106 protein-coding genes, 3 tRNA genes and 1 riboswitch (1 of these 110 only partly in view) are annotated in these 114,420 nt (G+C 58.8%); of the genes, 33 read left to right on the top strand and 76 right to left on the bottom strand.

The annotated features are described in order from the left end of the window. From aqpZ to G6L97_RS00535, 3 genes are all read right to left on the bottom strand, one after another. Window positions 1-311, bottom strand: the beginning of a protein-coding gene (gene aqpZ, locus G6L97_RS00545) for an aquaporin Z (protein WP_111782833.1). Its footprint begins 376 nt before the window's first position; only the first 311 of its 687 coding nucleotides appear in the window; it begins with the start codon at window positions 309-311; its stop codon lies beyond the left edge, outside the window. A 154-nt stretch (window positions 312-465) separates the two neighbouring features. Further along, window positions 466-539: transfer RNA gene (locus tag G6L97_RS00540), tRNA-Gly, on the bottom strand. Window positions 540-595: 56 nt separating this feature from the next. Then, the gene (locus G6L97_RS00535; RefSeq protein WP_111782939.1) at window positions 596-1,693 is read right to left on the bottom strand and encodes a 2'-deoxycytidine 5'-triphosphate deaminase; all 1,098 of its coding nucleotides are present in this window, start codon (window positions 1,691-1,693) and stop codon (window positions 596-598) included. A 73-nt stretch (window positions 1,694-1,766) separates the two neighbouring features. Next, a riboswitch (SAM riboswitch) is annotated at window positions 1,767-1,845 on the top strand. A gap of 42 nt (window positions 1,846-1,887) precedes the next feature. Here G6L97_RS00535 and G6L97_RS00530 point away from each other — a divergent pair. Beyond that, window positions 1,888-3,072 (top strand): O-succinylhomoserine sulfhydrylase, encoded by a 1,185-nt coding sequence (locus G6L97_RS00530; RefSeq protein WP_003514934.1) that lies wholly within the window; start codon window positions 1,888-1,890, stop codon window positions 3,070-3,072. A 235-nt stretch (window positions 3,073-3,307) separates the two neighbouring features. Next, window positions 3,308-3,700 carry a Co2+/Mg2+ efflux protein ApaG gene (gene apaG / locus G6L97_RS00525; RefSeq protein ID WP_003514932.1) on the top strand — a complete coding sequence of 131 codons (393 nt, stop codon included), beginning with the start codon at window positions 3,308-3,310 and terminating at the stop codon, window positions 3,698-3,700. Window positions 3,701-3,738: 38 nt separating this feature from the next. On the opposite strand, the gene G6L97_RS00520 is transcribed toward apaG, so the two are convergent. The 3 genes from G6L97_RS00520 to G6L97_RS00510 form a co-directional block, all read right to left on the bottom strand. Beyond that, entirely contained in the window at window positions 3,739-4,728 is a 990-nt protein-coding gene (locus G6L97_RS00520) for an Hsp33 family molecular chaperone (protein ID WP_003514930.1), read from the bottom strand. A 223-nt stretch (window positions 4,729-4,951) separates the two neighbouring features. Continuing rightward, complete coding sequence (gene argF / locus G6L97_RS00515) at window positions 4,952-5,869, bottom strand: ornithine carbamoyltransferase (protein WP_003514928.1); 918 nt, start codon at window positions 5,867-5,869, stop codon at window positions 4,952-4,954. Window positions 5,870-5,923: 54 nt separating this feature from the next. After that, entirely contained in the window at window positions 5,924-7,126 is a 1,203-nt protein-coding gene (locus tag G6L97_RS00510; protein WP_013635420.1) for an aspartate aminotransferase family protein, read from the bottom strand. Window positions 7,127-7,556: 430 nt separating this feature from the next. Between G6L97_RS00510 and G6L97_RS00505 the strand changes: the two genes are divergently transcribed. After that, the gene (locus tag G6L97_RS00505; protein ID WP_065661403.1) at window positions 7,557-8,090 is read left to right on the top strand and encodes a GcrA family cell cycle regulator; all 534 of its coding nucleotides are present in this window, start codon (window positions 7,557-7,559) and stop codon (window positions 8,088-8,090) included. Between the two features lie 298 nt (window positions 8,091-8,388). Here G6L97_RS00505 and phoB read toward each other — a convergent pair whose 3' ends face one another. The 7 genes from phoB to phoR all read right to left on the bottom strand — a co-directional run bounded on the left by phoB (window position 8,389) and on the right by phoR (window position 16,325). Next, window positions 8,389-9,072: a phosphate regulon transcriptional regulator PhoB gene (phoB, locus tag G6L97_RS00500; RefSeq protein WP_003493692.1), complete on the bottom strand. Its 684-nt coding sequence runs from the start codon at window positions 9,070-9,072 to the stop codon at window positions 8,389-8,391. A 31-nt stretch (window positions 9,073-9,103) separates the two neighbouring features. After that, window positions 9,104-9,829: a phosphate signaling complex protein PhoU gene (gene phoU / locus G6L97_RS00495; protein ID WP_003514921.1), complete on the bottom strand. Its 726-nt coding sequence runs from the start codon at window positions 9,827-9,829 to the stop codon at window positions 9,104-9,106. A 98-nt stretch (window positions 9,830-9,927) separates the two neighbouring features. Continuing rightward, the gene (gene pstB / locus G6L97_RS00490) at window positions 9,928-10,743 is read right to left on the bottom strand and encodes a phosphate ABC transporter ATP-binding protein PstB (RefSeq protein ID WP_003514913.1); all 816 of its coding nucleotides are present in this window, start codon (window positions 10,741-10,743) and stop codon (window positions 9,928-9,930) included. 14 nt (window positions 10,744-10,757) lie between these two features. Further along, entirely contained in the window at window positions 10,758-12,080 is a 1,323-nt protein-coding gene (pstA, locus tag G6L97_RS00485) for a phosphate ABC transporter permease PstA (protein WP_111782834.1), read from the bottom strand. Then, on the bottom strand, window positions 12,077-13,561 hold the full coding sequence (gene pstC / locus G6L97_RS00480) for a phosphate ABC transporter permease subunit PstC (protein WP_003514909.1): 1,485 nt from the start codon (window positions 13,559-13,561) through the stop codon (window positions 12,077-12,079). Before pstC ends, pstA begins: the two co-directional genes overlap by 4 nt. A gap of 274 nt (window positions 13,562-13,835) precedes the next feature. Then, window positions 13,836-14,870 (bottom strand): substrate-binding domain-containing protein, encoded by a 1,035-nt coding sequence (locus G6L97_RS00475; RefSeq protein WP_003514907.1) that lies wholly within the window; start codon window positions 14,868-14,870, stop codon window positions 13,836-13,838. 195 nt (window positions 14,871-15,065) lie between these two features. Beyond that, window positions 15,066-16,325: a phosphate regulon sensor histidine kinase PhoR gene (gene phoR / locus G6L97_RS00470; RefSeq protein WP_046205579.1), complete on the bottom strand. Its 1,260-nt coding sequence runs from the start codon at window positions 16,323-16,325 to the stop codon at window positions 15,066-15,068. 240 nt (window positions 16,326-16,565) lie between these two features. Between phoR and ppk2 the strand changes: the two genes are divergently transcribed. After that, a complete protein-coding gene (gene ppk2, locus G6L97_RS00465; RefSeq protein ID WP_003514903.1) occupies window positions 16,566-17,447 on the top strand; it encodes a polyphosphate kinase 2 in 882 nt (293 codons plus the stop codon). A 61-nt stretch (window positions 17,448-17,508) separates the two neighbouring features. On the opposite strand, the gene G6L97_RS00460 is transcribed toward ppk2, so the two are convergent. Next, window positions 17,509-18,654, bottom strand: coding sequence for a hypothetical protein (locus G6L97_RS00460; protein ID WP_111789076.1), 1,146 nt, complete (start codon window positions 18,652-18,654; stop codon window positions 17,509-17,511). Between the two features lie 255 nt (window positions 18,655-18,909). Here G6L97_RS00460 and G6L97_RS00455 point away from each other — a divergent pair, with 255 nt between their 5' ends. From G6L97_RS00455 to G6L97_RS00440, 4 genes are all read left to right on the top strand, one after another. Next, window positions 18,910-19,872 (top strand): NAD(P)H-dependent flavin oxidoreductase, encoded by a 963-nt coding sequence (locus G6L97_RS00455; protein ID WP_003514899.1) that lies wholly within the window; start codon window positions 18,910-18,912, stop codon window positions 19,870-19,872. A 137-nt stretch (window positions 19,873-20,009) separates the two neighbouring features. After that, a tRNA-Thr gene (locus G6L97_RS00450) sits at window positions 20,010-20,085 on the top strand. Window positions 20,086-20,252: 167 nt separating this feature from the next. Next, the gene (locus G6L97_RS00445; protein ID WP_111782940.1) at window positions 20,253-20,411 is read left to right on the top strand and encodes a YqaE/Pmp3 family membrane protein; all 159 of its coding nucleotides are present in this window, start codon (window positions 20,253-20,255) and stop codon (window positions 20,409-20,411) included. A 327-nt stretch (window positions 20,412-20,738) separates the two neighbouring features. Further along, complete coding sequence (locus G6L97_RS00440; protein ID WP_003514896.1) at window positions 20,739-20,981, top strand: DUF982 domain-containing protein; 243 nt, start codon at window positions 20,739-20,741, stop codon at window positions 20,979-20,981. 66 nt (window positions 20,982-21,047) lie between these two features. On the opposite strand, the gene G6L97_RS00435 is transcribed toward G6L97_RS00440, so the two are convergent. From G6L97_RS00435 to G6L97_RS00410, 6 genes are all read right to left on the bottom strand, one after another. Next, complete coding sequence (locus G6L97_RS00435) at window positions 21,048-21,440, bottom strand: PRC-barrel domain-containing protein (protein WP_003514894.1); 393 nt, start codon at window positions 21,438-21,440, stop codon at window positions 21,048-21,050. A 126-nt stretch (window positions 21,441-21,566) separates the two neighbouring features. After that, window positions 21,567-22,448: a helix-turn-helix transcriptional regulator gene (locus G6L97_RS00430; protein ID WP_162686714.1), complete on the bottom strand. Its 882-nt coding sequence runs from the start codon at window positions 22,446-22,448 to the stop codon at window positions 21,567-21,569. Window positions 22,449-22,550: 102 nt separating this feature from the next. Continuing rightward, on the bottom strand, window positions 22,551-24,722 hold the full coding sequence (locus G6L97_RS00425) for a TonB-dependent siderophore receptor (RefSeq protein WP_003514891.1): 2,172 nt from the start codon (window positions 24,720-24,722) through the stop codon (window positions 22,551-22,553). Window positions 24,723-24,912: 190 nt separating this feature from the next. Continuing rightward, window positions 24,913-26,589 carry an ABC transporter permease gene (locus G6L97_RS00420; protein ID WP_065659891.1) on the bottom strand — a complete coding sequence of 559 codons (1,677 nt, stop codon included), beginning with the start codon at window positions 26,587-26,589 and terminating at the stop codon, window positions 24,913-24,915. A 72-nt stretch (window positions 26,590-26,661) separates the two neighbouring features. Next, window positions 26,662-27,678 (bottom strand): extracellular solute-binding protein, encoded by a 1,017-nt coding sequence (locus tag G6L97_RS00415; protein WP_111782836.1) that lies wholly within the window; start codon window positions 27,676-27,678, stop codon window positions 26,662-26,664. Window positions 27,679-27,831: 153 nt separating this feature from the next. Further along, window positions 27,832-28,881: an ABC transporter ATP-binding protein gene (locus tag G6L97_RS00410; protein WP_013635410.1), complete on the bottom strand. Its 1,050-nt coding sequence runs from the start codon at window positions 28,879-28,881 to the stop codon at window positions 27,832-27,834. 352 nt (window positions 28,882-29,233) lie between these two features. Between G6L97_RS00410 and G6L97_RS00405 the strand changes: the two genes are divergently transcribed. The 3 genes from G6L97_RS00405 (at window position 29,234) to G6L97_RS00395 (ending at window position 33,659) form a co-directional block, all read left to right on the top strand. Continuing rightward, the gene (locus tag G6L97_RS00405) at window positions 29,234-30,946 is read left to right on the top strand and encodes a long-chain fatty acid--CoA ligase (RefSeq protein WP_003514883.1); all 1,713 of its coding nucleotides are present in this window, start codon (window positions 29,234-29,236) and stop codon (window positions 30,944-30,946) included. A gap of 127 nt (window positions 30,947-31,073) precedes the next feature. Next, entirely contained in the window at window positions 31,074-32,699 is a 1,626-nt protein-coding gene (pgi, locus tag G6L97_RS00400; protein WP_019564395.1) for a glucose-6-phosphate isomerase, read from the top strand. 90 nt (window positions 32,700-32,789) lie between these two features. Then, window positions 32,790-33,659, top strand: a complete 870-nt coding sequence (locus tag G6L97_RS00395; RefSeq protein WP_174002590.1) for an ornithine carbamoyltransferase — start codon at window positions 32,790-32,792, stop codon at window positions 33,657-33,659. Window positions 33,660-33,675: 16 nt separating this feature from the next. On the opposite strand, the gene G6L97_RS00390 is transcribed toward G6L97_RS00395, so the two are convergent. The 17 genes from G6L97_RS00390 to G6L97_RS00310 form a co-directional block, all read right to left on the bottom strand. Further along, window positions 33,676-34,404, bottom strand: a complete 729-nt coding sequence (locus G6L97_RS00390) for an esterase family protein (protein WP_111782837.1) — start codon at window positions 34,402-34,404, stop codon at window positions 33,676-33,678. Then, window positions 34,401-35,366, bottom strand: a complete 966-nt coding sequence (locus G6L97_RS00385; RefSeq protein ID WP_065661600.1) for an acetylxylan esterase — start codon at window positions 35,364-35,366, stop codon at window positions 34,401-34,403. Before G6L97_RS00385 ends, G6L97_RS00390 begins: the two co-directional genes overlap by 4 nt. A gap of 124 nt (window positions 35,367-35,490) precedes the next feature. Beyond that, the gene (locus G6L97_RS00380) at window positions 35,491-36,417 is read right to left on the bottom strand and encodes a carbohydrate kinase family protein (RefSeq protein WP_003514875.1); all 927 of its coding nucleotides are present in this window, start codon (window positions 36,415-36,417) and stop codon (window positions 35,491-35,493) included. 97 nt (window positions 36,418-36,514) lie between these two features. After that, window positions 36,515-37,213, bottom strand: coding sequence for an orotate phosphoribosyltransferase (locus G6L97_RS00375; protein WP_003514873.1), 699 nt, complete (start codon window positions 37,211-37,213; stop codon window positions 36,515-36,517). Between the two features lie 65 nt (window positions 37,214-37,278). Beyond that, complete coding sequence (gene pyrC, locus G6L97_RS00370) at window positions 37,279-38,316, bottom strand: dihydroorotase (RefSeq protein WP_111782838.1); 1,038 nt, start codon at window positions 38,314-38,316, stop codon at window positions 37,279-37,281. Window positions 38,317-38,429: 113 nt separating this feature from the next. Continuing rightward, window positions 38,430-39,467 (bottom strand): 4-hydroxyproline epimerase, encoded by a 1,038-nt coding sequence (locus G6L97_RS00365; RefSeq protein ID WP_111782839.1) that lies wholly within the window; start codon window positions 39,465-39,467, stop codon window positions 38,430-38,432. Window positions 39,468-39,595: 128 nt separating this feature from the next. Continuing rightward, on the bottom strand, window positions 39,596-40,918 hold the full coding sequence (locus tag G6L97_RS00360) for an alpha/beta hydrolase (RefSeq protein WP_013635402.1): 1,323 nt from the start codon (window positions 40,916-40,918) through the stop codon (window positions 39,596-39,598). A 189-nt stretch (window positions 40,919-41,107) separates the two neighbouring features. Further along, complete coding sequence (locus G6L97_RS00355) at window positions 41,108-42,604, bottom strand: acetyl-CoA hydrolase/transferase family protein (protein WP_174002589.1); 1,497 nt, start codon at window positions 42,602-42,604, stop codon at window positions 41,108-41,110. Between the two features lie 277 nt (window positions 42,605-42,881). Further along, window positions 42,882-43,682 carry a phosphodiesterase gene (locus G6L97_RS00350; RefSeq protein ID WP_025592294.1) on the bottom strand — a complete coding sequence of 267 codons (801 nt, stop codon included), beginning with the start codon at window positions 43,680-43,682 and terminating at the stop codon, window positions 42,882-42,884. 65 nt (window positions 43,683-43,747) lie between these two features. Continuing rightward, on the bottom strand, window positions 43,748-45,040 hold the full coding sequence (locus G6L97_RS00345) for an ABC transporter substrate-binding protein (protein WP_025592292.1): 1,293 nt from the start codon (window positions 45,038-45,040) through the stop codon (window positions 43,748-43,750). A gap of 42 nt (window positions 45,041-45,082) precedes the next feature. Then, window positions 45,083-45,904, bottom strand: coding sequence for a carbohydrate ABC transporter permease (locus G6L97_RS00340; protein ID WP_111782841.1), 822 nt, complete (start codon window positions 45,902-45,904; stop codon window positions 45,083-45,085). After that, on the bottom strand, window positions 45,904-46,830 hold the full coding sequence (locus G6L97_RS00335) for a carbohydrate ABC transporter permease (protein WP_111782842.1): 927 nt from the start codon (window positions 46,828-46,830) through the stop codon (window positions 45,904-45,906). The genes G6L97_RS00340 and G6L97_RS00335 overlap by 1 nt, the downstream gene beginning before the upstream one ends. Then, window positions 46,827-47,972 carry an ABC transporter ATP-binding protein gene (locus G6L97_RS00330; protein WP_162686713.1) on the bottom strand — a complete coding sequence of 382 codons (1,146 nt, stop codon included), beginning with the start codon at window positions 47,970-47,972 and terminating at the stop codon, window positions 46,827-46,829. Before G6L97_RS00330 ends, G6L97_RS00335 begins: the two co-directional genes overlap by 4 nt. 217 nt (window positions 47,973-48,189) lie before the next feature. Beyond that, complete coding sequence (locus tag G6L97_RS00325) at window positions 48,190-49,002, bottom strand: class I SAM-dependent methyltransferase (protein WP_111782843.1); 813 nt, start codon at window positions 49,000-49,002, stop codon at window positions 48,190-48,192. A gap of 174 nt (window positions 49,003-49,176) precedes the next feature. Next, a tRNA-Arg gene (locus G6L97_RS00320) sits at window positions 49,177-49,253 on the bottom strand. 217 nt (window positions 49,254-49,470) lie between these two features. Then, on the bottom strand, window positions 49,471-50,889 hold the full coding sequence (locus G6L97_RS00315) for a sensor histidine kinase (RefSeq protein WP_034501842.1): 1,419 nt from the start codon (window positions 50,887-50,889) through the stop codon (window positions 49,471-49,473). Between the two features lie 255 nt (window positions 50,890-51,144). Then, window positions 51,145-53,172 (bottom strand): methyl-accepting chemotaxis protein, encoded by a 2,028-nt coding sequence (locus tag G6L97_RS00310; RefSeq protein ID WP_003514848.1) that lies wholly within the window; start codon window positions 53,170-53,172, stop codon window positions 51,145-51,147. A gap of 348 nt (window positions 53,173-53,520) precedes the next feature. Between G6L97_RS00310 and rpmH the strand changes: the two genes are divergently transcribed. The 4 genes from rpmH to yihA are packed head-to-tail and all read left to right on the top strand — an operon-like array spanning window position 53,521 to window position 56,527. Further along, complete coding sequence (gene rpmH / locus G6L97_RS00305; protein WP_013635393.1) at window positions 53,521-53,658, top strand: 50S ribosomal protein L34; 138 nt, start codon at window positions 53,521-53,523, stop codon at window positions 53,656-53,658. 36 nt (window positions 53,659-53,694) lie between these two features. Then, the gene (gene rnpA / locus G6L97_RS00300; RefSeq protein ID WP_003514841.1) at window positions 53,695-54,078 is read left to right on the top strand and encodes a ribonuclease P protein component; all 384 of its coding nucleotides are present in this window, start codon (window positions 53,695-53,697) and stop codon (window positions 54,076-54,078) included. Further along, complete coding sequence (yidC, locus tag G6L97_RS00295) at window positions 54,078-55,877, top strand: membrane protein insertase YidC (protein ID WP_003514840.1); 1,800 nt, start codon at window positions 54,078-54,080, stop codon at window positions 55,875-55,877. The genes rnpA and yidC overlap by 1 nt, the downstream gene beginning before the upstream one ends. Continuing rightward, window positions 55,874-56,527, top strand: coding sequence for a ribosome biogenesis GTP-binding protein YihA/YsxC (gene yihA / locus G6L97_RS00290; RefSeq protein ID WP_174002587.1), 654 nt, complete (start codon window positions 55,874-55,876; stop codon window positions 56,525-56,527). Before yidC ends, yihA begins: the two co-directional genes overlap by 4 nt. 13 nt (window positions 56,528-56,540) lie before the next feature. On the opposite strand, the gene G6L97_RS00285 is transcribed toward yihA, so the two are convergent. Beyond that, complete coding sequence (locus G6L97_RS00285; protein ID WP_003514836.1) at window positions 56,541-56,918, bottom strand: hypothetical protein; 378 nt, start codon at window positions 56,916-56,918, stop codon at window positions 56,541-56,543. Window positions 56,919-57,278: 360 nt separating this feature from the next. Between G6L97_RS00285 and argB the strand changes: the two genes are divergently transcribed. After that, window positions 57,279-58,163 carry an acetylglutamate kinase gene (argB, locus tag G6L97_RS00280; protein WP_003514834.1) on the top strand — a complete coding sequence of 295 codons (885 nt, stop codon included), beginning with the start codon at window positions 57,279-57,281 and terminating at the stop codon, window positions 58,161-58,163. 48 nt (window positions 58,164-58,211) lie between these two features. Here the strand turns inward: argB and G6L97_RS00275 are convergent, their stop codons facing one another. Beyond that, window positions 58,212-59,129 (bottom strand): DMT family transporter, encoded by a 918-nt coding sequence (locus G6L97_RS00275; RefSeq protein WP_035252051.1) that lies wholly within the window; start codon window positions 59,127-59,129, stop codon window positions 58,212-58,214. Window positions 59,130-59,235: 106 nt separating this feature from the next. Between G6L97_RS00275 and G6L97_RS00270 the strand changes: the two genes are divergently transcribed. Continuing rightward, a complete protein-coding gene (locus tag G6L97_RS00270; RefSeq protein WP_174002585.1) occupies window positions 59,236-59,949 on the top strand; it encodes a pyrimidine 5'-nucleotidase in 714 nt (237 codons plus the stop codon). A gap of 122 nt (window positions 59,950-60,071) precedes the next feature. Beyond that, window positions 60,072-60,668, top strand: a complete 597-nt coding sequence (locus tag G6L97_RS00265; RefSeq protein ID WP_025592284.1) for an EF-hand domain-containing protein — start codon at window positions 60,072-60,074, stop codon at window positions 60,666-60,668. 43 nt (window positions 60,669-60,711) lie between these two features. Here G6L97_RS00265 and G6L97_RS00260 read toward each other — a convergent pair whose 3' ends face one another. Together G6L97_RS00260 and G6L97_RS00255 are read right to left on the bottom strand one after the other, a co-directional pair. Continuing rightward, a complete protein-coding gene (locus tag G6L97_RS00260; RefSeq protein ID WP_003493591.1) occupies window positions 60,712-60,969 on the bottom strand; it encodes a BQ00720 family protein in 258 nt (85 codons plus the stop codon). Window positions 60,970-61,025: 56 nt separating this feature from the next. Beyond that, window positions 61,026-61,451, bottom strand: a complete 426-nt coding sequence (locus tag G6L97_RS00255) for an Hsp20 family protein (RefSeq protein WP_019564411.1) — start codon at window positions 61,449-61,451, stop codon at window positions 61,026-61,028. A gap of 212 nt (window positions 61,452-61,663) precedes the next feature. Here G6L97_RS00255 and G6L97_RS00250 point away from each other — a divergent pair, with 212 nt between their 5' ends. After that, window positions 61,664-62,608 (top strand): nucleoside hydrolase, encoded by a 945-nt coding sequence (locus G6L97_RS00250; protein WP_013635386.1) that lies wholly within the window; start codon window positions 61,664-61,666, stop codon window positions 62,606-62,608. Window positions 62,609-62,679: 71 nt separating this feature from the next. On the opposite strand, the gene G6L97_RS00245 is transcribed toward G6L97_RS00250, so the two are convergent. Both G6L97_RS00245 and G6L97_RS00240 read right to left on the bottom strand, forming a co-directional pair. Further along, entirely contained in the window at window positions 62,680-65,025 is a 2,346-nt protein-coding gene (locus tag G6L97_RS00245) for a methyl-accepting chemotaxis protein (protein ID WP_025592281.1), read from the bottom strand. A 166-nt stretch (window positions 65,026-65,191) separates the two neighbouring features. Beyond that, window positions 65,192-66,052: an LOG family protein gene (locus tag G6L97_RS00240; protein WP_111782944.1), complete on the bottom strand. Its 861-nt coding sequence runs from the start codon at window positions 66,050-66,052 to the stop codon at window positions 65,192-65,194. 144 nt (window positions 66,053-66,196) lie between these two features. Here G6L97_RS00240 and dapD point away from each other — a divergent pair, with 144 nt between their 5' ends. The 3 genes from dapD to G6L97_RS00225 are packed head-to-tail and all read left to right on the top strand — an operon-like array spanning window position 66,197 to window position 68,842. Then, window positions 66,197-67,051: a 2,3,4,5-tetrahydropyridine-2,6-dicarboxylate N-succinyltransferase gene (gene dapD / locus G6L97_RS00235; protein ID WP_003514821.1), complete on the top strand. Its 855-nt coding sequence runs from the start codon at window positions 66,197-66,199 to the stop codon at window positions 67,049-67,051. A gap of 14 nt (window positions 67,052-67,065) precedes the next feature. Further along, window positions 67,066-68,262: a succinyl-diaminopimelate desuccinylase gene (dapE, locus tag G6L97_RS00230; RefSeq protein WP_111782845.1), complete on the top strand. Its 1,197-nt coding sequence runs from the start codon at window positions 67,066-67,068 to the stop codon at window positions 68,260-68,262. After that, entirely contained in the window at window positions 68,246-68,842 is a 597-nt protein-coding gene (locus G6L97_RS00225; RefSeq protein WP_003514818.1) for a hypothetical protein, read from the top strand. Before dapE ends, G6L97_RS00225 begins: the two co-directional genes overlap by 17 nt. A 15-nt stretch (window positions 68,843-68,857) precedes the next feature. Here G6L97_RS00225 and truA read toward each other — a convergent pair whose 3' ends face one another. Genes truA through def form a run of 3 tightly spaced genes read right to left on the bottom strand, consistent with a single transcriptional unit; the run spans window position 68,858 to window position 71,153 of the window. Then, complete coding sequence (truA, locus tag G6L97_RS00220; protein ID WP_111782846.1) at window positions 68,858-69,658, bottom strand: tRNA pseudouridine(38-40) synthase TruA; 801 nt, start codon at window positions 69,656-69,658, stop codon at window positions 68,858-68,860. Next, on the bottom strand, window positions 69,658-70,593 hold the full coding sequence (fmt, locus tag G6L97_RS00215; RefSeq protein ID WP_111782847.1) for a methionyl-tRNA formyltransferase: 936 nt from the start codon (window positions 70,591-70,593) through the stop codon (window positions 69,658-69,660). Before fmt ends, truA begins: the two co-directional genes overlap by 1 nt. Before the next feature lie 47 nt (window positions 70,594-70,640). Further along, complete coding sequence (gene def, locus G6L97_RS00210) at window positions 70,641-71,153, bottom strand: peptide deformylase (RefSeq protein ID WP_065703749.1); 513 nt, start codon at window positions 71,151-71,153, stop codon at window positions 70,641-70,643. 148 nt (window positions 71,154-71,301) lie between these two features. Between def and G6L97_RS00205 the strand changes: the two genes are divergently transcribed. Both G6L97_RS00205 and G6L97_RS00200 read left to right on the top strand, forming a co-directional pair. After that, complete coding sequence (locus G6L97_RS00205; RefSeq protein ID WP_065703748.1) at window positions 71,302-72,495, top strand: DNA recombination protein RmuC; 1,194 nt, start codon at window positions 71,302-71,304, stop codon at window positions 72,493-72,495. Between the two features lie 53 nt (window positions 72,496-72,548). After that, entirely contained in the window at window positions 72,549-73,448 is a 900-nt protein-coding gene (locus G6L97_RS00200; protein ID WP_013635377.1) for a ribokinase, read from the top strand. Between the two features lie 12 nt (window positions 73,449-73,460). Here the strand turns inward: G6L97_RS00200 and trmB are convergent, their stop codons facing one another. From trmB to sppA, 27 genes are all read right to left on the bottom strand, one after another. Beyond that, window positions 73,461-74,159: a tRNA (guanosine(46)-N7)-methyltransferase TrmB gene (gene trmB, locus G6L97_RS00195; RefSeq protein ID WP_111782848.1), complete on the bottom strand. Its 699-nt coding sequence runs from the start codon at window positions 74,157-74,159 to the stop codon at window positions 73,461-73,463. Between the two features lie 173 nt (window positions 74,160-74,332). After that, a complete protein-coding gene (gene metK, locus G6L97_RS00190; RefSeq protein WP_003514808.1) occupies window positions 74,333-75,595 on the bottom strand; it encodes a methionine adenosyltransferase in 1,263 nt (420 codons plus the stop codon). Between the two features lie 188 nt (window positions 75,596-75,783). Continuing rightward, window positions 75,784-76,203: a helix-turn-helix domain-containing protein gene (locus G6L97_RS00185; RefSeq protein ID WP_003514807.1), complete on the bottom strand. Its 420-nt coding sequence runs from the start codon at window positions 76,201-76,203 to the stop codon at window positions 75,784-75,786. A 134-nt stretch (window positions 76,204-76,337) separates the two neighbouring features. Continuing rightward, window positions 76,338-77,927, bottom strand: coding sequence for an apolipoprotein N-acyltransferase (gene lnt, locus G6L97_RS00180; protein WP_065661440.1), 1,590 nt, complete (start codon window positions 77,925-77,927; stop codon window positions 76,338-76,340). A 199-nt stretch (window positions 77,928-78,126) separates the two neighbouring features. Beyond that, on the bottom strand, window positions 78,127-79,272 hold the full coding sequence (locus G6L97_RS00175) for a hemolysin family protein (protein ID WP_003514803.1): 1,146 nt from the start codon (window positions 79,270-79,272) through the stop codon (window positions 78,127-78,129). 15 nt (window positions 79,273-79,287) lie between these two features. Further along, window positions 79,288-79,794: an rRNA maturation RNase YbeY gene (gene ybeY, locus G6L97_RS00170; protein ID WP_025592266.1), complete on the bottom strand. Its 507-nt coding sequence runs from the start codon at window positions 79,792-79,794 to the stop codon at window positions 79,288-79,290. Window positions 79,795-79,803: 9 nt separating this feature from the next. Next, window positions 79,804-80,859, bottom strand: a complete 1,056-nt coding sequence (locus G6L97_RS00165) for a PhoH family protein (protein ID WP_003514799.1) — start codon at window positions 80,857-80,859, stop codon at window positions 79,804-79,806. Window positions 80,860-80,899: 40 nt separating this feature from the next. Further along, complete coding sequence (gene miaB, locus G6L97_RS00160) at window positions 80,900-82,303, bottom strand: tRNA (N6-isopentenyl adenosine(37)-C2)-methylthiotransferase MiaB (protein ID WP_162686712.1); 1,404 nt, start codon at window positions 82,301-82,303, stop codon at window positions 80,900-80,902. A 64-nt stretch (window positions 82,304-82,367) separates the two neighbouring features. Continuing rightward, a complete protein-coding gene (locus G6L97_RS00155) occupies window positions 82,368-83,162 on the bottom strand; it encodes a lysophospholipid acyltransferase family protein (protein WP_019564424.1) in 795 nt (264 codons plus the stop codon). 30 nt (window positions 83,163-83,192) lie between these two features. Continuing rightward, a complete protein-coding gene (locus G6L97_RS00150; RefSeq protein ID WP_003514787.1) occupies window positions 83,193-83,621 on the bottom strand; it encodes a Fur family transcriptional regulator in 429 nt (142 codons plus the stop codon). 69 nt (window positions 83,622-83,690) lie between these two features. Beyond that, window positions 83,691-84,185, bottom strand: coding sequence for a GNAT family N-acetyltransferase (locus tag G6L97_RS00145; protein ID WP_111782849.1), 495 nt, complete (start codon window positions 84,183-84,185; stop codon window positions 83,691-83,693). 39 nt (window positions 84,186-84,224) lie between these two features. Continuing rightward, window positions 84,225-84,893, bottom strand: coding sequence for a tRNA (adenosine(37)-N6)-threonylcarbamoyltransferase complex dimerization subunit type 1 TsaB (gene tsaB, locus G6L97_RS00140; protein WP_065661442.1), 669 nt, complete (start codon window positions 84,891-84,893; stop codon window positions 84,225-84,227). Window positions 84,894-84,914: 21 nt separating this feature from the next. After that, window positions 84,915-85,478: a NifU family protein gene (locus G6L97_RS00135; protein ID WP_003514783.1), complete on the bottom strand. Its 564-nt coding sequence runs from the start codon at window positions 85,476-85,478 to the stop codon at window positions 84,915-84,917. 169 nt (window positions 85,479-85,647) lie between these two features. After that, window positions 85,648-86,139 (bottom strand): universal stress protein, encoded by a 492-nt coding sequence (locus G6L97_RS00130; RefSeq protein WP_003514782.1) that lies wholly within the window; start codon window positions 86,137-86,139, stop codon window positions 85,648-85,650. A 115-nt stretch (window positions 86,140-86,254) separates the two neighbouring features. Beyond that, a complete protein-coding gene (trpS, locus tag G6L97_RS00125) occupies window positions 86,255-87,319 on the bottom strand; it encodes a tryptophan--tRNA ligase (protein WP_003514781.1) in 1,065 nt (354 codons plus the stop codon). Window positions 87,320-87,422: 103 nt separating this feature from the next. Next, a complete protein-coding gene (locus tag G6L97_RS00120) occupies window positions 87,423-87,827 on the bottom strand; it encodes a VOC family protein (protein WP_174002583.1) in 405 nt (134 codons plus the stop codon). Further along, window positions 87,827-89,416, bottom strand: a complete 1,590-nt coding sequence (gene murJ / locus G6L97_RS00115; protein WP_111782850.1) for a murein biosynthesis integral membrane protein MurJ — start codon at window positions 89,414-89,416, stop codon at window positions 87,827-87,829. Before murJ ends, G6L97_RS00120 begins: the two co-directional genes overlap by 1 nt. Window positions 89,417-89,423: 7 nt before the next feature. After that, window positions 89,424-92,252: a [protein-PII] uridylyltransferase gene (locus G6L97_RS00110; protein WP_111782851.1), complete on the bottom strand. Its 2,829-nt coding sequence runs from the start codon at window positions 92,250-92,252 to the stop codon at window positions 89,424-89,426. Between the two features lie 95 nt (window positions 92,253-92,347). Next, window positions 92,348-94,999 carry a DNA mismatch repair protein MutS gene (mutS, locus tag G6L97_RS00105; protein WP_111782852.1) on the bottom strand — a complete coding sequence of 884 codons (2,652 nt, stop codon included), beginning with the start codon at window positions 94,997-94,999 and terminating at the stop codon, window positions 92,348-92,350. Window positions 95,000-95,189: 190 nt separating this feature from the next. After that, the gene (locus G6L97_RS00100; protein ID WP_174002581.1) at window positions 95,190-96,071 is read right to left on the bottom strand and encodes a GNAT family N-acetyltransferase; all 882 of its coding nucleotides are present in this window, start codon (window positions 96,069-96,071) and stop codon (window positions 95,190-95,192) included. Window positions 96,072-96,166: 95 nt separating this feature from the next. Continuing rightward, the gene (locus G6L97_RS00095) at window positions 96,167-98,398 is read right to left on the bottom strand and encodes a hybrid sensor histidine kinase/response regulator (protein ID WP_111782853.1); all 2,232 of its coding nucleotides are present in this window, start codon (window positions 98,396-98,398) and stop codon (window positions 96,167-96,169) included. Between the two features lie 55 nt (window positions 98,399-98,453). Then, window positions 98,454-98,942 (bottom strand): signal peptidase II, encoded by a 489-nt coding sequence (gene lspA / locus G6L97_RS00090; RefSeq protein ID WP_003514769.1) that lies wholly within the window; start codon window positions 98,940-98,942, stop codon window positions 98,454-98,456. Continuing rightward, window positions 98,942-99,802 carry a TrmH family RNA methyltransferase gene (locus tag G6L97_RS00085; RefSeq protein WP_111782854.1) on the bottom strand — a complete coding sequence of 287 codons (861 nt, stop codon included), beginning with the start codon at window positions 99,800-99,802 and terminating at the stop codon, window positions 98,942-98,944. Before G6L97_RS00085 ends, lspA begins: the two co-directional genes overlap by 1 nt. Beyond that, window positions 99,799-100,932, bottom strand: coding sequence for a class I SAM-dependent methyltransferase (locus G6L97_RS00080; protein ID WP_038489658.1), 1,134 nt, complete (start codon window positions 100,930-100,932; stop codon window positions 99,799-99,801). Before G6L97_RS00080 ends, G6L97_RS00085 begins: the two co-directional genes overlap by 4 nt. A gap of 93 nt (window positions 100,933-101,025) precedes the next feature. Further along, window positions 101,026-101,367, bottom strand: a complete 342-nt coding sequence (locus tag G6L97_RS00075) for a LapA family protein (RefSeq protein ID WP_003514766.1) — start codon at window positions 101,365-101,367, stop codon at window positions 101,026-101,028. 65 nt (window positions 101,368-101,432) lie between these two features. Beyond that, a complete protein-coding gene (locus tag G6L97_RS00070) occupies window positions 101,433-101,735 on the bottom strand; it encodes an integration host factor subunit beta (RefSeq protein WP_003493505.1) in 303 nt (100 codons plus the stop codon). A gap of 26 nt (window positions 101,736-101,761) precedes the next feature. Further along, window positions 101,762-102,715, bottom strand: coding sequence for a signal peptide peptidase SppA (gene sppA / locus G6L97_RS00065; protein WP_111782855.1), 954 nt, complete (start codon window positions 102,713-102,715; stop codon window positions 101,762-101,764). A 249-nt stretch (window positions 102,716-102,964) separates the two neighbouring features. Between sppA and lptC the strand changes: the two genes are divergently transcribed. The 6 genes from lptC (at window position 102,965) to ptsN (ending at window position 108,093) form a co-directional block, all read left to right on the top strand. Then, window positions 102,965-103,630, top strand: a complete 666-nt coding sequence (gene lptC, locus G6L97_RS00060) for an LPS export ABC transporter periplasmic protein LptC (protein WP_003514764.1) — start codon at window positions 102,965-102,967, stop codon at window positions 103,628-103,630. Window positions 103,631-103,643: 13 nt separating this feature from the next. Continuing rightward, window positions 103,644-104,210 carry an LptA/OstA family protein gene (locus G6L97_RS00055; RefSeq protein ID WP_003514763.1) on the top strand — a complete coding sequence of 189 codons (567 nt, stop codon included), beginning with the start codon at window positions 103,644-103,646 and terminating at the stop codon, window positions 104,208-104,210. Window positions 104,211-104,219: 9 nt separating this feature from the next. After that, window positions 104,220-105,029 carry an LPS export ABC transporter ATP-binding protein gene (lptB, locus tag G6L97_RS00050; protein ID WP_003514762.1) on the top strand — a complete coding sequence of 270 codons (810 nt, stop codon included), beginning with the start codon at window positions 104,220-104,222 and terminating at the stop codon, window positions 105,027-105,029. A gap of 153 nt (window positions 105,030-105,182) precedes the next feature. After that, window positions 105,183-106,733 carry an RNA polymerase factor sigma-54 gene (rpoN, locus tag G6L97_RS00045; protein WP_111782856.1) on the top strand — a complete coding sequence of 517 codons (1,551 nt, stop codon included), beginning with the start codon at window positions 105,183-105,185 and terminating at the stop codon, window positions 106,731-106,733. Between the two features lie 234 nt (window positions 106,734-106,967). Continuing rightward, entirely contained in the window at window positions 106,968-107,549 is a 582-nt protein-coding gene (gene hpf / locus G6L97_RS00040; protein ID WP_174002579.1) for a ribosome hibernation-promoting factor, HPF/YfiA family, read from the top strand. Between the two features lie 82 nt (window positions 107,550-107,631). Further along, on the top strand, window positions 107,632-108,093 hold the full coding sequence (gene ptsN, locus G6L97_RS00035) for a PTS IIA-like nitrogen regulatory protein PtsN (RefSeq protein WP_003493488.1): 462 nt from the start codon (window positions 107,632-107,634) through the stop codon (window positions 108,091-108,093). Window positions 108,094-108,222: 129 nt separating this feature from the next. Here ptsN and grpE read toward each other — a convergent pair whose 3' ends face one another. Both grpE and hrcA read right to left on the bottom strand, forming a co-directional pair. Beyond that, window positions 108,223-108,858, bottom strand: a complete 636-nt coding sequence (grpE, locus tag G6L97_RS00030; protein ID WP_003514756.1) for a nucleotide exchange factor GrpE — start codon at window positions 108,856-108,858, stop codon at window positions 108,223-108,225. 113 nt (window positions 108,859-108,971) lie between these two features. Then, a complete protein-coding gene (hrcA, locus tag G6L97_RS00025) occupies window positions 108,972-110,063 on the bottom strand; it encodes a heat-inducible transcriptional repressor HrcA (RefSeq protein WP_003514754.1) in 1,092 nt (363 codons plus the stop codon). A 136-nt stretch (window positions 110,064-110,199) separates the two neighbouring features. Here hrcA and rph point away from each other — a divergent pair, with 136 nt between their 5' ends. Genes rph through hemW form a run of 3 tightly spaced genes read left to right on the top strand, consistent with a single transcriptional unit; the run spans window position 110,200 to window position 112,783 of the window. Then, window positions 110,200-110,916, top strand: coding sequence for a ribonuclease PH (gene rph / locus G6L97_RS00020; RefSeq protein WP_003514752.1), 717 nt, complete (start codon window positions 110,200-110,202; stop codon window positions 110,914-110,916). Between the two features lie 17 nt (window positions 110,917-110,933). Next, window positions 110,934-111,578: an RdgB/HAM1 family non-canonical purine NTP pyrophosphatase gene (gene rdgB, locus G6L97_RS00015; protein ID WP_003514751.1), complete on the top strand. Its 645-nt coding sequence runs from the start codon at window positions 110,934-110,936 to the stop codon at window positions 111,576-111,578. 5 nt (window positions 111,579-111,583) lie between these two features. After that, window positions 111,584-112,783: a radical SAM family heme chaperone HemW gene (hemW, locus tag G6L97_RS00010; protein WP_111782946.1), complete on the top strand. Its 1,200-nt coding sequence runs from the start codon at window positions 111,584-111,586 to the stop codon at window positions 112,781-112,783. A gap of 74 nt (window positions 112,784-112,857) precedes the next feature. Here the strand turns inward: hemW and dnaA are convergent, their stop codons facing one another. Continuing rightward, window positions 112,858-114,321, bottom strand: coding sequence for a chromosomal replication initiator protein DnaA (gene dnaA, locus G6L97_RS00005; RefSeq protein WP_003514748.1), 1,464 nt, complete (start codon window positions 114,319-114,321; stop codon window positions 112,858-112,860). Window positions 114,322-114,420: the final 99 nt, after the last annotated feature.

Raw genomic sequence — 114,420 nt, 5'->3', positions numbered from 1 at the left:
GTAAGGATGACATAAAGCGCCCCCGCCGCGACAATCGCCCCCAGAACCTGCGCCACTATGTAAGGAGCGAGGTTCGATGCCGGAAATTTGCCAGCAACGGACAGACCGACGGAAACGGCCGGATTAAAATGACCGCCCGAAATACCCCCGACCGTATAGGCCATGGTCAAAACCGTCAGACCGAAAGCGAAAGCGACACCAAGAAAGCCAATGCCGAGTTCAGGGAAAGCAGCGGCAAAAACCGCACTGCCGCAACCTCCGAACACGAGCCAGAAAGTGCCAAGAAATTCCGAAAGAAGCTTGCGACTCATAACACTCCCCCAATAATGTTACGACCGCATCAACTATTACGTGCAATTTAATTGTAGTCAAGCTAAATCGCATAGTCGCACGTTTGCCGCAGCGATGGCGGTGACATGCGCGCTTTTGGCTGGCCAGGAAGTTGTTTGGATTGCTTTTAAAATATGGAGCGGGTGAAGGGAATCGAACCCTCGTATTCAGCTTGGGAAGCTGCTGCTCTACCATTGAGCTACACCCGCGCCGCGCACAAGACATCGGACAGTTCTTATCGGGTGTCAAGCACCCGACGGGATCATTACTCCGTGCGGAAATGCTTGGAGAGCTTCAGGCCCTGTGCCTGATAGTTGGAGCCAAGGCCGCTGCCGTAGAGGCCATCCGGTTTTTGCAACATGTGCTCGTAAACCAGCCGGCCGACGATCTGGCCGTGTTCGAGGATGAAGGGCACCTCGTGGCTGCGCACCTCGAGAACGGCGCGGCTGCCCGTGCCGCCCGCCTGCGCATGGCCGAAGCCTGGATCGAAGAAGCCCGCATAATGCACGCGGAACTCGCCCACCAAGGGATCGAAGGGTGTCATTTCGGCCGCATAAAGTGGCGGTACATGCACGGCTTCACGCGAAACGAGAATATAGAACTCATCCGGATCGAGGATCAGTTCGGCACGGCCGCGGGCGTATAGAGGTTCCCAGAAATCGAGAACATCGTGCTGAGCCTTCTTGTCGACATCTACTACCGCTGTGTGATGCTTGCCGCGATAGCCGATCAGCCCTTTTTCGCCAAAACCCTTAAGGTCGATGGAAAGCGCGATGCCGCCGCCGGTCACATTAGGGGTTTCGCTGGCGACCAGCATCTCCGTCTCGTGCAATTTCAGAAGCTCGGCTTCGTTGAGCAACGAGTGGCCGATGCGGAAACGGATTTGCGAGAGGCGCGAGCCACGGCGCACGACGACCGGGAAGGTGCGCGGGCTGATTTCCAGATAGAGCGGGCCGCCATAGCCCGCAGGTATCTTGTCGAATTCCTGCGCATTGTCGGTCATGACGCGAGTGAAGATATCAAGACGCCCAGTCGAGCTTTTCGGATTGGCCGAAGCCGACATATCCGCCGGCAGCTCCAGGCTCTCCATCAAGGGCACGATGTAGACGCAACCGGTTTCCAGCACCGCCCCCTCGCTCAGATCGACCTCGTGCAGGCTGAAGCGGTTGAGCTTGTCGATGACTCGGGTTCCGGGGCCGGGCATGAAACTGGCGCGCACGCGATAGGCTTTGGAGCCCAGTCGCAGATCGAGGCTCGCGGGTTGCACCTGATCGACATCGAGATCAGCCTCGCTTCTCAGCTTGCCGCCCGCAAACAGCGCCCTGATCGCGCCATCCGCCAAAATGCCCGTGGTTCTGGTCATGATCATCATTCCTTTTTACGGCGACAAAACCAAAAGGAAAGCATTGACGCAAGCCGGTAACGGCAGTATGGCAAGCTTATCCCGTGGTGATTTGGCCGGTCGGCTTGCAGCCACGTTAAACAAGTGGCTAAAAAGACCGGGTGCTAGGAACCGGTCTGCTTTTGCGACCGGTTTTTTTGTTTTGAGGTGATCACATGAGCAATAAATGGCGCCCGGCAACCCAGCTCGTTCACGGTGGTACGCTACGCTCACCCTATGGTGAAACGTCGGAAGCGATCTATCTGACCCAGGGTTTCGTTTACGAAAACTCCGAAGCCGCCGAAGCGCGCTTCAAGGGCGAAACGGATGGCTTCATCTATGCCCGCTATGCAAGCCCGACCAATGACATGTTCGAAAAGCGCATGTGCCTGCTGGAAGGTGCGGAAGACGCCCGTGCGCTTGCCTCCGGCATGGCCGCCGTGACAGCCGCCATCATGTGCCAGCTGCGTGCCGGCGATCACATCGTTGCTGCCCGCGCGCTTTTTGGCTCCTGCCGTTGGGTGGTAGAAACGCTTGCACCCAAATATGGCATCGAGTGCACGCTGATCGACGGACGCGATCTCAACAATTGGGAAAAGGCGATCCAGCCGAACACCAAGCTGTTTTTCCTCGAAAGCCCGACCAACCCGACGCTCGAAGTGGTGGATATTGCCGGCGTGGCGAAGCTCGCCAACCAGATCGGCGCGAAAGTGGTTGTCGACAATGTTTTCGCCACACCGCTTTTCCAGAAGCCACTCGAACTCGGCGCCCATATCGTCGTTTATTCGGCGACGAAGCACATTGACGGTCAGGGCCGTTGCCTTGGCGGCGTGATCCTTTCCGACAAGAAGTGGATTGAGGAAGAGCTGCAGGACTATTTCCGCCACACCGGCCCAGCCATGTCGCCGTTCAATGCCTGGACACTGCTGAAGGGCATCGAAACCCTGCCGCTGCGTGTCAAGCAGCAGACGGCCAATGCCTCGAAGATCGCCGATTTCCTCGCCGACAGCGGCAAGGTTGCCAAAGTGATCTATCCCGGTCGCGCCGACCATCCGCAGGCAGACATCATCGCGCGGCAGATGTCGGGCGGCTCGACGCTCGTGGCTTTCGAACTGAAGGGCGGCAAGGAAGCGGCATTCGCACTGCAGAATGCGCTTGATATCGTGAAGATTTCCAACAATCTCGGCGATGCCAAGAGCCTCATTACCCACCCTGGCACCACGACGCACAAGAACCTGACCGACGAGGCGCGTGCCGAACTGGGTATTTCCGGCGGGACCTTGCGTCTTTCCTGCGGTATCGAAGATACGGACGATCTGCTGGAAGATCTGGCGAAGGGTCTTGCGGCCGTTTCAGTTTAAGGATTCAATCGACATATCGCCATGGCCCGACTTCCCGTCGGGCCATGGCACACATCCCGCGTGGGTGAAAGCCCGCGTCTGGCAACCAATATTTACCTTTACCGTTATCCCTAACGGTGAAAAAACGGCGCAACAGAAGATGCGCGTGGTCGTCAAGTCATTCATTTTCTTGACGATAGCCAGAACCTGTAGTGTAGGATGATGGCAGCAGGGAAAATATCGAGGTGTGGCGCGTATGTATCGTGCTCTGACAAGGGATATCGAGGTAACGGTCGATCCGTATTATCTCGAGGAGCAGTCCGACCCGGATGACGATCGTTATGTCTGGGGCTATAAAGTCGTGATCTCGAACAATTCCGATGTTCCGATAACACTCGTCAACCGCTATTGGCACATCACCGACCAGAACGGACAGGTGGATGAGGTCTACGGGCCGGGTGTCGTCGGCGAAAAACCGCATCTGAACCCCGGCGACAGTTACGAATATTCATCCGGCTGCCCGCTGGATACGCCGTCAGGCCTTATGTTTGGCCATTATGAAATGGAAACGGACAAAGGCGAGGTGTTCAACGTCACCATCCCCGCCTTTTCACTGGATTCACCCGGCCTGTTGCGGGTGCTGAACTGACAAAAAAGCCGCGCCATTCACAAGCGCGGCTCTCCTCGTCAGACGTTTTCAAACTCGCTGACATCGTAGCGATAGGTCGTGGAGCAGAACTCGCACGTCACGGCAATCGCACCGTCTTCCTCACTCGCCTTGATCTCTTCGGCGGTGAAACCGGACAGCACACCCTTGATCTTGTCCCGTGAACAGCTGCAACGGTCGAAAATGACCTGCGGATCGTAGATGCGCACGCCGCTCTCGTGGAAAAGCCTGTAAAGCAGACGCTCCACTGGCACCTGCGGATCGGTCAGCTCGTCGGTATCCACCGTATTCAGCAGCGACACTGCCTCTGTCCAGGCATCGTCCTCCGCCACTTCATAATCGCCCTCGTCGCCGTCACCGCCATGGAGATCGCGCATGCGCAAACGCTCGGGCGCCTGCGGCAGGAACTGGGCAATCACGCCGCCTGCACGCCAGCTATGGCGCGGCTTGCCTTCGCCGTCACGGTCGAAGAACTGGGCAACGCCGAGGCGCACGCGGGTGGGAAGCTGTTCCGACTGACGGAAATAAACCCCGGCGATTTCTTCCAGCGAAGAACCGTCCAGCGGCACGATGCCCTGATAAGGCTGCATGCCGACGCCCTGATCGATGGTGAAGGCCAGAATGCCGGTTCCGAGCAGTTGTTCGGGCGAGGTTTGCCCCGCAGCAACAGCTTCCGCCAGCCGCTCCTCATCGAAACGGGCATAAGCGCGCATGCTCTCGGGCGCGGTGAAATCCGCCACCAGAAGGTCAACCGGGCCGTCGCCCTTGGTCTGCACAGTCAGCTTGCCGGAAAATTTCAGGGATGTGCCGATCAGCGCCGTCAGAACCGTTGCTTCCGCGAGCAGGCGGGCGACAATCTCGGGATATTCGTGACGTTCGAGGATGGCATTCAACAGCGGCCCGACCTGTACGGCGCGACCGCGCACGTCCAGACCTTCGACCTGAAAGGGCACAACCTTGTCGTCGCCAGCTAAATCGAGATTGTCCAGTTCAACCGTTACATCTGCCATGTCATAACTCCTTGGCGCAGCCGTTGCGCCGCTACCGTCCAAAAGTCCGGCTTTTAAAATGTACTTTTTCAGCTTGTCGCACAGAGATCCGGGAAGCGAAACCGCCTCCGGGGAAAATCGTGCAAATCGTGAGGTGGCCCGCCAGCGAAAAGCCGACGAGCGTCTTCGAAGCCCCACAGATGGGAATGTGCATCGCCGAGTTCAAGCACCCGGCCGATAGCGGTCAGATGACGCCCATGCACCATGCGATAATGGACTTCTGCGCATGGAGCCGGTTTTCCGCCTCGTCGAAGACCACCGATTGCGGCCCGTCGATCACTGCATCCGTTACTTCCTCGCCGCGATGCGCCGGCAGGCAGTGCATGAACAGCGCTTCCTTGTTGGCCTTCGCCATCAGCGCTTCATTGACCTGATAAGGCTGGAAGATATTGTGGCCGCGCGCCTTGTGTTCCTGGTTCATGGACACCCAGGTATCGGTGACGACGCAATCAGCGCCCGCCACTGCCTTGTCGGCATCGTGGTACAGCGAGATTTCGCCACCATTGTTGCGTGCCCAGTTCAGGAACTTGTCGTGCGGTTCCGAACCCATCGGGACTGCCATCGCCATGCGGTAACCGAAACGGGCGGAGCCTTCCACGAACGAATGCAGCACGTTATTGCCGTCACCCGTCCAGGCAATGGTCTTGCCCTTGACCGGGCCGCGATGTTCTTCGAACGTCAATATATCCGCCATGATCTGGCAGGGATGCGTGTCGTCCGTCAGGCCATTGATAACAGGCACGGTGGCGTGTTCGGCAAGCTCGAGCAGACGCGAGTGATCCGTGGTGCGGATCATGATGGCATCGACATAGCGCGACAAAACCTTGGCCGTATCGCCAATCGTTTCCGCGCGGCCCAGCTGCATTTCCGTGCCCGACAGGAACAGGGTCTCACCGCCGAGCTGGCGCATGCCGACATCGAAGGAGACGCGGGTGCGTGTGGACGGTTTTTCGAAAATCATTGCCAGCATCTTGCCAGCAAGCGGCTTTTCCGCCGTGCCGGTTTTGGTGGCAATCTTGCGCGTGCGCGCATCATCAAGAATTGTCCGCAGATCCTCCGACCCGACGGCCGAGAGGTCCAGAAAATGTTTTGGTGAACCCATTCTAATCTGTCCCATGCTTGCGAGCCCCTGAAGAGAGGCCCGCTCTTGATTTTTTCAGGCGCTTTTTGCCTGTTTCGCAACCGTCAGGGAGGCGGCAGCCGCGTCGATACGTGCAAGACCCTCACGGGCCTCTTCCGCCGTGGTGACGAGCGGCGGCAGAAGACGGATGACATTGTCGCCCGCAGGAACGCCAAGCAGATGCTCTGCGCGCATGGCCTGCAGCAATTCGCCCGAAGGAATCTTCGCCTTGATGCCCAGAAGCAGACCTTCGCCGCGAATTTCCTCGATCACGTCAGGATAACGGTCCTTGAGCGAGGCCAGACCCTGCCGGAAGACCAGCGCGACGTCACGGACCTTCTCGAGAAAACCTTCGGAGAGAACGACGTCAAGCACGGCATTGCCGACTGCCATGGCCAGCGGGTTGCCGCCATAGGTGGTGCCATGTACGCCCGCCGTCATGCCGGAAGCGGCATCTGCCGTGGCAAGGCATGCGCCTAGCGGGAAACCGCCACCGATACCCTTGGCGACCGCCATGATATCGGGCGCAACACCGGTATGTTCATAAGCAAACAGCTTGCCTGTGCGGCCGACACCCGTCTGGACCTCATCGAAAATCAGCAGCAGGCCGTGCTCGTCGCACAATCCGCGCAGAATTTGCAGGAATTCCTTGCTGGGCGAGCGAATGCCGCCCTCGCCCTGGATGGGCTCGATCAGAAGTGCTGCAGTCTCAGCCGTGATGACGGCCTTGAGGGCATCGACATCACCGAACGGAACCTGATCGAAACCTTCGACCTTGGGACCGAAACCTTCGAGGTATTTCTGCTGGCCACCCGCGGCGATCGTCGCCAGTGTACGGCCATGGAAAGCGCCTTCGAAGGACACGATGCGGAACTTCTCCGGATGGCCCTTGGTATAGTGATAACGGCGGGCGGTCTTGATGGCGCATTCCAGGGCTTCCGCGCCTGAATTTGTGAAGAATACCTTGTCCGCGAAAGTCGCTTCCGTCAGGCGCCTGGCGAGTTTTTCCTGTCCCGGCACTTCATAAAGGTTCGAGACGTGCCAGACCTTCTCGGCCTGCGTCTTGATCGCATCAACGAGGTGAGGATGGGCGTGGCCCAGCGAGTTGACAGCAACACCGGCCGCAAAATCCAGATATCGCTCGCCGCTTTCCGTGAACAGCCATACACCCTCACCGCGCTCGAAGCGCAGGGGGGCTCTTGAAAACGTATCAAACAATGGCGCGCCGGCTTCGGCCATGGCTGTATCACTCCTTGCGCAGATGCGCTGTCAAACTGTTGTCAATAGGCTTGCGGGGTTATCCCTCGCCTGAAAATCAAAATGCCGCCTTGCGGCGGCAGGGGCACTATTGTCACTTCGTTTGCCGATGTCAACAAAAGTCAGCGTTTCCCGGGCTTCTCAAGCACTAGTATGCGGCGGCGGGCCAGCCCCAAGGTGTTGCCTTTCAGACTCAATACGCCAGCAAGTTGGGGAAAACCGGAAAATCGATTCCAGATGATTCCCGCGACTCTTGCCACGGAGTCGGGCTGGCACTAGGTTAATCGCTAATTACTAGACTGCATTGCGGCGGAACTAGTCACCGAAAATCAGGCGGAAACCACGCTTGCGGCATGCGCGCGAGACGGAGAGGGATTCTGCCGAAAATACACGCGACAAGCGGAGAAGCGGCATGAACTGGACAGACGAACGAGTCGAAAAGCTCAAGAAATTGTGGTCCGAGGGCCTTAGCGCCAGCCAGATTGCAGCGCAGCTGGGCGGCGTCAGCCGTAATGCCGTGATCGGCAAGGTCCATCGTCTCAATCTGCCGGGACGCGTCAAGGCTGGCGGTCCAGTGACTTCGGCACGCTCCGCGCCGAAGCGCACCGCTGCCCCTGCCCCGCGCGCGACGTCTTTCGCAGGTCGCGTCAACGCGGCACCGGCACGCATCCTCACACGTTCGAACGCGGCAACGGCGCTGCACGAGGAGATCGATATCGAGACCGCGCAGGTGCTCGATTACGTTCCTTCCAAGAACGTTGTCACGCCGATTTCCCGTCGCCTGACGCTGACGGAACTGACCGAGCGCACCTGCAAATGGCCGGTTGGCGATCCGCTGAAGGACGACTTCCATTTCTGCGGTTGTGAAGCGCTGGAATCTTCGCCCTATTGCAAGTTCCATGCGAAACTCGCCTACCAGCCGGTGAGCGAGCGCCGCAAGGCTTGAGTGTTGCGGCACGCATTCAGCACTCAAAAATTACGGGCCTTCGGGCCCGTTTTTTTATGACAAAATAAAGCGGCTTTCTGGGCGGCTTGATGGCAGGCCGCACCCTTTCCCTTTACTATTGGGCGTGACCCCTCAATCCGGATTTCAACACGCAGCCGATCTTCTCCGGTCAAAACGGACAATGGCATCGAGTTTATCGGATACTCATATAGAAAAAGCCCGAAATCGTTTCAGATTTCGGGCTTCCTGATTTTTTGCTGCACTACTTCGCCAGCGAAACTATCTGGTTCCGCTTCGCTCAGGCTTCCATCGAATATCCCGCACCACGCACCGTGCGGATGACATCCTGCATGTGCGAGAAGTTCAGGGCCTTGCGCAGACGTCCGACATGCACATCGACAGTGCGCTCGTCGACATAGATATCATGACCCCAGACGCCATCCAGCAATTGCGAGCGGGAAAACACCCGACCCGGCGACGTCATCAGGAATTCCAGCAAGCGGAATTCCGTCGGGCCGAGACGCACTTCGCGGCTTTTGCGGTGAACGCGATGGGTCTCGCGGTCCAGTTCGATATCGCCGCATTTGAGCACCGACGACAGAACCTCCGGACGGGCCCGGCGCAACATGGCCTTGACCCGGGCCATGAGTTCCGGCGTCGAGAACGGCTTGACGACATAATCGTCAGCGCCGGTAGCGAGACCGCGAACCCGTTCGCTCTCTTCGCCACGCGCCGTCAGCATGATGATGGGCAGGCGTTCTGTTTCCGGCCGCATTCTCAAGCGCCGGCACAGTTCGATACCGGAGACACCGGGCAACATCCAGTCCAGGATAAGAAGATCCGGAATGCGCTCCTGCAGCCTGATTTCCGCCTCATCGCCACGGGGTATCGTGTCGACGTCGTATCCCTCAGCCTCGAGATTGTAACGAAGCAGGACGCTCAACGCTTCCTCGTCTTCCACAACTGCAATCTTGGGCACCATATGCTGAACTCCGCAAGCTTCTGCTTGTCTGTTACTCGGTCACCGAACCAAGCGTGTTGGAACTGTCGTCCTTCGGACGCTCGCCCTCCGGCTGGCTGCCGGTGGTCATGTAATAGATCGTCTCTGCGATATTCGTCGCATGATCGCCGATACGCTCGATGTTCTTGGCGCAGAACAGAAGATGCGTGCAGGTGGTGATGTTGCGCGGGTCTTCCATCATGTAGGTCAGAAGCTCCCGGAAGAGCGACGTGTACATGGCATCGATTTCCTCGTCGCGTTCACGGATCGCATTGGCCTTTTCGGCGGAACGCGTGGAATAGACGTCGAGGACTTCCTTGAGCTGCACCAGCGCCAGGTCGGACAGATGCTCGATGCCGCGGGCGAGCTTGCGCGGAACACCGGTGCCGGCGACAGCGATAACGCGCTTGGCCGTGTTCTTGCCAAGATCGCCGACGCGTTCGAGATCGGCGGCGATACGCAGGGTGCCGATGATCTCGCGAAGGTCTGCCGCCATCGGCTGACGCTTGGCGATGGTTACGATCGCCTTGTCGCCAATTTCGCGCTCAGCGTGGTCGAGAATGGTATCGTCCGAAATGACTTTCTGCGCAAGCGCAGCATCGGAATTGACGAGTGCGCGCACGGCGTCACCGCACATCTGCTCGGCAAGACCGCCCATTTCGGCGATGCGGCGCGTCAGAAACTTCAGTTCGTCGTCATAGGCAGACAGGATATGCGAATGGGTCGTTGTCTGTGTCATGGTCTATTCCTCCGGCTTGGCCTGCATGCGCGTGCCCAACAGCGGGGCACGGCAGAGGCACCAGTCTTGTACGGTTACGATAAAGCACCGGCCGGGGATCAGCCGAAGCGGCCCATGATGTAGTCCTGCGTGCGCTGGTCGTCCGGATTGGTGAACATCTTGTCGGTTTCGTTTTCTTCGACAAGATGACCAAGATGGAACATGGCCGTACGCTGGGAAACGCGCGCCGCCTGCTGCATGGAGTGCGTGACGATGACGATGGTGTAGTTGGTGCGCAGTTCGTGGATCAGTTCCTCGACCTTCGCAGTCGCGATCGGATCCAGCGCCGAGCACGGCTCGTCCATCAGGATCACTTCCGGGCTGACGGCAACCGCGCGTGCGATGCACAGACGCTGCTGCTGGCCACCGGACAGGCCCGTGCCGGATTCCAGCAAACGATCCTTCACCTCGTTCCAAAGACCCGCTTTCTGCAAGCTATGCTCGACGATCTGGTCCATATCCGCCTTGTTGCGGGCGAGACCGTGGATACGCGGGCCGTAGGCGATGTTCTCATAAATCGTCTTCGGGAACGGGTTCGGCTTCTGGAACACCATGCCGACGCGGGCACGCAGTTCCACGACGTCGATCTGCTGATCGTAGATATCGTCGGTATCGAGCGTGATCTTGCCGGTGACCCGGCAACCGTCGATCGTGTCGTTCATGCGGTTCAAGGTGCGCAGGAAAGTGGATTTACCGCAACCGGACGGGCCGATAAGTGCAGTCACCGTGTTTTCGCGGACATTGAGGTTCACGTCGTAAAGCGCGCGCTTTTCGCCGTAATAAACCGAAACATCCTTGCCGATCATCTTGTATGAGACTTCATTCATTTTCTTGTCCAGCGCCTTTTCAACTGCTGCTTCCGACAACATGTTCATTGCTCTAGCTCCCTCTACCAGCGCCGCTCAAAGCGGCGACGCAACAGGATTGCGCCAACATTCATGAGAATGAGGAACAGAAGCAGGATGATGATAGCGCCAGATGTCCGTTCGACAAAGGCACGCTCAGCTTCGTTCGCCCACATGTAAATCTGCACCGGCAGGGCCGTGGACGGATCCATAGGCGTTGTCGGATAGTTCGCGACGAATGCCACCATGCCGATCAGAAGCAGCGGCGCCGTTTCGCCCAGTGCGTGGGCGAGACCGATGATGGTGCCGGTCAGAATGCCAGGCATTGCCAGCGGCAGGACGTGATGGAAAATCGTCTGCATCTTGGAAGCGCCAAGACCAAGTGCGGCGGCGCGGATCGACGGCGGCACGGCCTTCAATGCCGCGCGGGTGGCGATGATGATCGTCGGAAGGGTCATCAGCGTCAGGACGAGGCCGCCGACCAGCGAGGCCGAGCGTGGAAAGCCCATGAAGTTGATGAAGACGGAGAGACCGAGCAGACCGTAAACAATGGAGGGAACAGCCGCCAGATTGTTGATGTTGACCTCGATAAGGTCCGTCAAACGGTTCTTGGGGGCAAATTCCTCCAGATAGATGGAGGCCGCAACACCGATCGGCAGCGACAGCACCAGCACGATCAGCATCATGTAGAACGAGCCGATCAGCGCAACGCCAACACCCGCGGCTTCCGGACGGCTCGAAGCGCCGTTGACGAAGATGCCGGTATTGAAATGCTTGCCAAGCTGTCCGCTTTCCACGAGCTGGTTCATCCAGCCGAGCTGCTGGTTCGAGATACGGCGGTTTGCTTCATCCCCCGACATGTCGACCTGGCCCTTGAAGGCGCTGTCGACATCACCCGACGCCAGAAGCGTGACGCTGCGCGTGGTGCCGATGACGGACGGATCGGCGACGACGATATCACGCAGCTGGGTGCGTACGCTGTCGGAGATCATGACGTTGACGGCGCGAAGACCGGCCTTATCCGTCGGCGCGACGCCGAGAACCTTGGCCACCGCATCACGGGCGAGGACGGGGTAGTTGGCCGTCATCAGCTTTGCGGGATTGGTTGCGCGCTCGTTCTTTGGATCGATGATCAGTTCGGAAAACTCGACCGGAACGGTGATCATCGTCTGCTGGAAGGCGGTGTGACCCTTGGATACGACCGACCAGAGCAGCAGAAAGAGGAAGATGAGGCCGAACGAGATTGCTGCCAATCCATAGGCGCGGAAGCGGCGTTCAGCAGCATAGCGACGCTTGATGCCGATATCACGGCGCGCGGCCTTGTTCACGGCGGCAGCACCGGCCGCCGGGGAAACGATGTCGGTCATTCATATTGCTCCCGGTATTTGCGCACGATGTAAAGCGCGTAGATATTCAGGCAAAGCGTGATTGCAAAAAGAGTTATGCCCAGCGCGAAGGCCACCAGCGTTTGCGGCGAGGTAAACTCAAGGTCACCCGTCAGCTGGCTGACAATCTTGACCGTCACTGTTGTCATGGGTTCGAAGGGGTTGAGCTGCAGGCGGGCAGCGACGCCAGCCGCAAGAACCACGATCATGGTCTCACCGATCGCACGCGACGCCGTCATCAGCACGGCGCCGACGATGCCGGGAAGAGCGGCGGGAAGGATGACCTTCTTGATGGTTTCAGAGCGCGTGGCGCCGAGACCGAGAGAGCCATCGCGCAGCGAACGCGGCACGGCGGTGATGATGTCGTCAGACAGCGACGAAACATAAGGGATCAGCATGATGCCCATGACGAAGCCGGCGGTGATGACGCTCTGCGCCTGGATGAAGTTGGCGTAGTTGCCTGTCGCAAGACCGCTGATCTGTGTGGAAATGTCTCGCAGGAAAGGACCAACGGTCGTCAGCGCGAAGAAGCCGTAGACGATTGTCGGGATGCCCGCGAGCACCTCGAGCAGCGGCTTTACAATCGAGCGAAGGCGCGGCGTCGCATATTCCGACATATAGATCGCCGAAAACAGCCCGACCGGAACGGCGACCAGCATGGCGACGAAACCGATATAGAGCGTGCCGGCGAGCAGCGGGATCAGGCCGAACTGGCCGGAAGAGTCAGTCGCACCGGCAGCGGCAAAACGCGGATCCCATACCGTTCCGAAGAAGAACTGGTGCGCCGGAACCATGGTGAAGAACTGGATTGCTTCTGAAAGCATCGAAAGGACGATGCCGATGGTCGTCAGGATGGCGATGGACGACGCGACGACCAGAGCGGCGAGAATGACCCGCTCCACCCTGTTGCGCGCCCGAAAACGCGGCGCGATTGAACGCAGTGCATAAGCGGCACCGGCGAATGCGGCCAGCAGCACGGTGGCGATCATGCCCAGGCGGCTGGTGGAGGTCATCGCATTCAGCGTCTGGGCGGCATCGACCATGAAACGCTGGGGTTCGCCGGCAATTGCCACGCCCTTCGATGCCAGAAGCGATCTTACCGCAGCCGTATCCGCATCAACCTTTGCGGTTTCTTCCGGCGTCAGACGCTGAAGACCGCGGGCGATGGACGTTACCATGCCGTAGGTGAGGCTCTGCTGCGCTTCGGATTGGGAGCGCACATCTTCGGGAAATTCGCCACGTACCGCAGAGGTAACGATCAGCGGGCTGATAACAAGCCAGATACAGAGAATGAGCGCTGCGGGCAGCACCGCCCAGACGACAGCGTAGGAACCGTGATAACCGGCACGGGAATGCATGCTGGAGGGACGCCCACCAGACAAAGCAACGGCGCGGCGGCTGCCGAGCAGATAACTGCCGATGCCGATCAACACCAGTATCAGCAAAAGGATCGATGTGTTCATTAGAGTTCCCTCGTCGTGCCTCAAGAGCACGGTGCGATATCGGGCAAATCAAAAAGTCATCAAAACGAGACCGCTGGACCATCCAGAGATGCTTGCCGCCTGACTGTAACAAAGTCTGGCAAGCGTCAAGGTTGATACATCCTATCCATCTGTAATCCATCAACAATTATGTGGACGGCGATGGATGGGAACTGTCAACCGGAGACAGCCGCCTTAAGCACAACGGTACCGGAGCGGAGAGAGGGGTGCGGCAGGCCGCACCCCTCCTTGTTTATTACATCGAAGCGCCGGCAGCGAACTTGGAGCGAATTTCTTCGCGTTCTTTTTCCGGAGCGGCAACGAGGCCGTAGTTTGCGAGCGGGGAGTCGGGGCCGATCATTTCGTCAGAAACGAAGAACTCGACATATTCCTTGAGGCCCGGGATAACGCCCAGGTGAGCCTTCTTCACGTAGAAGAACAGCGGGCGCGAAACCGGGTACTTGCCGCTGGCAACGGTTTCCGTGGACGGAACAACGCCGCTGACGGTCGCAACCTTCAGGCGGTCAGCGTTGTTCTCGTAAAATGCCAGGCCGAAAACGCCGAGGCCGGTCTTGTTGGCGTCGATGCGGGCAAGCGTCTCGGTGTAGTCGCCGTCGATGTCGACTGCAGCGCCGTCCTTGCGAACTGCAACGCACTTGGCAGCAGCCTGCTTGGCGTCGGTGATCAGCGCCTTGATGGCGTCGGTCGCCTTGGCTTCCTTGCAGCCGTCAGCCATGATCTTCTCTTCGAAGACTTCGCGCGTGCCGTGCTTGGAACCCGGAATGTAAGCGGCGATCGCTACATCAGGCAGTTCCTTGTTGATTTCCGACCACTTCTTGTAAGGGTTGGCAACGAGCTTGCCGTCCTTGACGATTTCAGCGGCGAGCGCGAGGTACAGATCCTTCGGCTCGAGCTTGATGTCCTTGTTGGAAGAGTCCATTGCGAAGACGATGCCGTCGTAGCCGATCTTCACTTCCTGAACGTCGGCAACGCCAGCGGCCTTACAAGCGGCAAGTTCGTCGCTCTTGATCGGGCGCGAAGCGTTTGCAATGTCGATGGTGCCTTCGCCGACGCCGGAGCAGAACGCCTTCAGACCGCCGCCCGTGCCGCCAGACTCAACAACCGGAGCCTTGAAGTTCGGGAAAGTCTCAGCAAAAGTTTCGGCAACGATCTTGGCATAGGGCAGAACCGTGGAGGAACCAGCAACCTGGATCTGGTCGCGAGCAGCGGCGGCGCCAGCGAAGGCGACAGAAGCCACCAGAGCTGCTGCGGAAAATTTAACGAAGTTCATTTGTCTCTCCCGTCGTGGGCTTGTTTGTGGACGCAGCCGATAGCGGCAGACGCTCTTAGCATGCGCTCGGCGGTCTCTTCTTAACCACCGTAACCACTTCCTTTTATGTCACTTCGGTGAAAGATTTGTGACAGCCTAAATTATTGATTTTATTTATAAAATTTTTCGAAGCTGAAGACTGTAACGTACTCTATGTCAGAATCTGACGGTAAAGTCCGTGCCATTGCCCAGTTCCGATTTAATGATGAGGCGGGCGCGGTGGCGGGTGAGGATGTGCTTGACGATGGCAAGCCCGAGGCCGGTCCCTTTTTTGGAGCGACTGTCAGCGACACTGACGCGGTAAAACCGTTCCGTCAGACGCGGCACATGTTCAGCAGGAATGCCCGGCCCCTTGTCAATGACGCTCACCTCCACCGGCTTACCGGGTTCGGCACGCAGCCAGACATCCACGACCTTGCCTTCCTGGCCATATTTACAAGCATTTTCAACGAGGTTCTGAAACACTTGCACCAGCTCGTCGCGGTCGCCCTGCACTTCTGCCGGCCGGTCGGGCAGATGCAGCGTAATAACCACATCCAGCTCGTTGGCGAGTGGCAGCAACGCATCCCGGACATGGCCGATGACTGGGACGAGATCGACCTTCTGGTCCGGCGCAATATTCGCCCGCAATTCCAGCCTTGAGAGTGACATGAGGTCATCCACCAGCCTGCTCATGCGTGTGGCCTGATCCAGCATGATGGCGAGGAAACGTTCCTGCGCTTTGGGGTCGTTGCGGGCCGGCCCCTGCATGGTTTCGATGAAACCGCGCAGCGAGGCGAGTGGGGTGCGCAATTCATGGCTTGCATTGGCGACGAAGTCGCTGCGCATGCGGTCGATGCGGCGAAGCTCCGAAACATCGCGGAACGACAGGATGTAGAACGGTGGACCCGCCGCCTCTCCCGCATCCGCCCGGGCAATGCGGACGATGAAGACCCGCTCTGAGGGAAAACGCTCGGAATGCTCGACCTGGTTGGGCTGGCCGGTGGTGATGGTTTCGCGAATGACATCCAGCAAGCCCGGCGAACGCAGCCGGGCGGAAATATGTGCGCCGGCCGGAAGCTGGCCAAAGGCGCGTTCCGCCGCGCCGTTCTGATAAAGCACGCCTGCGTTTTTATCGAGGATGAAGACCGGCGTATCCAGAACGGCCAGACCCGCCCTCACCCCGGAAATGACGTTTTCGCCGGGCACATCAGGTTCTTCCGCCTCAGCAGCTGCGGTTTCATCCTTAGCCGGCTCCTCCGGCTTTTGCCGGGCGGTCAAAATAGCGATGACGGCACAGAGCCACAGGACGGCGGGCATGTAGGGCGTTTGCAACTCAGAAACGGCAGCGACTGCAAGCATGCTGACGACGAGAACAGGCAACCAGTTTCGGCCAAGCTTTTTCGCAAAAAGCTTCAATCCGCTCTCGCCTTTCATGACTGCCATTTCAGCACACTTTCCACTTTCACTTGACAGCGCATCGGAGTCTCATAGGCCAGCTTCATGACAGAGATTCATCATCGCGTATTTTCCACAGCGTATATGCGCAAAATCTGCGCCGCAATCGTCACTGCGGTAGCACTCCGGCTAACCAATCCTCTTTCACTTGAATTATGCGGGTGGATATGAACTCATTGGCAGCGAGTTGCCTTTACACAACAACATCAGGAGGAAAGCATGGGCGAAGAAACGAAGAAGCGATCGGTGGAGATCACCATTGGCGGCAAGCTGCGCAGCTTCGACATCGACGATCCGGTTCTTCCCGACTGGGTGGAGGAAAAAAAGCTTTCCGCCGGAGATTTTCCTTACGACAAAAAGATGAAGCGGGAGGAATACGACGCCACCCTCGAGGCCCTGCAGGTAGAGCTGGTCAAGGTGCAGTTCTGGCTGCAGGCCACCGGCAAACGAGTGATGGCAGTCTTCGAAGGACGCGATGCCGCCGGAAAGGGCGGCGCGATCTTTGCGGCCCACGCTTACCTCAACCCCCGCTATGCCCGTGTCGTGGCGCTGACCAAACCAACCGAGACCGAGCGTGGCCAATGGTATTTCCAGCGCTATATCTCGCATTTCCCGACGGCTGGAGAATTCGTCCTCTTCGACCGTTCCTGGTATAACCGCGCCGGGGTGGAGCCTGTCATGGGCTTCTGCACCCCGGAAGAGCACAAGCGCTTTCTCAAGGAAACACCACGCCTCGAAAAGATGCTGGTCCATGAGGGTGTTCATCTGTTCAAGTTCTGGCTTGATATCGGCCGCGAAACGCAGATCGAGCGCTTCCATGACCGTCGCCACAGCCCGCTGAAATGCTGGAAGCTTTCCGACATGGATATCGCCGCGCTGACGAAGTGGGACGACTACACACAAAAGCGCGACGAGATGCTGGAAAAGACCCACACCGATGTCGCCCCTTGGACGGTGGTGCGCGCCAACGACAAACGCCGTGCGAGGGTGAACCTCATTCGCCACATCCTCAATACGCTTGACTACGACGGCAAGGACAAAAAGGCGATTGGCGAAATCGACGACAAGATCCTGGGATCAGGACCGGGTTTTCTGAAATAAGACTGGGAGACGTCAACAAGCGCCCCGGCTGCGGCGCTTGTTCCCTCTTCTTGCTGGATTCTTACTGACCCGGCAAAATGCGCACGGAGTACAGGTTCACCGGGCGGGCATTGCCATCGATATCGCTGTTGATGAAGATCTTGCCGGGCGCATTCGGGGCAAGCGAACGCTCGAACGTCGTGTTCAGCAGCATATCCGCACGCTCGGCCGTGGCCGTGAAACGGTGACGGGAGCAATCGCCCAACGTGGCGAAATCGCATGCTACGGAAACCTGCGTTTGCCGATCGCTGGAGGATTGCAGCGTGATCGAGATGGTCGAGGATTTACCCGCCATGTCGCGCATCACTTCCACCGGAACCTCGACGCTGATTGCGCCGTCCTGAGAGACGCTTCTCGACGTCACCCGTATCGCCTTGCCGGCGGGTGTGGCAATGTTCTCGACATTGGCGCGGGGGCCTGCCGAAACTCCGGAACTGCCGCGCTCCGCATTAAATACTTCCACCCAGTCGTCGGAAAAACCGCGGCCGGCGGAAAGGCTCGGCGCGGGCTCAGTACCGTTGAAGTCCTCCGCCTGGACTTGTGCCGGCGGATTGGGCACGCTGGTATCGCGCTGCTCCGGCGTGAGCAGCAGGCCGGAGGAATAGACCCACCAGGCGCCGAAACCGACAAAGGCCAAGAGCGATACGAGCATGAAAAGCCGGGCGAAAAGTCCGCGACGCTTGCGGCGGCCAACGGCACCTTCCGGACGAAACGCGAGCGAGGCGTCACCTGCGCTGGAGCCTCTTCTTGGCGGTTTTCCATTACGACGTCCAGCACTCAGAGGTTCCGGAGCGGCAGCGGCGCCCGGCCGCACATCGCGCGTTTCGCCACGCAATTCCGGCTCGACGGCCATATCGCCGTGATGCTGCGATTGTGAGACGGGATCGACCGAGGGGCCGTCATGCGCCGCACTTTCCGGCACAGGCGGCCGCAACTGCTGCTCCACCCTGTCCAGAAGACGATTCCGCTCTTCATTCTCTATAACATGGATCAGGCTTTCGAGCCGCTGGCGCTGCTGGCCCACAATCTGCGGGTCGTCTATGCCCTGCTTGCGCAGGCCCGCTTCCAGTGCCTGACGGGACGATTGGTAAATTCGTGCACGAACTTCGGCGTTCGATCTGTCCGATTTTTCCAGAGCATTTCTGATTGCCGTTTCCAGTCCGCTCACGACCGATCCTTATTCTACTGCTCTTCGCAAAAAATATGTGGCAGTGCGCCATTGGTTTAAGATTCGGTAACGGCTATGCCGCGCCTCCGCAAGCATCGTTTGCGATAAAGACCGGATTGCCTTGGGGAAAATCGATCCATTGTGGCGCTGCGAGCGCAGGTCTGCCGGGCCAGTGCGACGCTGTTTTCGCTTTCAATCCGCTGCCGAACACGATATTGACTTACGTGCGCGTAAACGTAATTCGTGGGAGGAGACATGCTGCCGTCCGTGCTGAAAGACAATCTGCGTCTTCCGGTCATAGCGTCACCGCTATTCATTATTTCGCATCCGCAATTGACGCTGGCGCAATGCAAGGCGGGTGTCATCGGCGCTTTCCCGGCGCTGAATGCGCGGCCCGAAAGCCAGCTGGACGAATGGCTGGCAATGATCACCGAGGAGCTGGCCGCCCACAACAAGGCCAACCCCGAGCGCCCGGCCGCTCCTTTCGCCGTCAACCAGATCGTACATATGTCCAACCGGCGGCTGGAACACGATCTCGGCCTCTGCGTCAAATACAAGGTGCCGGTGGTGATTTCCTCGCTCGGTGCAGTACCGGAGGTCAATGCGGCCGTGCATTCCTATGGCGGTATCGTGCTGCATGATGTCATCAACGATCGCCACGCCCGCTCCGCCATCCGCAAGGGCGCGGACGGGCTGATTGCAGTGGCAACGGGTGCCGGCGGACATGCGGGCACGCTTTCACCCTTCGCCCTGGTTCAGGAAATCCGCGAATGGTTCGATGGTCCCCTGCTGCTGGCCGGCGCCATCGCCAATGGCGGCTCCATCCTTGCGGCACAGGCCATGGGCGCGGATATGGCCTATATAGGCTCCCCCTTCATCGCGACGCAGGAAGCCCGGGCCTCCGACGCTTACAAGCAGGCGATCGTGGAGGCACAGGCCAAAGACATCGTTTATTCGAACTATTTCACGGGCGTACACGGCAACTACCTGAAAAGCTCGATCGTCGCCTCAGGCATGGACCCCGACAACCTGCCGGAAGCGGACCCTTCCAAGATGGACTTTGAAACCGCCACCGGCGGCGCAAAGGCCTGGAAGGATATCTGGGGCGCCGGACAAGGCATCGGAGCGGTCAAGGTGGTGGAGCCGGTGGCTGACCTCGTCGATCGGCTGGTACGCGAGTATGAGGCAGCCAGACAGCGCATCTGCGCGAGAGGCTGAGGCCACCTATAAACAACGGGCAGGCAAAGCTTTTTTTCGGATTTTTCGAAACCCGCGCATTCAAGGCTTGAAATCCGTCAGCATTGCCTGTATCAGCCCGCCATGAAGCTGATCCGTAACAAACGGGTCACAATCGGGCCGCTTTAGCTCAGTTGGTAGAGCACGTCATTCGTAATGACGGGGTCACGTGTTCGAGTCACGTAAGCGGCACCATTTCTTCCTAAAAAATTCATTTCCGAGACTTAGTTGCCTTTGGCGCGGCGTTGTCCACTGGCGGAAATCGTCATTTGGCGCTGCTGCTGCAATCATAAAACCTTTGAAACCAAACAGGCCTCCGCACGTTGAGCAGCAAGTCGCAATCAAATGGAAAGCTTGCCACCGTGGATGTCATTCGTATTCTCATCGCCATCATTCTTCCGCCGGTTGGCGTGTTTCTCCAAGTCGGACTCGGCCTGCATTTCTGGTTGAATATCCTGCTCACGCTTTGCGGTTACATTCCCGGCATCATTCACGCGATCTGGGTGATCCTGCGCAAATGAAATTTGCGCGGCATATGACGGGACAACCATCAGATGCGCACAATATTTTAGTACGTGATTAAATTCGCAATACCGACTGGAACCTCATCTTCTCCCTCACGTTATGGTGATGACACCAGCTAAGGAGAAAATCATGAACCAGATCATCTACATCGTGGGCCTCGTCGTCATCGTTCTGGCGATTCTGTCGTTTTTCGGCTTTCGTTGATCACCGTTGTCAATTCGATCGCTTGCGCTTATTCTAATCAGCGGTAACACACGGCTGCGTTCATGGGTTGCTTTGCTGTCGGGTGTATTTCGGGATCGCGTTGCTCTGGGAGGTGCACGATGAAGAACGAGAGATGGACAGAGCCTGTCGAGGTCAATCTCGAGGCGAAGGGCAAAAGCGTTATCGCCGGCCCGTTCGAGGCACTGATGTTATTGACGGAAGGCTGGCCCAAAATTCGCGGATTGAGTTTCGTGAGAGCCAGAAGCGCCTGCCGCGCTGCGCTTGATGGACGCAAATCGCCGGAGGAAGCGCGCAAGTGCTTTACCGATGCGGTTTCCGAGATGCAGAAAAATCCGCACTGACCATATTCAGACGACAAATGGCCCCTCGAGAGGGGCCATTTTCATGCTTGCTATATTTCGTTCGATCTACATCCAGTAAGGTGCGACGCCGTAGTAGTCGTAAACCTTGCGGTCTCGCGCATGCAGCAGGTCGTCATCGTCCAGGTTGGCGAAGTGAGGCGCATTTTCGATCTGCTCTTTGGTAAGATCGATGCGATAGCCATCAAGCTCTTCGTCGTAATGGAGCTTTTCCCACGGCAGCGGATAATAGTCGTCGCCGATTCCGAAAAAGCCACCGAAGCTCAAAACCGCATAAGCGACACGGCCGCCGCGTTTTTCCAGAATGATCCGCTGGATCGAGCCGATATGCTTGCCATCGGCGCCATAGACGCGCGTGCCCTCAACCTTGTCGCTGGCGATTAGGCTCGGTGTATCCTTGACGTAAGGGTCCTGCCCGGCACGTGGTTCTTGATGCAACATAACGTCTTTCCTCCTTGGTTTTTCCTCGTGATTATTACGCCTGGTAAACCCCTTCACCGGAAATTCGTTCCGAAGCTTTTCGCGCGCTGCGGACTGAAGACGCGGATCAGGAGGCGCGGAAAAGCCCTATTGGCGGATTTTTTGCCAGACGGAAGGAGAAACGCCGACCATTTTACGGAAGACGCGGGAAAAATGCGCCTGATCCGAAAACCCGGCTGCGATGGCGATGTCGGTCAGCGCCATGTCGGTTCGCATCATCAGGTCCTTGACCCGATCGATACGCGCCTGCATCTGCCACTGATGCGGCGGTACGCCTGTCGACGCCTTGAAGGCGTGGCTGAAATGGGATTGCGACAGGTTGGTGAGTTCTGCCAGTTCCTCCAGCCTTATCGACCGCAGGCAATGTTCGCGAATGTAATCGGTCGCCGCCCTCAACTGCCAGGAGGCCAGCTTGCTGCGTTTTTTGACCGGCTCCCGCTTCACCTTGAGGAAATCCGTCAATAGCGCCAGCACGAGGCTTTCGCCGTATAGATCGTGCAAAGGGTCTGGATTATCACATTCGGCGGCGATCAGCCGCGCAAGCACCAGCAGGCGCTCATCCTCGAACATCAGGTGCGGATCGAGCAACCCGTGCGGATCGAACCCCTGCACCAGCCGCGCCCCCAGCAATCCCGCATCGAAGTGCAGATCGAGATGGCGCACGAAGGAAACATTGCTGAGTTCCGCATGTATATCCAGGTCGGCCGGTACGAAGGAAATGCGGTTCGCTTCGGATGACGCGTAATTGTCGCGGCGGCTACGGTTCATCATGAACCGGCCATCATCCGTCCCATCCATATCAAGCAGGAAAACGAAACGCGGGTCCTTGCCGACATAGCGGCCACCCGCCTTCGATGCGCAACGCACGTCCCAGAGATCGGCGACGATGCCGTTCCACACCCGCGAGCGTGGACCGCCGATAACGGCAAAGCCCTCGATCTCATTTTCCATCCGAACGCGGAAAGCCATGGCCTCTCGATCCCGCAAGGCGCAAAGGCGCCCCTATAAACATGATAAGATTATTCATGTTTATAGGGGCAAACTATTTTTCCCGCAACTGCCAGCTACCCGTTACCACTTCTTGGAAAGCTTGAAGGTGATGGTGCGGCTGTCACCCCAGCCGCAAACCGAGACGCCGGCGCAACTCTTGACGTATTCCTTGTCGAAGACATTCGCGACGTTGACGGATGCCGTCCAGTCGTTCTTCTCGTAGCGGATCGCGGCATCGAAGACCGCAGCATCCGGAACACGCAGCGTGTTTGCCGCATCTGCCCAGGACTTGCCCTGATAACGCACGCCGCCGCCAATACTGAGGCCTTCAAACGTATCATCGGTGAAGGCGTAATCCACCCAAAGCGACGCGGTGTGAGCAGGCACGATCCACGGAGATTTGCCGATCAGGTTAGGATTGGCGTCCTTGGTGATATCGAGATCGGTATAGGAATAGGAGGCGATGGTTTTCCAGTTGTCGGTGAGATTGGCCTTCGCCTCCAGCTCAAAGCCGGTAGACTCCACCTGTCCGAACTGGCCGCTCGTCGTTACGCCGCCGGCGGTATAGGAAACGATGGCGTTGTCCTTCACAAGCTTGAAGACAGAGGCGGTGATGCTGCCATCGAAGAAGGTCGGCTCGTATTTGATACCGGCCTCGAACTGATGTCCTTCCTCGGGTACGGCGGAGCTGCCATCCGCAAGTGTATCGATGAGCGGATTGAAGAAGGTGGCCGCCGAGACATAGGGCGTCAGGCCATTGTCGAATTCATAGGCAAGACCGGCGCGACCGCTTAGCGCATCGTCATTTGAGCGGCGAGACACACCCGCTGGCAGCCTGTTGTTCAGTTCGGTATCGACGTAATCGTAGCGCCCGTTCAGCGTTACCAGCCAGCCATCGCCGAAACGCAGCTGGTCCTGTGCATAGATGCCGATCTGCTGCTGCGTCACCACGTTATTGGCGTAGACGAAATTCGTTCCCTGCGTCGAACCATAGACCGGGTTGAGCGCACCGATCGCATTCGATCCGCAGCACGCCTGCACCTGATCCAGCTTGTAGTATTTATAATCGAGACCGAAGAGCAACGAATGGCTGACAGCACCGGTATCGAACTGGCCTTCGACGCGGTTGTCGACGCCGAAACTGTCGACCTTCGACAGGCCGTCATAACCAAAGCGGGTCAGCATATAGTCATTGGTGGTGGCATCGAGGATTGGCTGGCCATTGGCGTCGGTATTGGCCCAGCCGCCCGCATAGGGTCCGGTTTCGTGCTTGTAGAGGTGGCCGTAGCGGGCGTTTTGGCTGATCTTCCAGCCATTGTCGAATTCGTGGCTGACTTCGTAACCCACCATGGACTGGTAGACGCGACCATTGTCGATATCAGGCTCGCCATAAAAGGCCTTGCGGTCGAGCTTGCCAAAAGGTGCGTCAACCACAGTCCCGACATAGGGCAGGAAGCCATTGCCGACATGGACCTGATCCAGCGCCGAGAAATAGCCGTAGAGCGTGGCACTGGTCTGAGCATCCGGCTCGAAGGTGATCTGCGGCATGATGAAGCCACGCAGATCCTCGGAGTAGTCGGTGTAATTATCGCCGCCCGAGACCTTGCCAGTGACGCGGTATTTCCACACGCCCTCACCATCGATCTTGTCGCCGAGATCAAAACCGAAGAAAGCATTGCCGAAATTGTTGATGCCGATTTCCGTTTCGCGGACTGGCTCATCCTGCGGGCGCTTGCGAACCATCTGCACGATGCCGCCGGGATTGGCGCCGCCGTAGAGCACCGAAGCCGGTCCCTTCAGCACCTCCACCCGCTCCAAACCATAGGCATCCATCTGGAAACCGCCGAAACCGTAGCTGAACAGGTTCAGCCCATCCAGAAACACGCCGGTCTGGGTTGCCTGGAAACCGCGAATGTAAAACCAGTCCGTATCCGGGTCGGTGCCGAAAGGTTCCGCCGTTACGCCGGGCGTGTAGCGCAGTACCTCGTCGATCTTGGTCACGACGCCACGGTCATCCATTTCCTTTCGGCCGACGACCGATACGGACTGGGGAATGTCCTTCGTTTCCGTCTCAGTTTTCGAACCCGTCGCGCTTTTCTTCGCAACGTACCCCCGGACCGGACCAGTGGCGTTTTCCGCGCCCTGCCCCTCGACGGTGATCTCACGCAGGACGGTCGTCTGCTGTGCGTGACCTACCAATGGCGCCATCAAAACAATGGCAGCCGTTCCCAAAGCCAGGCGGCCCAAAAACATCTCATGCAAATTTTTCAAGATATGCCCCGAAACAGATCACGGCCGACGTTTATACACGGCAGGCCGCAGCACCTCAATTAAGCTGAGTATTTACATCAGGATTAAGGCCGGATGCTTGTCATTTTCTGGGGAGATTTGAAGCTTATTGGCTTCTCGCAAAGTTTTGCGCCTGTCATTTATGGTGCAGGCGTCAGCCCTTGCGCCGCCCGATCCTTGCAAGCTGCATGACTGGCAGGATGCCGATGACGACGATCGCCAGTGCCGCAATCGACGCTTCCTCGTAGGTGCCACGCGCCGCCTCACCGTAAAGATGGGTTGCGAAAGTCTCGAAATTCAGCGGCCGTAACAGGAGTGTGGCGGGAAGTTCCTTGACGCAATCGACGAAGATCAGCAAGGCGGCGGCGGCCAGCGATGCCTTTGAAAGCGGCAGATGGATCTGTCTGAATGTCTGTGTTGCGGATCGTCCCAGCGTTCGCGAGGCGTGATCGAAGGATTGCGGGATACGACTCAGGCCGGCATCAACGCCGCCAGCCGCAATGGTGAGGAACCGCGCCGAATAGGCGTAAATCAGGGCCGCACCGCTGCCGATGAAAATGAGACCGGTGGATATGCCGAACCAGTCGCGCATGGTCTGGTCGACAAACCGGTCGAAGCCGCCAAGCGCAATCAGCACACCTATGGCGATGACCGTGCCGGGGGCCGCGTAACCTACCGTGGAAAGCCGGTAGGACCAGAGCGAGAGGCGTCCCGGAGCAAGGCGCATCGCGTAAGCGACCGCAAGGCCGAGGACGAGGGTGATCGCCGTCGCCAGTCCGGCAAAGAGGATGGTATTCAGAGCCTCATCGGCAAAACGGGACGACAGTCCGCTGAACCGGAAACGCTTCCATGCCTCGGTGACGAGATAGCTTGCCGGCGCCACGAAGCCGATCAGAACCGGCAGGCTGCCGAGCGCAAAGGCACCGCAAGCTTTAAGACCGGTGAGACGCACAGGCTCCAGTTCCCTGCTTTTCTGCGCCGACACGGTATAACGCTGCTTGCGCCGCGCCCATCGTTCAAATGCCACGAGGGCAACCACGATGAATAACATGGAAAGCGCGATCTGCGCCGCACCGGGCAGGTCGGATTTCGTGACCCATGTGGTATAGACCGAAACGGTGAGTGTTCGGACACCAAGGAATTCCGATGCGCCGATATCGTTCAGCGCTTCCATCAGGGCAAGGCTGATGCCGACCGCGACGGCCGGGCGCGCCAAAGGCACCGCAACCTTGAAGAAAGCCGCGCGTCTGGAAACGCCAAGCGTGCGCGCCGCTTCAAGCAGGTTGCCCGCCTGCGTGAGGAACATGGCGCGCACGGGAATATAGACATAGGGAAACAGCACGAAACCGAGCAGGATGATGCAGCCCGTCATGGACCTTATGTCCGGCAGGCGGAATTCACGCGGGCTGGAATAGCCGAGCAGCCAGCGGATCGCCCCCTGCACCGGCCCGATCGGATGCAGGATATCGAGATAGGCGTAAGCGACGATATAGGTGGGCATGGCGAGTGGCAGCAGCAGCGCCCATTCCAGTATTTTGCGGCCGGGAAAATCATAGGCCGTAACCAGCCAGGCGGCAAATGTGCCGATAACACCGGCCAGCAACCCGACGCCGAGCATCAGAACGGCGGTATCCGGCAAAGCCGTCAAAATCACGCTGGAACCGAGATGGGACCACAGGCCATCAGACCCCTGCACCGCCTGTGAGACGAGTGCCAGAACCGGCAGCATGGCGCCACAGACCGCTGCCAGAGACAGGCTCAGCCACCAGAAGGAGGATGAAAACCTTGGTCTTGCGCGGGGCATCAATGGCTGGACGGCGTCTGGATTCATGAGCTTCTTGAAAATACAGGGAAGGCGCCCGCGGATGCGAACGCCTTCCAACTTGTTGTCGCCAATTGGCCTTTACTGGTCGAAACCGACCTTGTCGACCAGCTCGCTCGCCTGTTTGCGATGAGAGACGATCTCCGTCAGCGACTTGTTGTCAACCTTCAGGGTGCCGAAGGAGGCAACAATGTCGTTGAGTGCTGCGCCGTGCCTGACCGGATATTCGAAGTTGGCTTCGGCATAGATCTTCTGGGCTTCGTCCGAAACAAGGTATTCCAGAAGCTTGACGGCTTCGGCCTTGTTCGGAGCGTTCTTGGCAACAGCCGCACCGCTGATGTTGACCTGCGTGCCACCATTCTTGAACGTCGGCAGAACGACCTTGATCGCGTCGCCCCACTTCACCTGCTCCTCGCCGCCCTTGCCCGAGCGCATCAGGCCGACATAATAGGAGTTGGCGATGCCGATATCGCAAATGCCGCCGAGGATATCCTTGGCAACGTCACGGTCGCCGCCGCCTGCCTTGCGGGCCAGGTTTTCCTTGACGCCGGCAAGCCACTTTTCGGTGTCCGCTGCGCCATAGTGAGCGATGTAGTCGGCAAAGAGAGCCGTATTATAGGGATGCTGGCCGGCGCGAATGCAGATCTTGCCCTTCCACTTCGCATCTGCCAGGTCTTCATAGTTGAAGGAGGCAAGGTCTAGATCCTTCGCCGCATAGAGAACGCGGGCACGCATGGAAAGTGCGAACCAGTGGCCCTTGGCGTCGCGAAGTTCCGCCGGAATAGCCTTGTTCAGGGTTTCGGATTCAACCGGCTGAGTAACACCCTTTTCCGCGAGATCGACGAGATTGCCGGCATCCACCGTCATCAGCACGTCGGCAGGTGAGCTTGCACCCTCGCTCAGAACGCGCTCTGCAAGGCCATCCTTGAGGAATACGGTGTTGACCTTGACACCGCTGGAGGCCGTGAAGGATTCCAGCAGGGGCTGGATCAGGGCCGGCTCTCTCGTGGTGTAGATATTCAGTTCAGCAGCGCTGACTGATCCCGCTGCAAAGGCGACCGTGCTGGCAAGCAGGGCAAGTTTGGCAAATTTCGTCATGGTGTGTCTCCCTCTTCGATGCGCAATATAGGGGGAGCAAACATCATACATGACGTATCAAATCAAGTTTTATTTGGCCGTTTTCAGACGGGTTTCGATCACCAACAGTTGAAAATGGAGCGAAAATAAACATGCAAATCCGCTCATTCAACTTCAGGTAAATATCAGGACACCCTTCGGATCGATGCCGAAGCGGACGGCCTTGGTCTTGGCGGGTGTGCGCTGCATCGTCCTGACGCGCAGGTCGGCTGGAAGGCCGGGAACGGCTATGCCGAGTTGTTCGATCTCGCCGAGAAACACACGACTTGATATTTCGCCGGCAATCCCGTCTTTGGCAGCGCTGTCCTCGATGATCGAAATCGCATTGGGGCGAACATAGGCGGTGGCGGCAAGACCTTCCGCCAGACCGGACGCATCGCCCAGAGGCCCGAGCGGCGTTTCCACCCGCCCCTCCCTCACCCTGCCCTCGATCTTGTTGAAGGCGCAGAAAAAATCGGCGGCGTAGCGGCTTTTGGGATGATCGTGGATTTCGTAGCCCGTGCCGCTCTGGACGATACGACCGCGCTGCATCAGCACCACACGATCGCCGGCGGAAAGCGCTTCTTCCGGATCATGGGTGACCATGATCGCCGTCGTGCCCAGTTGCCGCAGGACGCCCAGCGTTTCCTCGCGCACAGTGTCGCGCAATCCCCGGTCCAGATTGGAAAAGGGCTCATCCATCAACAGCAGGCCCGGTTGCGGGGCAAGGGCGCGGGCGAGGGCTACGCGCTGCTGCTCACCGCCCGAAAGCGTGTGCGGGTAGCGCTTGGCCAACTCCTGCAGATGAACGTGCTCGATCATCTCCGCAGCCCGGCGGCGGGCCTCGGCCTTTGGCAATGACCTGAGACCAAACATCACATTCTGTTCGACGGTGAGATGCGGGAAGAGCGCATAATCCTGAAAGACGAAACCGATATTGCGCTTTTCCGGTTCCACGAAGCCAGCCGGACCAGCAACGACTGCGCCATTCACACAAACGCTGCCATGATCCGGCGTTTCTACACCCGCTATAATGCGCAGCAGGGTCGATTTTCCACAGCCGGAACGTCCCACCAGACAAATGATTTCGCCGCGTTCGACGGTCAGATCGATATCGGACAATACATCCGTATCGCCGAATCTTTTTCCGACCGATTTCAGTTCAAGCGCTGCGTTGCCTGCCATTTCCAATCCTGCCCTGCTTTGCGAATTATGTTGATCGCTCAAATCAGGATTAAAGTCAAAAGGCGAGGAAAATAGGTTTCCATTCACGAGGTTGCGAGATGTTCGGCAGGAATATTGACGTTTACGTTAGAGTTAAATAGGCTTTGCCGATACGATGGACGTCAGGTGATTAGACGTCTATCATTCGTCATCGGGAGCGGAGGAGCAGTCGATCCGGTGACGCCACATGCGGTTCCCTCAATCCGGCCGTTACGCCGGTTGATTGGGGGTCTCATGATGATCAGGCAGCTTATAGCGCCTTTCATGCGTTCCATCGAACGCACGGCGCGACACAGACTCTGGGAGGAGAAGCATGAGTGAATTGTCCCTGGGACATCCGGAAAATGTCAGCGCAGAGAAGCGCTGGCTGGCATCCTACCCGCCGGGCGTACCTTCCGAAATCCCCGCATCTGCCAATACCTCCCTTGTCGAACTTCTCGAAAAGAGCTGCGCGAAATTTGCCGACAGGAAGGCCTTTTCCAGCATGGGAAAGTCCCTGACCTACCGGGATCTGGATATTGAAACCCGCGCGGTGGCCGCCTGGCTGCAATCCAGAGGGCTGGAAAAAGGCGACCGGGTTGCCGTGATGATGCCGAATATCCTGCAGAACCCCGTCGCCGTATACGGAATTTTGCGGGCAGGCATGATCGTGGTCAACGTCAATCCGCTCTATACGCCGCGCGAGCTGGAACACCAGCTGAAGGATTCCGGCTCAAAAGCGCTTTTCGTACTGGAGAATTTCGCCCATGTGGCGCAGCAGGCGGTGCCGAAAACCGCGGTCAGACATGTTGTCGTTGCAGCCATGGGTGATCTCCTCGGCCTCAAGGGACATATCGTCAATCTTGTGGTTCGCAAGGTGAAGAAACTGGTGCCGGCCTACGCTATTCCCGGCTCCATCAGCTTCAAGGCCGTGTTGAAGGAAGGTCAGGGTTTTTCCCTGAAGGCGGTCCGCCTCCTGCCGCAGGATATCGCATTCCTGCAATATACCGGCGGAACGACGGGCATTTCCAAAGGTGCGATCCTCACCCACGCCAATCTTCTGGCCAACAAGGCCCAGATAAGCCTGTGGCTGGATGCCGCTTTCACCCAACGCAAGGACCGTCCAGAAGTCCTCAACTTCATCTGCGCGCTACCCCTGTGCCACATATTTGCGCTGACAGTGAATTCGCTGATGGGCATCGCGCTTGGCGGCCATAACCTGCTGATCGCCAATCCGCGCGATATTCCCGGCTTCGTGAAAGAGTTGTCGCATTATCGACCGCATATTTTTCCGGGCATCAATACGCTGTTCAACGCGCTGATGAACAATGAGGATTTCCGCAAGCTCGATCTGTCCTCGCTCATTCTCGTTCTCGGCGGCGGCATGGCGGTGCAGAGGCCGGTGGCCGAGCGTTGGCTTTCCATGGTCGGTTGCCCGATCGCCGAAGGTTACGGGCTATCGGAAACATCGCCCGTTGCCACCGTTAACAGACTCGATGCCACGGAATTCAGCGGCACCATCGGCCTGCCAATTTCCTCTACGGAAATCGACATTCGCGACGAGGAAGGCAAAAGCCTGCCGACCGGCGAGGTCGGCGAGATCTGCATTCGCGGGCCGCAGGTCATGGCCGGTTACTGGCAGAGGCCGGATGAAACCGCGAAAGCAATGACCGAAGACGGCTTCTTCCGTTCAGGCGACATGGGCTTCATGGACGAGCGCGGCTACACCAAGATCGTCGACCGCAAGAAGGACATGATCCTCGTTTCCGGTTTCAACGTCTATCCGAACGAGATCGAGGAAGTGGCCGCCAGCCATCCCGGCGTGCTGGAATGCGCGGCCATCGGGGTTCCCGACGAACATTCCGGCGAGACCGTCAAGCTTTTCGTCGTCAAGAAGGATCAGTCGCTGACGGAAGCAGAACTCAAGGCCTTCTGCGCCAAAAGCCTGACAAACTACAAACGGCCGAAAATCATCGAGTTCCGAACGGAGCTGCCGAAATCGAACGTCGGCAAGATCTTGCGGCGTGAGTTGCGCAATCTGAACTGAAGGACGAGAGCCGGGTAACCGGCTCTTTTCTTTTCTCCCAGTCCATTTCTTTTACCGAAGTCGCCTTGATTTGGTCGCCTGAAAAAGAATAGTTTCCTCATCCTTCCAGGAAGCCGAGGAGCACGAGATGCAGGCCACCATCGAAAAACTGAAAGCAACGGCAAGCAGCACAGCCGCAACCGATCTGCGCGCTGCTTTTGCGGCCGACGACAAACGATTCAGCCGTTTCAGCGCCAAATTCGATGACCTGCTGATGGACTATTCCAAATGCGCTGTTAATGACGAAATCGTCACGCTTCTCGAACAGCTGGCGCGCGACGGTGGCGTCGAGGCAAAGCGCGAGGAGATGTTCTCCGGCAAGGCGATCAATTTCACCGAAGATCGTGCCGTGTTGCACACCGCACTGCGCAATCGCTCCAACACGCCGGTTCTCGTTGACGGCAAGGATGTGATGCCGGATGTGAACGCCGTTCTTACCGCCATGGGCAAGTTTGCCGACGCCATTCGCTCCGGTTCCCTGAAAGGTGCGACCGGCAAGAAGATCACCGACATCATCAATATCGGTATCGGCGGCTCCGATCTCGGCCCCGTCATGGCGACGCTGGCGCTTGCGCCTTTCCATGATGGTACGCGTGCGCATTTCGTCTCCAATATTGATGGCGCGCATATTGCCGACACGCTGAAGCTCGTTGATCCCGAGACCTCGCTCTTCATCGTCGCCTCCAAAACCTTCACCACAATCGAAACGATGACGAATGCCGCGACCGCGCGCCGTTTCATTGCCGAAAAGCTGGGTGAAGAGGCTGTGAAGCACCATTTCGCCGCCGTTTCGACAGCATTGGAAAAGGTTGCCGCCTTCGGCATCGAGAGCGATCGCATCTTCGGTTTCTGGGACTGGGTTGGCGGACGTTATTCGATCTGGTCGGCTATCGGCCTGCCGCTGATGATCGCCATCGGGCCGGAGAATTTCGGAAAGTTTCTGGATGGCGCGCATGCCATGGACAAGCATTTCCGCGAGGCACCGATCCGTGAAAACCTACCGATGCTGCTCGGTCTCATCGGATTTTATCACCGCAACGTGCTAAACTATTCCACACGGGCGATCCTGCCCTATGACCAGCGCCTGTCGCGTTTCCCTGCCTATCTGCAGCAACTCGACATGGAATCGAACGGCAAGGGCGTGACGATCGACGGGACACCTGTCGAAGGCCAGTCCGGCCCGGTCGTCTGGGGCGAACCCGGCACCAACGGCCAGCACGCCTTCTACCAGCTCATCCACCAGGGCACGAGCGTCATTCCGGCGGAATTCATGATCGCCGCCAACGGTTTCGAACCGGAACTGCGCCATCAGCACCAGCTTCTCATCGCCAATTGCCTGGCGCAGTCGGAAGCCCTGATGAAGGGCCGCACGCTGGCCGAAGCGAAAGCCCAGCTCACCTCCAAGGGCATGGAAGACAGCCAAGCCGATTTCATCGCGCCGCACCGCGTTTTCACCGGCAACCGCCCGTCCATTACCTTCGTCTACGACAAGCTGACGCCATTTGCGCTTGGCCGTCTGATCGCGCTCTACGAACACCGCGTCTTCGTGGAAGGCGTGCTGTTCCGCATCAACTCCTTCGACCAGTGGGGTGTGGAGCTTGGCAAGGAACTGGCAACCGGCCTGCTTCCCGTCGTTGAAGGCAAGGAAAGTGCAGCCGGCCATGACAGCTCGACACAGGGTCTGGTGAAAGCGCTGTCGGGACTGGCGGGGTAAAATCCTTGCTCCCTTGATAATTACGAAAGCCGGAAGGAAACTTCCGGCTTTTTCAATTCAGCATCGATGGAACGCCGATTGGAGGCACATATGGCACTGCGGCAAGGCAAGGATTTTCTGGCGTTTCATGACCTGCCTGAAGATGCGGTGCTGTCGATCATAGACCGTGCAGGCAGTCTGGCGCAGGACTGGTCAAAGGGCACGATGGCACAGCTGCTCAAGGGAAAACGCATCGGGCTGATCGTCGACGACACCGGTTGGCGCAACACCGCTGCCTTCGATCTCGGCATTCAGGCCATGGGCGGTATTTGTGTCACCGTCCCGATCAGCTTTAATGGTCGCGAAGAAATTGCCGACCTGGCGGGCTATCTCGACAACTGGTTCGATCTAGTCATTATCCGCACGAAAGAACTCTCGACCCTCCGGGCGCTTGCGGGCGAAATGCGCGCACCCGTCATCAACGCGCGGACCAAGTCCAATCATCCCTGCGAGACGCTTGGCGATCTTGCCCACATCAAAAGCTTGAGAGGCCGGGTCGACGGTCTCAAGATCGTCGGCGTCGCGCCGGATGCCAATATTTTGCGCTCGTGGGTCGAGGCCTCGATTTCCCTGCCAATTCAGGTCGCACAAGTTTACCCCGAACAATGGCACGTCACCGATGCTGCGCTCATCAACCCGAATTTCCGGGCCAGCTCTGATATGGCGGAGTTGCTCGACGCGGATGTGGTCATTACCGATTCCTGGCCCGCCGGTTCGGATCATATCCTGATCGACTACCGCATATCCGCATCCCTTCTCGACAGGATGCAGCCCGAGGTGATCTTTTTACCCTGCCCACCGGTCGCCCGTGGTCAGGAAGTGACGGCAGATGCAATGACCCATCCGGCCTGTCAAAGCCGGCCCGCAAAGGCATTTCTTCTGCACGCGCAGAATGCTCTGATGGAATTTCTCCTCGCCTGAGACGGCGCCGGTCGCCTCAGATATACAGCGCCGCCATCTTGCGCCAGGGGCCTGCCCGATGGGCACGTCCCTCCCAGACATGCAACTGATGCCCTATCTGCTTGTCGTTAAGAACCCGGCTCAGGTGATGATTGTTGTCCAAAAACGGATCGGCATCGCCGATGGTGAAAACCATGTCGATGCGGCGGAGGTTTTCAAGCCGCCAGCCGCAGGCGAGGTCCGGCAGAAAGTGGCTCGGCATGTGGAAATAGACATCGTCATCGTAGTAACCGTCGAACAGATCGCCGAAGGTTTCCACCTTCATCGTCAGATCGTAGCGGCCGGAAAAGGCGACGAGCTTGCGGAAAAGATGTGGGTGACGAAAGACGAGGCTGGCGGCCTGGAACGCGCCGAGACTGCAGCCCTGCACGATGGTATCGCCATGCGGGTTTTTCTCAGCCATCAGCGGCAGCACTTCATTGAGAATATAATCTTCGAAGGCGGCATGGCGGCGAATGCGCTCGGACGGGTGATTATGGGCCGCATAAAAGGTCTCTTTGGCCAGCCCCTCGATACAATAGAGCTGAAGATGACCGGCCTCCACTTTATCGGCCAGACTGTCGACAAGGCCAATTTCCTCATATTCGAAGAAGCGCCCGTCGCGTGTGGGAAACATCAGCACCTTGGCGCCAGAATGACCGAATATCAACAGCTCCATATCACGATGAAGCCTTTGACTATACCAGCGGAGATATTCGCGTTTCATGGCACCTTGAAAAACTGTCTGACCTTGTCCCTGTGGACCGCATCTTGGGATGCACTGTCAGCGTATTCGAAATGTCCCGCGTCTAGGATGAAGATTTCATTAAATTTTGAGAACGGCAGGGCATTGGCAACCGCAAACTGGCACGGCGGCGCCACCGCCGGATCGAACAGGGCGGGCGCGACCAGCATCGGCACTTTTATGCGGGAAGCCGCAGAAGCGGCATCGAACAGACGCAGCATTTCCAGCACATTGGCATGGGTCTTCTGATAGGTCTGGACCGCATCCGCGCTGCCGACGGTCGGCAGCGTCAGCCAGAACGGCCGGTGTCCGAATGTCGGTACGACCAGATGGCCCCGGTCAATGCGCGCATCATATGGTATCGCCAAAGCCCCAATCCCGCCCCCGAAGCTGATGCCGCTGTAGCCCACCTGCCCCTCCAGCCATGGATAGAGCGTGACGAGCGTGGAGACGGCGATCCACAGATCATCGACACAGCCACCGATGATGTAGTCGTCTTTTCTGTCGATGTTGTAGAGGACATGAAGGGCCGGGTCAGACGAAATCGGCGGACAGGCGCTTAGCGAAAGCCCGCGAAAACAGGGAAACAGCACGGCCGTTTCTTCAACCGGCACATCGAAATCGGGCTCTCCCCGCCCGCCATAACCATGGCCGACAACAAGTCCGCGCCGCACCTGTCCTTTGCGCGGCAGAAGCATCCATCCACCGATGCGGAAGCCGCCGGTGGATGTGTATGAGATATCGAGAACATGCCAGCGGGGATGGCTGAGTTTGCTCTTGCGCAGCACCGGTCGCGGATCCGTGGCCAGCGCGCGGCGATAACGCTTCTTCCAGAAATCATCAAAGCCCGGCGGCGCCTCAGGCGGGATAATGGCCAGCAACTGCTCGCGCCGCATGCCATAGGTCGGGTCGAAATCGAAAGGATGGGTTGTTGGAACGCTCATGCGATGCTTGTTTCGTGAAAGACCGGCCGACACAAGCTTCTTGATATCCAAATATCGGTTTTTTACGACCCTGGCCCAGGCAGGAGTGGTGAACCGCCTTTTCAAAACGGTTCAACCATATCCTTTACAATCCGATTTCATGCGCGAAGGGCGGATTTGCGCCAGCTCGCGAGACGGTCACCGCAGCAGCCTTTGCGCCGAGCGCCAAAGCCTTTCTGATTTGCTCTTCCGTCAGCGAAGCGACCTGCGCCTTCGTCAGAAGCCCCTGCATTTTCAGCGAGGCGAGAATGCCGGCGTCGAAGGTGTCGCCCGCGCCGACGGTGTCGACGACCTCCACCCGCTCGGAAGCCACTTCCACCTTGAAATTGGCGGTGTAACCGACCGCACCCTTGGCGCCACGGGTCACGACGACCAGTTTCGCGCCGTGATGCAGCCAGTGGCGAGCGAGCGTGTCCTCGTCACCTTCCAGACCGAACCACTCGAGGTCTTCGTCGGAGAATTTCACGATATCAGACATGGCAGCCATACGGCGGATGCGGGCCATATGCGACTGCTTGTCCTTGATGAAACCGGGGCGGATATTCGGATCGAGGGAGATGACTCGGCTTTGATGCTCGCGCACCATCAGCGCCTCATAGGTGCTGCCGCAGGGTTCCGGAATGAGGCTGATCGCGCCGAAATGCAGCGCCTCGCAATCGGCGCCCAAGGCCGGAAGCTCGGCCTCGGTGATCATCCGGCCGGCGGTGTTTTCGTCATAAAAGGCGTAGGTGGCATGGCCATCGACGAGCTTGACGAAGGCGATGGTGGTCGGCCGCGAAAGTGTTGCGCAATAGCTGAAATCCACGTTACTCGCCCGCAGGGTTGTCCGCAGGATATCGCCCATCATGTCATCGGAAAGACCCGTGAAGAACGCGGACGGGACACCGAGACGCCCGAGCGCAATGGCCGTGTTGAAGACCGCTCCGCCTGCATAGGGGGCAAAACCCGCCTCACCCAGCGTCGTCTGCCGGGGCAGCATGTCAATCAGGGCTTCACCACAACACAGGATCATTACGGTCCTCCTCAAACAGCAAATCAAATGGACTTAAATCGATTTAGACGAAGATCGATCGGAAGGCCAGCCACAAGCTGGCTGGCCGCATCCGAAATTAAGATTGCGGCAATTCGCTGACGCCGCCGCGCTTTGCAGACCAAGGCAGCGGGTTATCGAGGAAGGCCTCGACCTCCGACAGGGTCTTTTCGTCGAACAGCTTTTCAGCCCGGGCAACAGCCAGAACATCGCGCCAGGTCGTGAGATAATGCAGCTTGACATTGCCATTGGCGAAGCGCGCTTCGGCCTGTTCGAAAATGCCGTAATAGAAGAGCGCAATACCGTGATCGACAATGCCGCCTGCCGCGCGGATGGCGTCGATGAAGGTGAACATCGAGCCGCCAGCCGTCGTCAGGTCCTCAATGACGAGCACGCGGGCGCCTTCCGGCATATGGCCTTCGATCTGGGCGTTGCGGCCATGGCCCTTTGGCTTCTTGCGGCAATAGATCATCGGCAGGCCAAGACGCTCAGCAAGGAAAGCCGCGAAGGGAATGCCCGCCGTTTCACCGCCCGCGACACAGTCGAATTTCTCGAAACCGGCCTCGCGCATCACCGCCGCTGCCGCAAAATCCATCGCCGCCGAGCGAATACGCGGGAAGGAAATGAGCTTGCGCATGTCGATATAAACAGGGCTCTTCATGCCCGACGCGAAGGTGTACGGGCTTTCCGAATTGAAGTGGACTGCCTTGATTTCCCACAACATCTTCGCAACCAGTTCTGCAACGACAGTGCGGTCAGTGAATGTGAAATGGTTCATAGGCGTTCTCCTTTTTCGGCCTTCATAACAAAACCGCCGGCAGTGCCGGCGGTCATTAAAAAAAATCAGCTCACGTCCCAATGAAGCGGGAACATCGGATCAAATACGGTCACCGGCCCGGCGCCCGTCTCGATCTTGGCGGGAAACGACACCGGCTCATCGCGCTTCACCAGCGTGATCGTCTCCTCATTTGGCGCCAACCCGTACCAGGCTGGGCCGTTGAGGGAAGCGAAGGCTTCCAGCTTGTCGAGAGCGTTTTCCTGCTCGAAGACATGCGCAAGACAGCTCATGGTGTTGATCGAGGTATAGATGCCGGCGCAGCCGCAGGCGCATTCCTTCAGCGGATCGACATGCGGGGCGGAATCGGTGCCGAGGAAGAAGCGGGCATCACCCGAAATCGCGGCCGCACGGAGTGCCAAGCGGTGCTCCTCGCGCTTTGCGACGGGCAGGCAGTAATAATGCGGCTTGATACCGCCGACCAGAATGGCGTTGCGGTTGATGATGAGATGGTGAGTGGTGATGGAACCGGCGAGATTGGCCTTGGACGACTTGATGTAGTCCACGCCATCGCGGGTGGTAATGTGCTCCATCGTCACCTTGAGCTCAGGCAGGCGCTGGCGCAGCGGCTCCAGAATCGTGTCGATGAAGGCTTTCTCGCGGTCGAAAATATCGACCTCCGGCGTCGTCACCTCGCCATGCACGCAAAGCGGCAGGCCGATCTTCGCCATGCGTTCCAGAACCGGCATCGCCTTGTTGAAATCGCGGACGCCGCCGTGGGAATTGGTGGTCGCGCCGGCCGGATAGAGCTTCACGGCGGTGATAAGACCGCTTTTCTTGCCCTCTTCCACGTCGTCGGCCTGCGTGTCCTCGGTGAGATAAAGCGTCATCAGCGGCTCGAAACGGTCGCCCGCCGGAATGGCCTTGACGATGCGTTCGCGATAGGCGCGGGCATCGGCGCAGGTGACCACCGGTGGCACCAGGTTCGGCATGATGATTGCGCGGGCGAAATGGCGGCTCGTATCCCCGATCACGCCTTCCAGCATGGCGCCATCGCGCAGATGCAGATGCCAGTCATCAGGGCGGCGAAGGGTGAGCGACTTCATCGGGATACCTCGGAGCATGACGGAATTGGCGCCCGCTTAGCATCTTTCGTCACAGGAAAACAGCCGCCGAGAGGCATCGGGCGGCTGTAAATGTCATTTTTTTGAAGCGAGCCTCAGATGCCGCCCGCTTCGGGACCCCACACATCCGTCATGGCAAAGCCGTCCGCAAAGGGATCGAAGGGGTCAAGGCCGACCTGGTGCAGCCCGAAGGTGAAACCGCGCCCGGCAATGGTGGGAATGACCGCCGGACGACCTGCCACTTCGGTGACGGCGGAAAGGCCGACATCGAATTCCGAACCGATGATCGAACGGGATTTGTATTCGTCTCCCACCTTCACCTTGCCGCGCGCATAAAGCGTGGCGAGATTGGCGGAATTGCCGGTACCGCAGGGCGAGCGATCCGCCCGGCCAGGCCACATGGTGGTGCAGGTGCGGATGGAACCATCGGCATCCACATCGCGGAACATCACATAGGCCACGCCTGATATGGCGGGGATTTCGGGATGCACGACCGTCATTTCACTGTTGACGAGGTCCTTGAGGATCATGCCCGCAGCAACCAGTTTCGCTGCATTGGACTTTTCGATGGTCAGGCCGATCTGACGCACATCGACCAGCGCGTAAAAGATGCCGCCATAGGAAATATCCATCGTCACCTTGCCCCATTCGGGCGTGTCGATGGTCACATCCAGCTCATGCACGAAGGACGGCACCATGGTCAGCTTGACCTTTTCGCAGCGCCCGTCGCGGCAGGTGGCGGTGGCCTTGACCAGACCGGCGGCCGTTTCCAGAATGACGACCGTTTCCGGTTCCTGCATCTCCACCATGCCGCTTTCCAGAAGTGCTGTCGTCGCGCAGATGGAATTGGAGCCGGAACTGGCATGCGCCTGATCCGGCTGGAGAATGACGAAGGCTGTATGGGCATCCGGGTGCTTCGGCGGCAGCAAAAGATTGACTGACCCCATGGGCGTGCCACGCGGCTCCAGCGTCAGAAAGCGGCGCAGGGCTTCCCCTTTTGGATCGGTATTCATCCAGTTAAGCTGCTCGGCCACGGTGTTGCCGGGAATTTTCGGCGCGCCGCCGGTGACGACACGGCCGATTTCGCCTTCGCAATGAACATCGAGAAGCTGCAGGGTGCGTTTCCAACGCATGGGATCTTACTCCGGAAGTTGAGCTGTTGACCCGACCATATAGGTAAAAATACAAGCTGTATACAAATCTGCGCGAGCTGGATGGCGAAAATCGCTTATGGTTTTCGCCATACACTTCTCATCGTGATCTAGCGATTGCGGCACTCCGCCCGGTTACGATTGGCGGCGGCGTCGCAATTCACTCTCGAAGACTGAACTGCCTGATCGTCCACCACGGAGCCGGCCGTATCACCAACCGATCCGACGGTGTTTTCAACAGAGCGGCCGAGCCTCTCCACCTGCCTGCCGTAATTTTCACGCGTGCGCGGATCGAACACCGCAATGGGCGCGCTGACCACGACGCTTGCCGCCGTTCCGACAGTTTGCGCGGCACCGATGCTGACCGCGCCCAGCGCCTCCCCCAGACCGACATCGGAATCCGTCACAGTCTGGCCGGCAATGAGGCGGTCGCCGATCAAGCGCACGACTTCAGGGCTTTCTGCAAATTTGCCGTGGTTCAACCGGTCACCGGATTGCAGCTTGGTCAGATCAAGAACAGTGATGCCAGCCTTTTCCAGCTGGCTGCGATAGGGTTCGACGGAAGGGTCGATCTGGCCCAGACGGTCGACATTGCCGGAAATGCGGCGTGACAGGCTGAGCGCACGGTCATCCTGCGAGACGAACAGGGTGAATTTCGGCGGCGCCTTGCCGAAGCTGGCGAACTGCCGGCTGAACACGTCCACATCGAGATCTGGTGCTGCCAGAATGACATTGCTGATCTTCGGATCGACGCGGCCGTTGCGGATGGCCATCTGGCGCAGCGCCTCCACGGCAAGCCAGGTGCCCATGGAATGCGCCATGACCGTGACCTCGCCGATCGACTTGTCCTTTGCCAGACGGGTCAGCATTTCCTCAAGCGCATCGCGCGAGTAATTGGTGCTTTCCTTGTCGTAATTATAGTCGAAAATACTCGCCCGTGACGGCCATGTGAAAACCACAGGCACGACATCCGAGCCGGAATCATAGACGATCTGCGCAAAGCGATAGACCGATTCCTCGTAACGATTGTTGAAACCGTGCACGAAGACCAGAACGCGGCGGTCCTTATGGATATGTTTGCTGATCCAGCTTTTCGTCTCCGCTTCGGAACGAACAGGCTCAACCGCCACCGTGGTAAAATCCTTCAGAGGGTTAGGCGGCAGCTTCTTCGGCCACTGCACCTGCCCGACCTTGCGGTTGGCCTTGGGCGGAATGGAGATGGTGACGGCATCGACCTTCAAGCCGGTTCCGCGTTCGCCGCCGAAAAGCACGGCTGCATTGTCCGAGGGCGCTCGCGTGGTGGCGACCAGGAGATTGACGGGCGTGGTTCCCGCCACGGTCTGCCCTGTTGGCGTCATGACCCCGATGGGACGCCCCCCGCAGCCAGCGAGCAGCGCAACAATCGCGATTATGGCTACGAAGCGGATGGGCATCACATCATTCTCCTGCAACCCAAAGGCAGCCGGATAGCGGCCATAGGACAGGAATTTCTACCGGAGGCGGAACTGCCGCGCCAGCAACCATCGCGCAAGCGCGGAGATTTCCGCGCCGGTGTGTCCAAACAGACCCAATTTTCCCGCCTTGCGGAGCCGGGAGACGTGATTGTAACGTGCAGGCGAGTTCTATCGCTGCGGCAGCATCGTGCCCCTTTCGCGAAGTGCATTGTGCCAGGACAGCGCCTCTTCAATGAGGTGCGGCGTATGTCCGCCGCGTGCCACCGCTCGCTGGAAATAGTCCGTCAGGGCATCGCGATAGTGGGGGTGCACGCAATTTGCGATAATGACCGCAGCGCGCTCACGCGGAGCAAGGCCGCGCAGATCGGCCAGCCCGATTTCCGTGACCAGAATATCCACATCATGTTCGGTATGGTCGACATGGCTGACCATCGGCACGACGCTGGAGATTGCGCCGCCCTTGGCAATCGACTTGGTGACGAAGATGGACATATAGGCGTTGCGGGCAAAATCCCCCGAGCCGCCAATGCCGTTCATCATGTGAGTGCCACCGACATGAGTGGAATTGACGTTCCCGCAAATATCGAACTCCAGCGCGGTGTTGATGCCGATAATGCCGAGGCGGCGGATGACCTCCGGATGATTGCTGACCTCCTGCGGACGCAGGATCAGCCTGCTCTTGTAATCGGCCAGTCGCGGCATGACCCGTTCGTTCATGGCAGAGGAGAGCGTGATCGATGAACCGGAGGCGAAAGTCAGCTTGCCCGCGTCGAAAAGCTCGAAGGTCGAATCCTGCAGAACTTCCGAATACATTTTGAGATCGTGAAACGGCGTATCGATGAAACCGTGCATGACGGCATTGGCGATGGTGCCGATACCGGCCTGCAACGGCTGGAGTTCGTAGGTCATGCGGCCATGACGGACCTCATTCAGCAGGAATTCGGTGAGATGGCCGGCAATCGCCTTGGTCTCGTCATCAGGCGGCAGCACCGTCGAAAAACTGTCGCTCTTGGCGCTCAGGACGATTGCGGCGATTTTTTCCGGCGGCACCGGAATGAACGGCAGACCGACGCGGCTGTCCGTTGCCACCACCGGAATGGGCATGCGGGTCGGGCGTTTTGCGGGGATGAAAATATCATGCAACCCCTCGAGAACGTCGGGTTGCGACAGGTTGATCTCAACGATGACCTTTTCGGCCAGAATGGCAAAGCTCGCCGAATTACCGACGGATGTGGTGGGCACGATACCGCCGTCCGCCGTAATCGCCACCGCCTCGATGATGGCCACATCCACACCGTGGATCTGGCCGCCGCGCAATTGCTCGACCGTTTCAGAAAGGTGCTGGTCGATGAACATCACCTTGCCGTCATTGATCGCCTTGCGCAAAGCGGGGTCGGACTGAAACGGCATACGGCGCGCCAGCATGCCCGCCTCCACCATGGTCTTGTCGAGATCATTGCCAAGCGATGCACCGGTCATCAGGGTGATCTTCATCGGGTGCGTCTTCGCACGCTCGGCCAGCGCCAGCGGTACCGCCTTTGCTTCGCCGGCCCGCGTAAAGCCGCTCATGCCCACCGTCATGCCATCCTGAATGAGGCCGGCAGCCTCTTCGGCGCTGACGATCCTGTTCAAGAGGGACGCGTTGCGGATACGCTTTTCAAGCATGCACTTCTCCATGATCTGCATTCCAGATGGCGCGTCACGTGGCTGGCCACCTCACCAGTGACTATGGCGCGGAGTTTCAACGATGAAACTGACATAGATCAAGGGTGTGAACGGGACCATGGCTTTGATCCATCAAATCTGATCGACAGACCGCAAGTGGCGCATCGGCGCGACAGGCTGCAGGGCCATCGCAGCATCGCAGCCGACCGCAACCGCTGATGAGGCGTATGGATCGCCTCATTCCATACCGGAGGGTTGCCTCAGCTATTGCCCGCAATCAGGGGCCTTCGCATGCGGAGGCCTGACCCAGCACGACCTGCCCTACTTCTACATCATAGGCACGCATGCCGAATGTACCGAGGCTGATCACCCGGTAACAGGGGTTGCCGCCGGTCCACAGGGGATCGACAACCTCGATATCGGTGATGAAGCGATGCGCGCAGGCCTGGCCGGAACTATAGGCGATGCCTTCGGCGCTGGTGCCCGCCATCGGAACGTGGATATGGCCAAAAACAATATGGCGCACGCCGGCCGGATGTCTGCCTAGACGCTGCATAACCGCGCCGTCATCATGCATGCCGATGTTTTCGAAATGCCGGATACCGCAATCCATTGGCGGGTGGTGAACGAAAACCGTCACGGGAAGGTCGCCAGCGCCTTCAAGCGCCTTGTCCAGCCATGTCAGGCGATCCGCACCGTACATGCCGCCGATGACATCGGCCTCGTGGCTGTCGAGAAACAGCAGCCGGCCGAATTCGGTATCGATAAAGGACTGGATATAGCCGTTTTCATCCCGTGGCTGTTCGGGAAAGGCCGCCACGAATTCCGGACGGCGGTCGTGATTGCCGAGCATCAGCCGCACGGGCAAGGACACGGACGCCAAAATGTCGCGAAGGAGTTCATAGGCCTCCGGCTCGCCGTAATTGCAAAGATCGCCCGTCATCACCAGAAGGTCGGCGTCTGCGTGTTTTTCGACGATATCTGATATCGCCGCGCGCAACTGCTTCTCGGGATCCACGCCGTTTATCGCGATGCCTGGCGGTAAAAGATGGGTGTCTGTAATCTGGATGATCTTCATTGTCGGTCTCTCTGCATAAAATGGCTGCGGGAATGTGGTTCCCGCAGCCTTTTCGATGGTATCGCTTACTTCAGCAGGGCGTTGGTCTGCTCGACGATCTGCTTGAGACCAGCTTCCGGCGACACTTCACCGCGCATGACGGTGCCGATGATATCGCGCTGGGTGCGCCAGATGCGGACGGAATCGCCACCGGGATAACCGGCCCACGGCAGAGAACGATCAGCCTGCAGCGAAGCTGTCTTCACATTCGGGTTCTCGGCGTAATAAGGAGCCAGGAAGTCAGCGCCGGTTGCCAGCTTGTTGGTCGGCAGGTAGCCGGTGATGCGCACGATGGTGTTCTGCGCCTCGGGGCCGGTGATCCACTTCAGGTACTTCCAGGCAGCATCCTGCTTGGCTTTTTCCTGCGTCAGTATAACGGCAGAGTTGCCGCCGGTCGGCACGCCGCCCTTTTCCTTGTTGTCGAGCGGGAAGGTTGCCGTCTTCAGTTTGAAGCGATCGCCAACCAGACCCTGGATTGTCTGAACGTGAGCGGGCGTCGAGAAGATGAAGCCGGTAAGGCCTGCACCGAACTGCTGGCGCGACTGGTCCCAGTCGAGCAGGTTCTGGCCACCTTCGGTGACGAACTGGCGGGTCATCTTCAGGGCGTTGAGGCCGATCTCGTTGTCGAACGCAACGGTCTTGGTCTTTTCGTCAACGAGCTTGCCGCCCTGTTCGAAAACAAGCGCCTGCCACAACCAGTCATCCGGCCAGCCATTGATGTCGTAGCTCATACCCGCAAACTTCGGGTCGAGTGCCTTGATCTTCTTGGCGAGAGCGATCAGCTCCGGGAAGGTCGTCGGCATCTTGTCCGGGTCGCCGCCAGCCTTGGTGACGAGGTCGGAGTTGATGTAGATGATCGGCGAGGAAGCGTTGACCGGCAGGCCGTACTGCTTGCCGTCGATCTGGCCGAGAGCTGCCATCTTCGGGCTGTAGTTCTTGTCGAGGAAGGCCTGACCGCCTTCAGCCTGGATGAAGGGGCTAAGATCTGTGATCTGGTTGCGCGGTGCGAGCGTGTGCACCAGTTCCGCCGTCAGGTTGTAACCCGAGAAATAAACATCGGGCAGATTGCCGGTGACGGCGGAGCGCAAGACCTGCTGCTGGCCTTCATTGTAGCCTGCGGCCGGAGCGAGGAAGTTGATCTTCACATCCGGGTTCTTCTTCATGAATTCATCGGCCAGCGGCTGATGGAATTTCGTGAAACCCGGCAGGTTGTAGAGAACGTTCAGCGTGATTTCGTTGGCAAGAACCGGCGTTGCGAGGCCTGCAAAGGCCACGCCGAGTGCCAGACCGCCCATCAGAGCGCGTCGGTTGATTTTCATGTCATTCTCCAAAATGGGTTGGGAGGAGGAGTTCGAACGACGTCACTTGACGCCGGTCATGGTAATACCGGCGATGAAATGCCGCCGTGCGAGGAGGAAGCACAGCACCATTGGCGCGGTAATCAGTGTTGCGCCCGCCATCAGGGCACCGTAATTGGCGCCGGATTCGACATCCGCAAAAAGCATCATGCCGAGCGGCGGCGGGGCGAGATTGGTGTCGGAGACCACGATCATCGGCCAATAAAGGTCGTTCCAGTGGGCGACGAGCGAGAAGATCGAGAAAGCCGCGAGCGAAGGCAGCGAGCCGCGCAGCACCAGTCCCCAACAAATCTCCATTTCCGAAAAACCATCCATGCGGGCCGCTTCGATGATTTCATCCGGGTAGCTGCGGAAGGACTGGTTGAACAGGAAGATGGCGAAGACCGACAGGAAGAACGGCATCATCATCGCGAAATAGGTGTTCAGCAGTTCCGTCTTCGCCAGACCGACGAAAAGCGGCAGGGCAAGTGCCTGAATTGGCACGCAGAGTGCCGCGATGATGAGACCCAGCAGCAGCTTGCGACCCGGAAACCTGAGCTTCGCCAGCGCATAGGCCGCCGGCACCGATGTCAGGACCTGCACGGCGAGGATGCCGACGCAGACGATGACGCCGTTCAGCATGAAACGTGCCATCGGCACCTGGCTCGCTGCGCGGGTATAGTTTTCGACGGCATCGAATTTCGCCGGGATCGGCCAGAGCGAGACGTCGAATATTTCCGCAGGCGAGCGGATCGACGTCAACATCATCCAGTAGAACGGCAGGAGCATCACGAAAGCGCCGAGTGCCAGCACGAGATGCGGGAAGTATTTGCGGAGCGCGGCCATCAGTAGTGCACCTTCCGGTCCATATGCAGCGTCTGGCCGATCGAGAGGATCAACACGATAGCGAGGAAGATCACCGTCAGCGCAGCGGCATAACCGGTGTTGGAATATTCGAACCCTTCAAGATAGAGATCGAAAAGCAGGGTTTCGGAACCGAAGCGGCCCTTGGTCAGCACGGCAACCGTCTCAAACACCTTGAAGGCCGAGATCGAGGTGGTGACCACCACGAACATCGTCGTCGGCCCCAGCATTGGCCAAGTCACCGTCAGGAACCGGTCGATCGGGTTTTTCGCGCCGTCCAGTCTCGATGCCTCGTGCAGATCCTTCGAAATGGCGGTGAGGCCGGCGAGGAACAGCACCATGTTGAAGCCCAGAACCTGCCAGACACCCATCAGCGCCATGGTGGGAATGAGCAGGACCGGGTTGGAGAGGAACGCGACGGGCTCGAAGCCGAACCACTTGATCGCCGCATTCACCGGGCCAAGCGAAGGATGCAGCAGAAATTGCCACACGGTCGCCATGGCGACGAGCGTTGCGGTGACGGGCAGGAAATAAGCGACTTCCCAGAAGGCACGGCTGCGCTTGCGATTATAAACGAGCAAAGCCACGCCGAGCGCCAGGAAAACGCCGAAGGGAATGACGATGACCGCATAAATGGCCGTATTCGCCAGCGCGCGCAGGAAGACCGGGTCATGGAAAGCCTTCACGAAATTGTCGAGACCCACAAAGCGGGTGGAGAGTGCGCCGAGCTTGTAATCTGTGAGGGAAAAACCGGCCAGAACGAATATGGGAACGATATAGATCGCCAAAAGCAGCAGACTTGCCGGTGCCGCGAACATCAGGCCACGCCAGATCATCCGCCGGTCCGCCTTCGAGAGGCGCGGGCGAGGCTTTGCGCGCGTGGCCGAGGAAAAATCAACCGCCGTCATGCCGGCACCATTTCACGCACCGTCGTCTTGCGACGCAGGCCGTCTGCGGCAAAAAGATGCACGCGCTCCGGCGCAAAGCCGAGGTTCATCACGCCGTTCTCATCGGCGCCCAACACCTCGCCTGCGGCCTGACGCAGGGTAATGGCGACTGTCTCGTCGCTCAGAAGACGGCAGTTCACGAAACGGTCCGCGCCATGGGTTTCGCTGCGGGTCACCCGCACCGCGAAGCCTTCGGCACCCGGGCGCAGATCCTCGGCGCGAAGGCCAAGCGTCGCCGGGCCGGCATCACGACCAGAGGCCTCGACGCCAAGATCGCGGCCGAAAGCCGTGACCTTACCTTCAGCATGGATTTCCACCGGCAGCAGGTTGATCGACGGCGTGCCAATGAAGCGCGCAACCGTCAGTGTCGCCGGTTTCCGGTAAAGCTCGTCCGGCGTGCCCAGTTGCTCGATACGACCTTCCGACATCAGCGCTATGCGGTCCGACATTGTCATCGCTTCGATCTGGTCATGGGTGACGTAGATAAACGTCGCGCCCAACCGCCGGTGGAGCCCGGCAAGCTCCTCGCGCATGTGGGCGCGAAGCTTTGCATCTAGGTTGGAGAGTGGTTCGTCCATGAGGAATGCGGCAGGCGAGCGCACCAGTGCCCGGGCCAGAGCCACGCGCTGGCGCTGGCCGCCTGAAAGCTGGGCCGGCTTGCGGTCCAGCAGATGCGCGATCTGCAGAGTCTCGGCCGCCTGTTCGACGGCAGCATCGATCTGGCGCAAAGTTTCGGCAGGCGCCGCAAATCTTCCGATCAGTGGCAAGCGTGCAGCAAGCGGCAGACGTCGCATCCGAAGCGGCGTCGCAATGTTCTGGCGCACGCTCATATGCGGATAAAGCGCGTAGGATTGAAACACCATCGCCAGATTGCGGTCACTTGGATCGATCTCCGTCACATCCTGACCGCCGATCGTGACCGAACCGCGATCCGGCGTTTCCAGCCCCGCGATGATGCGCAGCAGCGTTGACTTGCCGCAGCCGGACATGCCGACGAGGGACAAAAATTCTCCGGGACGGATGGAAAGATCGATCTCTTTCAGAACATCGTCAGCTCCAAAGCCTTTTCCGATACCCGAAAGTTCAAGTGATTGTGGCGTCATTCTGCGCTCCTTTTCTGGAGCGCATATGCTTATATTGTATGACAATATGACGAAGGTTTGCAGAAAGTTCCGTGACACTGAAAAGCCCGGCAATCCCGGCTCATCGCCATGCCTTGCGATGCCGACCTTCACAAAAAACCGCTAATATCAGGGGGCAGTTCGACTATCCGAGCTCGACGCTTGTTCACCGGCCCTGCGAGCCTCGCGGGCCCGGTTTCTAAACGGCTGCAAGAATCACATGAGCCTGAATTTTGGTGACGACTTCGTCGCTGCCATAGCGCGCTTCAATGGCGGATGCGGCGCAGTCCGTCGCGGCTTCAAGTTTTCCCGGCGCTCTGGCTTCGATTTCGGTCCGGAGAACGGTTCCCTGACAATAGGCGACGGCAGGAATGCGTGGTGACGATGCACGGCTTTGCGCCGCTATCGTCTCGATCACCACCCGAGAGAAGCCGGCACTTTCCAGCTCACCACGAATCAATGTCGTATCGTGGTAGCCGTGCGGGGTGCGGAGCATGAAGCGCGGCGGATCGTCGGGAAACAGGCTTGCGAGGGCGTTCGTCACCTCATTCGCGAGATGATTCTCCTCGATGCGGTCCCATACGTTGAATAAATAATGGCCGCCGGGCTTCAGCACCCTCTTCGCTTCGCGATAGGCAGACGGGCGGTCGGGAAAAAACATCGCACCGAACTGGCAGATAACGAGATCGAAAGCAGCATTTTCGAACGGCAGCGCCTGAGCGTCGGCTTGGCGCCACTGTATGCGATTGTTGGGCACCTGGCGCGACGCCGCAAAGTCGAGCATCGGCTGGTTGAGGTCTGTCACGACATAGTTTGCCGCGGGCGGTAATCCTGGTGCCAGTTCACGCGTGACAACCCCGGTACCTGCGGCGATTTCCAGAACATTGATTGGCGTCAACGCCGCCGCCCGCCGTGCCAGATCGCGGGCGAATGGCTCGAAAATCAACGGCACCATATAGCGGTCGTAGTTTTCCGGGATAGAGCCGGAAAAAACCTTGTCCGTTTCCAACATGGCTTTCACCCTGCGGTCAGCTGATGACCCCGGAACTTTAGCACATATAAGGAAAATTCGGAATCTGTTCGGCCACGTGGGTTTTACGTATATGCCAACGGTGCCGATATTCTATCGGCATGACTAAAAGCCTTGAGTAAAGGCCGTATCATAGTATTTTTGTGGGAAGAGAAATGGCGCACCCGAAGAGATTCGAACTCCTGACCCCCAGATTCGTAGTCTGGTGCTCTATCCAGCTGAGCTACGGGTGCGTGCCGTTCCGGTCATTTCCGGTGGCGTGGCGATCCTCTAAAACGTCCTCATTCCGATTGCAAGCGATTTCGTTTCGAAATTGTCATTTTTCCGCAGCAATTCATGTATCTTATTGATTATACTAGAAATTCCATCAAGGGCTTTTTTGAGTGGCCATATGGGGCGCATATTCCGGGAGGTGCGGCGATTGTGCAGGACCTTGTTCAGGCGAAGTCATCAGGCGGTTCGAGCGGCGTGTACGGAGGCGGCGCGGTCGGCGATCTCGATGCGAAACTGCGTGCCGGGACCGGGTTTTTCGACAAGCGCTATCGTGCCACCATGGGCAAGCACAAGTTCCCGCGCAATGACGAGGCCGAGACCGGTGCCGCCGGAGCGGGCCGATCCCCTGAAGGCGGAAAACAGGTTCTCTTTCGCCTTGCGCGGCATTCCCGGCCCGTTGTCGTCTATCACGATGCTGACGACGTTGCCGGCCCTCTGGGCTGCAATCGACAGATGCCGAGGCGACGCGTTCGCCGTGTCGGATTGCAGTGCCTGAACGGCGTTGCGACAGAGATTGTGGATCACCCGGAAAAGCTGCTCGGCATCCGCATCGACGGTGAGATCGGGCGGCACGCTATCGTGAAACTCGATGCCGCTTTCCGGATCAAGCGCCAGAATGTCACGCACATCCCGCACCAGAAGACTTAACTGCACCGTCTTGCGTTTCGGCGCGCCCTCCGTCGCCTGCCCGTAGGCCAGAACCTCGGTTGTATAGGCCACGGCGCGGTCGATCGTGCGCAGCAGTTTCGGCGCAAAGCTCCTGACCATCGGATCCTTGGCGTCCACCAGCCGGTCCGACATAAGCTGTGCGGATGACAGGATATTGCGCATGTCGTGGTTGATCTTCGAAACCGCCAGACCGAGATCCACGAGGTTTTTCTGTTGCCGCAGGGTTTTCTGCAACTCCGTCTGCATGTCGGCCAGGTGACGGCCCGCGACGGACAGCTCGTCGCTTCCCTCCTCCGGCACGAAAATCCGCTCGGGATTGCCCGGTTCCTCGGAAAAACGCTGCATGCCGAGCGTCAGGCGACGTATGGGCCGGATCATGATGCGGTTGATGGAAACGAAGATGAGACCGGCGGTGACAAGCGACAGGACGATGGAGATCAGGAAAACATTGCGGGCATAAGCCAGCATCGCCGCCCGTAGTTTGTTTTCACCCAGCACGAGTTCAATGATGGTGTCGCTGTCTCCGACCACATCGAAAACGCGGATGACGCGATTGCCGCCAAACAGCAATGTGGAGAAGGCATCCCGCACCGCTGCCAGTTGCGAGACATCGGAAAGATCATATTGCTCATCGACCCCGGGTGGCGTTTCCGCCACGGCAAGCAGGCGCGATGTGCCATCCTTGCGCAGCGCAATCAGCTTCGCTCCGGTGGCCATCAGCGTGTCGTTCTGCACGCTCCGCGGCAATTCGGCCTGCAAGCCATCGATCACCGCGCCGGCTGCTGCCGCCGTGTTCAGACGGTCCCGCAGCCATGAAAGGCGCATATTGGCGACCGAAGGCACGAAGATCAGCACTTCCGCAATCATCACGAAAATAACGGTGAGCAACAGCAGGCGCCCGGAAAGCCCCCCGGTCAATCCCGGCATGCAGTGCACCGGATTGTCTTCCGTGCCGTCCAAGCTGTCTACGCCTTTAGAAAACACCGGGCCCTGATCCTGTATGCGCGCCGCCGCTTCGGTGGAACGGCTCGGTTTATATGCAAGCACGATAATAGGACCTAACAGATATTTTTCAAATGCGTTGCAAAACAAACGTTTCCATCGCCTGAAAAACAAAACGCCGCCCGGGAGGGCGGCGTTTGACTTAGAACCGGTCTCAAGCGAAACCGCAGGCGGAATGGCTTAGAACTCCTGCCAGTCCCCGTTCGCTACAGCAGCGGCTGGTTGGGCGTTGAGAGCGCGGCTGACGCTGCTCATCAATTTACGTGCCGGAGAGGCCACGGCCGCTGCCCTTCCGGACACCGCCACTGGCCGCATCGGCTGTTCTGCGCGAGACCGGATCTGACCATCCTCTACGCCGACCTTGAAGCGCGACACCAGCGTGACGAGATGGCCCGCCTCACCGCTCAGCTTGTGGGTTGCGGCCGAGGTTTCCTCGACCATTGCGGCATTGCGCTGCGTCACCTGATCCATCTGGTTGATGGCGGTATTCACCTCATGCAGGCCGGTCGACTGTTCCCGCGCCGCCGTGGCGATCGAATGGATATGTTCGTTGATAGCCAGAACGCGGGTCTCGATCTCGCCCAGCGCGCTGCCGGTTCTCTGCACCAGCGACACACCGCGACCGACCTCTTCGCCGGACTTGGTGATCAGCGCCTTGATGTCCTTCGCAGCCGTCGCGGAGCGTTGCGCCAGTTCACGCACTTCCTGTGCGACGACAGCGAAGCCCTTGCCCGCCTCACCCGCACGCGCGGCCTCAACGCCGGCGTTCAGCGCCAGGAGGTTGGTCTGAAAGGCGATCTCGTCAATGACATTGATGATCTGGCTGATTTCCCGCGAGGCATGCTCGATCCGATCCATGGCGGAGACGGCATCGCGCACGACATTGGCGGATTCTGCCGTCTTCTGCTTGGTCTCGGCAACCATGGTGCTGGCTTCCTGAGCCCGATCCGTGGAATTGCGAACGACCGCGGTGATTTCGTCGAGGGCGGCGGAGGTTTCCTCCAGTGCCGCAGCCTGCTGTTCCGTCCGCTTCGAAAGGTCGTCGGCCGCCGAACGCAATTCGTTCGCATTGCCGCTGATGCCTTCCGTGCTGCTGCGCACTTCCCGCATCGTCTCCCGCAGCTTGGCCAGCGTCTCGTTGACATTGGTCTGGAGCTCGGCGAAGACGCCGCGGAACTCGCCATCCATCTTTTCCGTCAGATCGCCCCGCGCCAGACCTTCGATGACGCGGCTGGTCTCGGAAACACCATTGTCCACGCCGGTGAGCAGGGCATTGATCGTCGCAGCGAAACGATTGAGGTTTTCGTCGCCGTAATCCTTGTTGATGCGGCGGCTGAAATCGCCCTGGGCCGCAGCGTCGACGACAACGGCCATGCCGGCCTGCAGATCATCGCTCTTGGCACGCATGGCGGTTTCCTGCGCATTCATGCGGCGCACTTCACGACCGTTCTTCTTGAAGACTTCGACTGCCGCTGCCATTTCGCCGATTTCGTCGGTCCGGCCGAGATAGGGCACGTCCGCATCCAGATTTCCGTCCGCAACGGCATTCATCACTTCCGAAACCTTGCGGATGGGCGCGCTCAGCTGCCGCGCTCCGATGTAGAGGCCGAACGCCGCGCCGGCCAATATGCCGCTGCCGGTGACGATGATGACCAGCCAGAAGGTCGTCGTTACAAACCCGTCGATGCCCGCCTTGACGGCTTCAAGCCCGGCGATGTCATTCTTCACGACAGCATCGATTTCCGCCTGATAGGCTTTGCGGTTGGCCCGGTTCGCGTCGTTGTTACCCTGCTGGTTGGCGGCCTGCGGGCCGGCCTCGCGGGCAAGCCGCGCCGTTTCCAGACGGAAGGCCTTGAATTCCTTGAAGCGACTGGAGAGATTGTCGAAGGCCGCCTTCTGTTCTGCCGGAACGAGAGGGGTCCAGGTTGCGATCAGCTTCTCCATGGCGTCGAGGTTCTTGACGATGCCATCAGCAAAAGGTGCCGCCTTTTCGATATCGGGCGCAGCGTAGACCCCGCGCGCCTCCATGACGACCGCAGTCACAAGCCGGTTCAGCGCTTCACCCTTATAGGCGCGCTCCGCTGCCTTTTCGTATCCGACCGTGCGCACCTGAAACTCGCTGACCGCATATATGGACAGGCCACCGATGGTGCAGGCCACAAGGCTCATAAGCCCGACAAGAAGATTGATACGACCGCGAATTCTCAATTTCGTTCCCCCAAAAGCCAGCCGCACGATGGAAAATGGGAAGCTGGCATAACTTTTCCCATCACAACATTTATCAATGCCGCCTTAAGAAAGAATTTCAGAATTTACCGATCGTGCGATCGGAATGCGCCCGCAGCGCCCGTGAGCGAAGCCGATTTCATGGCGCTTCCGCAAAAGGTGAAGCGCGAAAACCCCTTCGGCAATTGACTTTGCTCGGCCTATGCCCTTATAAGCCGCGCACGCTCGGCCATTAAAAGCTCGCCCAGGCGGGGTTAGCCGTGCAAAAAACGAAACGCTCTTGCAAATAGTGCAAATTCAAGAAGGGCCGCACACCGCGGTATTAAATAAATGTCGAAGCGTACATTCCAGCCATCCAAGCTTGTTCGCAAGCGTCGTCATGGTTTCCGGGCCCGTATGGCTACTGCCGGCGGTCGCAAAGTTCTCGCAGCCCGCCGTGCGCGCGGCCGCGCAAGTCTGTCGGCTTAATTGCCGTCTCTGTGGCCCGATGAAAGTCGCGGGCACATGAGCAAGACAAAAAAACTGCCCGGCCGGCTTAAAAACCGGTCGGATTTTCTTGCCGTGCAGACGGGGGAAAAGCGTCGGGGAGGCACCTTTCTTCTGGAGGTTCTCGACAGGAAAACCCCGGAAACCGAACCTCGGGTCGGTTTCACCGTAACGAAAAGACAAGGCAACGCGGTCGAGCGAAATCGCATGCGCCGCCGTCTCAAGGAAGCCGTCAGGCTTTCTGCCGGATTCGCAATGAAGCCCGGCCATGACTATGTGATTGTCGCCCGCAGGGACGTGCTCGAGACGGCCTTCCCGAAACTTCAGTCTCTCCTTACCGAGCGAATTGAAGGAACGGCGAAACCGAAACGGTCCCAGGACACCCGCTCCAGGAAAGAATGATGGAAAAGAACCGCAATTACTTCATCGCGATAGCCCTTTCGGTTGTCATCGTCCTCGCCTGGCAATTCCTTTACATGAATCCGCGCATCGAGCAGCAGCGCCGCGCCGAAGAGGCCCGCCAGGCGCAGCAGCAGACGACGCAGCAACAACCGGCACCGGGTGCCGCACCCGGCGTGACCGTCGACGGCGCACCGCCTGCCTCCTCCACGCAGGCCGCCGCCACGGCGACGCGTGAAGAGGCGATTGCAAAAAGCCAGCGTGTCGCCATCGACACCAACGCCATCGCCGGCTCGATCAATCTGACCGGCGCCCGCTTCGATGACATCCGGCTCAAGGGCTACCATGAGACCGTCGATGACTCGAGCCCGATCATCACGCTGTTTTCGCCTTCCGACACCAAGGACGGCTACTTCACCGAACTCGGTTACGTTGGCGGTGCCGATGCCGGCAGCGTTCCCGGTCCTGCGACCGTGTGGACACTCGCAAGCGGCGACAAGCTGACGGAGACCACACCGGTTACCCTGAAGTATACCAACCAGAATGGCGTCGTTTTCTCCCGTACCGTTTCGATCGACCAGCATTACATGATCACGGTCAACGACAAGGTCGAGAACCCCGGGCAGGCGCCCGTCTCCTTTGCCACCTACGGCCGCGTGACGCGCAACAACAAGCCGGCAATACCGCCCGTTTTCGTCATCCATGAAGGCTTCCTCGGCGTCTCGGGCAAAGACGGCAGCCTGACGGAAGAAAAATACAAGGATGTCGAAGAAACCCCGGTAACGATTGCCAAGGCGACCGGCGGCTGGCTCGGCATCACCGACAAATATTGGGCCGCTGCCATTGTGCCGCCGCAGATGACGCCGTTCGAAACGCGTTACTCGCACATCAAGGGCAATCAGCCGAGCTACCAGGCCGATTTCAAGAGCGACACGATGACGGTCGAACCCGGCCAGTCCATCGAACTGAAGAGCCTTGTCTTCGCCGGTGCCAAGGAAGTGCCGCTGGTTGACCGCTATGAAACCGAATATTCCATTCCGAAGTTCGACCTGTTGATCGACTGGGGCTGGTTCTACTTCATCACCAAGCCGATGTTCAAAATGATGGATTTCTTCTTCCGTTATTTTGGCAACTTCGGTGTGGCCATCCTGCTGACCACCATCGTCGTCAAGGCTCTCTTCTTCCCGCTCGCCAGCAAGCAATATGCATCCATGGCGAACATGAAGCGCATGCAGCCGAAGATGGAAGAGCTGAAGGCCAAGCATGGCGATGACCGCATGGCCATGCAGCAGGCGATGATGCAGCTCTACAAGGAAGAGAAGATCAATCCGGTTGCCGGCTGCTGGCCGATGCTGCTGCAGATTCCGGTCTTCTTCGCGCTCTACAAGGTCATCTACGTCACCATCGAAATGCGGCATGCACCGTTCTTCGGCTGGATTCACGACCTTTCCGCTCCCGATCCGACCTCGCTTTTCAACCTGTTCGGCCTCCTGCCCTACGACGTGCCGCACTTCCTGATGATCGGCGTCTGGCCGCTCGTCATGGGCATCACGATGTTCCTGCAGATGCGCATGAACCCGACCCCACCCGATCCGACACAGGCGATGATCTTCACCTGGATGCCGCTGATCTTCACCTTCATGCTGGCTTCGTTCCCCGCCGGTCTGGTTATCTACTGGGCATGGAACAACACGCTGTCGATCTCGCAGCAGGCCCTCATCATGAAGCGTCACGGTGCCAAGATCGAACTGTTCGATAATCTCAAAGGGCTATTCAAGCGAAAGCCGGTGCAATCGAAATGAGTGAAACCGGCCCGGCAACCGAAAAGCCCCTCTTCGGGCGACCCTGGATATTCATTCGCGGCGTTCCCGCGATGAAATTCCTGCCGCCCGAAGGCCCGCCGGAGATTGCCTTCGCCGGACGTTCGAATGTCGGCAAGTCTTCGCTCATCAATGCGCTGGTGGGCCACAAAGGCCTTGCCCGCACCTCCAACACACCCGGACGCACGCAGGAACTGAACTACTTCGTTCCTGAGGGTTATTCCGGTGAGCCGGGCGACCTGCCGCCGATGGCGCTGGTCGATATGCCGGGTTACGGCTATGCGCAGGCGCCGAAGGACCATGTCGATGCCTGGACGAAGCTCGTCTTCGATTACCTGCGTGGACGTGCGACGCTAAAACGCGTCTACGTGCTGATCGATTCCCGCCACGGAATAAAAAAGAACGACGAGGAGGTTCTTGGCCTGCTCGACAAGGCGGCCGTGTCCTATCAGGTCGTGCTGACGAAGACGGACAAGATCAAGGACGTTGGCGTTCCCCGGGTGATCAGTGAAACGCTGGAGAAAATCCGCAAGCGTCCCGCCGCCTATCCGGAAGTTCTCGCTACCTCGTCGGAAAAATCCTTCGGGCTGGATAGCCTGCGCGCCGAGATCGTACGAACGGTCTCGCTCTAAAAGACCATCGCCTTCAGGCGATGGTGAAAAGCAGGACGGCGGTCCACAGCATCGCCGTCAATGCCAGAAGCCGCCAGAAACGCACGGAATTCCACACCTCCAGAAGCATTGCGGCGAATATGCTGCCATTGCGAAGCGGCTGGCCCTTGAATGGCAGACCGGAGCGAAGCGGATCCCTGTCAAGCAGGGCTGCAACGCCCGCTCTTTCGCGATATTCGGTTTCCGCCAGATTGTCCCGCCAGCGCCTGACCATGGCCGCAAACTGGCGGTCGCGTTTGACGCGTTTTGCAAGCTCCGCCATGCTTTCCGGTGGCAAGGCACCCAGCACATATTCGCCAGCGAGTACTTCGTCCCGCAAACCGCTTTGTTTGTCTCGATCCGGTACGGTCATATGTTTTCAAACTCCTCGGTCGTTCAGGCCAGCATCGTTTTTTGCGATGCGCAACGATCCTCCGTCGCCCTGCTGAATAACCCCTCCCCTGCTCGCCACAAGGCTGGTCCGATTGGTGCTTTATGTCAATCTTATTACGCGCCGCAGGCCGCCCAAAAGCGGAATTTTACTATGCGCCGACACAATATGGCCCGGAGGTTACTTCATTCATTCACCCCGCGTATTCACCTGTCTTTGCAAACGCATCGACATGCCGAATCTGCGCATCCTGCACCGCAAAAATCGATTCCGATTTTTGCGCCGATGCTGTAGAGCGATGAAAGGCTCTCAAGGGCCGCAACCACAGACCGAGGTTTTTCCATGACTGCTTCCGAAAGCGAGACTCAGGCGCGGCTGCTCGCACAGGCTCTGCCCTTTATGCAGAAATATGAGAACAAGACCATCGTGGTGAAATATGGCGGTCATGCCATGGGCGACTCAACACTTGGAAAGGCTTTTGCGGAAGATATCGCCCTGTTGAAGCAGTCCGGTATCAACCCCATCGTCGTGCACGGCGGCGGCCCGCAGATCGGCGCGATGCTGACGAAGATGGGCATTGAATCGAAGTTCGAAAGCGGCTTGCGCGTTACCGATGCCAAGACAGTCGAGATCGTCGAAATGGTTCTGGCCGGCTCGATCAACAAGGAGATCGTCGCGCTCATCAACCAGACGGGCGAATGGGCCATTGGCCTGTGCGGCAAGGACGGCAACATGGTCTTCGCCGAAAAGGCGAAAAAGACCGTCGTCGATCCCGACAGCAATATCGAGCGCGTTCTCGATCTTGGTTTTGTCGGTGAAGTCGTCGAGGTCGACCGCACCCTGCTCGACCTGCTTGCCAAGTCGGAGATGATCCCGGTCATCGCTCCCGTCGCTCCCGGTCGCGATGGCGCCACCTACAACATCAATGCCGACACCTTTGCCGGCGCAATTGCCGGTGCGCTCAACGCCACCCGCCTCCTGTTCCTCACGGACGTGCCTGGTGTTCTCGACAAGAACAAGGAACTCATCAAGGAACTGACGGTCTCCCAGGCGCGTGCGCTGATCAAGGACGGCACGATTTCCGGTGGGATGATACCGAAGGTCGAGACCTGCATCGAGGCCATCAAGGCCGGTGTTCAGGGCGTGGTGATCCTCAACGGCAAGACCGCCCATTCCGTTCTTCTGGAAATCTTCACGGAAGGCGCGGGCACGCTCATCGTGCCCTGATACGGTTCATGTGGCGGACGGGAGTGCCTGTCCGCCACGACGACACTTTCAGCCGAATATCAGAAGCGACAGCACGCCCAGCACGATCAGCAGGCAGCCCGAAAGTTCCAGCCGGTTGATCTTTTCCTTGAAGAAGAGCACGGTCGAGGCGAAGGCGAAGAGCATCTCCACCTGCGCCAGCGCCTTGACCACGGCCGCCTGCTGCAACGTCATCGCCGTGAACCAGCCGAATGACGCCGTGGCCCCCACGAAACCGACCGCAAGCGACGGTTTCCATGCCTTCGCGATCCGCCGCAATTCGTCCCTCTCCCGCCATACGATCCACAAGAACATCGCCAAGGTCTGCGTCACGATGACAACGACGAGGGTAAAGCCGGCCTGCATCACCGCATCCGGTGCCGGCAGGCTGGGTGCTAGCGCCAGCGAGGCCGAACGGTAAGCGACAGACGACAGGCCGAAAAAAGCCCCCGAGGCGAGGCCGATGCCCGCCGTCCGGCTGAAGATGGAGGTGAGAATGGAGGCAGGGGTCACTTCCGTGCGCGCAACCGAAATCAGCATGACGCCGGCCACCGAAATAGCGATGGCCGCAAGAGTGCCGCCATTGACGCTTTCGCCAACGAAAATCAGCGCAAACAATGCCGCCTGCGCCGGCTCAGTTCGGGAATAGGCCGTGCCAACCGCGAAGTTGCGGAAGGAAAACAGGTGCACCAACAGGAAAGTGGCGGCGATCTGCGCCATGGCCCCGACCATCGCCCAGACAGCGAATGACATGTTCGGCACCGGCAGCGGCCGGCCAAGTACACCATGCAGAAAACCGAGATAGGCAAGAGCGAAGGGCATTCCAAAAACGAAGCGCACGAAAGTGGCGCCCGTGGTGCCCATCATGCCCTTCAGGTGCTTTTGCAGGGTCGAGCGCAGGTTCTGCAAGAACGCGCTTGCGAAGGTTATGCCTATCCAGAGTTCCATGATCTTGGCGGTATCATGCGCTGGAGGCCGCAGCCAAGCCCGATTTTCCCGTCTGTCGTCGTCTTTTCGATTTTCTTCGGCATTCGAAACGGGCATAAAGCTGCCCATGGACACAAAGCCGAAAAACCTGCCCGATGCCGCCGATTTCGCCCACGTCAGCGAATGGGTCTTCGACCTCGACAACACGCTCTATCCGCATCACGTCAATCTGTTTTCGCAGATCGATCGTAACATGACGGCCTATGTTGCGGAGCTTTTAAAGCTCGAGCCCGACGAGGCTCGCGCACTTCAGAAGCGCTATTACCACGAACATGGCACCACGCTTCAGGGCCTGATGATCCACTACGGCATCAGCCCGGGCGAGTTTCTGGAGCGCGCGCATGCCATCGACTATTCCGCGCTGAGCCCGCATCCGGAGCTCGGCGAGGCAATCAAGGCGTTGCCGGGCCGCAAGTTCATCCTCACCAATGGCAGCGTCAAGCATGCACAGGCAGCGGCGGGCGCGCTCGGCATTCTCGACCAGTTCGAGGATATTTTCGACATCGTCGCCGCGGACTATCTGCCAAAACCGGCCAGTGCGACCTATGAGAAGTTTGCCGCACTTGCGAAGCTCGACACCAGAAAAGCGGCCATGTTCGAGGACCTGCCACGCAATCTCGCGGCACCCAAGGCACTTGGCATGAAGACCGTGCTGCTCGTTCCTTCGAACCTCGAAGGCGTCATCATGGAGCGCTGGGAGATCCCCGCCGCGACGGATGAGCATATCGACTACATCACTGACGATCTGACCGGTTTCCTGATCAAAACGATCGCCCGCTGACAGGTAACATCGAAATCGAGCGCAGACGACATTACCGAAGCTTCATGCACCTTACGGATGTTTAAGTAGTGAACTGCCACCTGCGCCACTATCTTCCTCCTCAGGGACACCAACGGAAGGTAATGACGATGTCTACACGAAAGATCGCACTCTCTGCTCTTGGCGCAGCCCTCTTGCTCGGCTCGGCCGCTACAGCCAGCTTTGCGGCCCCGCCAGCGCACGGCAAAGGCCACGGCGAACGCATGCCGTTCCGCCCGGAACTGGCGTTCGTTCAGCTGCTGAAGGTGGCCGACACCAACAAGGACGGCAAGATTACCAAGGAAGAGTTCGCCGCACGTCAGGACGCACTTTTTGCCGAGATCGACAAGGACAAGGACGGTTCGATCACGCCAAAGGAAATGCGTGAATACCGCCAGGCCAAAATGGAGGCGTTCCGTGCGGCTCATCCGCGCCCAGAGGCTGCTGACGCCAAAGCGGGCGAAGGCAAGGGACCTGAAGGCAAGCGCGCCGAACGCGAACATGGCGGTCGTCAGGGCTGGGGCAAGCATGGCGGCAAGGGTGGGGCGTTCGCGATGATGCGCATGGCCGACACCGATGAAAACGGCCAGGTCAGCAAGGCCGAATTCACCGCAGCCGGCGAAAAAATGTTCGAACGGCTGGACAGGAACAAGGACGGCGTCATCTCTATCGATGATATGCCAGACCGCCCGTTCCTTTAATCACATAAGAAAAAGCCCGCTCAATCGGCGGGCTTTTTTCCTTTCAATGCAGGCTGACGGTTTTCAGATCGTCTTCGGCAGCCTTGAAAAACGTGCTGGAACGATTGTCTGTGAGGAGGATCGGCGTGCCATCCGCGCCAAACAGGGCCCAGAGATCGAGTTGCGGATCGAGATCAGGCGCTTCCGGGAAACAGCGGCTTACGTCTTCCGCACGGATTTTACGGATATAGCCCACTTCTCCCTCGCCGATATGAGCGAGCTGGGACCGGGTGAGACGCGCATGCGCTTCTTTTAAAAGCATATTTCAGCCTCCTTCTTCACGCCGAGCGATTCGTGTCGGATTCCGGCGTTCACGTTCTACTCTGAGACGGAAATATTAATTTTCTTTACCACGTTTGAAATTTCGGGCTTCACCAGATCGATGGCAAGAAGGCCATTGCGCAGGCGCGCGTCCCTCACCTGCATGCCGTCTGCAAGCACGAAGACCCGCTGGAATTGCCGGGCAGCGATACCCCGGTAGAGAAAATCCCGCTTTTCCTGCTCCTGCTGGCGACCGCGAATGACGAGCTGGTTGTCGGCCGTCGTCACATCCAGATCGTCCTGCGAAAAACCGGCGACTGCAATCGTGATACGCAGGCGTTCCGGTACGTCTTCAGCGCCGGGCAGGCGCTCGATGTTGTATGGAGGATAGCCATCATTGGCCTTCGCCATACGCTCCAGCGTTTTTTCCATGGCATCAAAACCCAGCAAAAGCGGGTGGGTGAATGGCGTCATGCGGCTCATATCGTCTCTGTCCTTGCAACCAAGCGACGTTTCGCGGTCCCGCTTCCGGCAACCCTGCCGGTCAATCTTACCGGCTGTACGCAATATGGGAAGCAAAACCACGATGCGCAAGGCGGGGCCACAAGGCAAAGGCAGGCACTCCGAGGAATGAGGCTTGACAAGTGAGCGTCCGCCGCTCGAAAAAAGCGCCTTATCTCAACGGCGGGCAAGACATGGCAGAACGCAGAAAAATCATCATAGACACGGATCCAGGTCAGGACGACGCGGCAGCGATCATGCTGGCTTTCGCAAGCCCGGAAGAAATTGAAATTCTCGGTCTGTGCGCCGTCGCCGGCAATGTTCCGCTGAAACTGACCAGCCGCAACATCCGCATCATCTGCGAATTGTGCGACCGCACCGATATTCCCGTCTATGAGGGTGCCGAGCGGCCACTGGTGCGAAAGCCCATCACTGCCGAGCATGTTCACGGCAGCACCGGCCTCGATGGCCCGGTTCTCGACGAGCCGACGATGGAGGCACAAAAGCAGCACGCCGTCGATTTCATCATCGAAACGCTGCTGCGGGAGCCTGCGGGCACCGTGACGCTCTGCACGCTCGGCGCGCTGACCAATGTGGCGCTGGCTTTGCAGAAGGCCCCCGAGATTGCAGGCCGCGTCAAGGAACTGGTGATGATGGGTGGCGGCTTCTTTGAAGGCGGCAACATCACACCGGCTGCGGAATTCAACATCTATGTCGATCCGCAGGCTGCCGATATCGTCTTCCGTTCCGGCGTGCCCATCGTCGTAATGCCGCTTGACGTAACCCACCAGTTGCTGACCACCAAGGCGCGTGTCAGCCGCATTCGCGATATAGGCACACGCCCGGCAATCGCCATGGCGGAAATGCTGGAATTCTTCGAGCGTTTCGACATCGAGAAATACGGTTCGGACGGCGGCCCCCTGCACGATCCAAGCGTTATCGCCTATCTCCTCAAGCCCGAGCTGTTTCAGGGCCGCGATTGCAATGTCGAAATCGAGGTCAATTCCGAACTGACCATGGGCATGACGGTGGTGGACTGGTGGCGGGTGACCGAGCGCCCGGTCAACGCCCGCGTGATGCGAAATGTGGATGCGGACGGCTTCTTCGAGTTGCTGACGGAACGTTTCGCCCGCCTCTGATGGAAACGCAGACATGAAAAAGGGCCGCTGGCATGACCAGCGGCCCTTTCATTTGGAACCACGGGATATTCTCAGAACTCCGTCCAGTCGTCCTGTGCCAGCGCGTTTGCGCCGCTGGTTCTTGGGCGGGAACGTTGGGTCGCAGCCGAGCGGCCCGATGCCTGTGACGAGGCAACAGGCGCACGCATTGCCGCCGCGGTGGCGCGCAATTGCTGGCCGGACTGGCTGGAATGACCGCCGGATACGGAGAAACCGGCAACGAGCGATTTCAGCGTTTCCGCCTCGCTGTTCAGCGTCACGCTTGCCGCCGTTGTTTCTTCCACCATGGCCGCATTCTGCTGGGTGACCTGATCCATCTGGGTGACGGCGGAGTTGATCTCCTTGAGACCGACCGCCTGCTCGCTGGCGGAGGCCGAAATCTGCCTTATCAGCTGGTTGATCTGCAGAACCTGATCGGCAATCTTTCTCATCGTCTCGCCGGCCTTGCCGACCAGCTGGACGCCCTCGCCCACCTGCCTTGCGGAGGTGTTGATCAGACCTTTGATCTCCTTCGCGGCTGTCGCGGAACGTTGCGCCAGTTCACGTACTTCCTGCGCGACAACGGCAAAACCCTTGCCAGCCTCGCCCGCACGGGCAGCTTCCACACCGGCATTCAGCGCCAGAAGGTTGGTCTGGAAAGCGATTTCGTCGATTACCCCGATGATGCGGGAGATTTCCGCCGAGGATTGAGCGATGCCTTCCATGGAACTGACGGCCTGCTGCACGACCTCGCCCGACTTGCCGGCGTCGTCGCAGGCATTGCTGACAGCTGTCGCCGCCTGCGCTGCGTTTTCCGCACTGGAATTGACCTGCGCCGTCAGCTGGTTGAGGGCGGCAGCGGTTTCTTCCAGGCTTGCAGCCTGCTGTTCCGTGCGGTGGGAGAGATCGCTCGCAGCGCGGGTGATCTCGCCGGTGCCGTTGCCGATGCTGGCAACGGTTCCGTTGACGGTGGAAACGGTTTCCTCGAGGCTGGCGAGCGCCGAGTTGAAGTCGTTGCGCAGCTTTGCATATTCACCGGGGAACTGGTCCTCGATGCGATAGGTCAGATTGCCCTGCGAGAGCGCATTGAGACCTGCACCGAGTACGCTCACGATATGTTGCTGCATCCGGCTGTTCTCATTGCGCTCGGATTCGGACCTTTGGCGCTCCGTTTCCGCATTGCCACGCTGCACGGCGGCATCCGCTTCCATTTCGCGGATACCGGCAAGCTTCGCACGGAAGCCTTCCAGAGCCGTTGCCACCGCGCCCGTCTCATCCCTGCGGTCCTGTCCGGAAACCGGCACATCGTAACGACCGTCGCTCAGTGTTTTCACATCGGAGACCAGCGAGGCGAGCGGATTGCGGACGAAATAGCGGACGGAGAAATAGAGCGCGGCAATAACCGCCGCAAGAATGACGATCGCCCCGAGGATCATCAGATAAGTCTGTTCCTGCACCGGCGCGTTCAACGCCTGATGCGGGATATCCACCAGAACCACCCAGGTGGCATTGAGGCCCGGAACCGCAAACGGATAGACAAGGCGGTTATAGGGCGCGTCGGTATCAAGACCGAGATTTTCGATCAGGCCCTGCTTGCCGGATGTGATCGCCGCCTGAACGGTGCTTGCACCCTCTCCGTCATAGGCCTTCATGTTCTGCTCGGGCGTCGGCGGTACCAGCCATTGGCCGCCCTGCGAAATGAGTGTCACACGGCCGGTTTCGAAAGGATGCAGCGCCTGCAGCTTCTGCGACAGAGCTGCCAGAGAGATATCGACCCCCGCCACACCAATCATCTTACCATCAGACATGACGGGATAGGCAAGCGAGGTCATTGTGGTGGGCACTTCCGTGCCTTCGGCCAGATAGGGCTGGGTAATGGCGCCTTTGCCGGATTTGGCAGCGAGCGAATACCACTCCGCCGCATAGTCGTTCTTGAAGGTCGAAAACTGGATGTCGCCTTTCTGGGTCTTCGACCAGTAGGGGGCAAATGCACCCGTTGCATTGGTGCCGAGATCGAGCCTGTTGGCGATCTCGGTGGTCTGTCCGTCGAAAAGGCCCAGCTGCTCACAGAACCAGCTTCCGAAAGCGAAAGCATTCTGCTCGACATTGGCCTTGAGGATGTTGACGATGCCGGGGCGGTCCATCGATTTCGCCTGGTGCGCACGGCCGATGATACCGGCCATGGAGCGGGCAGCGCTGCCGAGTTCACCGACATCGGCGGCGATGACGTTGGCGATGGCGCGTGCCTCGGTGTTCGCCTGATCCATGGTCAGCGAATGGACACGGTCGCTGGTCTGGGAAATGAGGAAGGAATTCGATGCGACAAGGACCGTGGTGATTGCACAGCCGGTTACAAGGATCAGCTTGGTCGCAAGCGACTTCACTTTGAAATTGAACATTTTGGCCTCGATCAAATCGCCGGCCAAAAAGGCTGGCGTCAACGGATGAGAAATCTCCGTCATGGAGGCCCGCCCGCTGGGGGCAGTGCGCTGCAACGCGACGAGGGGAAATTAGAATATCTTTGCTAATTAACCCCTAAAATTCCCCCGTCGCATCAAGCCGAAATCAGTGCTCGTAATAGGCGGATACGATGTTCCATGCATCGTCGGCCGTTTCGGCGAAATGTAGCAGCTCCATATCTTCGGGCGCAATGGTTCCAAAGTCCGCGAGGAATCCGAAATTGACGACGGAGCGCCAGAATTTCTCTCCGAAGAGAATGAGCGGGATGGGCGCCATGCGCTTCGTCTGGATCAGCGTCAGCGTCTCGAAGAGTTCATCGAGCGTGCCGAAACCGCCGGGGAAGATCACCACGGCCTTGGCCCGCATCAGAAAATGCATCTTGCGGATGGCGAAATAGTGGAAGTTGAAGCTCAGCTCCGGCGTGACATAGGGGTTGGGCGCCTGCTCATGCGGCAGAACGATGTTGAGGCCGATGGACGGGCCTCCGACATCGGCTGCGCCGCGATTGCCTGCTTCCATCACGCCGGGACCACCACCAGTGACCACGACATATTCCAGATGGTCCGATTTCGCGCCGTAGTCGGTGCAGAGCCGGGCGAACTTGCGCGCCTCCTCGTAATAAACCGAGGATTGCTCCAGATTGCGTTTCTGCGTCTCGTTGCGGGCCGCCCAAGCCTCCCCGCCGGGCTCGGGAATGCGCGCGCCGCCGAACATGACGACGGTGGACTTGATGCCCCGCTCGGTCAGCGCCATTTCCGTCTTCAGAAGTTCGAGTTGAAGCCTGACGGGGCGCAACTCCTCGCGGCAGAGAAAATCCATATCCGCGTAGGCAAGCCGGTAGGATGGGGAATCCGACTGCGGTGTTTTGGGAATGACATCGGCCTGCTGCTTGTCCGCAGAGCTACGCTTCAACGGGTCCCACACCCCATCCTTGCGCCGCAATTTGCCGTTTTTCAGTCGTGTCATTTCCAAGCCTTTCGTCTGGTGCGCCAAATCACCCAAATCACATTGACGCCTTTCCAACACTCCCTTAGATCAAATGACCAGAGCCTTCCAGCGGCGCGGGACCATCCGTGGCCACGAACACACGCGACATTCAAGGAATTTTCCATGAGCCTTCCGGATCTCACCTCTCTCGAAACCACCATCGAAACAGCCTTCGACAACCGTGACGGTGTGAACGTATCGACAAAGGGCGAGGTTCGCGACGCGGTGAACACATCTCTTCAACTTCTCGACAGCGGCAAGGTCCGCGTCGCCGAAAAGCAGGCGGACGGGAACTGGAAAGTGAACCAATGGCTGAAAAAGGCCGTGCTCCTCTCCTTCCGTCTGAACGACATGGAAATCGTCACCGGCGGCCCCGGTGAATCCACCTGGTGGGACAAGGTGCCGTCGAAGTTCGAGAACTGGGGTGAAAACCAGTTCCGCGCTGCGGGCTTCCGCGCAGTGCCTAACGCCGTCGTGCGCCGCTCGGCCTATGTGGCCAAGAACGTGGTGCTGATGCCTTCCTTCGTCAATCTCGGCGCCTATGTCGATGAAGGCACGATGGTCGACACCTGGGCGACGGTTGGCTCCTGCGCGCAGATCGGCAAGAACGTGCATCTGTCCGGCGGCGTTGGCATCGGCGGCGTTCTGGAGCCGCTTCAGGCCGGCCCGACAATCATCGAGGATAATTGCTTCATCGGTGCCCGTTCGGAAGTCGTAGAAGGCTGCATCGTGCGCGAAGGCGCCGTTCTCGGCATGGGCGTCTTCATCGGCAAGTCGACCAAGATCGTCGATCGCGCCACCGGCGAGATCACCTATGGCGAAGTGCCACCCTATTCCGTCGTCGTTGCCGGCACCATGCCGGGCAAGCCGTTCCCGAACGGCGAGCCGGGCCCAAGCCTTTATTGCGCCGTCATCGTCAAGCGCGTCGATGAAAAGACCCGCTCCAAGACCGGCATCAACGAGCTTCTGCGCGACTGATAAAAGCTGATACCATGACCACGACCGATCCCGTTGCAAATCTCGCCGCCCTCATCCGTTGCCCTTCGGTGACGCCCGCCGAAGGTGGCGCGCTATCGCTGCTAGACACCCTGCTTTCACCGCTTGGCTTTGCGGTGGAAAAGATGGTGGCGACGGAAGCGGGAACGCCTGACGTTGAAAACCTCTACGCCCGGCTTGGCACGGAAGGTCCGCACCTGATGTTTGCGGGCCATACCGATGTTGTTCCGGTGGGCGACGAGGCGGCATGGAGCCATCCGCCCTTTGCCGCTGAAATTGCCGGCGGCGAAATGTTCGGCCGTGGTGCGGTGGACATGAAGGGCGGCATTGCCTGTTTCGTTGCCGCCATTGCCCGCTACATCGAGAAACACGGAAAACCGAAAGGTTCCGTTTCTTTCCTGATCACCGGTGACGAGGAAGGCCCCTCGATCAACGGCACCTCCAAGTTGCTGGAATGGGCCGCCGCCAAAGGCGAGACATGGGATGCCTGCGTGGTTGGTGAACCGACCAACCCCGACCAGCTGGGCGACATGATCAAGATCGGCCGCCGGGGGTCGATTTCGGGCCGCATCACCGTGCATGGCGTGCAGGGTCATGCCGCATATCCGCATCTGGCCGACAACCCCATTCGCGGGCTGCTGCAACTGACCCACGCGCTGATGCATCCGCCCTTCGATCACGGTACGGATGACTTCCAGCCGTCCAATCTGGAAGTGACGACCATCGACACCGGCAACGCCGCCACAAATGTCATTCCGGCGCGGGCGACGGCGTCGTTCAACATCCGTTTCAATGACAGCTGGACGGTGGAGAGCCTGCGGGCGGAAATCATCCGCCGCCTCGATGCCGCCGCTGCCGAGGGAGAACTTCGTCCCGACCGCAGCCCGGTCAAATATGAGATCGTCTGGGCGGACCGTCCGGCCCATGTTTTCCTGACCCGGAACAATGCGCTCATCTCATCGCTTTCCGGCGCCGTGGAAGCCGTGACAGGCAAGGAGCCCAAGCTTTCGACCACCGGCGGCACGTCGGATGCGCGTTTCATCAAGGATTATTGCCCCGTCGTGGAATTCGGCCTCGTCGGGCAGACCATGCATATGGTCGATGAGCGCGTGGAAATCGCCGATCTGGAGACGCTGACACGCATCTACGAGACCTTCATCGAACGCTGGTTCTCTCATGCCGACGGCAAGTGAAGTAAGGCTCTATCTGAAAGGCCTCTGGCTGCTGCTGCTCGGCGACCATACCGGCGCGCGTTATCTGGATCTTTCCGAGCGCGGCATGTGGCGGTCCTTCTACTCCGCCCTCTGGTGCCTGCCCGCCATGCTGGTGTCCTGGCTGTGGCTGCGCGCTGCGTTCCTGGCAAGCTATCCGCCCGGAACAGGAACGGGACTAATCTACTTTTTCCGCCTTGCGATGGTCGAGGCTATCTGCTGGATCGTGCCGCTGTTGTTGATCGGCATGCTGCTGTTCGCCTTTGGCGCACGGGAAAAATTCACCGCACTGGTCACCACCATGAACTGGCTGTCGCTGCCGTTTTCCTATGCCTATGCGGTTCTGATCCTGATCGCGTTTTTTCTGCCGCCCTTGCAGGGGCTGATCGCCATCCTCTGGCTGGCACTGCTGCTGTCGCTGGTCTTCGCCTTTTCGCGGATCGTGCGCTTCTTCATCCGCGACCAGTCGTTGCTTGTCTCGGCGATCGTCATGACCCTGCTGGTGCCGGGCATGCTTCTGTCCGAGGCGCTGCAACGTTTTCTCGGCGTTTATCCGGCCTGAGAAACGAGACGGACTTCAGTCTGTGTCTTCGACCGTCTCGACCTTTGAATAGACCCGCGGCGGAATGACGTCGGGATAATCAACCTGCATGAAATAGAGACCATCCGGCGGCGCGACGGGGCCGCAAGCTTTGCGATCCCGTGCTTCCAGTGCCGCGCGCACGTCTTCCGGTGTCATGCTGCCTTCACCGGCCATTTTCAGCGTTCCGGCAAAAGAGCGTATCTGGTTGTGGAGAAAGCTCTGCGCGGTGGCGCGTATCTCGATAAGATCGCCATTGCGCGTCACATCCAGCCGGTCGAGCGTTCTGACCGGGCTGCTCGCCTGACAATGAACCGAGCGGAAAGTGGTAAAATCGTGCCGGCCGACGAGCATCTGTGCAGCTTCATGCATGCGTTCGTGGTCCAGATCTTTCGATACCCACCATGCGCGCCTGTGCTCGAGTGCCAGCCGCGCTTTCCGGCAAATGATGCGGTACAGATAATGGCGGCGAAGCGCGGAGAAGCGCGCGTCGAAATCCTCGGTCACCGCCGTTACGTCGATAACCGAGACGGCCTCTTTCGCCATGGCCAGATGGGCGTTGAGAGCATTGCGAAGCTTATATGGCGCCCAATCGCGGGAAAGATCGACATGGGCTACCTGTCCCACGGCATGCACGCCGGAATCGGTGCGGCCAGCGCCGCGAATAGAAACGGTTTCGCCGGTAAGCGACCGGACGGCAGCTTCAAGCGCGCCCTGAACTGAAGGGCCGTTATCCTGTCTCTGCCAGCCGAAGTAAGGCGTACCGTCATATTCGACGGTCATGCGGAAACGCGGCATCAGCCGAGCCTCGTTCTGGCGGGAACGGGTGTGCCACGAACGAAATCGGCAGCCGACAGCGGCTTGCCACCCGCCTTCTGCAAACGGGTAAGCCGCACCGCGCCACTGCCGCAGGCGATGGTCAGGGCGTCATCGAGCACAGCGCCCGCTTCGCCCATACCGCTCGCCAGTTCTGACGCCAGAACCTTCACGCGCTCGGCCTTACCGCCGATTTCCATTTCCAGCCAGGCGCCGGGGAAAGGCGAAAGGCCGCGGATATGGTTATGGACGTCCTGTGCCGGCCGGGAAAAATTAATCCGGGTCTCGCCCTTGTCGATTTTCGACGCATAAACGACGCCTTCTTCCGGCTGCGCAACGAGAGGAAGATCGTCTGCTTCCAGCTTGTCCATCGCCTGCCGCATCAGCCGCGCGCCTGTCAGCATCAGGCTGTCGTGCAATTCACCTGCCGTGGTATTCTCACCGATCGTGACCTTGGCGGTCAGCGCCACCGGGCCGGTATCGAGCCCCTTTTCCATTTTCATGACCATCATGCCCGTCTCGGCATCGCCAGCCATGATCGCCCGCTGAATGGGAGCAGCGCCGCGCCAGCGCGGCAGCAACGAGGCGTGGCCGTTATAGCAGCCAAGACGCGTACCGCTCAGGATTGCCTCGGGCAATAGCAGCCCATAGGCAACGACAACAGCGACATCGGCGTTGAATTCCCTGAAATGCTGCCGGTCCTCCTCGGCCTTGAAATTCACCGGCGTCAGCACGGGCAGACCCAGCAGTTCGGCGGCCTGATGCACCGGCGATTTCTGCAGATCGAGGCCACGGCGACCGCCTGGACGCGGCGGCTGCGTATAAACGGCAACGAGCTCGTGACCAGCGTCCACCAATGCACGCAGCGTGGGAACGGAAAAATCCGGCGTGCCCATGAAAATGATGCGAAGAGCCATATCGCCCCCTGCCCTCTATGCCGGTCCGTCTACATATTTAAGACGAATCAGACCTTAGCGCGGGCTGCTTTGGTGAATTTCTTGATGACCATTTCTCGCTTCAGCCGCGAAATATGGTCGATGAACAGAATGCCGTTCAGGTGGTCGATCTCATGCTGCAGACACGTCGCCAGAAGTCCGTCCGCATCGACCGTCTGCTGCTTGCCGTCACGATCGACATATCGCACTGTCAGGGATGCGGGACGCTCTACCTCGGCATAATAATCGGGAATGGAGAGACACCCTTCCTCATAGGCCGAGACGTCGTCCGACACTCTGAGGATTTCCGGATTGATGAAGACGACCGGCTTTTTCTCCTCGTCCTCGCGCGAAACGTCGATCACCAGCATGCGGCGCGGCACGCCCACCTGAATGGCGGCAAGGCCGATACCCGGCGCATCATACATGGTTTCGAGCATATCGTCGGCAAGGCGCAACACTTCGGCATCCACCTGTTCGATGGGCCTTGATTGCTGGCGCAGCACGGGATCGGGCAAAATGATAAGCGGTTTGATAGTCATGGCTTCCCATAACGTATCTCTTGCGCGGAGGAAATAAAAAATACGCGGTCGAAATGAGACCTTCGTCCGGTTTTGGCCGACTCAATTCCGCCGCATGAATGTTCTTGTTTTGATCTTACGAATCACTGGAAATCTGGTAGATTTAGCCATGAGCATCGATTTCTCTTTTCTCCTCGATCCCGCCTTGCGGGCCGGCTCCGTCGACATCAGCTTCGGCGGGCTTCTTACGGCTCTCGTTTTCGGCCTTTCCGCTTTCTGGATGGTCACGAAAAGTCGTGGGAAAAAAGCGGAAGCCGATGGTGAAATTTCCGATCTGCTGAAAACCCAGTCGGAACTGCACGGCCGGATCGCGGCGATGGCCGAGACGCTCGGCACGCGCCAGAGCGAGATGGGCCAGACGATCAACCAGCGCCTCGACGGCATGTCGCAGCGGCTGGGCGAGACGCTGACCGAGCAGACCCGATCGACGCACGAGAATCTAAGCCGCCTGCAGGAGCGGCTTGCGGTTATCGATGCCGCCCAGGGTAATATTCAGGATCTGGCAAAGGACGTGGTCGGGCTTCAGGCGATCCTCTCCAACAAGCAGACGCGCGGCGCTTTCGGGCAGGCGCGCATGGAAGCGCTGATCGCCGATGCGCTCCCCGCCGGGGCCTTTCAGCTTCAGCCCACGCTTTCGAATGGCTACCGACCGGACTGCATCATCAGGATGCCGAACAACGCCCCGTCCCTCGTCATCGATGCCAAGTTTCCGCTGGAGGCGTGGAATGCGCTGAAGGCGGATGAAACGCCCGAGGGCAAACGGGCTGCGACCCAGCAGTTCCGCCGCGATATGGAAGTGCATATTCGCGACGTGGCGGAGAAATATCTGATACGCGGAGAAACGCAGGATACGGCCTTCATCTTCGTGCCGTCGGAATCGATCTTCGCCGATATTCACCAGCATTTCGAATATCTCGTGCAGCGTGCCCATCGCGCTCGTGTCGTTATTGTCTCGCCATCGCTTTTGATGCTGTCGGTGCAGGTTATCCAGTCGGTGCTGAAGGACCAGCGCATGCGCGAGCAGGCGCACCTCATTCAGGGTGAAGTCGCGCTTCTCATGGATGACGTGCGGCGGCTGGACGACCGGACGCGCAAGCTGCAAGCCCATTTCGGGCTGGCGCAGAAAGATGTCGACATGATGCTGATCTCCTCCGACAAGGTGCTGGCGCGTGGCCAGAAGATCGAGGGACTCGATTTTTCGCCGACGGAAAAGGAGACCTCCCATAGCGAAATCGAGCAGGCGCGACGCTTTGCAGAGAACAGGGCAGGAACGGCCAAGTTGCGGGTGGTTGACGACGAGTGATCCCCTCGGGCAAAGTCGCCGCCTTGCTTTGAATTTCATACGGACATGCCCTGATGATTACTGTTTTCGGCTCCATCAACATGGATCTCGTCGCCACCGCCAAACGCCTGCCCAAACCCGGTGAAACCGTGACGGGAGAGACCTTTTCCACGGCGGCCGGCGGAAAGGGAGCCAATCAGGCGCTTGCCGCACGGCGCGCAGGTGCAACGGTCAAAATGGCGGGCGCTACGGGTGATGACACCTTTGCCGCGCCAGCGCTGACATTGCTGCGCGATGCCGGCACCGATCTATCGCTCGTCAAGACCGCGCCCGGCCCCACGGGAACCGCCGTAATCCTGATCGGTGAAGGCGGGGAGAACATGATCTCGGTCATTCCCGCCGCCAATGGCGAAGTTTCCGCATCCGACGCCGCAAGAGCCGTGGCGGAGATGGCAGCGGGCGATATTCTGATGCTTCAGTTCGAGGTGCCCGCACCCTCAATCGAAGCAGCACTGACGGCCGCGAAGGCTAAACGCATCACCACTATCATCAATACCGCGCCGCTGACCGCGGACGGGCCGCGCCTTGCCAGCCTTGCCGATATCGTCATCGCCAATGAGACCGAGTTCGAACTGCTGATCGGCAAAAATGGACTTTCAGCCTCCGAACGGGAAAATGAACTCAAATCCCTGCATGAGCAGACCGGCCAGACATTGATCGTGACGCTTGGTGCTGATGGCGTGATCGCCATTCGCAACGGCAAGGTCTTCAAGGCGTCCGGTCTCAAGATCGAGCCGGTCGATACTGTTGGCGCTGGCGATACATTCTGCGGTTATCTCGCCGCCAGCCTCGATCAGGGTATGGATTTCGAAAAGGCGCTAAAGCGCGCCGCAGTCGCAGGCTCGCTCGCCTGCACCCGCGCCGGCGCACAGCCTTCCATTCCGGTTGCTGCCGAAGTGGACGCGAATATCTGACGGTTCGAGCTGTTAAATGCGAATGAAAGTGAGATAGGCCGAGCTGCGGCCTTCTCTTTTCGCCTTGTTCTCATAACGCGTGCCCGGCCAGTTGGCATAGGGGGTGTGCCAGTCCTCGGCACTTGCCGCCGTCCACTCGAAACCGCCGTGGCGGGCGCAATGCTGTAGCGTCCAGTTGACGTAGGTATCGATATCGGAAGCAAAGCAGAACTTGCCACCGGGTTTCAGGACGCGATGGAAACGGGCAAGATTGACGTCGGAAACGAAACGGCGCTTCCAGTGCTTCTTCTTCGGCCAAGGATCGGGATAGAGAAGATCGATGTGATCGATCGACCCATCCGGCAGCCAATCCAGCAATTGCGTCGCGTCATCATCGTAAAGGCGGATATTCATCAACTCGCCTTCACGCACGCTTGCCAGCAGCTTGGCCATGGAATTGACGAAGGGCTCGACGCCGATAAAGCCGGTCTCAGGATTTTCAACCGCGCGGTGGACAAGGTGCTCGCCGCCGCCGAAACCGATTTCCAGACGCACCGATTTCACATCCGCCGGAAAGAGAGCGACGAGATTTTTCGGAGGCGCGCTTTCCAGATCGATTTTCAGCAAAGGCAGCAGGTTTTCGATCGTATCGATCTGCTGATTGCGCAGGGGCTTGCCCTTGCGTCTGCCAAAAAACGCTTCCGTTGCGCGCGAACGCCGCTCTTCCGTCATGTCATACTCTCAAGAACAAATAGACTAAACCCGCACAGGGCCACTTGAATGGCACTATGCGGGTTACAAATGGTGCAACCGGTATCTCTCAATCCCCGTCGAATGACAAGGCTTAGAACAAGTCCCCGCATTTTCCGGACGTAAAATCGCTACGCAATTTTACTGGAAATGCTTCAAGCGCTCAAAGCTTCCTTGAGCGGCTTCACCAGATCGAGCTTCTCCCAGGAGAAGGAACCGTCACGGCCCGCCTTGCGACCGAAATGGCCGTAGGAAGATGTTTTGGCATAGATCGGCTTGTTGAGATCGAGATGACGGCGAATGCCCGACGGCGACAGATCCATGACCTTGCGGATGGCGCCTTCGACCTGATCTTCGCTGACCTTGCCGGTACCGTGCAGATCGACATAAATCGACAGAGGCTGGGCGATGCCGATCGCGTAGGAAATCTGAATGGTGCAGCGCTCGGCCAGACCGGCAGCCACCACGTTCTTGGCCAGATAGCGGGCAGCATAGGCCGCGGAACGGTCGACCTTGGTCGTGTCCTTGCCGGAGAATGCACCGCCGCCATGGGGGGCAGCACCGCCATAGGTGTCCACGATGATTTTGCGGCCGGTCAGACCCGCATCGCCATCGGGACCACCGATGACGAATTTGCCCGTCGGGTTGATATACCACTGGCAATCATCGGCGATCTTCAGGTCACCCAGCGCTTCGCGGATATAAGGTTCGACAACTTCGCGAACCTTCTTCGAATCCCAGCTGGCATCGAGATGCTGCGTGGACAAAACGATGGATACGGCTTCCGAAGCCTTGCCGTCGACGTAACGAACCGTCACCTGGCTCTTGGCGTCGGGACCGAGTTTCGCAGCTTCGCCTTCGCCGCTTTTACGGGCGGTCGCGAGCAGCTGCAGAATACGGTGGGAATAATAGATCGGAGCCGGCATCAGGTCCGGCGTTTCCTTGCAGGCGTAACCGAACATGATGCCCTGGTCGCCAGCACCCTCGTCGCCCTGCTTGTCGGAGGCGTTGTCCACGCCCTGCGCGATATCCGCCGACTGCGGATGCAGGAGAACGTCGATCTTCGCCGTCTTCCAGTGGAAACCATCCTGCTCATAGCCGATGTCGCGGATCGCCTTGCGGGCAGCCGACTTGAACTTCGAGGGATTGATGACCGGGTGGCCGGCAGCATCCTTGAGAACCTTGCCGTCCTTGTCCTTTTTCAGCAGGGTATCGGGAACCCGAACCTCACCGGCGATAATGACACGGTTCGTCGTCGCAAGCGTTTCGCATGCGATGCGCACGGTCCAGGGGTCGACACCCGTCTTGGATGCCTCACGATAGATGAGATCCACGATTTCATCGGAAATACGATCACAAACCTTGTCCGGATGACCTTCGGCCACGGACTCGCTGGTGAACAGGTAATTGGCACGCATGCGGGATTCCCCTCAAAGAACGGTCTTCGAGTTTGTTAGTCATTTCGGCCATGAAAGACAAGGACACAACCACATAAATATATCTTTATGTGAGAATTCCTTTCTAATTGGGCACAAAAAAACGGCCCTTGCGGACCGTTGAGTGTCCAGCGCCGTACGCTGGAAAATAAAGCAGTCGCCTGCGAGTGCTACTCAGCATCCCCTTCGGCGGCGAGCGACTTCACGAGATCAACGAGGCGGCGGCGAACCTTCGGGTCGGCGATCTTCACGAAAGCGCGGTTCAGTTGCAAGCCTTCGGCAGACGACAGGAAATCCACCACGTAATTGGAACTCGATGCTTCTGCCATGCCCGTCGTGCCGACGGCCTGATCACCCGGCGCGTCCTCGAAGAAGAAGGAAACCGGCACATTCAGAATCGCGGAGATATTCTGCAGGCGGCTGGCGCCCACGCGGTTCGTGCCCTTTTCATACTTCTGAATTTGCTGAAAGGTAATTCCGAGGCTTTCACCCAGCTTTTCCTGGCTCATGCCCAGCATGGTTCTGCGAAGACGAATTCGGCTTCCGACATGAATGTCGATGGGGTTAGGCTTTTTCTTATTTTCGGTCATCATGCGGTCCTGACACTCGGAAAGGGTTGATATCTCGTTTCATTGCTTATTCGAAGAAATGAGCTGGTATTTCGACAGCGTCTAAACTTGTTTTACGACTGACGTATTCACTATGCAATTGTAGGGGTTCCCGGTCAATTCTGGCGCCGGGCAAAACGCCAGGCAGAAAATACCGAAACGGTCAGCATGATAGAAAAAATCAACCAGAAATACGTCCGATGTATGTCGTAAGTAACAGCGTCATTTGACCCACCACTCAAGGTGGCGTCAACAATTCCGACCCGGCCGTAATCCAACCCGGCAATAATACGACCATAGGGATCTATAACGGCGGAAATTCCGGTATTAGCGCCGCGAATCACCGGCACTCCCGTTTCAACGGCCCGTACTCTTGCCTGCAGAAAATGCTGATAAGGGCCGGGTGTATCGCCGAACCAGCCATCATTCGTGACGTTCAGGATCGCTGCGGCGCCCGCCAGACCAGGGGTCATCTCTTCGGGAAAAATGATCTCGTAGCAGATCAGGGGATAGAGGGTTTTACCGGAAGGAAGCGTCAAAGGCGTGCGCGAAGACGCGGCTGAAAAGCCGCCCGGCAGGCTGATGACATTATTGATGCCGAATCCCCGTAGAATATCTTCGAAAGGGACATATTCTCCAAAGGGTGTCAGATGGACCTTGTCGGTCGCGCCGATGATCTCGCCCTGACTGTCAATCGCATAGACCGAATTGTAGTAACGCGGAGGCCGGCCGGCACCGGCATCTTCCATTCTGACCGCACCGGTAAACAGGACCTGCCCGTCTTCAAGCGTCTTGGCGATTTCCGCCAGAGCGTCCGGGTTTTGCGTCAGGATGAAAGGCACGGAGGTCTCCGGCCAAACGATGATATCTGGGCGTTTTTTTCCTTCGCCGGGCGGCAGGCCCGTCAAGCGCAGATGCTCGCTGAAAATCTCGGCCCTGTCTGCATTCAGCATCTTGCGGGACTGGTCGATCGACGGCTGCACGATCCTCACGGTCAGCGCGTCCGCAGGTGTCTCCAACGGTGTCTGAAGGCGGTAAAAGCCATAACCAAAATGGCCAGCCAGCAGCAGGCTCGCCGCAATGAGACCCGGCCACATGCCTTTTTTCGTGCCGATCAAGGCAGGCGAGGCGAAGATGAAGACGGCAAGCGTGGTGACACCAAAAAGACCAAGCAGATGCGCCGACTGCATCATGATCGGCACAGGCATGATGCCATAACCGATAGCGTTCCAGGGAAAGCCAGTTGCTATGAAGCTGCGGAGCCATTCCAAAAGGCCGAATGCGGACGCAAGTGCGGCGATACGGCCGAGACCGTCCGACCAGACGATATTGGCGGCTGCGACCGCAAAACCGTAAAACACGGCGAGAACAGCCGGAAGGCCGAGGATGGCGAGCGGTAGCGCCCAGGCGAACTCGTCAGCTTCCAACAGGAGCGCATTACCCAGCCACCACAGGCCCGCCACGAAATAACCAAGACCGAAACACCAACCGATGCCGAAAGCGGGCATGATACGGCTGAAGATGCCGCCGCCCGGCTTGCCGGTGCAGCCATCGACCAACCAGACAAGCAGGGTGAAAGACAAAAAAAGCGCCGCGAAAAAGCCAACCGGAGGCAAGGCCAGCGCTCCAACCGCGCCTGCGGCAATCGCCATCACTGCGCGGCTTTTGCCGCCGGCCAGCATTACCCTGCCTGCAAGACGCTCCATGCCATCTCCGTTTAATGCCCACCCGGAAAAGCCCAACCCCGGCATGGCCGCGCAAAGGAATTTCCCTTTAGACTCGACGTAAAGGAAAAAAGATTCGCAGTCCACAGAAGGGATGATCGCCGGAGCACCGTGCGTCCTTTTGGACTCTTGATGACGCGTTCAAGGAGCGGAGGCGACGGGGAGCATCCCGTCGCCCACCTCAGTCAGCGTTTTGCTGGTGGGTGATGAGGCGAACATCCGGCGCGGGCAGCGGAATAACCTCATCGGCATCGGCATCGCCCGGCGCGCGGTCATCCTGCCCTTCCGAGCCATGATCGCGGACGATACGGACACCCTTGATACGCCTTGTATCCGCATCGAGGATCTGGAACTCGAAACCAGGTACGGCCCTGACCACTTCACCCTTGGCCGGAATGCGGCCGAGTGCGAAGAATATCAGGCCGCCGAGCGTATCGATTTCTTCAAGATGTTCGCGGACATCGAATTCCGGTCCGATTGCCTCGGCAAGTTCAGTAAGTTCGGCGCGGGCATCCGCCACCAGCACGTCGGCGGACAGACGCGAAAACATCGTCTCGTCCTTGTCGTGCTCGTCATCAATGTCACCCACCACCATCTCGACGATGTCCTCATGGCTGACGAGACCGTCCGTGCCACCATATTCGTCGATCACCAGGGCAAGCTGTGTTCTCTGTGCCTGCATGGTCTTCAAAAGATCGGAGGCCAGCATGGAGGGGGGTGCAAAAAGAATTTTACGCACCAGCCCGGCATCGGCGACCGTCTGTTCCAGATCCACCCGTGCCAGGTCAAAATTCGGTCGCGGCGAGCGCGGAGCCTTCGCCTCGCCATAGGCAACGCCACGCGATCCCACCCGGCGCTTGTTGCGCGCCTGCTTGGCGACATAGGCCAGCAGATCGCGAATGTGGATCATGCCCTTCGGATTATCCAGCGTCTCATCGTAGACCGGCATGCGGGAGCGCCCGGTTTCCTCAAAGAGGATCAGAGCTTCGCCGATGGTCATATTCTGGTCGAGACCGTCGATATCCACGCGTGGGATCATGATATCTTCGACCCGAACCTCCCGGAAACGCAGGATATTGTTCAGCATCGCCCGCTCTTCGGGCGAAAAGGCGGCACCGATTTCGGTGTCGTCCATCAGCGCGTCGGTCAAATCCTCGCGCAGGCGCTCGCCCTGTGACGGCTTCAGCAACCGTCCAATGCGCGACCAGATCGTCGATCTCGGCTTTGCATTGGAGTCGTTCCGTAAATGACTACTGCCCTCCTCCGAGGAGGACTGCTCGCCGTTTTCTCTGCCCTCATTGGCAGGTCGTGCAGAATGTTCGTTCATGGCTCCAGACAATATTCAAAGCGGTTCCTGTCCCGCGTAAGGATCAGATAGGCCAAGCACCGCCAAAATGCGAGTCTCAAGCGACTCCATTTCTTCCGCCTCCTCCTCATCCATGTGGTCATAACCGAACAGGTGCAGGAACCCATGAACAAGAAGATGGGTCAGATGATCCTCGAAACTCTTCTCAAGTTCAAGAGCCTCGCGTTCAACCGTCTCGCGCGCGATGACGATATCGCCCAGCATCGGGCCAGGCATGCCGCCCGGTTCCAGCGGAAAAGCGGGGAAAGACAAGACATTGGTTGCCTTGTCCTTGTCGCGCCATTCAGCATTGATTTCCCGGATATTTTCATCGTCGGTAAAGACCAGCGACAGTTCCACCGGCATTTTCGGGAAGGGTTGGTTCTCTTCCCGCTTCAAAAAATCAACCGCTGCATCCAGCACCTTGGTGGCGAATGCAAGAAGGTCCTCTTCCGAGGACCAGCCTTCGGCCTCGACGCTGATTTGAATATCCAGAGCTGTCATTGTCTTGCGTCAGTTGCCCTTCACGAGGCTTTCATCCGGCACCGCCGTGTGGGATTCGTACGCCCGCACGATGCGCGCCACCATCGGATGGCGCACGACGTCCACATCCTTGAAGCGCACGACGGATACACCTTCCACATCGGTGAGGATTTGCAGGGCCTCGACAAGACCCGACTTCACGCCGCGCGGAAGGTCCACCTGGCTTGGGTCGCCGGTCACGATCATGCGGCCTTTCTCACCAAGACGGGTAAGGAACATTTTCATCTGCATGGTCGTGGTGTTCTGGGCTTCGTCCAGAATGACGGCGGCGTTGGCAAGCGTGCGTCCGCGCATAAAGGCCAGCGGCGCAATTTCGATGACGCCCGCCTGAATGGCGCGCTCCACCTTGTCACCCGGCATCATGTCGTAAAGCGCGTCGTAAAGCGGGCGCAGATAAGGATCGACCTTCTCCTTCATGTCGCCCGGCAGGAAGCCAAGGCGTTCGCCCGCTTCTACTGCGGGACGCGAGAGGATGATGCGGTCGACCGCACCACGCTCCAGAAGTTGCGCTGCATGCGCCACGGCAAGATAGGTCTTGCCGGTGCCGGCGGGGCCGACGCCGAAAACCAGTTCGGACTGCTCCAGCGCCCGCATGTAGACATCCTGGGTGGGCGTTCGGGCAGCGACGGTCTTCTTGCGCGTGGAAATCTGCGCCATGGAGATCTTCGCCTTGCGCTCCATCGTCGGCAAGGTCAGCTGGTCATCTGCCGCCATGGCCATGCGGATCGCGCCTTCCACGTCGGAAACCTCGGCGGTTCCGCCCTTGAGCAGACGCTCGTAAAGGAAATCCAGCGCCCGGCGAGCCTGATTGGTGGCAACGACATCGCCGGTGATGGCAACGGAATTGCCGCGCGGGCGCGCATCGATGTTGAGGCGTTGTTCCAGCAATTTGAGGTTCTGATCGAACTGACCGAATAGCTCTCCCGCTATCCTGTTATTCTCGAACGTGAGGACGAAGTGATTGGCGTCGGTCGCGGCTTGGCGTGGCTGGCGCGATGAAGGTGATACCAATTCATGTGCGTTCAAGCGGTCAGGCTCCTGTCCCAATCAGTGTCGGCTCCTCACTCTAACTCTCTGCCACCTCGGCAAACAAGCTGTTTGGACCCGTTGCGGTGATTCGTACATTAACAATGTCACCGATTTTCAAAGTCTTTGCATCAAGATTCACAGATTGCAGCCAGGGAGAGCGACCTATCAACTGTTCAGGCATGCGGCCGGGCTTTTCCAGCAACACATCCATCGTCTTTCCGACCAGTGATTCCGCAAATTCCTTCTGCTGCCGCAAGAGCAGCGCCTGCAATCGTTCCAGCCGCTCGGCCTTCACCTCTTCCGCAACCTGATCCGTCAGATCAGCGCCCGGCGTTCCTGGGCGTGTGGAATATTTGAATGAAAAGGCCTGCGCATATTTCACCTGTTCGATGATCGCCATCGTGTCTTCGAAATCACGATCCGTCTCGCCGGGGAAGCCAACAATAAAATCCCCGGACATGGCGATATCAGGGCGGACGGCCCGGATTTTTTCAATGAGCTGGATATATTCCTCACCTGTATGGCGACGATTCATCGCCTTCAGAATGCGATCCGACCCGGACTGAACAGGCAAATGCAGATAGGGCATCAGAATGCGCAGGTCGCGATGTGCGCCAATCAAGCGGTCATCCATGTCGCGCGGATGGCTGGTGGTATAGCGAAGGCGTGCAAGACCGGGAATTTCCGCCAGCCGGTAAAGAAGCTCGGCAAGTCCCCATTTTTCGCCCTTCGGGCCTTCGCCCTGCCAGGCATTGACGTTCTGGCCGAGCAGCGTGATTTCGCGCACACCGGCATCCACCAGTTTCATCGCCTCATCGACGATCTGGCGCACGGGACGCGAAACTTCCGAACCACGCGTATAGGGCACCACACAGAAGGTGCAGAACTTGTCGCAGCCTTCCTGCACCGTCAAAAATGCCGTGACGCCGCGCGTACGCAGTGTTGCCTTTTCGGCCACCGGCAGATGTTCGAACTTGTCCTCAACGGCATATTCGGTCTCGATGACGCGCTCGCCGCCGCGCACCCGCTTCAAGGCGTCCGGCAGGCGATGATAGGTCTGGGGGCCGATGACGACATCGACGGCTGGCGCACGGCGAAGGATTTCCTCGCCTTCCGCCTGCGCCACGCATCCGGCAACGCCGATCACGAATTCCCGGCCCTGTTCTTCGCGCGATTTTTTCATGTCGCGCAGGCGGCCGAGCGCCGAATAGACCTTTTCAGCGGCCTTTTCGCGGATGTGACAGGTGTTCAGAAGCACTAGATCCGCCTCGCCCATATCCTCCGTCTGAACGTAACCGTCCTTCGCCAGCGCATCGCTCATGCGGACGGAATCGTAGACGTTCATCTGACAGCCATAGGTCTTGATGAAGACCTTCCTGCTGTTAGAGCCCTCGCGGGCAATCATTTCGGGGGCATCGAGGCCAAGCGTTTCCTGGGTCATGGCGGTTATCTAGTGTTTTTCACGCCCGGATTAAACAGAAAAATACCGGAAAAGCTGGAATGCTCTATTTCCGCCAGCCACCACGCAGGCTGAAAGCCAACATGGAACGGATAGAAGCGGCGATATCGGTCGCCAGACGCTTGCGGTTATCTGTGCTGTGAAACGGAACGCTGTCGCCGAATGTAACGTCGACGTCGATGGCACCTGCCCTGATGATACCGAGCAGATGCGGCACCAGAGTTATGCTGCCCGGCCAGGCCGCAATGACCCGGTGGTAACGTCCCATGGCCATGCCCTGCACCCGCGTATAGGCGATTGCGACCGGCTGCACATAGACGAGCTTGCCCGGAACCTGCTCGGCAGCCGTGGAGGCTGCGCCAAACAGCGAGGATTTGACGGCAAGCATGCGGTTGCCGTCAGAGGTAGTGCCTTCCGGGAACAACACGACGATCTCGCCATCGGCCATGCGGGCGGCGATCTCGCCGACCTGCGCACCGGTGCTGCGCTTCTGCTCGCGCTGGACGAAGATGCTTTTCTGCAGACGGGCGAGCCAGCCGAAGACGGGCCAGTCACGCACTTCCGTCTTGGCGATGAACACCACGTCGGCAATACTGCCGAGAACGAGAATGTCCTTCCACGAGGCGTGATTGACCGCCAGCATCAGCGGTTTTGCCCGCTCCACATCCCCATGGACATGCACGCGAATGCCGAGGACATGGCAGGCGATGCGGTGCCAGATGCGTGGAATGCGGCGACGAAGCCGCCAGTCGAAGGCAAGGCCCAACAGTTGCAGCGGCAGCAATATAAGCGTGACGATCAGGAGAACGACCGCAATATAGGCTGTCCGAAGCCACATCATGATTGAACCGTGCGCTTGCTCACCAGCGTCTCAATGTTCGCCGGGCTTCAACGGTACACCGTAGAGTTCGAGCCGGTGATCAACGAGCTTGAAGCCATGTTCCCTGGCGATCTTTTCCTGAAGCGCCTCGATCTCGGGTGAATGAAACTCGATGACCACACTATTCTTCAGATCGATCAGATGATCGTGATGTTCCTCAGGCACGGTCTCGTAACGCGAGCGGCCATCGCGAAAATCATGACGCTCGATGATGCCGGCGTCCTCGAACAGCTTCACCGTTCTGTAAACGGTGGAAATCGAGATGCGCGGATCCACGGCGGAGGAACGGCGGTAAAGCTCCTCGACATCCGGATGGTCTGCCGATTCCTGCAGCACGCGGGCGATGACACGGCGCTGGTCCGTCATCCGCATGCCGCGTTCGGCACAAAGTTCCTCCAGCGTTTTCGAAAGGTCTATCACGTCTTCTGGCCTTTTGAGTATTCCGGTTGAATTTCGGGGCTGTCGCCGAAAAATGCCTGTCGCAGGGAACTAGCGAAGATCGCGGCGCATGACAAGCGCCGTCGACTTCGCGCCATCCTTGGCGGTGTAATAGGCCTTCCGCTCAGCGACCGTTTTGAAGCCGAGCTTTTTATAAAGTCCCACGGCGGAGGCATTGTTGCTGTCCACTTCCAGGAACATCGTTTCGGCACCGCGCATCATCGCCTCACGGACGGCCGATTGCATCAGGCGCCAGCCGAGGCCGGTGCGCGCGAACTTGTCGGCCACCGCAACGGTCAGGATTTCCGCCTCGCCGGCCACTTCGCGCGCAAGCACGAAACCACCGAGCGGTTTGCTGAAAAATGCGTTCGTCTGCCGCGCGACGGCACCGAAAACCGAGCCTTGCGTCAACAGCCCGGAAAACTCCCCGTCATTCCAGGGGCGCGGAAAGCGCAGCGCATGCAATTCCGCCACTCCGGCGCAATCCTCATGCTGCATCGGCACGATCTCGAAATAGGGCTTCCAGCTTAGATATTCGTCAAACATAACAAGGAATCATCCGCACGCATTTACGGGTGCCACCTATCAGGCAACGCTCTGGCGTGCCAGCGCAAAACCCGTCTGCGGCCGGGCATCCGGGCCGCGAAGGTAAAGCGGTGCGGGTTTCGGCATGCCTTTCGGCTTGCGTCCACCCGCCCGCGCGACAGTGGAAATCGGAAAATGATCGGGCCCTGACCCCGCGTCGAAACCCTGAAAAAGGGGTGCGGCGGAACCGATAATGGCGCCATCGAAACCGGAGAGAGCCGTTTTGGCATCCGCCAGAGACAAAAGCGCGGCCTCGAGGAGCGGCGATCCATCCTCTGCAAATGTCTGGAGGTAGGCTTCGCCCCGTTTGGCGTCGAGCCCGACAGCCACTGGCCGGCCGGGATTTTCCAGCAGATGATGCAAGGCGATCGTCTCAAGCGTGGTTACGCCGACTGCCTCTATGCCGAGCGACAGGGCAAAACCACGCGCGGCGGCAACGCCGACGCGAATGCCGGTAAAGGAACCCGGTCCGATCGTTACCGCGATGCGCCCGACTTTCTGAAGCGGCAGGTGTGCCTGCTGCAGGGCACCATCAATCACAGCCATCAGCCGCTCGGCATGACCTTTTCCGATGGTTTCGCACACCTCGCCAAGCACCGTGTCGGAGGCGCTGTCATAGACGCAGGCGGAACAGTCCACACCTGAGGTATCGAGTGCGAGAACAATCATGGCGCGGCCTGGCTTATAACGTCATACAGCTTCGACTTCGCGCACTTCCGGCACGAAATGACGAAGCAGGTTCTGGACGCCGTGCTTCAGCGTGGCGGTGGAGGACGGGCAACCAGAGCAGGCGCCCTTCATGTTCAGGAACACGGTGCCGTCGCGGAAACCACGGAAAGTGATATCGCCGCCATCCTGCGCCACGGCGGGGCGGACGCGGGTATCCAGCAGTTCCTTGATGGTGGCGACGATGGTTTCGTCACCCGCTTCAAAGAACTCGCCTTCCTCATCCGACACTTCAGCCGCAATGGCGGTTCCCATGATGGGGCGGCCAGACATGAAATGCTCCATGATCGAACCGAGAATGGCGGGCTTCAGATGCTGCCATTCGGCGTCATCCTTGGTGACGGTGATGAAATCGAAGCCGAAATAAACACCGGTGACACCCGGAATGGTGAAGAGGCGCTCTGCCAGCGGCGAGGCCTGCGCCTGCGCGGGGTTGAGAAACTCAGCCGTGCCGCTTTCCAGCACCACCTTGCCCGGCAGGAACTTGAGGGTCGCGGGGTTCGGCGTGGCTTCCGTCTGAATGAACATTATCTGTCTCCTTCGAGGTCGCCGTTCACGCCCCGCAATTTAGAATTCTTCCAAAAAATACGCCTGGCGAAGCCTTACTTCAAGCCCTGACATGATAATTACATTCAAGAAATCGTCAGCCCCAAATTCTTGCCCGAATCCGTTCCTGCCTTTCGGGGTCGAACAAAGTTCAGCAGAGGGCGTCGATTTCCTCATCCGTCAGCGTATCCGGTAGCACGGTGACGGGGATGGGGAAGGCCGCACCGCGTCCTGAGATGGAGGAGACGAGCGGTCCCGGCCCTTCCTTCGTTGATCCTGCCGCCAAAACCAGAATGGCAATATCGCGATCTTCCTCGATGAGCCCGTGGATCTGTTCGGTTGCGCCGCCTTCACGGATCACCGCTTCCGGCTCGATGCCGATGGTCTCACGGACCTTCTGGGCGATCTTGGCAAGCGTTGCTTCCGCCTCCTCTCGCGCCTCGGCCCGCATGATCTGCTCGACGCCCAGCCACTGCTGGAAATCGCCTTCCGGTATCATGTAAAGCAGAACCAGTCCGCCATTGGAGTTCTTGGCGCGACGACCGGCATAATGCACGGCCCTTTCGCATTCCGGTGTGTCATCGATAACAGCGAGAAATTTGCGACGATGCCCTTCCAGACGCGACAGCCGTTTTGAAACCATTCCGCACTCCCTGTGTCCGCCGCGATCCGAAAAACCGCCCGACGGTTCGGGCGGAGATTATATCAAATCACGGCAGGCGCAAACCGCCCGCCGTGATCCGCAAGGCGATACGTGGTCAGCGCAGGAACCCGATGATGTCGCGCACCTCGTTCATCGTGTTTTCGGCGATCGCGCGCGCGCGCTCACCACCCTGTTTGAGGATGGCATCGATGTGGGTGGGATCGTCGAGAAGGCGGCGCATCTCGTTGTTGACCGGAGCCAGCACATTGACGGCAAGCTCGACGAGAGCCGGCTTGAAGGCCGAGAACTGCTGTCCGCCGAATTCTAAAAGAACTTCCGCTTTCGTCTTGTCAGACAGTGCTGCATAGATACCAACTAGGTTTTCGGCCTCCGGGCGGCCCTTCAGGCCTTCCACTTCGCTCGGCAGTGCATCCGGGTCCGTCTTCGCCTTCTTGATCTTTCTCGAAATGGCGTCGACATCGTCCATGAGGTTGATGCGCGACAGATCCGACGGATCGGACTTCGACATCTTCTTGGTGCCGTCCTTCAACGACATCACCCGCGGTGCCGGACCGCCGATCAGCGGCTCCACCATCGGGAAATAGGCATGCACCGGCTCATTGCCCACGGTGATGTCGAGCCCGAGACCGGCGTTGCGGATATGGTCGCCGAAATCGATGTTGAATTTCTGGGCGATGTCGCGGGCCAGTTCCAGATGCTGCTTCTGGTCGTCGCCGACAGGAACGTGGGTCGCACGGTAGACGAGAATGTCCGCAGCCATCAGGCTCGGATAGGCAAGCAGCCCAAGCGACACCTGCTCGGCATTCTTGCCGGACTTGTCCTTGAACTGCGTCATGCGCTCCATCCAGCCGATGCGCGCCACGCAATTGAAGATCCAGGCGAGTTCGGCGTGCTGCGGCACAGCCGACTGGTTGAAGACGATATGCTTCACCGGATCAATGCCTGCGGCAATGAAGGCAGCAGCGATCGAGCGGGTTTGCGCCTTCAGGTCCGAATGAACGAGCTGGGCGGTGATGGCGTGCATGTCGACGACGCAATAGATGCAGTCGTTATCTTCCTGCAACGCCACGAATTTGCGGATGGCCCCGAGATAATTGCCGAGATGCAGATTGCCGGTCGGCTGGACGCCCGAGAAAACCAGCGGCTTGAATGCGTTCATTGTCGTCCTCGAAAAGGCTTGTGGAGGGCCCCGCCCCGTGGTTGGAATTGCACGCGCGCTTATGCACCTACAGCCCCTCGCAATCAAGCGGTTTCAGGGCGCGTCAGCCGCGCGGCTGAAGAAGATCCCAGTGATTTCCATAAGGGTCCGCAAAGACCGCGACGGAGCCATAAACCTCATGGCGCGGTTCTTCCAGAAAGCGCACGCCGCGCGCAAGCATCGTCTCGTAGTCACGACCGAAATCGTCGGTATGCAGGAAAAACCCGACACGGCCGCCGGTCTGGTTGCCGATGGCAAGACGCTGCGCTTCGCCATCCGCCTCGGCAAGCAAGAGGGCACAGCCATCGGTCCCTTGAGGCTTCATCACCAGCCAGCGTTTGCCGTCATCAAGAGGTTGGTCGGAAAGGCAGTCAAACCCCAGAACCTCGCAATAAAACGTCTTTGCCCGGTCATAATCGTCCGCCAAGAGTGTGATGAGGGCGATGCGACGGTTTTCTGCAAAGGACATCAGCTTATCTCCGTCTGGGCATTCTTGTTGCGGCGCTTTTTGATGGCTCTCTTGACCATGCCGAGATCGGCACCACCCGAAACAAACGCCAGCACGAAATAAACAAGCATGGCGGAGAGTACGAGGCCCATGATGGTTCCGGCCCGGACGAAAATGGAGGAGGCGGAGGACAGCTCGAAGCTGAGATAGGTCAGCGCATAGTGAACGAAGCCCGCCATAAGGGCGGCGGCCAGCAGCAAGCGCGGAATGCGGGTAAGGAGCGGAATGTCCACATGCCAGTGACCCCGCCACAACAGCATGCCGAACAGCAGGGCGGCATTGACCCAGCCGGCGGTGATCTCGGCAATGGCGATGCCCGAACCTCCGAGACGCGGAAACAATGTCAGCGCCAGAGAGACGTTCACAACCACGGAAATCGCCGCGAAGATCATCGGGGTGCGGGTGTCCTCGCGGGCAAAGAAGCCGGGAATGAACGCCTTTATCAGCACGAAAGCCGGCAGGCCGAGGCCATAAATACCGAGGATCTGCGCGACGGTGACGGTGGCCGAAGGCGCGAAATTGCCGCGCTCGTACAGAAAGCGCACGATGGGTTCCGCCATGACGAGAAGGGCAGCGGCAGCGGGTAATGTCAAAAACAGCACGAATTCGACCGAGCGGTTTTGCAGGCTTCCCGCCTCGACCATATGTCCGCCACGCAAAGCCCGCGCCAGCTCCGGCAAAAGCACGGTGGCAACGGCGATGCCGACGACACCGAGCGGCAGCTGGTAAATCCGGTCGGCATAGGCGAGCGAGGAGATCACACCCTCACCGGCAGACGCGATATTGGTGTTGATCAGGAGATTGATCTGGGTGATGCCGCCGGTGATCGCGGCCGGCAAAGCAAGGACCAGCAGGCGCTGGACATTCTTCGTCAGCCGGGGTCTGCGGAAACCGATCCGCATGCCGGCATTGCGCACGGCGATCCAGACGATGCCAAGCTGCACCACACCCGCCGCCATCACACCCCAGGACAGGGCATAACCCACCTGAAGCGGGTCGTAATGCTTCCACCAGGCCAGCATCAGAACACCAATCAGAATGATGTTCAGGAAGACCGGCGCAATCGCGGCAGCGAAATAACGGTGCAGCGAATTCAGCATGCCGCCCATCATCGCCGCCAGCGACATGCAGGCGAGATAGGGAAACATGATGGTTGCGAGACGGACGGTGTTGTCGAATTTCACCGGGTCTTCCAGAAAGCCCGGCGCAATAACGGTGCGCACGATGAACGGCATCGACAGTTCCATCAGGATCGTCAAAGCCAGAAGCACGGTGAACAGAACGCCGAAAACTTCTTCGGAAAAGCGCCTTGCGCCCTCCATGCCGTTCGCCTCGATTTCCTTGGCAAAAAGCGGCACGAAGGCCGAGTTGAACGCGCCTTCGGCAAAAAGGCGCCGGAAGGTGTTCGGGAACCGGAAGGCAGCATTGAAGGCATCGGCGACCGGGCCGGTACCGACGGCTGCGGCCATCAGCGTCTCGCGGAGGAAACCGAAGATACGGCTTCCGAGCGTGGCCGTGCCGACCGTGGCGAACTTTCCGATCAAGCTCATGGGAATTTCAAGCCTTTGCCGTGCGCGTGGCCGGCAGCGCCGCCACATCGGGATGGGCGATGATGCCGTTTGGCATGCGATCGCGCAATTCGTCTTCCTGCTCGCTCATCACGGCCTTCAGACGCGTGGCAATGCTGGCCTGCCGGTTGTCATTGGTGACCTTCTGGCCGAAGAGATCCGTCACGTAGAATGTGTCGATGACCTTCTCGCCAAAGGTGGTGATGCGTGCGGAATGAATATCCAGCGACAGATCGGCAATGACAGCCGTCATATCCGCCAGAAGCCCCGGCCGGTCGAGGCACTCGACCTCGATAACGGTGAACTTGTTCGAAAGCCCATTGGAAATGATGACGGAGGGCGGAATGGTGAAGGCGCTTTTCTTCCTCCGGCTCTTGGTGCGGGTGGCAATCATTTCCGGCAGGCGCTGACGACCGGACAGAACCTCTTCGATCAGCTTGCCGACATTGTTGCCGCGCCGCGTCTCGTCTTCGTCGATCGGAAATTCGCGGTTGATCAGGATCGTATCGAGCGCCCGCCCATCGGATGTGGTGAAGATTTGCGCGTCGGCAATGTTGGCGCCGGCCGCAGCGCAGGCGCCGGTAATGATCGACAGCAGGCGCGGATGGTCGGGCGCCAGCACGGTGATTTCGGTGATGGCGTGGAAGGAATGTGTGCGCACCATGGTCGACAGCGCCTTTTCCTGCTTGTCGGCCTCGCGGATGAAGCGGGTGTGACGCACCTGATCTTCCAGCGCCACCGTCAGCAGATAGGGCTCATAGTGCAGCTTGGTGTATTTGCGCCGTGCCTTGTGGCCCCAGTCTTCCAGCGCGTCGTAAAGCGCCTGACGGGCAATATGCGCCCTTTCCTTGCGTGAGACTTCCGAAAAGCCACCGGAGAGAAGCAGCTCGGTCTCGTAATAAAGAGAGCGGAGCAACTGACCCTTCCAGCCGTTCCAGACACCCGGACCGACCGCGCGGATATCGCAGACCGTCAGGATAAGCAGCATCTTCAGCCGCTCCATGGATTGTACCTTGTCGGCGAAATCGGTGATGGTCTTGCGGTCGTGCAGGTCGCGCGTCTGGGCGACCATGGACATCAGAAGATGCTGCTCGATCAGCCAGACCACCATTTCGGTCTGCTTGCCGGTCAGCCGGAAACGCTGGCAAAGCTTGCGGGCCACGCGCGCACCGGCAATCGAGTGATCCTCCTGCCGGCCCTTGGCCACATCGTGCAGCAGAACGGCCACATAAAGTGCCTCACGCTCCTCGACACCCGGCATCAGCTGGTTGGCAAGCGGATGGGCATCCACAGCCGTCCCCTTGTCCACCTCCGACAGTACGCCGACCGAGCGGATCAGATGTTCGTCCACCGTATAGTGATGATACATGTTGAACTGCATCATCGCGACGATCTTGCCGAATTCGGGAATGAACTTGCCGAGGACGCCAGCCTCGTTCATGCGCCGCAAGGTGAGCGCCGGATCACGCCTCGAGGTGAGGATCGCCAGAAACAGCCGGTTCGCCTCCTCGTTCTCGCGAAGCCCGTCATTGATCAGCGACAGCGACCGGGTAACGACACGCAGCGCATCCGGGTGAAGTTCGAGATTGTTGATATCGGCGATATGAAAGAGCCGGATCAAATTGACCGGATCGTTTTTGAACACGTCCGGCTTGGCCAGCGCGATGCGGCCGCGATCCTCAACGAATTCAACAGAACCGGGAATTTTGCGGACGCGGTGGGCAAAGCGGCTGAGAACACCCGACAGGCCCGGCACGTCCTTTGCTTGCCTGTCCTCCAGTGCGGCGCAGACGATGCGGGTCAGGTCACCCACGTCCTTCGCCACCAGGAAGTAATGCTTCATGAAACGTTCGACGGCGGAAAGCCCGGGGCGTGGCTGATAGCCCAGCGCATCGGCGATCTCGCGCTGAATGTCGAAGGAAAGGCGCTCTTCCGCCTTGTTGGTGATGAAATGCATCTGGCAACGGACGGCCCAGAGAAAATCATCGGCCTTTTCGAACAGCCTGAGTTCGCGCTTAGACAGGACGCCAAGCTTGACGAGATCGGCTGTATCGCGGACATGGTAATAATATTTGGCGATCCAGAACAGCGTGTGCAGGTCGCGCAGGCCGCCCTTGCCTTCCTTGACGTTCGGCTCCACCAGATAGCGCGTATCGCCCGCCTTGCGGTGACGCTGGTCACGCTCGGCCAGCTTGGCGGCGATGAATTCCGGCCCGGTACCGGTGACAACTTCCGACTCGAAACGTTTTTCGAGATCATCGGTCAGGGATTTTTTGCCGCAGATTGCCCGCACTTCCAGAATGGCGGTGCGGATAGTCATATCGGATTTCGACAGGCGGACGCACTCATCCACCGTGCGCGTGGCGTGGCCGACCTTGAAGCCGAGATCCCAGAGCAGATAAAGCACGAACTCCACGGCCTTGTGCATATCCGGCGTGTTCTTGGCCGGCAGCAGGAACAGAAGGTCGATATCCGATCCCGGCGCCAGCGTGCCGCGACCGTACCCCCCCACCGCTGCAACGGCGATTTGCGGCGCGTCTTTCGGATAGACATATTGGCAGGCGAGATCATAGAGGATTTCGATCAGCCGGTCCTGGAGCCAGGAGATACGTCGGGCGCAATCGATGCCGCTGCCGTCGGATTTCAGCAGTTCGCGAGCCTTTTCCCGGCCTTCCGTGCTGGCCTTGCGAAAGATCGGCAGCAGGTCTGACCTGACATCGGCGATGCGCTTGCCGTCGTTCTTGAAGATGATGTCGCATTCGCGCTTCAGCGCCGAAACATCGAGAATTTCGGAAAAATCCAGGTCCTTGATGGCCATTTATGCCGTTATCCATGTCCTGTGGGAAAGCCACCGCTTGCGATGGGATTGTCCTATAGCGAGTTTCAAAGGCGATGGACAGGCAGTCTATCCTCTTAAGCCTTGCCAAGTTCTTTCTTTAACGCATAGAGCGCGTCCAATGCCTCACGCGGCGTCATTTCGTCCGGGTTGAACCCCTTCAAAGCTTCTTCCACCTTCGATGGTCCAGCCTTGCGGGTTTCCTCACGGCGAACCGCGATCTGGAATAGTGGCAGATCGTCGATCAGCTGACTGGCCGGGTTCTTTCGATCGGCATCTTCGAGCTTCGTCAGCACCTCACGGGCGCGCTCCACCACCGATGCCGGAAGTCCGGCGAGCCTTGCCACCTGAATACCGTAGGAACGATCTGCAGCACCCGGTCCGACCTCGTGCAGGAAGATGACGTCACCCTCCCATTCCTTCACCCGCATCGTGGCATTGGAAAGGCGACCAAGTTTTTCCGACAGCACCGTCAGTTCGTGGAAATGCGTGGCGAAGAGGCCACGGCAACGATTGACCTCGTGCAGATGCTCGACCGCCGCCCAGGCGATCGAAAGGCCGTCGAAGGTTGCCGTGCCACGGCCGATCTCATCCAGAATGACAAGCGAGCGATCCGTCGCCTGATTGAGGATGGCGGCCGTTTCCACCATTTCCACCATGAAGGTCGAGCGGCCACGCGCCAGATCGTCGGACGCGCCGACGCGGGAAAACAACCGGTCTACGATGCCGATATGGGCGGCTTCTGCCGGAACGAAGGAGCCGATCTGCGCGAGGATGGCGATGAGCGCATTCTGACGCAGGAAAGTCGATTTACCGCCCATGTTCGGGCCGGTGAGCAGCCAGATCGCACCATTTTTGCCGCCCTCAGCAGCCGACAGATCGCAATTATTGGCGATGAACGGCCCGGCGGACTGGCGCCGCAGCGCCTGTTCCACAACCGGGTGGCGCCCGCCTGTGATCGCAAAGGTCATGGAGGCATCGACGATCGGGCGGCAATAGGCCTGTTCCGTCGCCAGATAAGCAAGGCTCGAGGCAACGTCGATAATTGCAAGTGCCGCCGCGCCGGCCTTGATTGCTTCAGCCTGGTGCACCACGGCCTCAACCATGCGTGCGAAGGCCTCCAGCTCCATGGTCAGAGCCTCAGCCGCGGCATTGGCGATGCGGCTTTCGAGATCGGCAAGCTCGGTGGTGGTGAAGCGCATGGCGCCGGCCATGGTCTGGCGGTGAATGAAGCGCGCCTTCGCCTCATCCGTCGCCATCATGACATCGGCGTTGCCCGCCGTTACCTCGATGAAATAACCAAGCACGTTGTTATGCTTGATCTTGAGCGATTTGATGCCGGTTTCCTCGGCATATTGCAGCTGCAGCCCGGCGATTACCCGGCGCGACTGGTCACGCAATGCGCGCACGTCGTCGAGTTCTGGACTGGCGCCCTCACGCAGAAAACCGCCATCACGCTTCAAAAGCGGCAGATCGTCGGCCAGCATCGAGCCAAGCATGGCTTCCAGCCCGCCCGGCAAAGCCTTCAGATCCGCAAGTGCGGCAGCAAGCTCCTCCGGCAATAGTCCCTGATCGAGAATGGCGGCAATTCTCTCGGCCGACGCCAGGCCCTGCCTGATCGCCCCGAGATCGCGCGGGCCACCGCGCTCAAGCGCAAGACGGGAGAGCGCGCGCGGCATATCGGCAACCTGTTTCAATGCGTCGCGCAGGCTATCGCAAAGGGATACGTCATCAATGAGATAGGCGACCGCATCGAGACGGGCATTAACCCTTTCCGGATCGGTCAAGGGAGACATCAGCCGCTCGGCCAGAAGCCGCGCACCGCCGCCCGTGACCGTGCGGTTGAGGGCATGCAGGAGCGATCCGTCCCTTTCGCCCGAGAGCGTCTTCACCAACTCCAGATTGGCGCGGGTCGCGGGATCGATGAACAGCGTGGAGGCAGCGCTTTCGCGTTCCGGCGCACCAAGCGGCGGGCGCTCGGCAATCTGGGTCTTTTCAACATAGGCAACCGCGGCAGCGGCAGCGGCCATCTCCACGCGCGAAAATGTGCCGAAACCATCGAGGGTCGAGACGTTGAAGTAACGCGCGATCCGCCCTTCCGCCGTAGCGCTGTCGAACAGAATGGCCGGCTGCGGCACGGCGACACGGCCAAGCATATCGAAAACCGGTCGCAGCTCTTCGTCATGGAACAGACTGTCGGCAACGATCAGCTCACGTGGATCGATGCGCCAGATATCAGCGAGGAGCCGCGTCAGCGTGGTTTCCGCCAAGCGGAAGACGCCGGTGGAAATATCAATCCAGGCAAGCGCAAACTGTGCCTCCGCACTGCCGCGAATACGAGCGAGCGCCATAAGATAGTTGGATTCCGTCGGCGACAGCAGCTTTTCTTCGGTGAGCGTGCCGGGCGTGACAAGCCGCACCACATCGCGTTTTACCACGGATTTCGATCCGCGCTTCTTCGCCTCGGCCGGGTCCTCCACCTGCTCGCAGACGGCGACGCGATAACCGCGCAGGATGAGCTTCTGGAGATAATCATCGGCGGCGTGAACGGGAACGCCGCACATGGGAATATCCTGCCCCATATGCTGGCCGCGTTTCGTCAGCGTGATGCCGAGCGACCGCGAGGCTTCCACCGCATCGTCAAAGAACAATTCGTAAAAATCGCCCATGCGGTAAAACAGCAGCGAACCGGGGTTGTTCGCCTTGATCTCGATATATTGCTCCATCATGGGAGTGGCCGTAGCGCGGCTCTCTTCCGAGATCAGGGAAGCGGTGGTCAAAACGTCCGTCAATGGCTTGCCGATGTCATATCGTGTTGCGGAAAGGGAGCGCCGACACTAGCGGCAATGGCCGCACCAAGACAACACACACGGCACCGCTGCCCACAGGAACATCCCGCTTGATCCGAGTTAAAACCGGTTAGCCGTTGATGCGCTCGGTCTCGCCGCCGTAATAGCTGATGTAGCGGCCGGCGATAGAGGAAACCGGCAGGACCACGAGAACATCTGTCGTGTTGAAGGCGTGGTCCACCACGGCGCCGGAGCCGAACATAGCGCCGAGACGCATATAGCCCTTGATCAGCGGCGGCATGGCGTTCAGCGCTTTGCGGGCGTTCAGCGCCTCAGCCGGTACCAGGTCCATCTCGTGATAAAGCTCGGGAAGAGCGGAAGCCGCCCACTCGCCCTTTGCAACGCAATTGTGATGCAGGAAGGACAGAGCAAGCGCGTGGGCTTCCGGCTGCACGCCGGGGAACGAAGCGCAACCGATCATGGCATCCATGCGGTGTTTCACGGCATAGGCCCAGTTGCCCTGCCACAAAAGCTCAACCGTGCGCTTGGTGCGATATTCCGGCAGCACGCAGGAGCGGCCAAGCTCCATGAAGCGCTTGCCCGGATGGCGCACTACCAGCCCGGCGATGTCGAATTCGCTTGCGGAATAAAAACCGTTATTCGCGAGTGCAGTTTCCTGACGTAACAGACGGTAGGTACCGACGATCTGGTCCTCGCTGTCGCCTTCAATCGCCTTGTCGAGCACGAGCAGATGGTCGCAGACACTGTCCCAGGCGTCGATGTCGCGCTTGCGGCGCATGGCGTCTGCGGGAAGGCGCGCCTTCATTTCATCAACGAAAACCCGGTAACGAACGGACTGCGCCGCGTCGATCTCCCGCTCGTTTCTTGCGAGCCGCGTTTCCAGCGAGCCGATACGGCCGAAAAGCCCCTCATTGTCCTGAGCGGTGTCTGGACGAGGATGAATAACAACTTTGTTTTCACAAATGTCGTGACTGTAGATTTCGGCAACCATGGGGAATCGCTCCGCCACCAAAAGATTTTTCCTGTCATAAATCACTAATTGACGACAGAATAGTGACAAAATGCAGCCATTGCGAGTCTCTCAAGTCATGATGGCAACAGGCGTTTCGCCTCCAGCAAGCGGCGGATTTCCTCGACCAGTCGTCTCGGGTCGGCAGGCTTGGTCAAAACCTTGGCCGCACCGGCATTCAGCAGGATTTCAGCGGTTTCAACGCTCGCATCGCCGCTGAGCACGATGAGCGGAATATTTCTTCCGCCCTTCAGCGTGCCGAGAAGCTCCGGCAGCACCTCAAGCCCCTCGCCGCCCGGCATATTGAGATCGGATATGATGAGGTGCGGCAGGCGGGTTGTGCCCGGCGCCACGGCTTGCTGCAGGGCCTGAAAATCGTCGACACCGCGCACGATGTAACCGCTTTTTTCCAGAACGGCCCGGATGATGCGCGCATTGACGGCGTCGTCCTCGGCCACGAGGATATCGATACCGCTTACCCCCTCCGTCACCCGTGACGAAAACCCCACATCCGGATGGTTGTCGTTGATGGCATCGCGCCGTTCTATGCCGCGCAGACGGCCGCAGAGGACGTCAATCAGGGACTTTTCGCGCAGCGGCCGGATCAACCAGGCGTCGAAGGACGCATGCATGGTCGACGCCCGCTCTTCGGGACTGACCAGCAACGTGCGACGGACATTCTGTTGCGGCCAATCCCTTAGCGCGTCTCTGAACAGAGGCGAAATACGCCTGTCGACAATGATATCGGTGAGATCGGCAGCTGTACCGTGCAGCTTTTCCAAGTCCTCCGGTTCGTGGATAAGAGCGCATTTACCGCCGAAAGCCTCGATCGCCTCCATCGTCACCGTCGCTGCCACGCCCCTCGGCGCGACCAGCAGGACATTGGTATGCTGCAGGCAATGGTGCCGGTCTGGGTCCGGCGTGCCGGTGGACGAACTGCCCGGACGGAATGCCAGCTTGAAGGTGCTGCCCTCACCCTTGCGGCTGAAGACCGTCAGGCTGCCGCCGAATTCCCGGACGATGCGGGCGGAAATCGCGAGCCCAAGCCCTGTTCCCCCACTTTGTTGCGACATCGGGCCTGCCTGTTCGAATTCGCCAAAGATACGGGCCTGTTCCGCTTGGCTCATGCCGGGGCCGGTGTCCTCGACGGTGATATGCAATTCGCCTTCAACCATGCGCGCCCGGATGACGACCCCGCCCACCTGCGTGAATTTGACGGCATTGCCAAGGAGGTTGAACAGAACCTGACGCAGCCTTGCCGGATCGAAATCCAGATAATCGGGCACATCCGGCGTGACGAAGGAGGTGATTTCGATGCCCTTTTCGTGGGCGCGATGCGCCAGCATCTCGACAATGCTCTCGATCAGCCGGCGCAGGTTTTCCGCACGCGGATTGAGTTTGAAACGGCCCGCCTCCATGGTCGAATAATCCAGCAGGTCCTCGACCAACTGTACCAGCGACTGACCGGACTGCTTCATGCCGTCGAGATAATTACGTTGCTCTTCATTGAGCTTCGTCTGCGACAGAAGATGGTTCATGCCGAGCATGCCGGAAAGCGGCAGACGGATCTCGTGGCTAACAGTTGCCAGCAGCCTTGCCTTTTCGGCATCGGCCTTTTCCGCGCGTAACCGGGCGTTTTCCCGCTCGCCGAGTGCCAGCCGCTCCTCGGTGACATCTCTCGCGATGCTGCTGATGAGAAGACGACTGCTTGCCAGATCGCGGGTGACGACATCGTGCCAGGAGAAAATGCGCTGACCGAACGGGGTCGCGATTTCCACGTCATAAGCGTGGGCCTTGTCGCCTGGTCGGAAAGCGATGCCGATTTCCTCACAGCTCAGCCCTTCGGGTGCCGAGCAGCCCGTCACTTCACGAAAAACCGCATTCGCCTCGACGATGCGCCGATCCATATTGCGGATGACGATGATATCGCCCATGGCCTCCTGGATCTCGGCAATCAGCGATCGGTTTTGAGTTTGGCGTAGCCGTACATCCAAATCATCTGCATATAGTTTGCCGGTATACTGGAAGGATTTGCCGAACATGGCGTAGGACAGGAGACCGACCAGCACCGCACCGAAGAAGGATGCCAAGGCGACGGTGACCGCATAAGGCACCGCAAGCGCGATCAAGGCCGCGGAGAAGGCACCCACCGACAATGACGCGGCAACGTATAGCGTGATCGATCTGGCATCTATCCCGTGCCCCGCACCGCCATGGTGAGATGTCGTGTCGACGCGATCCGCCAGCTGCGCCGGGGTGGCGGCGAGGCCATCTGAAACTTTTTCCCGCAGTCTTGCCAGTTCGCTCATGCACAACCGCTACCACGGCAGCGGTTTTGATATGTTTGGCTCAAACGCTAAAATTTTACTTTTTAGCCGCCCGGGCGTGCAGAAACTCATCGAGAATGACGCAACCGGCACCGATTGTTATGAAAGTGTCGGCCAGATTGAAGACCGCGAACGACCATGTATCGGTGTGAAACAGGATGTAGTCGATGACGTGACCGTAGAAAAAGCGGTCAAGAAGATTGCCAGCCGCTCCAGCGATGATGAAGGCGAAGCCAAGATGGGCAAAAGTCCGATCCGCCGCCGTCTTGCGCCAGAGCCACAGAACGAAGACCACGATGACGAGCCGCATGCTGACGATGAACCAGCCGTGCATGTCCGCCAGCATCGAAAACGCCACACCGAGATTATAGGTGCGGTAAAGCGCCAGGAACGGAATGACCGGCACCATCTCCTGCAACGGCAGATAGGTCTCGACCAGTTGCTTGACGACCTGGTCCAGCACAAGGGCAGCAACGATAAGCGCGAAAGCCGGGCCGAATTTCGAAAACAACGCCGCTTTGGCCATTACTTCACCGGTGCCAGTTCGAGGAGATGTCGCCGCGCCTCGAAAAGCATGACAGCGGTTGCGATGGCGAGATTGAGACTATCGGCACGGCCCTGTTGGGGAATGCGCGCCAGTTGGTCTGCCTTGCCGGCCAGTTCAGGCGGCAGGCCGGATTGTTCGTTGCCCATCAAAAGCACGACGGGCTTTCCGGCGTAATCGATTTTTCGATAGTCCACCGACCCGGCAAGATGGGTGGCAACGACACTGACACTGGCCGATTTTTTCCAGGAGAGGAATTCCTCAACCGAGGCGCGGGCAACGGGCGTAGCGAAGACCGAACCCATGGTCGCACGCACCGTTTCCAGCGAAAACGGATCGGTGCAATCGCCGACCAGAATGACACCTGAGGCACCAGCCGCATCCGCCGTGCGGATGATGGTGCCGAGATTGCCGGGATCACGCACCCGATCGAGCGCGATATAGGTCTCGCCTTTTTCCGGACGAATATCCTTCAATGGCTTCCATCTCTGGTCAAAGATGCCAACGACCATCTGCGGATTGTCGCGTCGGGTGATCGAGGCGATGACTTTTTCGCTGACTTCGAGCACCAGCCCGCCGGAAGCGACCGTCTTTACGGCCGCCTGCTCCACCAGCGGCTTGCCCTTGGCCGCCTTGGCGTAAACCAGGGTGCGGATGGTCCAGCCCAGTTCGAGCGCGTCGATAACCAGCTTCAGGCCTTCCGCCATGAAGGTGCCGGTCTCTTCCCTGCCCTTTTTCTGGGTGAGCGCCTTGATATCCTTGATGATGGGATTGGCAAGGCTGGTGACTTCCTTGACCTGGCCAACCCGGCGCGTCGTGTTTTCGCGCATGTCGTTCGTCATTTCGGCTCCCAGCGGCTGAACAGCGATGTGGAAAGCACCCGGCCCGGCGTCTTGCCATCAAGCCCGGCCTCGCGAATGACGAGCTCGCCGGATGCAACGACGCCACCGGCGCCGCGCATGATTTCGCGCATCAATTCATGCATCGAATAGAAGCTGGCCCTGATAGAATAGGCCGTCAGCACCAGACCGAGCGCTTTGGGCGACAGGATTTCCCGGCAGATATCGAGCATCAACGGAAGATGGTCGAACAATTGCCAGATTTCACCATGGGTGCCGCGGCCGAATTTCGGCGGGTCGGTGAGAATGATGTCGTAGGTGCTGCCGCGACGCTCCTCGCGCTGGATGAACTTCATCGCGTCTTCGCAAATCCAGCGGATCGGCGCCTGTTCGAGCCCGGCAAGCGCCTGGTTCTCCTTTGCCCAGCCGATCGCTTTCTTGGAGGCGTCGACATGGGTCACTTCAGCGCCTGCAGCAGCGGCGACCAAAGAAGCGACGCCGGTGTAACCAAACAGGTTCAGGACTTTCAGCGGCCGGTCAGCCGTTTCGACGGCATTTTTCAGCCATTCCCAGTGGACGATCTGCTCCGGGAAGACGCCGACATGCCGGAAGGCCGTGAAACGGCCGAGAAATTCGACGCCGAGCAGCGACAGTGGCCAGGTTTCGCCAAGTGCTGCCTTTGGAAAACGCCAACGGCCCATGCCGTCTTCATCCGTGTCGCCGGTAAAAATGGCGTCGGCATTCTGCCATACGCGGTCTGGAACCGACGGCTGCCAGAGAGCCTGCGCCTCGGGACGGACGACGCGATATTCGCCGTATTGTTCAAGCTTCAGGCCATTGCCGCTGTCGATGAGATGAAAATCACCCGCGCCACTTGATTCCAGAATAACCGGAACCTGTTCTGCGGGACGTTCGCCGGTGCGATGCTTGAGGGGCCGCGCAGGCACCTGCTCAACCGCCGGTACTGGGGCTATCTTTTCCCTCGGCGCAGATTTGGGCGCGCTGCGCACCGCGTCCGGCTCGCGCTTTTTCGGTGCCGCATCCATTCGCCGTGCCGGCTTTGCGGCATGAACCTGTTTTTTCTCGCTCCCGGCACGCACGCGATTGCCCGGCCGGCTGTCTTTTTTCTTCAATGGAAATCTTTCCGCTTCTGCCCGCGTCTTGTCGCGCCAGCAAATAGCATTCCAAGCGTCGCTCGACTAGAGCCGCAACGAATGTCGGCACCATCACTTTGCCGGGAGTTGGCCCGCATTCGGAAGCTGCGCGGCTGTTGCCGCTTTGTGCCGGTTCGCCTCGTCATGCCAGCGAACGGCTTCCTTCGCCTCGATCCGGGCGCGCTTGCGATGCTTGCCCTGCGCAAACCATGTGGCGGAAGATCCCAGAAGCACACCGAAAATGACGGCCAGAAACAGGAACACGAAAAACGGCGCGGTGAAGGAAAGTACACCATCCTCCGGCCGGAACGGATTGAGCGCGAGCGTCACGGACTGACGATTGGCCACGCACAGGATGACGAGGATAATCGCCAGCGGAAGCAGGATGATGAGGTTGATGATTTTTTTCGACATCCGACATTACTCCATCGCGGCGTGAATTCCCTCGGCTCCGTTTCCGGCGCGGCGGGTGAGAACGATCAATCGTCCTCTTCGTCACCCATACCGGGGTTCAGGCGCTCACGCAGTTCCTTGCCCGTCTTGAAGAAAGGCACCCATTTTTCCTCGACGAAAACCGATTCACCCGTGCGCGGGTTCCGACCGGAACGCGAAGGACGGTTCTTCACCGAAAATGCGCCGAAACCACGAAGCTCGACACGATTTCCCGCTGCCAAGGCATCGGTGATTTCATCCAGCACCGCATTGACGATATTTTCCACGTCACGGTGATAAAGGTGCGGGTTACGCGCAGCAACGATCTGCACCAGTTCAGACTTGATCACGGTTGCCCCCTGAAAGAATTGGATTTTTAATGCGGCTCAACCTGCCAAACGGAAACAAGACCGTCAAGAAACAACTTGTCCGCACCGAGCTGACCGGAGCCCGCAAACGGGATTAAATCGTCATATCCCAGAAGCTTCGCTATTTGCGCAACACTGAAAAGCGAAAAAGGCGAACTGGAAGACGGTGCGCGCCATTCCACGATCGGCAGATCCTTGGCAACACCGCGCGTTTCGAAATAGCCGCGAATTTCCTTTTCGCCGCCAAGCGTGTCGACCAGCTTGTTGGCGAGCGCCTGTCTGCCCGTGAAAATCGATCCGTCCGCCAGTTTCAACACATCCTCGCGCCGCAATTTGCGGCGATCGGCCACAAGATCGACGAACCAGCCGTAGCTGTCCATCACCATGGAACGGATCATCGTCTTCGCCTCTTCGGGCGCCTCATGGAACGGCGAAGGCTCCGCCTTCATCGGAGAGGACTTTATTTCCTGCAGCGAGACGCCGAGCTTATCCATCAGCTGGCCGATCTGGGGATATTGAAAGATCACGCCGATGGAGCCGGTGATCGAGGTTTCGCCAGCGACGATGACGTCACCTGCAGATGCGATCATATATCCAGCGGAGGCGGCAAGCGTGCGGACATCGGAGACCACCGGCTTCTTTTCCGCAACGCCGCGAATGGCCTTGAAGATGCGCTCGCCGCCATAGGTGGTGCCACCGGGCGATGAAATCGACACGATCAGCCCTTTGACATTGTCGCTCTTGGCAATCTTGTCCAGCCGCTCCAGAAGTTCGGTATTGTCCTGGATCAGCCCGGAGATCTGGACACGGGCAATATGGGGTCTCTCGCTTTGCTGCGGGGTGGCCCATAAAAACCGGTAGAGGCCGAAAATGCCGGCGACAAACAGAAAAACAGCGGCAATCCGCCAGAAAGTCAGCTTGCGGCGCAATCGTCTGCGATCCGCTATCGCCATATTATCCATCGAAAACCCCTGCCTTCCGGCATTTGAAGCGTAATGTAAGCGTCATGGCCATATGGTTCTTCTAGCGCGAAGCCGCAAGGAAACAATAAGGAAACCAGAATTACGATTAAATTCGCATTTCCCTTGCACCTTTCCAGACAAAAACCATATTGGCAGGACAAAGCACTCATGCCAAAGACATCAAGATAAACATATAAGCTTCAGTTGCGCGCCAAAGTGGCGCCCAGGAAGTTTTCCGGACCCACTCTTATGCTCGAAAGACTCCGCCAACCCGCGCCAGCGTTTCCGCTGCCCAATGACCAGAACGGCGCTTACGAGCGCGCGCTGAGGCATTCCGCGCGCGTGAAGCGGCTGAAAATCATTCTGCCGCTCGGTGCGGCGATCATCTCGTTTGCCTTCGTCGCCGTTTCGCTCATTCGCACCTGGGCGCCCGAAGAGGTTTCGCTTGAAAGCGCAAGGATCGAAGACGGCAAGATCGTGATGGAAAAGCCGGCCGTTGCGGGCCGCAACGAGAAGGGGATCGACTACTCCATGAACGCAGACCGTGCGTTGCAGGATATCGCCAACCCCAACCTCATGACGCTCGAAAGGGTTCTGGCCGCGGTGCCTGTGAACGACAGCGTCGCCCAGGTGATCGCCAAGGAAGGCATTTTCGACCGGGCCACCAACACGCTGAAGATGACCGCCCCTTTTGACATCAATCTCAGCAATGGCATACAAGCGAAGTTCCAATCTGCGGATGTCGATCTGAAGGCTGGAAAAATGAGCAGCAAAGAGCCGGTTTCGATCAAAACAAACGACGGCGCCATTGTTGCGCAATCGATTGATATCGCGGATAATGGCAAGACTATTACATTTTCGGGGCAGGTACGCGCACGTATCGCTGCATCCAATATCAAGAATGAAGGCAAGTGAGAGCCCGGTCCAGATGATGCAAATTTCCCGTCCCGTTTCCCTTGGCAAATCCGCAGGCGTTACAGCCGCAGCTTTTGCTTTTTCCTGTCTTGCAACCGTGGCTTTCGCTCAGAACACCACCAGCAACATGACAGGCGTCAAGCTCTCCGGCGACCAGCCGATCGCTATCGAAAGCGATCAGCTCGAAATTCGGGATCAGGAGCGCAAGGCCTATTTCACCGGTAACGTGAAAGTTGTGCAGGGCACCACCACCCTTCAGGCCGGCAAGATGACGGTCAATTACAAGGGTGAAGGTTCCTCGCTCACCAGCGGTGACGCCAACATCGAAAAAATCTTCGTCGACAATAACGTCTACCTGACGTCCGAGACGCAGAAGGCCACGGCCGATCACGGCGAATTCGACATGGCGGCGCAGACCTTCATTCTGACCGGCAAGCAGGTTGTGCTGTCCGAGGGCGCGAATGTCTTCACCGGCTGCAAGCTCACTGTTCTGATGAATTCGGGGCAGGCAAAGCTCGAAAGCTGCGGCGGCCCTGTCCGGATCATGCTCGATCCGAAATCGCAGCAGAAGAAACAGTAGTCTCACCTCGTGAAGATAGCCTCGATCTCAAAAATATTTGGCGGTGGGCGCGACCGACCTGTGGACGCTGCGTCGCAGGCCGACAAGGCTCGCTATGACGGCACCCTGATCGCGCATGGTCTGACGAAGACCTACAATACACGGCGCGTCGTCAACGGCGTCTCGCTGGTCGTGCGCCGCGGTGAAGCCGTGGGGCTGCTTGGCCCGAACGGCGCAGGCAAAACCACCTGTTTCTACATGATCACGGGCCTCGTACCTGTCGATAGCGGCAAGATCGCCATCAACGGCAACGACGTCACCACCATGCCGATGTACAGGCGTGCCCGCCTCGGTGTCGGCTATCTGCCACAGGAAGCCTCCATTTTCCGCGGACTGACAGTCGAGGAAAACATCCGCGCCGTGCTGGAAGTGCACGAACCTGACAGCGCCAAGCGCAGCCGCAAGCTCGATGAGTTGCTGGAAGAGTTCCACATTGCGCAGTTGCGCAAATCGCCCGCTGTCGCGCTGTCGGGCGGCGAACGTCGCCGTCTGGAAATCGCCCGTGCTCTGGCGACCGATCCGACCTTCATGCTTCTGGACGAACCTTTTGCCGGCGTCGATCCGATCTCCGTCAGCGACATTCAGAACCTTGTCAGACATTTGACCGCGCGAGGGATCGGCGTTCTCATCACCGACCACAATGTCCGCGAAACGCTCGGCCTCATCGACCGCGCCTATATCATCCATGCCGGTGAGGTTCTGACCCATGGCCGTGCGGACGATATCGTCAACAATCCGGATGTGCGCCGGCTCTATCTCGGCAATAATTTTAGCCTTTAAGCTCCCGGGCGCGAAAGATTCTTCATCGCGCCCCGCAGTGACGCTTGACCAAACATAATAAAAAAGCAATTTTTGGGCCAAGTTTCGTTGCCTGCGCAAAATTTATGAAATTTGTGGCGACGAAGAAGCTGTAAGGGGAGTTTCGCGTCCGCCATGGCATTATCTGCCAGCCTTTTGCTGCGTCAAAACCAGTCTCTCGTGATGACACCGCAACTGATGCAGTCCATCCAGCTGCTTCAGATGACGCATTTCGAACTGACGCAGTTCATCGCGCAGGAGGTGGAGCGCAATCCTTTGCTTGAAATTGCGGCAAACGACGGCGATTTGAGCAGCGATAGCCCTGTTGATGCGGAGAATTTCGGCGATGCCGACAGCGAAGGGTCCGACAAGTCCGCCCCGGTAACGGCCGACAGCGACGACTGGTACGGCGATCGCGCGGCAAATCTCGGCGAACAGCTCGACACCAGCTTTGAAAATGTCTTTCCTGACGATACCGAACCCAGAAAGCCCGACGCACCCGAACTTGCGGGGCAGTGGAAATCCATGCCCGGGCAGGAGTCAGGCGAGAGTTACGATCTCGACGACTTCGTTGCCGCGAAACAGACCCTCAGCGACCATCTCAATCAGCAATTGCCTCTCGCCATATCCTCTGTGGAAGACAGGATGATCGCCGATGCGCTGATCGGCCAGCTCGACGAGACCGGATATATCGCCGTAGATGCCGTCGAAGACGTCGCTGAACGGCTGGGGACGGCGCCTTCGGCAGTGGAGCGAATTCTGGAGACGCTTCAGGGCTTTGATCCTCCCGGCGTGTTTTCCCGCTCGCTGAGCGAATGTCTGGCGATCCAGCTTGCCCAGAAGGACAGGCTTGATCCGGCAATGCGGGCTTTTATCGACAATCTGGAGCTTCTGGCGAAACGGGATTTCGCTTCTCTAAAAAAACTCTGCGGCGTGGATGAGGAAGACCTTCTCGACATGCTGGCGGAAATCCGCACGCTCAATCCGCGTCCGGGCGCTGGTTACGATTCGACCGTTTCCGAGACAATCGTTCCTGATATCATCATTCGCCCCTCCTCTGCCGGCGGCTGGCTTGTGGAAATCAACCCCGAGACCCTGCCGCGCGTGCTCATCAACCAGACCTATTTCGCAGAGGTTTCAAGGCACAAGTCGCGCGAGGGAGAGGATCAGGATTTCCTTTCCGAATGCATGCAGACGGCCCATTGGCTGACCCGCAGCCTCGACCAGCGCGCTAGAACGATCATGAAGGTGGCGACCGAAATCGTGCGCCAGCAGGACGCCTTTCTCGTCAATGGCGTGGACCACCTGCGCCCGCTGAACCTCAAGACGGTGGCCGACGCCATCAAGATGCACGAATCCACCGTCAGCCGGGTGACGTCGAAAAAATACATGCTGACGCCGCGCGGCCTGTTTGAGCTGAAGTATTTCTTCAGTGTTTCCATCAGCTCGGTGGAAGGCGGTGACAGCCATTCTGCAGAAGCGGTGCGTCACCGCATCAAGGCGATGATCACGCAGGAGGCCGCCGACGCAGTGCTTTCCGATGACGATATCGTCGATAATCTGAAAAAGAGTGGTATCGATCTTGCCCGCCGGACCGTGGCCAAATATCGCGAGGCGATGAACATCCCATCCTCCGTTCAGAGACGGCGCGAGAAGAAGGCCCTGGCCAGACTGTCGGCGTTCTGAGCGGTGGCGCTGGTCACGTTTTCAGGGCTTTCCAGCCGCACCATTGACTCTTGCTACGGCAAGGGCTAGAAGCCCGCCGCACACGTAAGCAAGGTCATTTGTAACGGATTCATCTCCACCGTCCATGGGCGTAAAATTCGAATGGGGGCTTTTAAAGGCCTTCGAAACGCTTGGATGCGCGCGCGGCTTGACGTAAGCTGGTACTCGCAAATCACTACAAAAAGGAAATTTTCCATGAGTGTGCGTGTATCTGGTAAACATATGGAGATCGGCGAATCTTTCCGGCAGCGGATTGAGGACAATATAGGTCTGGCAGTTACCAAATACTTCGATGGGGGGTATTCAGGCCAAGTGACCGTAGAGAAGTCCGGATCGCGTTTTGCAGCCGATTGCAAACTGCATCTCGATACGGGTGTTGTATTGCATGCGGCGGGTCAGGCAAATGATCCGCAAGCGAGTTTCGATGCCGCCGCCGAGCGTATCGAGAAGCGCCTGCGTCGCTACAAACGGAAGCTGAAGGACCATCACCACAATGGTTCCGCGGCGAACGGCGCGTTGTCGGAAATCGCCTATACGGTAATGGATGCTGTCCCCGATGAGGACCACGAGGTTCCGGAAGACTACGCACCCACGATCGTTGCGGAAAGTTCGAAACAGATAAAGACGATGTCCGTCGCCAGCGCCGTGATGGCGCTCGACATGACGGACGAACCGGTTCTGCTGTTCCGCAGCCCCGGCAAGGAATATCTCAACATCGTCTACCGACGACATGACGGCAATATTGGCTGGATCGACGCGGAAACGATCAAGAGCTGAACAGTCTGACAAGACATGGGAGGCAGAGCGCGAAAGCGTATCTGCCTCCTGCATCGTCTCGATGGCATGAAGGAAAAAGAGAATGGCGTTGGCAGATTTGCTGCAACAAGATGCGATTATTCCCGCCCTCAAGGTGAATTCCAAAAAGCAATTGCTTCAGGAGCTGGCCGCAAAGGCAGCCAGAATTACCGGAGTATCGGAACGGGAAGTTTTCGACGTCATCCTCCAGCGTGAGAAACTCGGCTCCACCGGTGTGGGGCACGGCATTGCCATTCCGCATGGCAAGCTGAGCAGCATCCATCAGATCACCGGCGTCTTCGCACGTCTTGAAACACCTGTTGATTTCGAGGCGCTGGATGACCAGCCGGTCGATCTGGTTTTCCTGCTGCTCGCACCCGAAGGCGCCGGCGCGGATCATCTGAAGGCGCTGTCGAGAATTGCCCGAGCTTTGCGCGACCCCGAGCTGGTGGCCAAGCTGCGTGCCACCGATTCCGACACGGCAATCTACGCCTTCCTCAATCAGGAGCAGGCGACCGCTGCCTGATCAAAGGCTGCCGACGGTCCTTTCCATGGACAAAAAAACGCGCCCTTGAGGCGCGTTTTTTATTGGAGCATTTCAAACAAAAGCGCGCCCCGCTTTTACATCCGGACGCGCTTTAGATGAGGGAATGCCTCACGCATCCTTCTCGTTGACGGAGGCGGTGCCCGGCTCGGGCGCTGCGGCGGTCTCCACCTTCGGGCCACCCTTTGAGACGCCAACCATGGCGGGGCGCAGCACCCGGTCACCGATGGTGAAACCGGCCTGAACCACCTGCAGCACCGTGTTGTTCGGAACTGCCGTGTTTGGAATTTCGAACATCGCCTGGTGGAAATTCGGATCGAATTTCTGGCCTTCCGCATCGATCTTTTTGACGCCGTGGCGCTCCAGCGTCGAGAGCATCGAGCGCTCCGTCATCTCGACACCTTCGATCAGGCCGTTGAGACCGGCTTCGCCATTGGTCTTGAGTTCGTCCGGAATGGCTTCAAGAGCGCGGCGAAGATTGTCGGAAACGGCAAGCATGTCGCGCGCGAAAGCGGCGAGAGAATAGGCCTTCGCATCCTTGACTTCGCGTTCGGTGCGGCGACGAAGATTGTCCATTTCTGCTGCAAGACGCAGGAACTTGTCGCGCAGATCGGCATTTTCGGCCCTGAGCAGTTCGATCGGATCGGGCTCGGCAGCTTCCGCCGTCTCTTCCCCTGTAAATGCGGGTTCGACAAACTCTTCGGCGACGTCCGCGTCAGGTCCGGGCTTTTTCGTATCGTCGGTCATGACGTTCTCCAGATTTGAATATTGTTGGTTGCGCCCGATATCGAGGTTTGAACGGCAAAAATCAAGGCTTGCGGCGAAAAGCTTGCCGCATTCTCTAACCTTGCGGGCTTGTCCTATCTCTGCTTTCGGGAAAGGCGGGCCATAATTTGTGCGGTGTAGTCCACCATAGGCACGATACGGGCGTAATTTAGCCTCGTGGGACCGATGACGCCGACGGCACCCACAACGCGATTTTCCTCATCCCGATAAGGTGCCACGATCAGTGACGAGCCTGACAGCGAGAAGAGCTTGTTTTCCGAGCCGATGAAAATCCTGACGCCTGAGCCACTTTCTGCAAGGTTGAGGATCTCGATGAGGTTTTCCTTGCGCTCCAGATCGTCGAACAGCAGGCGCACACGATCGATATCTTCCTCACCGGCCAGACCTTCCAGCAGGTTGGAGCGTCCGCGGACGATGAGGCGGCCGAGCTTGCCCTCTTCATTGTCGCCCGCCCATATGGCGAGACCACGTTCAATGAGGTCCTGCGCGAGCGTGCCGAGTTCCGACTGCAATTCGGCACGCTGCGTCTGAAACTGGCCCCGCAGTTCCTGCAGCGTCTGCCCGGAAAGATGGGCATTGATGAAATTCGCCGCCTCTGTCAATTGCGATGACGAAATGCCGACCGGCAATTCGATGATACGGTTTTCGACCTGATTGTGGTCCCCTACCAGCACGGCAAGCGCCTTGGTGGGCTCCAGCCGGATGAATTCAACGTGCTTGAGAATGACGTCGCTCTTGGCCGTCAGCACCAGGCCCGCACCGCGCGACATGCCTGAAAGCATGCGGCTTGCCTCCGTCAGCAACCCTTCCAGCGATTGCTCGTGGCCGGCGACTGGACCGATCTGGCGGTCGATACTGGCTCTCTCATCGGCGGGCAGATCGCCCACCTGCATGAATGCGTCCACGAAGAAGCGCAGCCCCGTCTGGGTGGGCAGGCGACCGGCGCTGATATGCGGCGAATAGATGAGACCCAGTTCCTCGAGATCACTCATGACGTTGCGAACGGAGGCCGGTGAAAGCGACATCGGCAACAGCCGCGACAGGCTGCGCGACCCCAAGGGTTCGCCGGTGTCGAGATAGCCTTCGACGATGCGCCGGAAAATCTCCCGCGACCGTTCATCCAGCAACGATGCCTGATCTTTTGAAAGCGGTGCGGAAAAGCCCATATCATCCGTTCTTTATCGTCAAAACTCTGTCCGTACCAATATAATGCGTTGCACCGCTGCGGCAAAATGGAAATTGGCTTTGCAAAACCCCGGGGCGCGCCTTAGAAGGCAGGAACCAACATGGAGAGTGGATCATATGCGGCCTTCAGGCAGAAAAACCGATCAGATGCGCAAGGTTTCCTTCGAGCGCAATTTCTCGAAACATGCCGAAGGTTCCTGTCTGGTCAAATTTGGTGATACGCATGTGCTCGTCACCGCAAGCCTTGAGGAAAAGACGCCGCCGTGGCTGCGCAACAGCGGCAAGGGCTGGGTCACCGCTGAATACGGCATGCTGCCGCGTTCCACTCATGAGCGGATGAAACGCGAGGCCTCGGCCGGCAAGCAGGGCGGACGCACGCAGGAAATCCAGCGCCTCATCGGCCGCTCGCTGCGTGCAGTGGTCGACCTGCAGGCGCTTGGCGAGCGCCAGATCAGCATCGACTGCGACGTCATTCAGGCCGATGGCGGCACGCGCACGGCTTCCATCACCGGCGCATGGATCGCCCTGCATGATTGCCTGAAGTGGATGGAAACTCGCAACATGATCAAGGTCGAGAAGGTCCTGAAAGACCATATCGCCGCGATCTCCTGCGGCATCTTTGCAAAACAGCCGGTCATCGATCTCGATTATCTCGAGGATTCCTCCGCCGAGACCGATGCGAATTTCGTCATCACCGGCTCCGGCGGCATCGTCGAAGTGCAGGGAACCGCGGAAGGTGCCCCCTTCTCCGAAGAGGAATTCCTGACGCTGCTCGGTCTTGCAAAGGCCGGATGCAGCGAACTGGTGGCCCTTCAGAAGCAGGCAATCGCCTGAGCCGACAGGAAAACGTCATGCGCAAGCTCGATACCAGAACGATCGTTGTCGCCAGCCACAACAAGGGCAAGATCGCCGAAATCGCCGACCTGATCGGGCCTTTCGGCTTTTCAGCCAAATCGGCTGCGGAGCTAAACTTCGTGGAGCCGGACGAGACAGGCACCACCTTTGAGGAAAATGCTGCCATCAAGGCGCTTGCGTCTGCGAAGGCATCCGGCCTGCCGGCTCTGTCTGACGATTCCGGTCTGGTCATCGATGCGCTGGATGGCGCGCCGGGCGTTTACACCGCCAATTGGGCGGAAACGGCTGACGGTACGCGCGACTTCGCCATGGCCATGCAGAAGGTCGAGGATGCGCTTGCCGAACGCGGTGCAACGAAGCCGGAAGACCGCACGGGCCGCTTCGTCAGCGTGCTGTGCCTTGCCTGGCCGGACGGGCATGTCGAATATTTTCGCGGCGAGGTGGAAGGCACGGTGGCGTGGCCACCGCGTGGAACGAGCGGTTTCGGCTATGACCCCATCTTCAAACCGGAAGGTTACGACACCACATTCGGTGAAATGACCGCAGACGAAAAACACGGCTGGAAGCACGGCGATGCGTTTGCGCTCTCCCACCGTGCCCGCGCGTTCAAAAAATTCGTCGAAACCTGTCTGGAGGCATGAACCCGATGACCGGGGAGCACCAACTTTCTGCCCCCGGCGCGTCGCTTCTGCCGGATACGGGCGATCCCGGTTTCGGGATCTATCTGCACTGGCCCTTCTGTGCGGCCAAATGCCCCTATTGCGATTTCAACAGCCATGTCCGCCACCGCCCGGTGGATCAGGAACGGTTCACTGCGGCGTTCCTCAGCGAAATGGCAAAGATGCGGGCGCTCAGCGGTCCGCGTGTCGTTACCAGCATTTTCATGGGCGGCGGCACACCTTCGCTGATGGACCCGCAGACCGTAGGCGCGCTTCTTGATGGCGTTTCGCGCTTCTGGCATGTGCCTGATGGTATCGAGATCACCATGGAGGCCAATCCTTCAAGCGTCGAGGCGGAGCGGTTTCGCGGTTACCGGGCAGCCGGCGTCAATCGCGTCTCGCTCGGCGTCCAGGCGCTGAACGACCGGGACCTGAAGTTCCTTGGCCGTCTGCATGATGTTGCCGATGCGCTTAAAGCCATCCGTCTGGCGCGGGAGATTTTTCCGCGCATGTCCTTCGATCTGATTTACGCCCGCCCGAACCAGACGGTGGCCGAATGGGACGCTGAGCTGAAGGAAGCCGTCTCCTACGCCGTCGACCATCTGTCGCTCTATCAGCTCACTATCGAGGAAGGCACGCCGTTCTACGGGCTGCACAAGGCTGGCAAGCTGATCGTACCGGATGGCGAGCATTCGGCGGTGCTTTATGAAGCGACGCAGGAAATCACCGAGCGTTACGGCATGCCGGCGTACGAGGTTTCCAATCACGCCCGCCCCGGTGCGGAAAGCCGCCATAACCTGACCTATTGGCGTTATGGCGATTATGCCGGTATTGGACCCGGTGCGCATGGACGCCTGACCAATGGCGCCTCCAAGCTCGCCACCGTCACCGAGCGCCATCCCGAAACCTGGCTCGATACCGTCGAGCGTGAAGGCCACGGCATGGTCGATCAGGAGCTTCTCGGCGTCGACGAACAGGCAGACGAATTGCTGCTGATGGGTCTTCGCCTGCGCGAAGGCATTGATCTTGCTCGCTGGAGCGATCTCTCCGGCCGCGAACTCGACCCGGAGAAAGAGGAATTCCTCCTGCAACACGGCTTCGTGGAACGGATCGGCAATTCCCGCCTGCGCTGCACCCCTTCCGGCATGCTTATTCTGGATGCCGTGGTCGCCGATCTCGCCTGCTGACCGGCAGCCTGCCTGGTCCTGAGCCAATCAACAACCGAGAAACCAATAAAAAAGCGGCCCGAAGGCCGCTTTTTTCATGCGTTGTTTTCGTTAATCAGGCGCTTCAGCAGCTCAACCTCGTGGCCGAGCTTGGTGTCACCGGAAATCAGATCCTCGATCTTGCGCACCGCGTGAAGAACCGTGGTGTGGTCGCGACCGCCGAAACGGCGACCGATCTCGGGAAATGAGCGCGGTGTCAGCATCTTGGCCAGATACATTGCGATCTGGCGCGGCTTGACGATGACGCGGGTGCGACGGTTGGAAACCAGCTCCTGCCGCGACACATTATAATGCCTGGCGACGATGCGCTGAATATCCTCGATACGGACGCGCTTGGCCTCCCCACTGCCGACGAGGTGCGACAGCAGCTCATCGACACGGTCAACCGAGAGGTTCGGCTCGAAAGAGCGTCGGAACATCAGCTGGTTGAAGGCGCCTTCAAGCTCGCGTCCGCTCGCTGTCACGCTTTTGGCCACATGGGTCAGTATTTCGTCCGAAATCTCGAAAGACGGATCGTCCTGACGCGCAGAACCCATGCGACGGTTGAGCATTTCGTAGCGCATGTCGTAATCGGGGCCTTCGATCTCGATGGCCATGCCACCCTGAAGGCGCGAACGGACACGCGGATCAAGCGATTCCAGCTCCCACGGCGCGCGGTCAGCGGCCACGACAACCTGCTTGGCGCTGTCGAGCAGCATGTTCAACAGGTGGCAGAATTCGTGCTGGATCATCTTGCCCTGCAGGAACTGCATGTCGTCGATGACGAGAAGGTCGATATTGCGCAGGGTGTCCTTCAGCGTCAGCGCATCATTGTCGCGGATCGCGGTCGCAAAACGCCACATGAAATATTCGGCCGTCAGATAGACCACACGCGGGTTGCGCGGGCTGTCGATGGCGGCATTGGCAATCGCCTGCAGAAGGTGTGTCTTGCCAAGCCCGACACCAGCATGAATGAACAGCGGATTGAAGCGCACAGCACCGGCACCCGCTTCAGCGATCGTCTTTGCCGCCGCAAGCGCGACGCGGTTGGACGAGCCCTCGACAAAAGTGTCAAAGGTGAAACGTGTATCGAGCGGCGAACCGAACAGCGGCCCGGAGCTACCCTGCCGCAGCGTCGCCTGCGCCGCCGCAGGCTGTGCAGAGGGTGCTGTCGCGGGCTGCGACGGAATGAAGGACTTGTTGCGCGCAACAGCGCCCATGTCCTGAACGGGCTGCACCCGTTCCTCGACCTGCGCGGGGCGGGCCGGGCGGCTGGCGGAGCGGACAAGAATTTCCACCTTCAGCACGTCCGGATCCTCGCTTTGGACGAGACTGGTGATCAGATCCATATAACGGTTGTTGATCCAGGACTTCAGAAAGGTCGTCGGAACGGTAAAGCGGACGACGCTTTTCGAAACGGTGTGGAGTTTGAGCCGTGCAAACCAGCTTGCATAGACCTCGGGACCAACCTGTGCCTTCAGCCGCGCGCTAAAACGTTCAAACAGCGCATCGTGCTTCATTGCCGATTTATCCCCTGCCGCTTCTGAGCAAGCTGCATCACGAGCCTGTGGTGCGCGGTCCCCATCGGCCACCGCACCCATCGCCAAATTCAATTGCAT

Source organism: Agrobacterium tumefaciens (assembly GCF_013318015.2).
Classification (GTDB): Bacteria; Pseudomonadota; Alphaproteobacteria; order Rhizobiales; family Rhizobiaceae; genus Agrobacterium; species Agrobacterium tumefaciens.
Note: the sequence above shows the minus strand (reverse complement) of the source record. Positions and strands in the feature narration are given on the sequence as shown.

What these genes read in the sequence shown, in the direction of transcription:
- G6L97_RS00535 (WP_111782939.1), bottom strand. Translation starts at nt 1,693, where the DNA reads ATGACCAGAACCACGGGCATTTTGGCGGATGGCGCGATCAGGGCGCTG.
- G6L97_RS00530 (WP_003514934.1), top strand. Translation starts at nt 1,888, where the DNA reads ATGAGCAATAAATGGCGCCCGGCAACCCAGCTCGTTCACGGTGGTACG.
- apaG (WP_003514932.1), top strand. Translation starts at nt 3,308, where the DNA reads ATGTATCGTGCTCTGACAAGGGATATCGAGGTAACGGTCGATCCGTAT.
- G6L97_RS00520 (WP_003514930.1), bottom strand. Translation starts at nt 4,728, where the DNA reads ATGGCAGATGTAACGGTTGAACTGGACAATCTCGATTTAGCTGGCGAC.
- argF (WP_003514928.1), bottom strand. Translation starts at nt 5,869, where the DNA reads ATGGGTTCACCAAAACATTTTCTGGACCTCTCGGCCGTCGGGTCGGAG.
- G6L97_RS00510 (WP_013635420.1), bottom strand. Translation starts at nt 7,126, where the DNA reads ATGGCCGAAGCCGGCGCGCCATTGTTTGATACGTTTTCAAGAGCCCCC.
- G6L97_RS00505 (WP_065661403.1), top strand. Translation starts at nt 7,557, where the DNA reads ATGAACTGGACAGACGAACGAGTCGAAAAGCTCAAGAAATTGTGGTCC.
- phoB (WP_003493692.1), bottom strand. Translation starts at nt 9,072, where the DNA reads ATGGTGCCCAAGATTGCAGTTGTGGAAGACGAGGAAGCGTTGAGCGTC.
- phoU (WP_003514921.1), bottom strand. Translation starts at nt 9,829, where the DNA reads ATGACACAGACAACGACCCATTCGCATATCCTGTCTGCCTATGACGAC.
- pstB (WP_003514913.1), bottom strand. Translation starts at nt 10,743, where the DNA reads ATGAACATGTTGTCGGAAGCAGCAGTTGAAAAGGCGCTGGACAAGAAA.
- pstA (WP_111782834.1), bottom strand. Translation starts at nt 12,080, where the DNA reads ATGACCGACATCGTTTCCCCGGCGGCCGGTGCTGCCGCCGTGAACAAG.
- pstC (WP_003514909.1), bottom strand. Translation starts at nt 13,561, where the DNA reads ATGAACACATCGATCCTTTTGCTGATACTGGTGTTGATCGGCATCGGC.
- G6L97_RS00475 (WP_003514907.1), bottom strand. Translation starts at nt 14,870, where the DNA reads ATGAACTTCGTTAAATTTTCCGCAGCAGCTCTGGTGGCTTCTGTCGCC.
- phoR (WP_046205579.1), bottom strand. Translation starts at nt 16,325, where the DNA reads ATGAAAGGCGAGAGCGGATTGAAGCTTTTTGCGAAAAAGCTTGGCCGA.
- ppk2 (WP_003514903.1), top strand. Translation starts at nt 16,566, where the DNA reads ATGGGCGAAGAAACGAAGAAGCGATCGGTGGAGATCACCATTGGCGGC.
- G6L97_RS00455 (WP_003514899.1), top strand. Translation starts at nt 18,910, where the DNA reads ATGCTGCCGTCCGTGCTGAAAGACAATCTGCGTCTTCCGGTCATAGCG.
- G6L97_RS00440 (WP_003514896.1), top strand. Translation starts at nt 20,739, where the DNA reads ATGAAGAACGAGAGATGGACAGAGCCTGTCGAGGTCAATCTCGAGGCG.
- G6L97_RS00435 (WP_003514894.1), bottom strand. Translation starts at nt 21,440, where the DNA reads ATGTTGCATCAAGAACCACGTGCCGGGCAGGACCCTTACGTCAAGGAT.
- G6L97_RS00430 (WP_162686714.1), bottom strand. Translation starts at nt 22,448, where the DNA reads ATGGCTTTCCGCGTTCGGATGGAAAATGAGATCGAGGGCTTTGCCGTT.
- G6L97_RS00425 (WP_003514891.1), bottom strand. Translation starts at nt 24,722, where the DNA reads ATGTTTTTGGGCCGCCTGGCTTTGGGAACGGCTGCCATTGTTTTGATG.
- G6L97_RS00420 (WP_065659891.1), bottom strand. Translation starts at nt 26,589, where the DNA reads ATGAATCCAGACGCCGTCCAGCCATTGATGCCCCGCGCAAGACCAAGG.
- G6L97_RS00415 (WP_111782836.1), bottom strand. Translation starts at nt 27,678, where the DNA reads ATGACGAAATTTGCCAAACTTGCCCTGCTTGCCAGCACGGTCGCCTTT.
- G6L97_RS00410 (WP_013635410.1), bottom strand. Translation starts at nt 28,881, where the DNA reads ATGGCAGGCAACGCAGCGCTTGAACTGAAATCGGTCGGAAAAAGATTC.
- G6L97_RS00405 (WP_003514883.1), top strand. Translation starts at nt 29,234, where the DNA reads ATGAGTGAATTGTCCCTGGGACATCCGGAAAATGTCAGCGCAGAGAAG.
- pgi (WP_019564395.1), top strand. Translation starts at nt 31,074, where the DNA reads ATGCAGGCCACCATCGAAAAACTGAAAGCAACGGCAAGCAGCACAGCC.
- G6L97_RS00395 (WP_174002590.1), top strand. Translation starts at nt 32,790, where the DNA reads ATGGCACTGCGGCAAGGCAAGGATTTTCTGGCGTTTCATGACCTGCCT.
- G6L97_RS00390 (WP_111782837.1), bottom strand. Translation starts at nt 34,404, where the DNA reads ATGAAACGCGAATATCTCCGCTGGTATAGTCAAAGGCTTCATCGTGAT.
- G6L97_RS00385 (WP_065661600.1), bottom strand. Translation starts at nt 35,366, where the DNA reads ATGAGCGTTCCAACAACCCATCCTTTCGATTTCGACCCGACCTATGGC.
- G6L97_RS00380 (WP_003514875.1), bottom strand. Translation starts at nt 36,417, where the DNA reads ATGATCCTGTGTTGTGGTGAAGCCCTGATTGACATGCTGCCCCGGCAG.
- G6L97_RS00375 (WP_003514873.1), bottom strand. Translation starts at nt 37,213, where the DNA reads ATGAACCATTTCACATTCACTGACCGCACTGTCGTTGCAGAACTGGTT.
- pyrC (WP_111782838.1), bottom strand. Translation starts at nt 38,316, where the DNA reads ATGAAGTCGCTCACCCTTCGCCGCCCTGATGACTGGCATCTGCATCTG.
- G6L97_RS00365 (WP_111782839.1), bottom strand. Translation starts at nt 39,467, where the DNA reads ATGCGTTGGAAACGCACCCTGCAGCTTCTCGATGTTCATTGCGAAGGC.
- G6L97_RS00360 (WP_013635402.1), bottom strand. Translation starts at nt 40,918, where the DNA reads ATGCCCATCCGCTTCGTAGCCATAATCGCGATTGTTGCGCTGCTCGCT.
- G6L97_RS00355 (WP_174002589.1), bottom strand. Translation starts at nt 42,604, where the DNA reads ATGCTTGAAAAGCGTATCCGCAACGCGTCCCTCTTGAACAGGATCGTC.
- G6L97_RS00350 (WP_025592294.1), bottom strand. Translation starts at nt 43,682, where the DNA reads ATGAAGATCATCCAGATTACAGACACCCATCTTTTACCGCCAGGCATC.
- G6L97_RS00345 (WP_025592292.1), bottom strand. Translation starts at nt 45,040, where the DNA reads ATGAAAATCAACCGACGCGCTCTGATGGGCGGTCTGGCACTCGGCGTG.
- G6L97_RS00340 (WP_111782841.1), bottom strand. Translation starts at nt 45,904, where the DNA reads ATGGCCGCGCTCCGCAAATACTTCCCGCATCTCGTGCTGGCACTCGGC.
- G6L97_RS00335 (WP_111782842.1), bottom strand. Translation starts at nt 46,830, where the DNA reads ATGACGGCGGTTGATTTTTCCTCGGCCACGCGCGCAAAGCCTCGCCCG.
- G6L97_RS00330 (WP_162686713.1), bottom strand. Translation starts at nt 47,972, where the DNA reads ATGACGCCACAATCACTTGAACTTTCGGGTATCGGAAAAGGCTTTGGA.
- G6L97_RS00325 (WP_111782843.1), bottom strand. Translation starts at nt 49,002, where the DNA reads ATGTTGGAAACGGACAAGGTTTTTTCCGGCTCTATCCCGGAAAACTAC.
- G6L97_RS00315 (WP_034501842.1), bottom strand. Translation starts at nt 50,889, where the DNA reads ATGCCGGGATTGACCGGGGGGCTTTCCGGGCGCCTGCTGTTGCTCACC.
- rpmH (WP_013635393.1), top strand. Translation starts at nt 53,521, where the DNA reads ATGTCGAAGCGTACATTCCAGCCATCCAAGCTTGTTCGCAAGCGTCGT.
- rnpA (WP_003514841.1), top strand. Translation starts at nt 53,695, where the DNA reads ATGAGCAAGACAAAAAAACTGCCCGGCCGGCTTAAAAACCGGTCGGAT.
- yidC (WP_003514840.1), top strand. Translation starts at nt 54,078, where the DNA reads ATGGAAAAGAACCGCAATTACTTCATCGCGATAGCCCTTTCGGTTGTC.
- yihA (WP_174002587.1), top strand. Translation starts at nt 55,874, where the DNA reads ATGAGTGAAACCGGCCCGGCAACCGAAAAGCCCCTCTTCGGGCGACCC.
- G6L97_RS00285 (WP_003514836.1), bottom strand. Translation starts at nt 56,918, where the DNA reads ATGACCGTACCGGATCGAGACAAACAAAGCGGTTTGCGGGACGAAGTA.
- argB (WP_003514834.1), top strand. Translation starts at nt 57,279, where the DNA reads ATGACTGCTTCCGAAAGCGAGACTCAGGCGCGGCTGCTCGCACAGGCT.
- G6L97_RS00275 (WP_035252051.1), bottom strand. Translation starts at nt 59,129, where the DNA reads ATGGAACTCTGGATAGGCATAACCTTCGCAAGCGCGTTCTTGCAGAAC.
- G6L97_RS00270 (WP_174002585.1), top strand. Translation starts at nt 59,236, where the DNA reads ATGGACACAAAGCCGAAAAACCTGCCCGATGCCGCCGATTTCGCCCAC.
- G6L97_RS00265 (WP_025592284.1), top strand. Translation starts at nt 60,072, where the DNA reads ATGACGATGTCTACACGAAAGATCGCACTCTCTGCTCTTGGCGCAGCC.
- G6L97_RS00260 (WP_003493591.1), bottom strand. Translation starts at nt 60,969, where the DNA reads ATGCTTTTAAAAGAAGCGCATGCGCGTCTCACCCGGTCCCAGCTCGCT.
- G6L97_RS00255 (WP_019564411.1), bottom strand. Translation starts at nt 61,451, where the DNA reads ATGAGCCGCATGACGCCATTCACCCACCCGCTTTTGCTGGGTTTTGAT.
- G6L97_RS00250 (WP_013635386.1), top strand. Translation starts at nt 61,664, where the DNA reads ATGGCAGAACGCAGAAAAATCATCATAGACACGGATCCAGGTCAGGAC.
- G6L97_RS00245 (WP_025592281.1), bottom strand. Translation starts at nt 65,025, where the DNA reads ATGTTCAATTTCAAAGTGAAGTCGCTTGCGACCAAGCTGATCCTTGTA.
- G6L97_RS00240 (WP_111782944.1), bottom strand. Translation starts at nt 66,052, where the DNA reads ATGACACGACTGAAAAACGGCAAATTGCGGCGCAAGGATGGGGTGTGG.
- dapD (WP_003514821.1), top strand. Translation starts at nt 66,197, where the DNA reads ATGAGCCTTCCGGATCTCACCTCTCTCGAAACCACCATCGAAACAGCC.
- dapE (WP_111782845.1), top strand. Translation starts at nt 67,066, where the DNA reads ATGACCACGACCGATCCCGTTGCAAATCTCGCCGCCCTCATCCGTTGC.
- G6L97_RS00225 (WP_003514818.1), top strand. Translation starts at nt 68,246, where the DNA reads ATGCCGACGGCAAGTGAAGTAAGGCTCTATCTGAAAGGCCTCTGGCTG.
- truA (WP_111782846.1), bottom strand. Translation starts at nt 69,658, where the DNA reads ATGCCGCGTTTCCGCATGACCGTCGAATATGACGGTACGCCTTACTTC.
- fmt (WP_111782847.1), bottom strand. Translation starts at nt 70,593, where the DNA reads ATGGCTCTTCGCATCATTTTCATGGGCACGCCGGATTTTTCCGTTCCC.
- def (WP_065703749.1), bottom strand. Translation starts at nt 71,153, where the DNA reads ATGACTATCAAACCGCTTATCATTTTGCCCGATCCCGTGCTGCGCCAG.
- G6L97_RS00205 (WP_065703748.1), top strand. Translation starts at nt 71,302, where the DNA reads ATGAGCATCGATTTCTCTTTTCTCCTCGATCCCGCCTTGCGGGCCGGC.
- G6L97_RS00200 (WP_013635377.1), top strand. Translation starts at nt 72,549, where the DNA reads ATGATTACTGTTTTCGGCTCCATCAACATGGATCTCGTCGCCACCGCC.
- trmB (WP_111782848.1), bottom strand. Translation starts at nt 74,159, where the DNA reads ATGACGGAAGAGCGGCGTTCGCGCGCAACGGAAGCGTTTTTTGGCAGA.
- metK (WP_003514808.1), bottom strand. Translation starts at nt 75,595, where the DNA reads ATGCGTGCCAATTACCTGTTCACCAGCGAGTCCGTGGCCGAAGGTCAT.
- G6L97_RS00185 (WP_003514807.1), bottom strand. Translation starts at nt 76,203, where the DNA reads ATGACCGAAAATAAGAAAAAGCCTAACCCCATCGACATTCATGTCGGA.
- lnt (WP_065661440.1), bottom strand. Translation starts at nt 77,927, where the DNA reads ATGGAGCGTCTTGCAGGCAGGGTAATGCTGGCCGGCGGCAAAAGCCGC.
- G6L97_RS00175 (WP_003514803.1), bottom strand. Translation starts at nt 79,272, where the DNA reads ATGAACGAACATTCTGCACGACCTGCCAATGAGGGCAGAGAAAACGGC.
- ybeY (WP_025592266.1), bottom strand. Translation starts at nt 79,794, where the DNA reads ATGACAGCTCTGGATATTCAAATCAGCGTCGAGGCCGAAGGCTGGTCC.
- miaB (WP_162686712.1), bottom strand. Translation starts at nt 82,303, where the DNA reads ATGACCCAGGAAACGCTTGGCCTCGATGCCCCCGAAATGATTGCCCGC.
- G6L97_RS00155 (WP_019564424.1), bottom strand. Translation starts at nt 83,162, where the DNA reads ATGATGTGGCTTCGGACAGCCTATATTGCGGTCGTTCTCCTGATCGTC.
- G6L97_RS00145 (WP_111782849.1), bottom strand. Translation starts at nt 84,185, where the DNA reads ATGTTTGACGAATATCTAAGCTGGAAGCCCTATTTCGAGATCGTGCCG.
- tsaB (WP_065661442.1), bottom strand. Translation starts at nt 84,893, where the DNA reads ATGATTGTTCTCGCACTCGATACCTCAGGTGTGGACTGTTCCGCCTGC.
- G6L97_RS00135 (WP_003514783.1), bottom strand. Translation starts at nt 85,478, where the DNA reads ATGTTCATTCAGACGGAAGCCACGCCGAACCCCGCGACCCTCAAGTTC.
- G6L97_RS00130 (WP_003514782.1), bottom strand. Translation starts at nt 86,139, where the DNA reads ATGGTTTCAAAACGGCTGTCGCGTCTGGAAGGGCATCGTCGCAAATTT.
- trpS (WP_003514781.1), bottom strand. Translation starts at nt 87,319, where the DNA reads ATGAACGCATTCAAGCCGCTGGTTTTCTCGGGCGTCCAGCCGACCGGC.
- G6L97_RS00120 (WP_174002583.1), bottom strand. Translation starts at nt 87,827, where the DNA reads ATGTCCTTTGCAGAAAACCGTCGCATCGCCCTCATCACACTCTTGGCG.
- murJ (WP_111782850.1), bottom strand. Translation starts at nt 89,416, where the DNA reads ATGAGCTTGATCGGAAAGTTCGCCACGGTCGGCACGGCCACGCTCGGA.
- G6L97_RS00110 (WP_111782851.1), bottom strand. Translation starts at nt 92,252, where the DNA reads ATGGCCATCAAGGACCTGGATTTTTCCGAAATTCTCGATGTTTCGGCG.
- mutS (WP_111782852.1), bottom strand. Translation starts at nt 94,999, where the DNA reads ATGATGGAGCAATATATCGAGATCAAGGCGAACAACCCCGGTTCGCTG.
- G6L97_RS00100 (WP_174002581.1), bottom strand. Translation starts at nt 96,071, where the DNA reads ATGGTTGCCGAAATCTACAGTCACGACATTTGTGAAAACAAAGTTGTT.
- G6L97_RS00095 (WP_111782853.1), bottom strand. Translation starts at nt 98,398, where the DNA reads ATGAGCGAACTGGCAAGACTGCGGGAAAAAGTTTCAGATGGCCTCGCC.
- lspA (WP_003514769.1), bottom strand. Translation starts at nt 98,942, where the DNA reads ATGGCCAAAGCGGCGTTGTTTTCGAAATTCGGCCCGGCTTTCGCGCTT.
- G6L97_RS00085 (WP_111782854.1), bottom strand. Translation starts at nt 99,802, where the DNA reads ATGACGAACGACATGCGCGAAAACACGACGCGCCGGGTTGGCCAGGTC.
- G6L97_RS00075 (WP_003514766.1), bottom strand. Translation starts at nt 101,367, where the DNA reads ATGTCGAAAAAAATCATCAACCTCATCATCCTGCTTCCGCTGGCGATT.
- sppA (WP_111782855.1), bottom strand. Translation starts at nt 102,715, where the DNA reads ATGGATAATATGGCGATAGCGGATCGCAGACGATTGCGCCGCAAGCTG.
- lptC (WP_003514764.1), top strand. Translation starts at nt 102,965, where the DNA reads ATGCTCGAAAGACTCCGCCAACCCGCGCCAGCGTTTCCGCTGCCCAAT.
- G6L97_RS00055 (WP_003514763.1), top strand. Translation starts at nt 103,644, where the DNA reads ATGATGCAAATTTCCCGTCCCGTTTCCCTTGGCAAATCCGCAGGCGTT.
- rpoN (WP_111782856.1), top strand. Translation starts at nt 105,183, where the DNA reads ATGGCATTATCTGCCAGCCTTTTGCTGCGTCAAAACCAGTCTCTCGTG.
- hpf (WP_174002579.1), top strand. Translation starts at nt 106,968, where the DNA reads ATGAGTGTGCGTGTATCTGGTAAACATATGGAGATCGGCGAATCTTTC.
- ptsN (WP_003493488.1), top strand. Translation starts at nt 107,632, where the DNA reads ATGGCGTTGGCAGATTTGCTGCAACAAGATGCGATTATTCCCGCCCTC.
- grpE (WP_003514756.1), bottom strand. Translation starts at nt 108,858, where the DNA reads ATGACCGACGATACGAAAAAGCCCGGACCTGACGCGGACGTCGCCGAA.
- hrcA (WP_003514754.1), bottom strand. Translation starts at nt 110,063, where the DNA reads ATGGGCTTTTCCGCACCGCTTTCAAAAGATCAGGCATCGTTGCTGGAT.
- rph (WP_003514752.1), top strand. Translation starts at nt 110,200, where the DNA reads ATGCGGCCTTCAGGCAGAAAAACCGATCAGATGCGCAAGGTTTCCTTC.
- rdgB (WP_003514751.1), top strand. Translation starts at nt 110,934, where the DNA reads ATGCGCAAGCTCGATACCAGAACGATCGTTGTCGCCAGCCACAACAAG.
- hemW (WP_111782946.1), top strand. Translation starts at nt 111,584, where the DNA reads ATGACCGGGGAGCACCAACTTTCTGCCCCCGGCGCGTCGCTTCTGCCG.
- dnaA (WP_003514748.1), bottom strand. Translation starts at nt 114,321, where the DNA reads ATGAAGCACGATGCGCTGTTTGAACGTTTTAGCGCGCGGCTGAAGGCA.